Below are 115,343 nucleotides of genomic sequence, written 5' to 3' on the forward strand. Positions count from 1 at the left end.
GGGTGTCCGGAGCCCGGTCGCGTACGGCGTCCGGCGCTCCGGAGCATCGGCATCAGGGGGGCACATGGCGGCACGCGGACGACGGTGGACCGGCCCGTTGGCGGCCCTCGGCGGGGCGCTCGCCCTGGCCCTGGGCCTTGCGGCGCTCATGCTCTTCCATTCGCCGCACAGCGACGCCCGCCCCTCGGCGGTCGACCGCGCCGAGCAGCGAGCCCACCTCTCCCCCGGTCAGAACCCCCCAGGCCGGGCGCTACTACATCCCGGAGGGCTGCCCGCGGGACCGGTCCGTCCGCCGCTGCTCGCGGCGGACGCGGAAGTGACGGACGGCCTGGTCGCCGCCTGGAAGGGGGCGACGACCGGGCCGTCCGTTGTGAGCTGAGCCCGAGACGATCAGTCGTTGCTGTGCAGCGCCGCGTTCAGCCCGCCCCACGAGCCCGTGCGCGGCAGCGCCTCGACCGCGCCGGTGACGCACTCACGCCACCCGCTCCGCCACGACGACCCGCTGGGCCGACACCACGAACAGATGACGGCCCAGCCGACCGGAACACCCTGAAACGATCAGTCGTTGCTGTGCAGCGCCGCGTTCAGCCCGCCCCAGGAGCCCGTGCGCGGCAGTGCCTCGACCGCGCCGGTGATGGAGTTGCGGCGGAAGAGGAGGTTGTTGGCGCCGGACAGCTCCAACGCCTTGATGATCTTGCCGTCGGGCAGCGTGATCCGGGTGCCCGCGGTCACGTACAGGCCCGCCTCCACGATGCAGTCGTCGCCGAGCGAGATGCCGAGACCGGCCTCGGCGCCGAGCAGGCAGCGCTCGCCGATGGAGACGATCTGCTTGCCGCCGCCCGACAGGGTGCCCATGATCGACGCGCCGCCGCCGATGTCGGAGCCGTCGCCGACCACGACGCCCGCGCTGATCCGGCCCTCGACCATGGAGGTGCCCAGCGTTCCGGCGTTGAAGTTGACGAAGCCCTCATGCATGACGGTGGTGCCGGCGGCGAGGTGCGCGCCGAGCCGTACCCGGTCGGCGTCACCGATGCGGACCCCGGCCGGGACCACGTAGTCGGTCATCCGCGGGAACTTGTCGACACTGGTCACCGACAGCTGGAGCCCCTCGGCGCGGGCAGCCAGCCGGGCGCGCTCCACCTGGTCGGGGGCGACCGGACCGAGCGAGGTCCAGGCGACATTGGCGAGCAGGCCGAACTGGCCGTCCAGGCTCAAGCCGTGCGGCTTGACCAGCCGGTGGCTGAGCAGGTGCAGCCGGAGGTAGACGTCATGCGCGTCGAGGGGCTTGTCGTCGAGCGAGCCGATGACGGTGCGCACGGCCACGATCTCGACCCCACGGCGCGGGTCGGGGCCGAGGGCCTTGAGGGCGGCGTCGCCCAGCAGGCTTGCGGTGCGCTCGGCGTCGAGCCGCTCGGTCCCGGCCGGACCCGGCTCATCGGTCAGCTCGGGGGCCGGGAACCAGGTGTCGAGAACGGTGCCGTCCTCGGTGAGCGTGGCCAGACCGGCGGCGACGGCGCCGGTGGCGGTGGTGCGGGTAGTGGCTGCTGCATCGGTCATGGTCAGAACGCTAACCGGAGGCGGGCCCGGGAGGCGAACCGGTCTCAGCGACCGGGCTCAGCGGGTCCGGCGCGTACCGGTCGTAGAGGCGCGCGAAGACCTCGGGCTGCTCCAGCGACTGGGCGATGATCGCCGCGTCATCGTGCGGCGCATGGTCCGGGACGCGGCGCGGCGGTGGATCGGGGTCGGTCACAGGGGCTCCGTATCCGGTGCGTCAGGTGGTGCGGGGATCGATGTGTCACCCCCTGTTCCCCGCACGCCGCGAACGGGTTCACGACGCCCCGTCAGCCGGTCACCCTCGCCAACGCGACCCGCGCCTCCTCACGGTCGAACGGCCGCCCGGTGAGCAGAATCTGCAGCATCAGCCCGTCGATCAACGCCCCCAGCGCCCGCGCGACCCCGAGATCCCCGGTGCGCCTGGCCAACACCGCGGCCACGTCATCGAGATACGCGGCGGCGATGGGCCGCACCGCCTCCCGGCGCAGGGCGGCGAGATACAGCTCGTACTCCAGCTCCAGCCGCGTCCGGTCCCCCACCAGCCACTCCTCTATCACCCGCGCCAGCTCCTCCGCGAGCGGCACCTCGGGATCGGCCTCCCGCTCCCAGCGCTCCATGTCGGCCAGGCACTCGGCGCTGACCTGCCCGAGCGCGGCCACCAACAGGTCGTCGAGCGTGGCGAAGTGATACGTCGTCGAGCCCAGCGGCACATCCGCCACAGCGGCCACGGACCGATGGCTCAGCCCCTCGATACCTCGCTCCCCCACCACCGTGATCGCCGCATCGATGATCCGCTGCCGCCGCCCGGGATCGTAGCGCCGCCCCATCAGTGCGCCCCGCCGAGATTCAGCACGACCACCCCGGCGATCACCAGCAGCACCCCGATCACCTTCGCGGCGGTCACCGCCTCCCCGAAGAAGACCATGCCGATCGCGGCGATGACGGCGGTCCCGGCCCCGGCCCATATGGCGTACGCGGTGCCCATCGACACCGTCTTGAGCGTCAGCGCGAGCAGCATAAAGGCGATGAGATAGCCGACTGTCGTGCCCACCGAGGGCCAGAGCCTGGTGAAGCCGTCGCTGTACTTCATCGAGGTGGTCGCGAGGATCTCGGCCAGGATGGCCCCGGAGAGCATCACATATCCCATGCGTACGAGCGTACACAACGATGCGTACGGTCGTACACATAGAGGCCGTACGCATGAAGACAGCCCCAGACGCGAAAGGACCCCCGCGCGGGTGCGCGGGGGCCGTTCACTGCCTGGAGAGGCGGAGACATCGGGAGATCTCAGACGTTGAACCCGAGCGCGCGGAGCTGCTCGCGACCCTCGTCGGTGATCTTGTCCGGGCCCCACGGCGGCATCCAGACCCAGTTGATCCGGAGCTCGTTGACGATGCCGTCGGTCGCGGACTTCGCCTGGTCCTCGATGACGTCGGTCAGCGGGCAGGCCGCCGAGGTGAGCGTCATGTCGATGGTGGCGATGTTGCCGTCATCGACGTGGATGCCGTAGATCAGACCGAGGTTGACGACGTCGATGCCCAGCTCGGGGTCGACGACGTCATACAGGGCCTCGCGGACCTCTTCCTCGCTGGCGGGCTTGGTGGTCGTCTGCACGTTGTCACTCATGCGGTCTTTCCTCCGGCGGTCTCGCCCAGTGCCTGAGCCGTGGCATCCTTCCACGCCATCCAGCTCAGCAGAGCACATTTCACACGGGCGGGGTACTTGGAGACGCCGGCGAACGCGATCGCGTCCTCCAGCACCTCCTCCATGGCGTCGTCCGGCTCTGCCTGGCCCTTGGACTGCATCAGTTCCAGAAACGTCGCCTGGATCCTGCGAGCCTCGCTCAGCTCCTTGCCCACCAGCAATTCGTTGAGCACGGACGCGCTGGCCTGGCTGATGGAACAGCCCTGGCCCTCGTAGCTCACGTCCTCGATCGTCTCGCCGTCAAGCCGCACACGGAGCGTGATCTCGTCACCGCACGTCGGGTTGACGTGGTGTACCTCGGCGTCGCCGTCCCTCAGTCCCCGTCCGTGGGGGTTTTTGTAGTGGTCCAGGATGACGTCCTGGTACATCGAATCCAGCTTCACGCGCAGCCCCTACCCGAAGAAGTTCCGTACGTGCTCCAGGCCCTCCACCAAGGCGTCGACCTCGGCCGGAGTGGAGTACAGATAGAACGACGCTCGCGTGGTCGCAGGAATTCCGTAGCGCAGGCAGACGGGGCGGGCGCAGTGGTGGCCGACCCGGACCGCGATGCCCTGCTCGTCCAGGACCTGGCCCACATCGTGGGGGTGGATGTCGCCGAGCGTGAAGGAGATCGTGGCGCCGCGCTCCTCAGCCGTGGTGGGGCCGATGATGCGCAGGCCGGGGACCTCCAGAAGCCTGCCGACCGCGTAGTGGGTCAGGGCGTGCTCATGGCGGGCGATGTTGTCCATGCCGATCGAGGTGAGGTAGTCCACGGCCGCGCCGAGGCCGACGGCCTGGGCGATCGGGGGCGTACCCGCCTCGAACTTGTGCGGCGCCGGGGCGTAGGTCGAGGAGTGCATCGAGACGGTCTCGATCATCTCGCCACCGCCGAGGAACGGAGGCAGGTCCTCCAGCAGCTCCTGGCGGCCCCACAGCACGCCGATGCCGGTCGGGCCGCACATCTTGTGGCCGGTGAAGGCCACGAAGTCGGCCTGGAGCGCCTGGACGTCCAGCTCCATGTGCGGGGCGGCCTGGGAGGCGTCGATGACGACGAGGGCGCCGACCTCCTGGGCGCGCCGGACGATCGCCTCGACCGGGTTGACCGTGCCCAGGATGTTGGAGATCAGGACGAACGAGACGACCTTGGTCTTCTCGGTGATGACCTGCTCTATCTCGGACAGGTCGAGACGGCCGTCCTCGGTGAGGCCGAACCACTTCAGCTTCGCGCCGGTGCGCTGCGCGAGCAGCTGCCACGGAACGATGTTGGAGTGGTGCTCCATCTCGGTGATGACGATCTCGGTGTCGCTGTCCACCCGGTAGGGCTCATCGGCCCAGCCGAGCATGTTGGCGACGAGGTTCAGCGACTCCGAGGCGTTCTTGGTGAAGATCACCTCGTCGCGGCTGGGAGCGTTGATGAAGGCGGCGACCTTGTCGCGGGCGCCCTCGTACAGCGCCGTGGCCTCCTCGGCGAGCACATGGACGCCACGGTGCACATTGGCGTTGTAACGCTCGTAGTACGTGTTCAGCGCGTCCAGGACCTGGCGCGGCTTCTGGGACGTCGCCGCGTTGTCCAGGTAGACGAGCCTCTGCCCGTCGTGGACGACGCGGTCCAGGATGGGGAAGTCCTTACGGATCGCCTCGGTGTCGAGGAGGCCCGGCAGCTGTGTCATGTCCCTGTGCCTCCGTTCGTTACGCCGTATGGGCGGCCGGTGCCGCCGATGTCATCACTCACCCGTCGCGCCGCCCTTCACATACTGCTCGTAGCCCTCTTCCTCGAGCTTATTGGCCAGCTCCGGGCCGCCGGACTCGGCGATCCGGCCCGCCGCGAAGACGTGCACGTGGTCGGGCTTGATGTAGCGCAGGATGCGGGTGTAGTGCGTGATCAGCAGGGTGCCGACCTGGCCGGACTCCCGGACCCGGTTGACGCCCTCGGAGACCACGCGCAGCGCGTCGACGTCCAGACCGGAGTCGGTCTCGTCGAGGATCGCGATGGCCGGCTTCAGCAGCTCCAGCTGAAGGATCTCGTGGCGCTTCTTCTCACCGCCGGAGAAGCCCTCGTTGACGTTGCGCTCGGCGAAGGACGGGTCGATCTGAAGGCGCTCCATGGCCTCCTTGACCTCCTTCACCCAGGTGCGCAGCTTCGGGGCCTCGCCACGGATGGCGGTCGCGGAGGTGCGCAGGAAGTTGGAGACGGAGACGCCGGGGACCTCGACCGGGTACTGCATGGCGAGGAAGACGCCGGCGCGGGCGCGCTCGTCGACGGACATCTCCAGCACGTTCTCACCGTCGAGGGTGACGGTGCCGCCGGTGATGGTGTACTTCGGGTGGCCGGCGAGCGAGTAGGCCAGGGTGGACTTGCCGGAGCCGTTGGGGCCCATGATGGCGTGCGTCTCGCCCTGCTTCACGGTCAGGTCGACGCCGCGCAGAATCTCGCGGGGGCCGCCCTCGGCCTCGACGGAGACGTGCAGGTCGTGGATCTCAAGCGTTGCCATGGGTGCCTCAGGACTCCTGGGTGACGGAGACGAGCACGTCGTCCCCTTCGATCTTTACGGGGTATACGGGGATCGGGCGCGTCGCCGGAAGGCCGGACGGCTTGCCGGTGCGCAGGTCGAAGCTGGAGCCGTGCAGCCAGCACTCGATCTGGCAGTCCTCCACCTCGCCCTCGGACAGCGAGACGTTCGCGTGCGAGCAGATGTCGTTGACCGCGAACACCTCGCCCTCGGCGCGCACCAGCGCGACGGGCACGCCCTCGATTTCGACCCGCATGGGGGTCTCGTCCTCGAGCTCGTCCAGCGAGCAGGCGCGTACGAAGGTCGGGGTCATCCTACGGACGCCTCCAGCTCCGCCTCGATCTTGGCGATCAGACGCTCCTCCAGCTCGGGCAGCCCGATCTGCTGGACCAGCTCGGCGAAGAAGCCGCGGACGACCAGCCGGCGGGCCTCGTCGGCCGGGATGCCGCGCGCCATCAGGTAGAACAGCTGCTCGTCCTCGAAGCGGCCGGTCGCGCTCGCGTGACCGGCGCCGACGATCTCGCCGGTCTCGATCTCCAGGTTCGGCACCGAGTCGACGCGGGCGCCGTCGGTGAGGACCAGGTTGCGGTTGAGCTCGTAGGTGTCGGTGCCCTCGGCTTCGGCGCGGATCAGTACATCACCGATCCAGACGGCGTGCGCGTCCTTGCCCTGCAGCGCGCCCTTGTAGGCCACGTTGCTGCGGCAGTGCGGGGTGTCGTGGTCGATGAAGAGCCGGTGCTCCTGGTGCTGGCCGTTGTCGGTGAAGTACAGGCCGTAGAGCTCGGCCTCACCGCCCGGGGCGCCGTAGACGACGCGCGGGTGGAGCCGCACCAGGTCGCCGCCGAGGGTGACGACCACGGACTTGAAGGTGGCGTCCCGGCCGACCAGCGCGGTGTGCTGACCGGCGTGGACGGCGGTGTCGTCCCAGTCCTGGAGGGAGACCACGGTGAGCTTGGCACCGTCCCCGACCAGGTACTCGACGTTGGCGGCGAGCGTCGCGTCACCGGTGTGGTCGATGACCACGACCGCCTCGGCGAAGGCACCGACCTCCACGACCTGGTGGCCGAAGGCGGTGCCGCCCTCGCCGTGCACGGAGATCCGCACCGGCTCGGTCAGCACCGTCTCCTTGGGGATGGAGACGACGGACGCCTCCTCGAAGGAGCTGTACGCCTGCGCCGCGACCCGGTCCACCGGCTTGCCGGCCTTCCCCAGGCGCGCGTCGCCACGGCCCACGGTCTCGACGGTGACGCCCTCGGGGGCGGTCACCGCGACCTTGACGCCGCCGTCGGCGACGGCCGAGCCGTCGTGGAGGCCGCGCAGCCGCTCCAGCGGGGTGAACCGCCAGTCCTCCTCGCGGCCATGGGGCACCGGGAAGTCGGCCACGTCGTACGACGCGGGGGCGCTCACCCGCGCATCAGTGGGCTGTCCCACCTGGATGACGCCGTCCGTGGTGGATCCGGCCGGAATGGTTTCAGCCATGGCTGTCGTACTGCTCGCTTTCTGTGCCTGATGGGGCCTGAACGGGGTGCCCCGCCGGGGACGGTGTCCCCGGCGGGGAGGGCGGGCGCTAGCCGACCGCGCCCTCCATCTGCAGCTCGATCAGCCGGTTGAGCTCCAGCGCGTACTCCATGGGCAGCTCGCGCGCGATCGGCTCGACGAAGCCGCGCACGATCATCGCCATGGCCTCGTCCTCGGACAGACCGCGGCTCCTGAGGTAGAAGAGCTGGTCGTCGCTGACCTTGGAGACGGTCGCCTCGTGGCCCATGGACACATCGTCCTCGCGGACATCCACATACGGGTAGGTGTCCGACCGCGAGATGGTGTCGACCAGCAGGGCGTCACAGAGCACATTGGACTTGGAGCCCTCGGCGCCCTCGCCGATCTCGATCAGACCGCGGTAGGAGGTGCGGCCACCGCCGCGCGCCACCGACTTGGAGACGATGTTCGAGGAGGTGTTGGGCGCCATGTGCACCATCTTGGCGCCGGCGTCCTGGTGCTGGCCCTCACCCGCGAAGGCGATGGACAGGGTCTCGCCCTTGGCGTGCTCGCCCATCAGGTAGACGGCGGGGTACTTCATGGTCACCTTGGAGCCGATGTTGCCGTCGACCCACTCCATGGTCGCGCCCTCATACGCCACGGCGCGCTTGGTGACCAGGTTGTAGACGTTGTTCGACCAGTTCTGAATGGTCGTGTAGCGGCAGCGGGCGCCCTTCTTGACGATGATCTCGACGACCGCGGAGTGCAGCGAGTCCGACTTGTAGATCGGCGCGGTGCAGCCCTCGACGTAGTGGACGTAGGCGTCCTCGTCGACGATGATCAGCGTCCGCTCGAACTGACCCATGTTCTCGGTGTTGATCCGGAAGTAGGCCTGCAGCGGGATCTCCACGTGCACGCCCTTCGGCACGTAGATGAACGAGCCGCCGGACCACACCGCCGTGTTCAGCGAGGCGAACTTGTTGTCGCCCGCCGGGATCACGGTGCCGAAGTACTCCTGGAAGAGCTCCGGGTGCTCCTTGAGCGCGGTGTCGGTGTCCTGGAAGATGACGCCCTGCTCCTCCAGGTCCTCACGGATCTGGTGGTAGACGACCTCGGACTCGTACTGGGCCGCGACACCCGCGACGAGGCGCTGCTTCTCGGCCTCGGGGATGCCCAGCTTGTCGTACGTGTTCCTGATGTCCTCGGGCAGCTCCTCCCAGGAGGCGGCCTGCTGCTCGGTGGAGCGGACGAAGTACTTGATGTTGTCGAAGTCGATGCCGGACAGGTCCGAGCCCCAGGTGGGCATGGGCTTCTTGCCGAAGAGCTTCAGGCCCTTCAGCCGGAGCTTCAGCATCCACTCCGGCTCGGACTTCTTCGCCGAGATGTCGCGGACGACGTCCTCGGAGAGGCCGCGCTTGGCCGAGGCTCCGGCCACGTCGGAGTCGGCCCAGCCGTACTCGTAGTTGCCCAGACCCTCGAGCTCAGGGTGAGCGGTCTCCGTGGGGAGAGTCATTCGGGGTTCCTCCCGGCCGTGCTGGCAGATGCTGTGGTGGTCTCGGTGGTGCTGGTGTCGGTCTTCTCGACCGTCGTATCGGTCTTCGGAATGAACGTCGTGCACACTCCGTCGCCATGGGCGATGGTGGCCAGACGCTGCACATGAGTCCCGAGCAGTTGGGAGAAGACCTCGGTCTCCGCCTCACACAGCTGCGGATATCGCTCGGCTGCGTGAGCGACCGGGCAGTGGTGCTGGCAGAGCTGTTCGCCGACCGGCGCGCTGCGCGCCGTAGCAGCGTACCCGTCCGTCGAGAGTGCGCCCGCGAGGGCCGCCGTACGGCCTTCTGGGGCTGCGGCCTCCACGGCGCCGCGGTACGCCTCGGCCTGGGCGGCGAGCCTGGCGCGCGCGAACGCCGCGACGGCGGCGCGGCCGGCTTCCCCGCCTCCGGCGCTCTGCTCGATCCAGCGCAGGGCGTCGACGGCCAGCTTGTCGTAGGCCTGGTCGAAGGCGTCCCGGCCGCAGTCCGTGAGTGCGAAGACCTTGGCCGGGCGGCCGCGCCCCCGCACCCCGTACACCCTCTTCTCGCGGGGCTCGACGACGCCGTCGGCGACCAGAGTGTCGAGGTGGCGGCGCACGGCCGCCTGGGTCAGCTCCAGCCGCACGGCCAGCTCCGCGGCGGTGGACGGGCCATGATCGAGGATGGAGCGCGCCACCCGGTTGCGGGTGCCGTGCTGCGGTTCTTCGGCCGCGTACGCGGGCACGGCAGACCGCGCGGCCTTCTCGGCCGCGCGTCCACTCGGAGCTTCGCTCGCGTATTTCACAACGCCATTGTTGCGTAATTCCCCGGCAAACGACAACCGAGGACGTCAGGGGGTTCCGGTGGGGTGCGTCACTAAGGCATCCCTAAGTCCCACCTGCGACAACGCGGTCCCGGGCCCGCGTCTTCCGGCCCTGCCGCCCACGGCGCCCCCGGCGATTCGTAGACTGCCGGACATGCGAGATGAGCCCGCGGTCGAGATCGTCGGCCTGGTCAAGCGGTACGGGTCGAAAACCGCGGTCGACGGGCTCGACCTGTCCGTCGCGCGCGGCACCGTGAGCGCCGTCCTCGGCCCCAACGGAGCCGGCAAGACCACCACTGTCGAGACCTGCGAGGGGTACCGCCGCCCCGACGCCGGCACGGTCCGGATATTCGGGCTCGACCCGGTCACGGACGCCTCCGCGCTGCGCCCGCGCATCGGCGTGATGCTCCAGTCCGGAGGCGTTTACTCCGGCGCGCGCGCAGAAGAGATGCTGCGCCACACCGCCTCCCTGCACGCCCACCCCGTGGACGTCAAGATGCTCATGGAGCGGCTCGGCCTCGGCACCTGCGGCCGGACGGCCTACCGGCGGCTCTCCGGCGGCCAGCAGCAGCGGCTCGCACTCGCCATGGCCATCGTCGGCCGCCCCGAGCTGGTCTTCCTCGACGAGCCGACCGCCGGCCTGGACCCCCAGGCCCGCCGCGCCACCTGGGACCTCGTCCGCGATCTGCGCGACGACGGGGTCACCGTGGTGCTGACCACGCACTATATGGACGAGGCCGAGCAGCTCGCCGACGATGTGGCGATCATCGACGGCGGCAAGGCCATCGCCCAGGGCACCCCCGAGCAGCTGTGCCGCGGCGGCGCCGAGAACACCCTGCGCTTCACCGGCCGCCCCGCGCTCGACCTGGCCTCGCTGCTGAAGGCGCTGCCCGCCGACAGCACGGCCGCCGAGCTGACCCCCGGGTCGTACCGGGTCACCGGCAAGGTCAACCCCCAGCTGCTGGCGACCGTCACTTCCTGGTGCGCGCAGAACGGGGTGATGCCGGACCGGATCTCGGTCGAGCGGCACACCCTCGAGGACGTCTTCCTGGAGCTCACCGGTAAGGAGCTGCGAGCGTGACCGCCACGGGCACTTTTCTCCCGAAGCCGGGGTCGGCGCCGCTGCTCCGGATGATCCGGGCGCAGGCCGCGCTGGAGACCCGGATGCTGCTGCGCAACGGCGAGCAGCTGCTGCTGACGGTGGTCATCCCGTCCCTGGTGCTGGTGCTCTTCAGCAGCGTCGACATCGTCGACACGGGCGCGGACGGCAGCGCTGTGGACTTCCTCGCGCCCGGCGTCCTGGCGCTGGCCGTGCTCTCCACGGCGTTCACCGGCCAGGCCATCGCGACCGGCTTCGAGCGGCGCTACGGCGTGCTCAAGCGGCTCGCCGTCTCCCCGCTGCCGCGGTGGGCGCTGATGGCCGCCAAGACCTGTGCGGTGCTGATCACCGAGGTCATGCAGATCGCCCTGCTGACGGTGATCGCGCTGGCGCTCGGCTGGTCGCCGCACGGCAACCCGCTGGCCGTCGTCCTGCTGCTGATCCTGGGCACCGCGGCGTTCTCCGGGCTCGGCCTGCTCATGGCGGGCACCCTGAAGGCCGAGGCGACCCTGGCCGCGGCCAATCTCGTCTTCCTGCTGCTGCTGGTGGCCGGCGGGGTGATCGTGTCGCTGGACAAGTTCCCGGGCGCGGTGCGGGGCGTCCTGGAGGTGCTGCCGATCTCCGCCCTTTCGGGCGGGCTGCGGGACGTGCTCCTGGACGGCGCCTCGGTGCCCTGGCGGGATCTCGGGATCCTCGCGGTGTGGGCGGTGCTGGGGCTGGGCGCGGCGGGACGCTTCTTCCGCTGGGAGTAAGGGCTCGCCCCCTCGGCCGGACCTCGGCCACACCTCGGCCGCACCTCGGCCACACCTCGGCCGCACCTCGGCCGCACCTCGGCCGGAGCTCGGGGATGGAGCTCGGCCGCACCTCGGGGATGGAGCTCGGCCGCACCTCGGCCGAACCTCAGGGCCGGACCTCGGCCGCATCTCGGCCGGAGCTCGGGGATGGAGCTCGGCCGAACCTCGGCCGGAGCTCGGGGGCCACACCTCGGCCGCACCTCGCCCACACCTCCGCACCTCGGCCGCACCTCGGCCGCACCTCGGCCGCACCTCGGCCGGAGCTCGGCCGGAGCTCGGCCGGAGCTCGGCCGGACCCCTCGTGAAAAGCTGCACAAGCAGCCGCCTACGATGGGCCCGTGCCGAATTCGCTGAACCCCTTCGAGCTGATCGCCCGGCGCTGGCAGCCCTCCGCGCGCTTTGTGGAGCGCGCGGCGCTCGCCACCGTGGTGATGGCCGTCGTCATCGTCGTGACCGGCGGCGCGGTCCGGCTCACCCAGTCCGGCCTCGGCTGTGACACCTGGCCGAAGTGCACCTCCGGCAGTCTGACGCCGACCGCCGACATGGGCATCCACGGCGCCATCGAGTTCGGCAACCGCATGCTGACGTACGTGCTGTGCGCCGTCGTCGGCCTGCTGATCATCGCCGCCCGCTCCCGTACACCGGTGCGCCGCTCCCTCACCCGGCTGGGCTGGGCCCAGTTCTGGGTCGTCATGGGCAACGCCGTCGTCGGCGGCATCACGGTGCTCACGGGCCTGAACCCGTACATCGTCAGCTCGCACTTCCTGCTGTCCACCGCGCTCCTCACGGTCGCCGTGCTGACCTGGTGGCGGGCGCGCGAGGGCGATGGCGAGCCGCGGGATCTCGTCGCCGGCCCGGTGCGTCAGCTGACCCGGCTGCTGATCTTCGCGACCGGCGCGCTCATCGTCATCGGCTCGGTGGTCACCGGAGCCGGACCGCACGCCGGCGACGCCCGTGAGGTGCACCGGATCCCGCTGGACTGGCAGGAGATCACCCAGCTGCATGTGGACTTCGTCTACATCGTGCTGGGCCTGACCGTCGCCCTGTGGTTCACGCTGCGCGCCGTGAAGGCCCCCGCCGTCCCGCGCCGTACGGTCCTGGAGCTCCTCGCCGTCCTGCTCCTCCAGGGCGTGATCGGGTACGTCCAGTACTTCACGCATCTGCCCGAGGTGGTCGTCGGCATCCACATGTTCGGCTCCTGCCTGGTGTGGATCGCCGCGCTTCGAGCGCTGCTCGCCCAGCGCGAGCGGGCGGCCCTTCCGGCGCCCGTCCCGGCCCCGGCGGGCGACCACGAGGCGGTTCAGCCCGAGCCCGCCGCGTCCAGCCGGTAGATCCGGCGCGCGGTGCCGGCCGCGACAAGACCGGCGATCCGCCGCGCCTCGGACCGCGTGCAGATGCCGTCGGCGATCCACTCGGCCGCCAGCCGCGACAGGTCCCGGACGAACAGCCGGGACGCGGTCACATACAGCTCGGGCAGCGCTCGCGCGCCCGTCGAGAAGAGCAGCTTGCCGAACGGCGCCTCGCCCAGCGTCTCCCCGGGCCGCGGACCCGCGTCCGCGTAGACGTGCGGAAAGGCCGCGGCCAGCTGCGCGGCCCGCCGGTGGTGCGGCCGCTCGGGCAGCAGCACCAGATCGGTGCCGAAGCCGGCGGTGGCGCGCAGGAAGCCGAGGAGCGGCTGCGGGTCGCCGCAGTGCAGCTGCACCGGCAGACCGGTCGCGACGGCGCTCCACAGCAGATGCTGGGCGAGCGCGGGGTCGGTGGTGCGGTGTCCGGCCGCCGGGCGGCCGGTGAGCCGGCGGGCGGCCGCGCGCCGCACCTCGCGCGGGTCGGGCGGGGTCTCGTCGCAGAAGGTGATGCCCATGGCGAAGGCGGTCGCGTGCTGGGCGGCCGCGTACAGCGCCTCGGCGGTGTTGCCGATGAACGAGTCGACCGTGCCCGAGGTGTCCGCCACCTGGTCGGCCAGCGGCTCCAGTCGGACGACCTCATGGACCCGGCCGTCGGCCGCCGCGGCCAGTTCGGCGGGCGAGCTGAGGTCGTTCGGCGCGCCGGACTCCAGCAGGAAGGTGCCGATGCCGGCGCCGCGCAGCAGCAGCCGCGCGGCGCGGTAGGCGCCCAGCTCACGGCGGCGGGCGAGATAGGTGACGGGCGCGCAGTGGGGTTCCATGCCGAGCAGCGGGGGGCACCAGCGGCGTACGGCGAGCCCCGTCCAGCTGTCGAAGAAGGTGGTGCCGGCCGGGGCGGCGCCCGATCCGGCGGCGCCGGCCAGATGGGTTTCGAACGAGCCGATCCCGAGCTCTCCGTGGACCGTGCCGTGGCTGTGCTGGTCGACCAGCGGTGGCAGGGCGGAAAGCCCCGCCACCGGGCCCGGGCCGTCCCGGGGGACCGGGCCGGTCGCGGGGCCCCGGGTGTCCGGGGAATCCGTCGCCTCGTCCATCGCCGCCGCCTCTCGCCCTCCGGCATCGAAGGGCTTAACGGACGGAGGGCGCGTGAGGTGTCGCGGACCCGCGCTCACACGTCGGGCACGAGCCGTTCTCAGTCGTTGCTCGGGCCGCCGAGCTGGATGCCCGCCATGCGCTTCCACTCGTAGGGGCCGGTGCGGACCTTCGCGGCCAACTCGCCGTCGAAGTCGTCGTGGAGGGTGAGCCCGGCGAGCTCGGCCGCGCGGCGCGCGCTCTCCCGCGTGGGGGCGACGAGGGTGCCCCACTCACCGTTGGCGCCGACCAGGGCGATCCGGACGGTGCCGCGGCCGATATGGGCGATCTGGCCCTCGGCGCTGCCGCCGTGGCTGGTGGCGAAGGCCGTGATCTGGTGGGCGAGCCGCTTGGCCCGCTTATCGTCCTTGGAAGGCTTGGAGGGCTTGCCGCTCGCGACCGTCTCGGCCGGCTCGGCCGGCTCCGCGGTCTCTGCCGGCTCGGCCGTCTCCGCCTGGTTGGTGTCTGCCATAGGGCCGATGCTACCCGCCGGTAATCACCGCAGGAAGGGGTCCACGGCGATGGCGACGAAGAGCAGCGACACATAGGTGATGGACCAGTGGAACAGCCTCATCTCCTTGAGCTCGGCGCCCGTGATCTCGGCCTTGGCGCGCACCTGGAGCGCATGCGCCTCCTTCAGCCACAGCCCGCCCAGCACGGCCGCCACGACCGGGTAGAACCAGCCGGTGTGGCCCAGCGGCCACAGCAGCAGCGAGACGCCGACCATGGCCCAGCTGTAGAGGACGATCTGCCGGGCGACCACCTTGTTGCCCGCGATGACCGGGAGCATCGGCACGCCCACGCGCTCGTAGTCGTCCTTGACCTTCATCGACAGCGGCCAGTAGTGCGGCGGCGTCCAGAAGAACATGACGAGGAAGAGGATCAGCGAGGCCCAGGAGACCGAGTTGGTGACCGACGACCAGCCGATGAAGACGGGCATGCAGCCGGCGATCCCGCCCCACACGATGTTCTGCGAGGTGCGCCGCTTGAGCCACATCGTGTAGACGACGACGTAGAAGACCAGCGCACCGAGGGACAGCATCGCGGACAGCGGGTTGACCAGGACCCAGAACCAGGCCGTCGACCCGACGGTGAGCGCGGAGGCGAAGACGAGGCATTCACGCGGGGCGACCATGCCGGTCACGAGCGGGCGCTGCGCGGTGCGGTCCATGAGCGCGTCGATGTCGCGGTCGTAATACATGTTGAACGCCGCGGCGCCGCCGGCCGACAGATAGCCGCCGACGCAGGTTGCGAGGACCAGCCACAGATCCGGGACGCCCTGGGCCGCCAGGAACATCACCGGCACGGTCGTCATCAGCAGCAGTTCGATGACGCGCGGCTTGGTCAGCGCCACGAACGCCTTGACACGGGCCCCGAACGGCCGGTGACCGGAGCTCGCATCGCTCGTCTCGAGCACCCCCGCAGGACGGGATTCGACGGCCGTCACGCACACCCCTGGTGGAAGCAAGAACCAGCAAGCACCGGACATGAAGAGCCGGTAAAGACTTGCGCGTACCACGCCACTCTAGACGTAGCGGATGGACCGCCCACCGCCGGGGTCCGGTCGTGTTGGCGGCGCCCAGGGAATGCGGCAAGCCCTTGGATTCGTTCCTTATCGCGTCGGGAGGACTCGAAAAAATGACCGTTGATCCAGCGGTAGGCTCGACATCGCCGGTGTGCATACGGTCACCGGACAGCTGCATTGTGGAGAGGAGCCCTGACTCAGGGTGAGCACCAAGCCGACTACCACAGACCTCGACTGGACCGATCTGGACCAGCGGGCCGTCGACACCGCCCGCGTCCTGGCCATGGATTCCGTACAGAAGGTCGGTAACGGCCACCCTGGCACGGCCATGAGTCTGGCTCCCGCCGCGTACCTGCTCTTCCAGAAGCTGATGCGGCATGACCCCTCCGACACCGGCTGGGCGGGCCGCGACCGCTTCGTCCTGTCCCCCGGGCACACCAGCCTGACCCTCTACGTTCAGCTCTACCTGGCGGGCTTCGGCCTGGAGCTCGAGGATCTGAAGTCGTTCCGCACCTGGGGAAGCCTGACCCCGGGCCATCCCGAGTACGGGCACACCACCGGTGTGGAGACCACCACCGGCCCGCTCGGCCAGGGCATCGCCAACGCGGTGGGCATGGCGATGGCCGCCCGCTACGAGCGTGGACTGTTCGACCCGGAGGCGCCCGAGGGCGCCTCTCCGTTCGACCACACCATCTGGGCGATCGTCTCGGACGGCGACCTGGAGGAGGGCATCTCCGCGGAGGCCTCCTCGCTGGCCGGCCACCAGAAGCTCGGCAACATCGTCGCCCTCTACGACGACAACCACATCTCGATCGAGGGCGACACCGCCACCGCCCTCTCCGAGGACGTGCTGAAGCGCTACGAGGCGTACGGCTGGCACGTCCAGCGCATCGAGCAGGCCGCGAGCGGCGACTTCGACATCCAGCAGCTGTACGCGGCGCTGAAGGCGGCGCAGGCCGAGACCGAGCGCCCCTCGATCATCGCGGCCCGCACCATCATCGCCTGGCCCGCCCCGAACGCGCAGAACACCGAGGCGTCGCACGGCTCGGCGCTCGGCGCCGACGAGGTGGCCGCCACCAAGCGCGTCCTCGGCTTCGACCCGGAGCAGCACTTCCAGGTCGACACGGACGTCATCAACCACACCCGCGGGCTCGTCGAGCGTGGCCGTGAGGCGCACGCCGCCTGGGACAAGAAGCTCCAGGAGTGGCGGAACAACAACCCCGAGCGGGCCGCCGAGTTCGACCGGATCACCGCGGGCGAGCTGCCCGAGGGCTGGGAGAGCGCGCTGCCCGTCTTCGAGGCCGGCAAGGACGTCGCCACCCGTAAGGCGTCCGGCCAGGTACTCAAGGCGCTCGGCGGGGTCATCCCCGAGCTGTGGGGCGGCTCGGCCGACCTCGCCGGCTCGAACAACACCACTATCGACGCGTCCTCGTCCTTCCTTCCGAAGGGCAACCCGCTGCCGGAGGCCGACCCGTACGGCCGCACGATCCACTTCGGCATCCGCGAGCACGCCATGGGCTCGACCATGAACGGCATCGCGCTGCACGGCAACACCCGGGTCTACGGCGGCACCTTCCTCGTCTTCTCCGACTACATGCGCCCGGCCGTCCGGCTCGCCGCGCTGATGAAGCTGCCGGTCACCTACGTGTGGACGCACGACTCCATCGGCCTCGGCGAGGACGGCCCGACCCACCAGCCGGTGGAGCACCTGTCCGCGCTGCGCGCCATCCCGGGCCTGAACATCGTCCGCCCGGCCGACGCCAACGAGACGGCCATCGCCTGGCGCGAGATCACCCGCCGCCACAGCGACCAGCCGGCTCCGCACGGCCTCGCGCTCACCCGGCAGAACGTGCCGACGTACGAGCCCGACGAGGACGCCGCCAAGGGTGGTTACGTCCTCTTCGAGGCCGAGGGCGGCGAGCCGCAGGTGATCCTGATCGGCACCGGCTCCGAGGTCCAGCTCGCCGTCGAGGCTCGGGAGCAGCTGCAGGCGGCCGGGGTTCCCACCCGCGTCGTGTCGATGCCCTCGGTCGAGTGGTTCGAAGAGCAGGACAAGGGGTACCGCGAGAGCGTGCTGCCGCCGTCCGTGAAGGCTCGAGTCGCCGTCGAGGCCGGCATCGGCCTGACCTGGTACCGCTACGTCGGCGAGGCCGGCCGCATCGTCTCGCTGGAGCACTTCGGCGCGTCCGCCGACTACAAGGTGCTCTACCGGGAGTTCGGTCTGACCTCGGAGGCCGTGGTCACCGCCGCCCGCGAGTCCCTCGACGCCGCCGGGCGCTGACGTCCGCAGACGACTAGTAGCGACGAGTAGGAGACACACCCCATGACTGAGGCACTGAAGCGGCTGGCCGACGAAGGCGTCGCGATCTGGCTCGATGACCTTTCGCGTAAGCGGATCACCTCCGGCAACCTGGCCGAGCTGATCGACCAGCAGCATGTCGTCGGCGTGACCACGAACCCGTCGATCTTCCAGAAGGCGATCGCCGGCGGCGACGGCTACGAGCAGCAGCTCGCTGATCTCGCGGTCCGCAAGGTCACCGTCGAGGAAGCCGTCCGCATGATCACCACGGCGGACGTCCGTGACGCCGCCGACATCCTGCGGCCCGTCCACGACGCGACGGGCGGCCAGGACGGCCGGGTCTCCATCGAGGTCGACCCGCGGCTGGCCCACAACACGCACGCCACCATCGCCGAGGCCAAGCAGCTGGCCTGGCTGGTGGACCGGCCCAACACCTTCATCAAGATCCCGGCGACCGAGGCGGGGCTCCCCGCGATCACCGAGGTGATCGGGCTGGGGATCAGCGTCAATGTCACGCTGATCTTCTCCCTGGAGCGCTACCGCGCGGTCATGGACGCCTTCCTGGCCGGTCTGGAGAAGGCCAAGGCCGCGGGCCTGGACCTCTCCAAGATCCACTCGGTGGCGTCCTTCTTCGTCTCCCGCGTGGACACCGAGATCGACAAGCGCATCGACAAGAGCGGCACCGACGAGGCCAAGGCGCTGCGCGGCAAGGCCGCGATCGCCAACGCCCGGCTCGCCTACCAGGCGTACGAGGAGGTCTTCAGCTCCGACCGCTGGGCCGCCCTGGACCGGGCGGGCGCCAACAAGCAGCGTCCGCTGTGGGCCTCGACCGGTGTCAAGGATCCGGCGTACAAGGACACCATGTACGTCGAGGAGCTGGTCGCCCCGGGCACGGTGAACACCATGCCGGAGGCCACCCTGGAGGCCGTCGCCGACCACGGCGAGATCCGCGGCGACACCGTGCACGGCACCTACGAGCAGGCCAAGGCCGACCTCGAGGCGCTGGCCTCGATCGGGATCTCGTACGACGAGGTCGTCCAGCTCCTGGAGGACGAGGGCGTCGAGAAGTTCGAGACGTCCTGGAACGAGCTGCTGAAGTCCACCGAGGCGGAGCTGAACCGTCTCGCACCTTCGGAGGCGTGAGGATCTTGACCAGCAGCAATCCGCTGCGTGACCCAAGGGACCGGCGGCTCCCGCGTATCGCGGGGCCGTCCGGCCTCGTCATCTTCGGCGTCACGGGCGACCTGTCCCGCAAGAAGCTGATGCCGGCCGTCTACGACCTGGCCAACCGCGGCCTGCTGCCGCCGGGCTTCTCGCTCATCGGTTTCGCCCGCCGCGACTGGGAGAACGAGGACTTCGCCCAGGTCGTGCACGACGCGGTGAAGGAGCATGCGCGGACCCCGTTCCGCGAGGAGGTCTGGCAGCAGCTCGCCGAGGGCTTCCGCTTCGTGCCCGGCGAGTTCTCCGACGACGAGGCATTCGAGAAGCTCCGGGCGACCATAGAGGAGCTCGACAAGGCGCGCGGCACCGGCGGCAACTTCGCCTTCTATCTGTCGGTCCCGCCGAAGTTCTTCCCCACCGTCGTCCAGCAGCTCAAGAAGCACGGGCTGTCGGACGGACCCAAGGACTCCTGGCGGCGCGCGGTCATCGAAAAGCCCTTCGGCCACGATCTGAAGAGCGCGCAGGAGCTCAACCAGATCGTGCATGAGGTCTTCCGGCCCAGCGATGTCTTCCGGATCGACCACTACCTGGGCAAGGAGACGGTCCAGAACATCCTGGCGCTGCGGTTCGCCAACACGATGTTCGAGCCGATCTGGAACCGGTCGTACGTTGACCATGTCCAGATCACGATGGCCGAGGACATCGGCATCGGCGGTCGCGCCGGCTACTACGACGGCATCGGCGCGGCCCGTGACGTCATACAGAACCATCTGCTGCAGCTGCTCGCGCTGACCGCCATGGAGGAGCCGACCTCCTTCGAGGCGGATCCGCTGGTCATGGAGAAGCTGAAGGCGCTCATGGCCGTCAAGCTGCCCAAGGACCTGGGCAAGTACACCGTGCGCGGCCAGTACGCGCACGGCTGGCAGGGCGGCCAGGAGGTGCGCGGCTACCTGGAGGAGGAGGGCATCGACCCCCACTCCAAGACCGACACCTACGCGGCGATCAAGCTGGAGATCGACAACCGCCGCTGGGCGGGCGTCCCCTTCTATCTGCGCACGGGCAAGCGGCTCGGGCGGCGGGTCACCGAGATCGCCGTGGTCTTCCAGCGCGCCCCGCACTCCCCCTTCGACACCACCGACACCCAGGAGCTGGGGCAGAACGCCCTGGTCATCCGGGTGCAGCCGGACGAGGGCGTCACCATCCGGTTCGGCTCCAAGGTGCCCGGCACCTCCATGGAGATCCGGGACGTGACGATGGACTTCCAGTACGGCGAGTCCTTCACCGAGTCCAGCCCCGAAGCGTACGAGCGGCTGCTGCTCGATGTGCTGCTGGGCGAGACGAACCTCTTCCCGCGCCACGAGGAGGTCGAGCAGTCCTGGCGGATCCTGGACCCGATCGAGGAGTACTGGGACAAGCACGGGAAGCCCGAGCAGTACACGGCCGGGACCTGGGGGCCGAAGGCCGCGGACGAGATGCTCGCACGAGACGGACGGAGCTGGCGGCGGCCATGAACATCGATCTCACGGACACCACGTCCAGCCGGATCAACTCCGCTCTGGTCCAGGCGCGCCGGGCCACCGGCACCCCGGCCGTGGGCATGGTGCTCACCCTCGTCATCGTCACCGACGAGGGCAATCACTACGACGCGCTGAAGGCCGCGAGCGACGCCTCCAAGGAACACCCCTCCCGCATCCTGGTCGTCATCAAGCGGCCGGGCCGGTCGCCGCGCGACCGCAACATGGCCCGGCTGGACGCCGAGGTGCGGGTCGGCGGGGAGACGGGCACCGGCGAGACGGTGCTGCTGCGGCTCCACGGCGAGCTCGCCAACCACGCCCAGTCGGTCGTCCTGCCGCTGCTGCTGCCGGACGCCCCGGTCGTGGTGTGGTGGCCCGAGGACTCCCCGGAGCACCCCGCCGAGGATCTGCTCGGGCAGCTGGCCCAGCGCCGGATCACCGACGCCCAGGCCACCGAGGACCCGGTCGAGACGCTGGGCCTGCGGGCCGAGACCTACACCCCGGGCGACACCGATCTGGCCTGGACCCGGATCACCGGGTGGCGCAGCGTGCTCGCGGCAGCGCTCGACCAGAAGCACTCCCCGATCACCTCCGCGGTCGTCGAGGGCGAGGCGTACAACCCGAGCAGCGAGCTGCTCGGGTTGTGGCTCGCCGAGCGGCTGCGGGTGCCGGTCCGGCGCGAGGTCTCGGACGGCCCCGGGCTGACCGCGGTGCGGCTGGAGACCGCCGACGGCGTGATCTGCCTGGACCGCGCCAACGGTTCGCTGGCCGAGCTGGCGATGCCGGGGCAGCCCGACCGCCATGTCGCGCTCCAGCGGCGTGAGACGTCGGAGCTGATCGCCGAGGAGCTGCGCCGGCTGGACCCGGACGAAATGTACGCGACGTCGGTGAAGTTCGGCGTGAGCAAGCTCGGCGGGGTCGGGACGCTGGAGCGGGATGCCAAGACCGCCCCGGTGGCCCAGGCGGCGCCGGGCCCGTCGCCGCTGCCGACCCGCGACCCGGACGCGCCGTCGGGTCACGCACCGGCGTCGCCGAACAACCCGCCGCAGGCACCGGCGCAGCCGCCGACGCCCAAGCCCCACCCCCCGGCGAGCGCCGCCGAGCGCAAGCCGAACGGCACGGCGGGGGACGGAAAGGCGGGCAAGTGACCGCCCCGCAGGTGGTCGTCCACCGCGACAAGGAGCTGATGGCCCAGGCCGCGGCGGCCCGGCTGATCACGAAGATCGTGGACGCCCAGTCCGCCCGCGGCTCCGCCTCCGTCGTCCTCACCGGCGGGCGCAACGGCAACGGCCTGCTGACCGCGCTCGCCGCGTCCCCGGCGCGCGACGCGGTGGACTGGTCACGGCTGGACCTGTGGTGGGGCGATGAGCGGTTCCTGCCGGAGGGCCACCCGGAGCGCAATGTCACCCAGGCCCGCCAGGCGCTGCTGGACGCGGTGGACCTGGACCCGGCGCGGGTGCATCCGATGCCGGCGTCGGACGGGCCGTACGACGATGTGGACGCCGCCGCGGAGGCGTACGCCGCCGAGCTGGCGCGGGCCGCGCGGCACGAGAACCATGGCGCCGTGCCCACCTTCGACGTCCTGCTGCTGGGCGTCGGCCCGGACACCCATGTCGCCTCGCTCTTCCCCGAGATGCCCGCCGTCCGGGAGACCGAGCGGACGGTGGTCGGGGTGCGCGGCGCGCCCAAGCCGCCGCCGGTGCGGGTCACGCTGACCCTGCCCGCGATCCGCGCGGCACGGGAGGTGTGGCTGCTCGCGGCCGGCGACGACAAGGCGAAGGCGGTCACCATCGCCCTGTCGGGGGCCGGGGAGTTCCAGGCTCCGGCGGCGGGAGCGTACGGCCGCAGCCGTACGCTGTGGCTGCTGGACCGGGCCGCGGCGGCGGGGCTGCCGCGCGAGCTCTATCCCCCGGCGTCGCCGTAGATCTGTGGCGACGACGATCCCCCGTGCGCCTCGGGCGCACGGGGGATCGCTGTGTTTCGGGGTCTGTGGCTGAGCGGATGCGGTGAAGTTCGCCGCTGATCCCTCGCCGTTCGGCCTGGCCGAGGCTTGGACGCCGAGAAGGATCAGCACTTGACCTCGCCGTAACCGCTTAGGGGTCTGTGGTCAGGGGTCTGCTCAACGACCGCGCAGCCTGCGGTAGGTGTCGACCAGATGCTTCGTGGAGGTGTCCAGGCCCGGCACCTCGGCGCCCTCGGTCAGGGCGGGCTCCACCCGCTTGGCGAGGACCTTGCCGAGCTCCACACCCCACTGGTCGAAGGAGTCGATGTTCCACACGGCGCCCTGGACGAACACCTTGTGCTCGTAGAGTGCGACCAGCTGGCCCAGCACCGACGGGGTGAGCTCGGAGGCGAGGATCGTGGTGGTGGGGCGGTTCCCGGGGAAGGTCTTGTGCGGCACCAGCTCCTCGGGCACTCCCTCGGCGGCGACCTCTTCGGCGGTCTTGCCGAAAGCCAGCGCCTGTCCCTGGGCGAAGAGGTTGGCCATCAGCAGGTCGTGCTGGGGGACGAGCCGGGGCGCAAGCTCCTGCACGGGCCGGGCGAAGCCGATCAGATCGGCCGGGATGAGCTTGGTGCCCTGGTGGAGCAGCTGGAAGTAGGCGTGCTGGCCGTTGGTGCCGGGGGTGCCCCAGACCACCGGGCCGGTCTGCCAGCTGACCGGGTCGCCCTCGCGGTCCACCGACTTGCCGTTGGACTCCATGTCCAGCTGCTGCAGGTAGGAGGGGAACTTGGCCAGGTAGTGGCTGTACGGCAGGACGGCGTGCGACTGGGCGTCGTGGAAGTCGCCGTACCAGATGCCCAGCAGGCCCAGCAGGAGCGGCACGTTCTCCTCCGGCGGGGCGGTGGCGAAGTGCTCGTCGATCAGATGGAAGCCGGCCAGCATCTCGCGGAAGTGGTCCGGGCCGATGGCGAGCATCAGGGAGAGACCGATCGCGGAGGGGTAGGAGTAGCGCCCGCCGACCCAATCCCAGAACTCGAACATGTTGTCCGTGTCGATGCCGAACTCGGCGACCTTCTCCGCGTTGGTCGACACCGCCACGAAGTGCTTGGCGATGGCCTCGTCACCTGCCCCGAGCCCGGTCAGCAGCCAGTCGCGGGCGACCGTGGCGTTGGTGATGGTCTCGATGGTGGTGAAGGTCTTGGAGGCGACGATGAACAGCGTCTCGGCCGGGTCCAGGTCGTGCACCGCCTCGTGCAGATCCGCACCGTCCACGTTGGAGACGAACCGGAACCGCAGCGAGCGGTAGGTGTAGGGGCGCAGCGCCTCGTAGGCCATCGCCGGGCCCAGGTCGGAGCCGCCGATACCGATGTTGACGATGTTCTTGATGCGCTTGCCGGTGTGGCCGGTCCAGTCGCCCGACGTGATGCGGTCGTGGAAGACGCCCATCTTGTAGAGCACCTTGTGCACCTCACCGACGACGTCCTCGCCGTCCACCATGATGGACGTCGAGCGCGGCGCGCGCAGGGCGATATGCAGCACCGGGCGATTCTCGGTGGTGTTGATCCGCTCGCCGCGGAACATGGCGTTCCGCAGCTCGGCCACCTTGGTCGCCGCGGCCAGTTCGCGCAGCAGCCGGAGCGTCTCGTCCGTCACCAGGTGCTTGGAGTAGTCGACATGGAGATCGCCCACCTGAAGGGTGAGCCGACGACCGCGCTCCGGGTCATTGGCGAACAGCTCGCGCAGATGCGCGTCGCCCAGCTCCTTGCGGTGTTCGGCCAGCGCATGCCACTCGGGCAGCTGGTCGAGCCTCGTGCGGCCTTCAGCGTTCATCTCGGACATCAGCCCACTTCTTGTCGGTGCCTGGCCCCCGCCTGCCACCAACCTAATTGATGGCGGTCCGCATTCTCGGAACGAGGGCTGTCAGACCGCGGACGAAGAGCACCGCGGCCCCCAGCGCCGGGGTGTTCAGCCCCCACGCCGCCGCCATCACCCCGCCGAGCGGGGTGCCGAGCGGGGTGCCGGCGATCGACAGCGTACGGAAGGCGGCGCTCACCCGGCCGACCATCCCGGCGGGGCCGCGCTGCCGCATCATCGTCACCTCGGCGACGTTCCGGAAGGTTTCGGCGCGTCACCTCGGCGACGTTCCAGACGATTCCGGCACGTCACCTCGGCGACGTTCCAGACGATTCCGGCGAGGCCGAACAGTCCCATGGCGGCGACGGCGGCCGGCGGGCTCCGTACCGTCCCCAGCACGGTCGGGGCGCCGGTCCGGACGGTCCCGCACACCATGACGACGCGAGTGAGCCCCCGCCATTCGGTGGGCCGGGCGGCCACCAGGCCCCCGGTGACGCTGCCGATCCCTAGACCGTGATGACCGGCCGCATAGCCGGTGTTCCGGGCGCCCGCTCCCCACCCCGTTCCCTCAGCATCCCCCGACCGTAGCCGCCGCCACTGACAACGGCCCGGCCGCGCACCCCATGAGGGTGCCCGGCCGGGCCGTCGTCCCGCGTGCTCGCTCGCGGATGGGTCTAGATCTCGCCCCGCAGCTTGGCAAGGGCCTCGGCGAGAATCGCCTCGCCGTCGGCGTCACTGCGCCGCTCCCGCACATACGCCAGATGCGTCTTGTACGGCTCGGTGCGCGGCGGGTCCGGCGGATTGTCCCGGTCCTTGCCGGCCGGGAAGCCACAGCGGGGGCAGTCCCACGTGTCCGGGATCTGCGCGTCGCTGGCGAAGCTCGGCACGGTCTCGTGTCCGTTCGAGCACCAGAAGGAGATGCGCAGGCGCGGTGCCGATTCGCCTCGCTCGGCTTCTCCCATCGGCCCCGCTCCGACCCGACTTCCACGGATCGCGTTGCCACTTGCCACGGTCGTAACTCCCTGCGTGATGGTGCCGCGAAGCCTCGATTGTCAGCCCCGCTGCCCGGCGCCCCAGTCTACGTAAGGCCCAACGCGCGTCCAGTGAGAGGAGTTACACCCGCCACCGAGGACGCCACCCCCATGATAGGCCGCTGATGGTCCACCCTGACGACGGTACGTCAGATATCGGGCGTCAGCCGGGCCCGGAGCGGGCCCCGCCCGGGAGCTCAGTCCAGCTTCATCAGCAGCCCGAGCACGACGATGCAGACGAACCACAGCAGCCCGATGACCACGGTGATGCGGTCCAGGTTGCGCTCGGCGACCGAGGAGCCGCCCACGGAGGACTGCATGCCGCCACCGAACATGTCGGAAAGGCCACCGCCCTTCCCCTTGTGCATGAGCACCAAGATCATCATCAGAATGCTGAAGACGATCAGGGCGATCGAGAACCCCATGATCACAGCTGGACCAACCTTCTCGGGCTTGTACGGACGACGGGGGCCGAGCGGTGCCGATCGCACCACCACGACCCCCGACAGGGTACGACGACCCGCGCCCTACGGCCTACTCACTGGTCGCGGAAACGAACGATCTTGACGAATTCCTCGACGTCCAGCGACGCGCCGCCCACCAGGGCGCCGTCCACATCCGGCTGCGCCATGATCGAGGCGACGTTCCCCGACTTCACCGAGCCGCCATACTGGATCCGGACCTTGTCGGCCACCTCCTGGCTGTACAGCTCGGCGAGCCGGCCGCGGATCGCCCCGCAGACCTCCTGGGCGTCCTCGGGGGTGGCGACCTCGCCGGTGCCGATCGCCCAGACCGGCTCGTACGCGATCACGATGGTCTCGGCCTGCTCGGCCGGGACGTCCTTGAGACCGCCGTCCACCTGCGCGAGGGTGTGCGCGACCTGGTTGCCCGCCTTCCGGACCTCCAGACCCTCGCCGACGCACAGGATCGGGGTGAGGTCACTGCGGAAGGCCGCCTTGACCTTGGCGTTGCAGAGCTCGTCGGTCTCACAGTGGTACTGACGCCGCTCCGAGTGGCCCACGACGACGTAGGCGCACTTGAGCTTGGCGAGCATCGGGCCGGAGATCTCGCCGGTGTACGCACCGGAGTCATGCGCGGAGATGTCCTGGGCACCGTACTTGATCTTCAGCTTGTCGCCGTCGACCAGCGTCTGCACCGAGCGCAGATCGGTGAAGGGCGGCAGGACCGCGACCTCGGTGGCCTCGTAGTCCTTGTCGGCGAGCGCGAAGGCGAGCTTCTGGACGTGCGCGATGGCCTCAAGGTGGTTGAGGTTCATCTTCCAGTTGCCCGCCATCAGCGGCATGCGGTCACTCACGGTGTTCAGTCCTCCAGTGCGGCGAGGCCGGGGAGCGTCTTGCCCTCGAGGTATTCGAGGCTCGCTCCGCCGCCGGTCGAGATGTGGCCGAAAGCGTTCTCGTCGAAGCCCAGGATGCGGACGGCCGCGGCGGAGTCGCCGCCGCCGACCACCGTGAAGGCGGGGCTGTCGATGAGCGCCTGGGCGACGGCCCGGGTGCCCTCGGCGTAGTCGGGGTGCTCGAAGACGCCCATCGGGCCGTTCCAGAAGACGGTGGCCGTGTCGGCGAGCTTCGAGGCGTACAGCTTGCGGGTCTCCGGGCCGATGTCCAGTCCCTGCGTGTCGGCCGGGATGGCGTCCGCGCGGATGACCTGCGGGTGCGCCGGGGCCTTGGTCTTCAGGTCCGGGAACTCGCGCGCCGCCATGACGTCGACGGGGAGCACGAACTCCACGCCGCGCTTCTGGGCCCGCCGAAGATACTCCTGGACCGCCGGGATCTGGTCCTCCTGCAGCAGCGAGCCGCCGACCTCGTGACCCTGGGCCTTGAGGAAGGTGTACGCCATGCCGCCGCCGATGAGGATGCGGTCGGCCTTCTCCAGGAGGTGGTCGATGACGCCGAGCTTGTCGGAGACCTTGGCACCGCCGAGGACCACCGCGTACGGGCGCTTGACGTCCTCGGTGAGCTTCTTGAGGACGGCCAGCTCGGTCGCGATCAGGTCGCCGGCGGCGTGCGGCAGCCGCGCCGGGAGGTCGTAGACGGAGGCGTGCTTACGGTGTACCGCGCCGAAGCCGTCACCCACATAGAGGTCGGCCAGGGCGGCGAGCTGGTCGGCGAACGCGCCGCGCTCGGCGTCGTCCTTGCTGGTCTCACCGGGGTTGAACCGCAGGTTCTCCAGCAGCGCGACCTCGCCGTCGGAAAGGCCCTCGACGGTGGTCCGCGCGCTCTCGCCCACGGTGTCGGTCGCGAAGGCGACCTGCTTGCCGAGAAGTTCGCCGAGCCGCCGGGCGACCGGGGCGAGCGAGAACTGCGGATCGGGCGCGCCCTTGGGGCGGCCGAGGTGCGAGGCCACGATCACCTTGGCTCCGCGGTCCAGCAGCTTGCTGATCGTCGGGACGGCGGCGCGGATCCGGCCGTCGTCGGTGATGGTGTCGCCGTCGAGCGGGACATTCAGGTCGGCGCGGACGAAGACCCGCTGCCCGGCGACCTCAAGATCGTCAATCGTCTTCACAGCATGACTCCTTGATCATGGAGCGGGGCCCGGTACGACGGCGTCGTAGCGGGCCCCGTTCCTCGCTCATTGCGACAGCGTCAGAGCTTGCCGCCGACGAAGACGGTCAGGTCGACGAGGCGGTTGGAGTAGCCCCACTCGTTGTCGTACCAGCCGATGACCTTGACCTGCTTGCCCTGGGCCATGGTCAGCGAGGAGTCGAAGGTGCAGGACGCCGGCCAGTTGACGATGTCCGAGGAGACGATCGGGTCCTCGGTGTACTCGAGGATGCCCTTGAGCTGGCTCTCGGCGGCCTTCTGGAAGGCGGTGTTGACCTCTTCCTTGGTGACCTCGCGGTCGAGCTCGATGACGAGGTCGGTGACCGAGCCGGTCGGGACCGGGACGCGCATCGCGATGCCGTCCAGCTTGCCCTTGAGCTGCGGGAGGACCAGCGCGGTGGCCTTGGCGGCACCGGTGGAGGTCGGAATGATGTTCTCCGCGGCGGCGCGGGCGCGGCGCAGGTCCTTGTGCGGGAAGTCCAGGATGCGCTGGTCGTTGGTGTACGCGTGGACCGTCGTCATCATGCCCTTGACGATGCCGAAGCTCTCGTCGAGGACCTTGGCCATCGGCGCCACACAGTTGGTGGTGCAGGAGGCGTTGGAGATGACGTGGTGCTTGTCCGCGTCGTACTTGTCGTTGTTGACGCCCATGACGATCGTGATGTCCTCGTCCTTGGCGGGCGCGGAGATCAGGACCTTCTTGGCGCCGGCGGCGAGGTGCTTGGCGGCGTCCTCGCGCTTGGTGAAGATGCCGGTGGACTCGATCACGATGTCCGCGCCGAGCTCGCCCCACGGAAGGGCGGCCGGGTCACGCTCGGCCATCGTCTTGAACGTCTGGTTGCCCACCGTGATGGTGTCCTCCGTGTGGCTGACCTCGTGCTTCAGCCGACCCAGGATGGTGTCGTACTTCAGCAGGTGCACCAGGGTGGCATTGTCGGTCAGGTCGTTGACACCGACGATCTCGATGTCCGCGCCCTGCTGCAGGAGCGCGCGGAAGTAGTTGCGACCGATACGGCCAAAGCCGTTGATGCCTACGCGGATCGTCACGAACCGATCTCCTCGTTGGTGTGCCGGTCTGGACGCCGGCGAGCTGTATGGGATGTCCCCGACCGCCTCCGACCCTACCGCTATCACGAGACGCACGTGACATTGGCTTCGGCGGCCCATCACCACCGGAACGTGGTATGGGCCGCCGATTCAGTCACGTTCTGTCACGTCCTGTCAACGACGCAGGGAACGCAGCGCGCCGCCCACGAGCTTCGCCCGCTGGGCGGCGCTCGGGACATGCTCCAGACCGAACCCCAGCAGCACGGTGTCCCTGGTGGTGACCGCCGCCGAGGCGTGGAACAGCTCGCGCGAGCGGGTCCAGTCCGCGGCGTTCGGCGGGCTGCCCTGCGGTGCCCCCGGCGCGGACCAGGGGCCCAGCGCCGCCTCGAAGCCCTCGGAGTCCTTGGCGGTTCCGCCCACGGTGAGCTGGGTGTTGTCCACGAAGGCGCCCCGGCCGCCGGTGCCCGGGTCGGTCACATAGGAGACGGCCAGCTCGACCTTCTTGCCCGCGTAGCCGCTCAGATCGACCGAAACCGGCCGCCAGCCCTCGGAGGAGCCGGTGAAGCTGTTCCAGCCACCCGTGGTGCCCTTCGCGCGGCAGCCGTCGTCGCCGGGCGTCAGATAGTGCTTCAGGAACGGGTGGAGGTTCAGCAGGAAGCCCGCCTCGCATTCGGTGGGAACCGCGGTGGAGGAGCCGCCGTTGGCATCCGGGAGCGTCGTCCAGTCGTCCTGGCCCACGGTGTGCGCCTCGACGATCACATGGTCGTATCCGGGCTCGGTGTCGAAGCTGAGCCGGAAGGTGAGACCGGGCGTGTCGCCGACGGCCACACCGGTCAGATCGACGGTGCGGGACAGCCGCATCCAGGAGCTGTCACGGTGCCCGGCGGCCGCCATCCAGTCGCCCTCATAGGGCTGGTACGGGGTACGCGCCCCCGGGTACTCCCCCGCGCCCGCGCTGCGGAACTGCGGGAAATCCTTCGGCGGCAGCACATCGGAGGTGACGGTGTACGCGCCCGCGGCGTCCAGCGGGTTGCCCGGGGCGTCGGCGAGGGTGGCCGCGGTGCCCTTGAGCGCGCCGGCCCCCCGGAAGGCAGCCGGCGACTTCAGCGTCAGGCGGCTGTCGGCGCCCAGGTAGTACTGGCTGAAGTCGTCGGTGTCGGCCGGGCCCACCTCGGAACTGCCGCCCGCCCGCTCACCGGTGGTGATGAGCTTGCCGCCCTCGTTGAGGAAGTCGCGCACGGCGAGCAGGGTCGGGCCGCCGGGCCGCCGGGCGCCGGTGTACCAGAGCACGGTCTTGAAGTGGCCGAGCACCCCGAGCGCGGACGGCGTGCCTTGGGTGGCGACGTCCCAGACGGCGGCCTTACGGCCGTTGTCGGCGAGGGCCTTGGTGTACGCGGCGGTGTGCCGGGCGGGGGAGCTGCCGCCCTCCTCGGCGATCACCAGGGTGTCGGCGCGGGGCCGCTTGGCGACGGTGAAGGTGAACGGCTCGCTGGAGGTCCGCTTGCCGCTCTTCGTCCGGCCGGTGAACCAGACCTTGACCCGCTCGCCGGGATACGCCCCCTTGACCGCGGCGCGGTACTGGTCGAAGCGGAGGTTGTCGTCACCCCCATAGGTCTCGCCGCCCTTCCAGGGCTTCAGCGAGGCGGTCCGGGTACGGCCGCCGTCCACGCGGTAGTTGAGCTTCTTGTCGCGCACGCTCTTGCGGACGGTCACGGAGACGTCCTGGCCGGCGCCGCGGGCGTAGGAGGTGGTGAAGGCGTCCGGGGTGAAGTCGGGGGCGGTGAGGCCGACCGAGGACGAGGGCCGGTCGGGGTGCTCGGCGGTCTCGGCGACGGAGAGCGCGAAGGGGATGTTCTTGGCGAACTCCTGCTGGATCAGCTTCTCGTCGTCCGGGAAGGTGAAGACGGACGCACAGTCGCCCGGCCGCCACGCGTCATTCGGGTCGAGGACGGAGGCGGTCTGACAGGTCGACATCTCCGGGGTGAACATCATCATCCCGTTGACGTTGGCCGCGTGGCCGTCGGCCTCGCCGTTGGTGGTGTACAGCTCCGAGGAGACCTGCGGGTGGTAGCCGGGGATCGCGGAGTGCTCGGGGGTTCCGGCGAGGGCCTTGTAGAGGACGTCGTCGGGGGTGGGGGTGGCGACCTGCCAGCCGACGCCGTAGAGGAGCAGTTCGGCGGCGGAGTGGTAGTTGATGCCGTAGTCGAAGCCGATGCGCTTCTCGAAGCGGTCCAGGGCCTTGGTCTCCGGCTCGGAGCCGGGCGCGGGGCCCCGGTAGGTCTCATCGGCCAGGTCGGGGGACGAACCCTCGTCGTCGTAGCCCCACTTGTAGGAGAAGTTGCGGTTGAGGTCGACGCCGTCGCCCGTGGTGATCCTGCCGTCGCCGTTATTGTCCCGGAGGTTCTTGCGCCACTGCCGGTTGGCGGGGCTCTCATGCGTGTAGTCGTAGCCGTCCGGGTTGGCGGAGAGCACGAACCACAACTCCGTACGGTCGACGATCTTGGTGACGCGGTCATCCTTGCCGTAGTTGTCGAGGTAATAGCGCATCAGCCGGCGGGTCATCTCCGGGGTGATCCACTCACGGGCGTGCTGGTTGGACACATAGAGCACCGACGGCTTGCTGCCGTCGGGGGTCCGCTTGGCGCCCTTCGAGATCTTGAGCGCGAGGATGTCCTTGCCCCGGGTGGTCTTGCCGATGCTGACGACCTTGGTCAGGCCGGGATGGGCCTGACCGGTCCTGACGATCTCCTGCTGGAGCCCGCCGTCGCCGCTGTAGGGGCGGAAGACGCCGTCGCCGGCGGCCTTGAGGCGGTTACGGGCCTGGTGCGAGAGTTCCTTCGCGGTGAGCCGGATGCCCTGGCCGCGCAGCGCGGCGGCCTGCTGTCCGGTGAGATAGAGCTCGACCGGACCGGTGCCCTTCTCCGGCACCTGCCGGCCGAGCTCGGTGCCGTCCACTCCGGAGCGCAGCAGCAGTGGGATCTGGGCCTTGGTGACCTGGGCGGTCCATACGGACAGTCCGTCGGCCGAGGCGTCCGCCGCGGGCCGTGCGTGCGCCGCGGGAGCCGCGGCCACTCCCCCCAGCAGCAGTGAAGCCACTGCCACAACCGAGCTGACCGCTCTCTTCGATCTCGCCGTGCGTCTCTTCATGAGCCCCCCTGACTGTCATCCGACGCGGTGGGTACGCAGGCGGACCAGACTCGCCACGACACATGCTCATGTCAACAGGGGCGCGCGGCCGGGCCCCGGCGCGTACCCGAAGGGACGCGCGCGCCCCCGGGCCCGTGCGGGCATCCGGGGGCGTGTGGGCCGGTTCGGGCCGGGTGGGGCCTGCTGGGGGCAGTCAGCCGACCATGCCCTCGGCCATCTCGTCGGTCAGGCTCGACTCCGTACCGGGAATCCCCAGGTCCTGCGCGCGCTTGTCGGCCATGGCGAGCAGCCGGCGGATCCGGCCCGCGACGGCGTCCTTGGTCAGCGGCGGGTCGGCGAGGGCGCCCAGCTCCTCCAGGGACGCCTGCTTGTGCTCCATGCGCAGCCGTCCGGCCGCGGCGAGGTGCTCGGGCACCTCCTCGCCCAGGATCTCCAGCGCGCGCTGCACCCGGGCGCCCGCGGCGACGGCGGCACGGGCCGAGCGGCGCAGGTTGGCGTCGTCGAAATTGGCCAGCCGGTTCGCGGTGGCCCGTACCTCGCGGCGCATCCGCCGCTCCTCCCAGGCGAGGACGGACTCATGCGCCCCCAGCCGCGTCAACAGCGCGCCGATGGCGTCACCGTCCCGGACGACCACCCGGTCCACCCCGCGCACCTCGCGCGCCTTCGCGGGGATCTGCAGCCGGCGGGCGGCGCCGACCAGCGCCAGCGCGGCCTCCGGGCCGGGGCACGTCACCTCCAGGGAGGACGAGCGGCCGGGCTCGGTAAGCGAGCCATGGGCGAGGAAGGCCCCGCGCCAGGCGGCCTCGGCGTCACAGGTGGCACCGGAGACGACCTGCGGCGGCAGTCCGCGGATCGGCCGGCCGCGGCCGTCGACCAGACCGGTCTGCCGGGCCAGCTGGTCACCGCCCGCCACCACCCGCACCACGTACCGGCTGCCGCGGCGCAGCCCGCCGGGAGCCATCACCACCAGATCGGAGGAGTGGCCGAAGATCTCCAGGATGTCCTTGCGCACCCGGCGGGCCGCGATGCCCGTATCCAGCTCCGCCTCGATCACGATGCGCCCGCTGACCAGGTGCAGGCCGCCCGCGAACCGCAGGATCGCCGAGACCTCCGCTTTCCGGCAGCAGGTGCGGGTGACGGGGAGCCGGGAGATTTCATCCTTCACCGCTGCCGTCATCGCCATGGGCCGATCCTTCCATGCATCCGAAAAATACGGTCGTACGCGGCCGCCAGAAGCTCCGGGTCATGCTTCGGGGCACCATCGGTCGCGGCCACCGGCGCCAGCTCGACCGTGCCGCCCAGCCGCTTGGCGGCCTCGCGCAGACTGCTCTGGTCGGGAACGGCGGCCTCGTCGGCCAGCACCACGTCGAAGGCGAGTTTAGGGGCGTGTCGGGCCAAAACCTCCAAATGACGCTGCGGTGAGAAGCCATCGGTTTCTCCGGGCTGGGGGGCGAGGTTCAGCGAGAGCACCCGCCGGGCCTTGGTCTCGGTGAGCGCCCGGAGGAGGTCCGGGACCAGCAGATGCGGGATGACGGAGGAGAACCAGGAGCCGGGACCGAGCACCACCCAGTCGGCGTCCATGACCGCCTCGACGGCCTCGGGGACCGCCGGAGGGTCGTTCGGCACCAGATGGACCGACTGGACCTCGCCCGGGGTGAGCGCCACGGTGGCCTGCCCGGCCACCGTGGAGACCTCGTCCGGGCGCGCCGGATCATGGCCGCGCACATACGCCTGGAGCTCCAGCGGCACCGCCGACATGGGCAGCACCCGGCCCTGCGCGCCCAGCAGCTTGCCGACCAGATCGAGCGCCTCGACATGGTCGCCCACGTGCTCCCAGAGGGCGACGATCAGCAGATTGCCGACCGCGTGGCCGTGCAGCTCTCCCTCGCTGATGAAGCGGTGCTGGATGACCCGGGCCCAGGTCTGGCCCCAGTCGTCGTCCCCGCACAGCGCGGCCAGCGCCTTGCGCAGATCGCCGGGCGGCAGCACGCCCAGCTCGTCCCGGAGGCGTCCGCTGGAGCCCCCGTCGTCGGCCACGGTGACGACGGCGGTCAGATCGCCGGTGATCCGGCGCAGCGCGGCGAGGGAGGCGGACAGGCCCATACCGCCGCCGAGCGCGACGACTTTGGGCTGGGCACCCCGGCTCGTCCGCCCACCGACCAGCCGACGCAGCCGTCTGGTACGGATCGTCACTCGCGCCCCATGTCCCGGTGGACGACGACGGTCTCCACGCCTTCGGCGGCCAGCCGTGGGGCGAGCCGCTCGGACATCGCGACGCTGCGGTGCTTGCCGCCGGTGCAGCCGACGGCGATGGTCACATAGCGCTTGCCCTCACGGCGGTAGCCCGCGGCGATGAGGTGGAGCAGCTCGGCGTAGCGGTCGAGGAACTCCTTGGCGCCGGGCTGGTTGAAGACATAGCCGGACACCTCCTCGTTGAGCCCGGTGAAGGGGCGAAGCTCGGGGACCCAGTGCGGATTGGGCAGGAAGCGGCAGTCCACCACCAGATCGGCGTCGACCGGCAGGCCGTACTTGTAGCCGAAGGACATGACGGTGGCGCGCAGCTCCGGCTCCTCGTCGCCCGCGAACTGCGCGTCCATCTTGGCGCGCAGCTCGTGCACATTGAGGCTGGAGGTGTCGATCACCAGATCGGCGTCGCCGCGCAGCTCGCGCAGCAGATCGCGCTCGGCCGCGATGCCGTCCACGATCCGGCCGTCGCCCTGCAGGGGGTGCGGTCGGCGCACGGACTCGAAGCGGCGCACCAGCGCCTCGTCGGACGCCTCGAGGAACAGCACCCGGCGCTTGACGCTCTTGGCGGCCAGATCCGCGAGGGACTCGCGGAGGTTGTCGAAGAAGCGGCGGCCGCGGACGTCCACCACCACGGCGATCCGGGCCACATTCCCCTGGGAGCGGGCCCCCAGGTCGACCATGGTGGGGATCAGCGCGGGCGGCAGATTGTCGACGACGAACCAGCCGAGGTCCTCCAGACACTTGGCGGCGGTGCTGCGGCCCGCGCCGGACATTCCAGAGATGATCACCAGCTCGGGGATGGCCGCCGCCTCGGCGGGCTCTCCCGACGTGCCCGTATTCACCTGCGCTCCGTCTCCATGGGTGGTGTGCTCGGTCATGGTCTCGTCCCCCGATTCGGTGACGGCGCCGCGGGAGCGGCCTCGTCCTCAATGATCTCTCCTGTGGCGGTGTTCACGGCGGGCGCGGCCGGGGCCGCCCGGGTGAGGGCCGCGGCGACCGTCTCCGCCGTCTTACGGCCGATGCCCGGCACCTCGCAGATCTGCTCGACGGTGGCGGCGCGCAGCCGCTTGACCGAGCCGAAGTGCTTGAGCAGCGCGTGCCTACGGGTCTCGCCGAGGCCCGGCACGGTGTCCAGCGGCCCGGCCTTCATCGACTTGGCGCGCTTGCTGCGCTGGTAGGAGATGGCGAAGCGGTGCGCCTCGTCGCGGACCCGCTGGAGCAGGTAGAGGCCCTCGCTGCTGCGGGGCAGCACCACGGGGTCGTCCTCGTCAGGCAGCCAGACCTCCTCCAGCCGCTTGGCGAGGCCGCAGACGGCCACATCGTCGATCCCGAGCTCGTCGAGGGCCCGCTTGGCGGCGGCGACCTGCGGCTTTCCGCCGTCGACGACCACCAGCTGGGGCGGATAGGCGAACCGCTTCGGCCTGCCCTCCTCGTCGATCGGGCCGGAGGTGCCCTCGGCCGGAGCGCCGGCCTCCTGTGCCTGCCCGGAGGCCACCTCGCTTCCCTGCACCTGCCCGGAGGCCACCTGCCCGGAGGTCTCCTCCTCCCACTCCCCCGTCTTCTGCTTCTCCCGCAGATAGCGGCGGAACCGGCGGCCGACGACCTCGTGCATGGAACGGACGTCGTCCTGTCCGGCGAAGCTCTTGATCTGGAAGCGGCGGTATTCGCTCTTACGGGCCAGACCGTCCTCGAAGACGACCATGGAGGCCACCACATCGTCGCCCTGCAGATGGGAGATGTCGAAGCACTCGACCCGCAGCGGCGCGGAGTCCAGGCCCAGGGCCTCGGCGATCTCCTCCAGGGCCCGGGAGCGGGTGGTCAGATCGGAGGCGCGCTTGGTCTTGTGCAGCGCCAGCGCCTGCTGGGCGTTGCGCTGGACGGTCGCCATCAGGTCCTTCTTGTCGCCGCGCTGCGGGATGCGCAGATCGACCCGGGAGCCCCGGCGCTCGGTGAGCCACTCGGTGACCGGCTCGGCCGGGTCCGGCACGGCCGGGACCAGGACCTCCTTGGGGACGGCGTCGCCCCGCTCCTCCCCGTACAGCTGCTGCAGGGCGTGCTCGACCAGCCCGGCGGTGTCGACGGCCTCAACCTTGTCGGTGACCCAGCCGCGCTGGCCGCGCACCCGGCCGCCGCGGACATGGAAGATCTGGACGGCCGCCTCCAGCTCGTCCTCGGCCACCGCTATCAGATCGGCGTCGGTGGCGTCGGCGAGCACGACCGCGTTCTTCTCCATGGCGCGCTTGAGCGCCCCTATGTCGTCGCGCAGCCGGGCCGCCTTCTCGTACTCCAGCTCCTCGGCGGCCTCCCGCATCCGCTGCTCCAGACGGCGCAGATAGGTGCCGGTGCGGCCGGCCATGAAGTCGCAGAACTCCTCGGCCAGTTCCCGGTGTTCCTCAGCGGTGACCCGGCCGACGCAGGGGGCCGAGCACTTGCCGATGTAGCCGAGCAGACAGGGGCGGCCGATCTGCGCGGAGCGCTTGAACACCCCGGCGGAGCAGGTCCGGACGGGGAAGACCCGCAGCATCAGATCGACGGTCTCCCGGATGGCCCAGGCGTGGCCGTACGGGCCGAAGTAGCGCACGCCCTTCTTCTTGGGGCCGCGCATGACCTGGACCCGCGGGAACTCCTCGTTGAGCGTGACGGCGAGTGAGGGATAGCTCTTGTCGTCCCGGTATTTGACGTTGAACCGGGGGTCGAACTCCTTGATCCAGGAATATTCGAGCTGCAGCGCCTCGACCTCGGTGGAGACCACCGTCCACTCGACGGCCGCGGCCGTGGTGACCATGGTGCGGGTGCGCGGGTGGAGGTGCGCCAGGTCCTGGAAGTACGAGGAGAGCCGGGGGCGCAGGCTCTTCGCCTTTCCGACGTAGATCACCCGGCCGTGCTCATCACGGAACTTGTAGACCCCCGGCGACTCGGGGATCTCTCCCGGCTTGGGGCGGTAGCTGCTCGGGTCGGCCATGCTCACCACCCTACTGGCGGCCGGTGACAGTTCCGGAGCCGTCGGGGCGCCGATCAGGGAGGTCCAGGGCGTCTCCGGGTGCCCGGGCGCCCGGGTCCGGGCTGATCAGGCCTCCGGGCCGGCGACGAGCCTGCCGCCCTTCGCCGTGACCGGCACGGACGGCAGCGGTGCGCTCGCCGGGCCCTGGAGGACCTTGCCGGTGCGGACGTCGAACTGGCTGCCGTGGCAGGGGCAGCTGACCTTTCCGTCCTCGACGCTGTCCATGACGCAGCCCCGGTGGGTGCAGACCGCGCTGAACGCCGTGAACTCGCCCTTGGCGGGCTGTGCGACGAGCACCCGGTTCTCGCGGTAGATCTTCGCGCCGCCGACCGGGACGGCCTCCGCGACGCCGAGGTCCACGGGGGCAGTGGGGGTCGGGGACGTGTTCTTGCCCGATCCGTCCGGGGTGCAGGCCGCCGCCCCGAGCCCGGCGGCTCCGGCCAGGGCGGCGCAGCACAGCACGGTTCGTCGGGAGGCGGGCTGGCTGGTCATGGGGGCTCCAGAGGGTCGTCGTCGCCCTGTGACGATACCGGTACGGATCGGGCCGTTCGCGGGCGGTCCCCGGTGTGGCTCCGGGGCGCGCGTAAACGCTTGCGCAAGCGTTTACGTCCGGCTGCGGATGCGATACGTTCCTCCCCCGGCACCACCGGAGGACAGGGCGAGGAGAGGCGGGACGCGTGGCGACCATGGCCGACGTGGCGCGGCGCGCGGGCGTCTCCGTGGCGACCGTCTCGCATGTGCTCAATGGAACCCGGCCGGTGCGGCCCGACACCCGCAGGGCCGTGCTGGAGGCCATCGACGAGCTGGGCTACACCCCCAACACCCTCGCCCGGTCCCTGGTCACCGCGCGCACCCGCTCGATCGGTCTGGCGGTCTCGGCGATCAGCAATCCGTACTTCACCGAGATTCTGCAGGGCGTCGAGGCCGGCGCCCTCGCCCACGGCTACAGCCTGCTGATCGCCGATCCGCACGACGACCCCGCGCATGAGCGCACGGTCGTCCAGCTGCTCCATGAGCGACGGGTGGACGGAGTGATCGTCGCCCCGTCCGCCGAGCCCGCCGCGCTGGTGGAGTATCTCGCCCGCCACGAGGTGCCCGCCGTCTTTCTCGACCGGCTGATCGGCGACGGCCACGACCAGGTGTGCGCCGAGAGCGCCTGCCACGTCGAAGAGCTCGTCCTCCACCTCGCCGACCTCGGCCACACCCGGATCGGCCTGGTCGCGGGTCTCCCGGGGCTGAGCACCACCGTCGAGCGGATCGCCGGCTACCGGGCCGGGCTGGGGCGGCGCGGGCTGCCGTACCGGGCCGGGCTGCTCGCCGACGGGCACTCCGAGGCGCGGGGCGCGCAGGAGGCCACCCACCGGCTGCTGGCCACCCCCGAGCCGCCCACCGCGATCATCACCGCGAACAACGCGATGACCATCGGCGCGCTGCGCGCCCTGCGGGAGGCGGGCCGCCGGGTACCGGACGACCTCGCGCTGGTCTGCTTCGACGACTTCTCCTGGGCGGATGTCTTCTCCCCCGGGCTCACCGCGATCTCCCAGCCCAGCCGGGAGATCGGCAGTACGGCCGTCAGGCTGCTGCTCGACCGGCTGGAGAACCCGGCGCGGCCGCCCCGTACGGTCCGGCTGCCCTGCACCTTCGTCCACCGCACCTCCTGCGGCTGCCGACCCTGACCGCGCACCCACCCGCCGCACCCGCCTTCAAGGCCCCCTGAGGAAAGGATCCGCCTCGTGATCGTCGTCGCCGGAGAAGCCCTGATCGATCTCGTCCCCGCGGACGGCCCCCCGGCGAGCGACGCTCTGCCCGCGCTGCGGCCCCAGCGCGGCGGCGGCCCGTACAACACCGCGATGGCGCTGGGGCGGCTCGGCTCCCCCACCGCCTTCTGTTCGCGAGTCTCCCGGGACGGCTTCGGCGAGGCGCTGCTGGAGCGGCTGCGGAGCGACGGTGTGGACACCGCGCTGGTGCAGCGCGGCCCGGAGCCGACCACCCTGGCGGTCGCCTCCATCGGCGCCGATGGCTCGGCGGGCTACAACTTCTATGTGGGGGGCACGGCGGACCGGCTCTTCGAGCTGCCCGAGGCCCTGCCGGAAGGGGTCACCGCGCTGTCGCTGGGCACCTGTTCGCTGGTGCTGGAGCCGGGCGCGAGCGCGTACGAGGCGCTGCTGCGACGCGAGGCCCGGCGCGGCGTGTTCACCGCGCTCGACCCCAATATCCGCACCGGTCTGATCCCGGACGCCGACGCCTACCGGGCGCGCTTCCGCGGCTGGCTTCCGTATGTGAATCTGCTCAAGCTGTCGGTGGAGGACGCGACCTGGCTGGCCGGCGAGGCGGATATGGACACCGCCATCGGGGAATGGCTGGCGGCGGGCCCGGCGGCCGTGGTCCTCACCCATGGCGGGGACGGTATGACCGTGCGGCGCCAGGACGGCTCCGGCTGGTCCGTCCCCGGTGAGCGGGTGGAGGTCGTGGACACCATCGGGGCGGGCGACACCGTGAACGCCGCGCTGCTGCACCGCCTCGCGTCCCATGACGCGCTCTCGGCGCCCGCGCCGGCCGCGCTCGGCGAGGAGGTCTGGCGGGATGTGCTCGGCTTCGCCGCGCGGGCCGCCGCGATCACCTGCTCCCGCGCGGGCGCGGAGCCGCCCTACGCGGCCGAACTGGACTGAGAACGCCCTGTGCGCCGCGCCCGGCCGGGCGCGGCGCACAGGGGCTACGGCGCTGCTTTACTTCGCGGCCGTCCGCTTCGAGGCGGCCGTGGTCTTCGCCGCCGCCTTCTTAGCCACGGCCTTCTTCGCCACGGCCTTCTTGGCCGTGGCCTTCTTCGCCGCGGCGGCCTTGGCGGGGGCCTTCTTGGCGGGCGTCTTCCTGGTGGTCTTCCCGCCGTTGCGCGCGGCGGGCACCGTCGCGTCGCTCACCCGGTCGCCCAGCATGTCCCGCAGGAACTTCCCGGTGTGGCTGGCAGGGATCGAGGCCACCTCCTCGGGCGTGCCCTCGGCGATCACCAGACCGCCGCCGCTGCCGCCCTCCGGGCCCATGTCCACGACCCAGTCCGCTGTCTTGATCACATCGAGGTTGTGCTCGATGACGATCACCGTGTTGCCCTTGTCGACCAGTCCGGACAGCACATTGATCAGCTTGCTGATGTCCTCGAAGTGCAGACCGGTGGTCGGCTCGTCCAGGACGTAGACCGTCCGTCCGGTCGACCGCTTCTGGAGCTCGCTGGCGAGCTTCACGCGCTGCGCCTCACCGCCCGAGAGGGTCGGCGCGGGCTGCCCCAGCCGGACATACCCCAGCCCGACCTCGTTGAGCGTGCGCAGATGGCGGGAGATCGTCGGCACCGCCTCGAAGAAGTCCATCGCCTCCTCGATGGGCATGTCCAGCACCTCGGCGATGGACTTGCCCTTGTAGTGCACCTCCAGGGTCTCCCGGTTGTAGCGGGCGCCGTGGCAGACCTCGCACGGCACATACACATCCGGCAGGAAGTTCATCTCGATCTTGATGGTGCCGTCACCGGAGCAGTTCTCACAGCGACCGCCCTTGACGTTGAAGGAGAAGCGCCCCGGAAGGTATCCGCGGACCTTCGCCTCCATCGTCTCGGCGAACAGCTTGCGCACATGGTCGAAGACCCCGGTGTAGGTGGCCGGGTTCGACCGCGGGGTGCGGCCGATGGGCGACTGGTCGACATGGACCACCTTGTCGACCAGATCGTCGCCGGCGACCCGGGTGTGCCGCCCGGGAACCGTCCGCGCCCCGTTCAGCTCGCGGGCCAGATGGGTGTACAGGATGTCGTTGACCAGCGTGGACTTACCCGAGCCCGAGACACCCGTGACGGCGGTGAGCACGCCGAGCGGGAAGGACACATCGATGTCCTGAAGGTTGTTCTCCCGGGCGCCGTGCACCGTCAGCCGCCGCGTGGGGTCCACCGGCCGGCGCGTCGCGGGCAGCGGGATGGACTTCTTGCCGGACAGATAGTGCCCGGTCACCGACTCGTCGTTGACCAGCATCTCGCTCAGCGGCCCGCTGTGGACCACCTTGCCGCCGTGCTCACCCGCGCCCGGGCCGATGTCCACCACCCAGTCCGAGGTCTTGATGGTGTCCTCGTCGTGCTCCACGACGATCAGTGTGTTGCCGAGGTCGCGCAGCCGCACCAGCGTCTCGATCAGCCGGTGGTTGTCGCGCTGGTGCAGGCCGATCGACGGCTCGTCCAGCACGTAGAGCACGCCGACCAGACCGGAGCCGATCTGGGTGGCCAGCCGGATCCGCTGGGCCTCGCCGCCGGAGAGGGTGCCCGCCGCACGGTTGAGCGAGAGGTAGTCGAGGCCGACGTCGACCAGGAACCTCAGCCGCTCGTTGACCTCCTTCAGCACCCGCTCGGCGATGGTCTTCTCGCGGGCGGTCAGCTCCATGCCCCGCAGGAACTCGGCGCACTCGGCGATCGACATCGCGGAGATGTCCGCGATGGACTTGTCCTGCACGGTGACCGCGAGGACGATCGGCTTCAGCCGGGTGCCCTCACAGGTGGGGCAGGGCACCTCGCGCATGTAGCCCTCGAAGCGCTCACGGCTGGCGTCGCTCTCGGCCTCGGAGTGGCGCCGCTTGACATAGGGCACCGCGCCCTCGAAGGCCGTGGTGTAGGCGCGCTGGCGCCCGTAGCGGTTGCGGTAGCGGACCTCGATCTGCGTCCGGTGGCCGTTGAGAAGCGCCTTCTTCGCGCGCTGCGGAAGCCCGGCCCAGGGGATGTCCGTACGGAAGCCGAGCGCGTCGGCGAGGGCGCCGACCAGCCGGCCGAAGTAGTCCTTGGTGTGGCCGTGGGACCAGGGGTGGATGGCGCCCTCGTCCAGGGACTTCTCCTCGTCCGGGACGATCAGCTCCGGGTCGACCTCCATCCGGGTGCCGATGCCGGTGCAGTCCGGGCAGGCGCCGAAGGGCGAGTTGAACGAGAAGGAGCGCGGCTCCAGCTCCTCGAATGACAGATCGTCGTACGGGCAGTAGAGGTGCTCGGAGAACATCCGCTCGCGCTGCGGATCGTCCTCGTCGAGGTCCACGAAGTCGAGGATCACCATGCCGCCGGACAGGCCCAGCGCGGTCTCCACCGAGTCGGTCAGCCGGCGCTTGGCGCTCTCCTTGACGGTGAGGCGGTCCACGACCACCTCGACGGTGTGCTTCTCCTGCTTCTTCAGCTTGGGCGGATCCGACAGCTGGATGGTGGTGCCGTCCACCCGCGCCCGGCTGTAGCCCTTGGTCTGGAGATCGGAGAAGAGATCGACGAACTCCCCCTTGCGCTCGCGCGCCAGCGGCGAGAGCACCTGGAAGCGGCTGCCCTCGGGCAGCTCCAGCACCCGGTCCACGATCGCCTGCGGCGACTGACGGGCGATGGGGCGGCCGCACTCGGGGCAGTGGGGCTTGCCGATCCGGGCGAACAGCAGCCGGAGGTAGTCATAGACCTCGGTGATGGTGCCGACCGTCGAACGCGGATTGCGCGAGGTCGACTTCTGGTCGATCGACACCGCCGGGGACAGGCCCTCGATGAAGTCCACATCGGGCTTGTCCATCTGCCCCAGGAACTGGCGGGCGTAGGAGGAGAGCGACTCGACGTAGCGACGCTGCCCCTCGGCGAAGATCGTGTCGAACGCGAGGGACGACTTGCCCGACCCGGACAGTCCGGTGAAGACGATGAGGGAGTCGCGAGGGAGGTCGAGTGAGACGTTCTTGAGGTTGTGCTCGCGAGCGCCACGGACGGTGAGACGGTCGGCCACGCCGGTCGGCACCTTTCTTGAGAGAGGTGGGTGCGCCGGGCCCGGTCCCGCGGCCCTGCCGGACGGACAGTGGCGGCGCGGAGCGAAGCCCCCAGACCAGGGTATGGGGGCGACACGGCGATGTCTTAAGGATGCAGCACACCGAGCCTATAGCACGCACATTCGATTTTCGGGCAGAGTGAGCCGACTTCACCCGATCGTGTGGCGCGCACTACGGTCGGATCATGGCCGACTACAAGGCGGACTGCGCCGCCGTGCAGGCAGCGACGGACCGGCTGCTCACCGCGGTCGCCGGTCTGGACGACGCCGCGATCGCGGCACCCTCCGCACTGCCCGGCTGGATTCGCGGCCACGTTCTCGCGCATCTGGCGCGCAACGCGGACGCTCTGGTGAATCTCCTCACATGGGCGAGGACCGGGCAGGAGACCCCGATGTACGGAAGCGAGGACGCGCGCGACGCCGATATCGAGCGCGACGCCGTCCGCCCGCTCCCGGTGCATCTGGACGATCTGCGCACCAGCGCCTTCCGCTTCAACGCGGCCGCCGCCGCGCTGCCCCGGGAGCGCTGGTCCTACGAGGTCACCCTGCGCCATGGGCACCGGGAACCGGCCGCCGCCCTGCCGCTGCGCCGGCTCGCCGAGGTCGAGCTGCACCATGTCGACCTCGACATCGGCTACACGGTGGCGGACCTGCCCGCCGGGTACGTCGAGAGACACCTCGACGCCCTCACGGATACAAGGTTCGCCGGGCACCCGGATATTCCGCCGCTGCGGCTCGCCACCGGCGCGGGCGGCCAAGGGGCCGTGCGGCACACCGGCCGCGCCGTGGCCCCGGGGGAGAGCCCGATCACCGTCTCCGGCTCCCCCGCCGCCCTGCTGGGCTGGCTCACCGGCCGTACGGACGGCTCCGATCTCTCCTGCCCCGACGGTCCCTTGCCGGTCATCCCCGCACTAGGCTGAGGCCATGACCTACAGCGGAACGGTGACCGTCGGCGGACCTGCGGATGTGCACGAACTTCCCGACCTCATGATTTCCAAGGTCGCGGTCGGCCCCATGTCCAACAACGCCTATCTGCTGCGCTGCCGGACCACCGATGAGCAGCTGCTGATCGACGCCGCCGCCGAGCCGCACACCCTGCTCACCCTCATCGGCGAGGGCGGTATCGGCTCGGTCGTCACCACCCACCGCCACCAGGACCACTGGGGCGCGCTGCGCGAGGTGATGGAGGCCACCGGCGCCCGCACCCACGCGGGACGCTACGACGCGGAGGGCATCCCCGTCCGGACCGACGTCCTGGTCGACGACGGCGACACCGTGCGGGTGGGCCGGGTCGAGCTCACCGCCCGCCATCTGGTCGGCCACACCCCCGGCAGCATCGCCCTGATCTACGACGACCCGCACGGCCATCCGCACCTCTTCACCGGGGACTGCCTCTTCCCGGGAGGGGTCGGCAACACCCGCAAGGACCCCAAGGCGTTCGAGAGCCTGATCAACGACGTGGAGACCAAGCTCTTCGACCGGCTGCCGGACGAGACCTGGGTCTACCCCGGCCACGGCGACGACACCACGCTCGGCGCCGAGCGCCCGCACCTGGGCGAATGGCGCGAGCGCGGCTGGTAGCGCCCGCCCCACGCCGTCCTCGCGCCCGCCGCCCCCGTACGCCCCGTAACCGGCGGCGCGCCGCGGCTGTTGGCGCGTCATGCACCATGACCGCTCTCCGTCCATGGCCCGCCTCGCCGCCGCGTCCCTGGCCGGCACCGCGATCGAGTTCTACGACTTCTTCGTCTACGGCACGGCCGCCGCCCTCGTCCTCGGCCCACTCTTCTTCCCCACCCTCTCCCCGCTCGCCGGCACCCTCGCCGCCTTCGGCACCTTCGCCGTCGGCTTCGTCTCCCGGCCGCTCGGCTCGATGCTCTTCGGGCCCATCGGCGACCGCCACGGCCGGCGGCCCGTCCTCATCGCCTCACTGCTGCTGACGGGCCTGGCGACCGTCGCCGTCGGCTTCGTACCGACGTACGACTCGATCGGCATCGCCGCCCCCGCCCTGCTGCTCCTCCTCCGCTTTCTCCAGGGGCTCGGGGTCGGCGGCGAATGGGGCGGCGCGGTCCTGTTGACCGCCGAGCACGCGCCCCCCGAGCGGCGCGGGCTGTGGTCGGGCTTCCCCCAGATCGGCCCGGCCGTCGGCTTTCTGCTGGCCAACGGCACGATGCTGGCCCTGTCGGCCGGGCTGACCGACGCCCAGTTCCGCTCCTGGGGCTGGCGGGTGCCGTTCTGGGCCGCGGGGGTGCTGGCGGGGGCCGGGCTGCTGCTGCGCGCCCAGCTGACCGAGAGTCCGCGCTTCCAGGAGCTCGCCGAACGCGACGAGCGCGCCGCCGCGCCGCTGGCCGAGGTGGTGCGCGGCCACTGGCGGCTGGTCCTGCTCACCGCGGGCGGGCTGGCGGTCGGCTACGCCGTCTTCTACGCGGTGACGACCTGGTCCCTGGCGTACGGAACGGAACGGCTCGGCGTGGACCGCACGGTGATGCTGGGCTGCATCATGGCGGCCGTGGCGGTGAAAGGCGCGCTGACCCCCTTCGTGGCCCATCTGGGCGACCGCTTCGGGCGACGGGTGCTGTGCCTGGTGGGGTGCGCGGCCACCGTGGCGTGGATGTTCCCGCTGATCGCGCTGTTGCGCACCGGCGAGCCGCCGCTGATGTTCCTCGGCTTTCTGGGCGCGCTGCTGGCCTTCATCACCATGTTCGCGGTGACCTCGGCCTATCTGCCCGAGCTGTTCGAGGCGCGGGTGCGCTGCACGGGCGCGGCGCTCGGCTACAACCTCGGGGGCGTGCTGGGCGGGGCGCTCACGCCGATCGTCGCGACCGCGGTCTCGCACGGCGACGGCCCGCCGTGGGGCGTCGCCGCGTATCTGACCGGCGTCGCCCTGCTCAGCCTGGGCTGTTTCGCGCTGCTGCCGGAGACACGGCCGACGGCCGACCGGCCCTGGGGCGGGCGGTCGGCCGTGCGGCCGACGGCGACCGGGGAGGCGCCCGCCTGAGGGGCGGCCTCCCCCGGTCGGCGCGTCAGACGTCCGCGCTGTCCTTCTCGAGCTCTTGGGCGCCCGCCTCCGCCCGCGCCTGCTTCTTGGAGGCGTAGAGGCTGGTGACCGTGGTGACGGCGAGCACCGCACCGATGACGCCGAGCGAGACCGGGATGCTGATCTCCGGGACATGCACCCCGGACTCGTGGAGCGCGTGCAGCACCAGCTTCACGCCGATGAAGCCGAGGATGACGGACAGGCCGTACGACAGGTGGACCAGCTTCTTGAGCAGCCCGCCGATCAGGAAGTACAGCTGGCGCAGGCCCATCAGCGCGAAGGCGTTGGCGGTGAAGACGATGTACGGGTCCTGGGTGAGGCCGAAGATGGCGGGTATCGAGTCCAGCGCGAAGAGGACGTCGGTGGTGCCGATCGCCAGCATGACGATCAGCATCGGAGTCATCAGCCGCTTGCCGTTCTCGACGATGAACAGCTTGGTGCCGTGGTATGCGTCGGTGGACGGGAAGCGCCGCTCGACCATCTTGAGCAGCCGGTTCTCCTCGTACTCCTCTTCGGGCTCATCGGCGCGCGCCTCCTGGATGAGCTTCCACGCGGTCCAGATGAGGAAGGCCCCGAAGAGGTAGAAGACCCAGGAGAAGGTCGAGATGATCGCGGCGCCGCCGGCGATGAACACCGCCCGCAGCACCAGCGCGATGAGCACGCCCACCATCAGCACCCGCTGCTGGTAGATGGGCGGCACCGCGAACTTCGCCATGATCAGGACGAAGACGAAGAGGTTGTCGACGCTCAGCGACTTCTCGGTGATGAAGCCCGCGAAGAACTCACCGGAGGGTTGTCCGCCCGCGAAGAGGAACAGCCCGAGCCCGAAGAGCCCGGCGAGGACGATCCAGACGGCGGTCCAGATCCCGGCCTCCTTGAGGGAGACCTCATGCGGCTTGCGGCCGCCTATGAAGAAGTCGATGGCGATGAGGGCGCTGAGACCCGCGATGGTCAGCGCCCACATGGTCAAGGAGACGTCCACGGTTCCTCCGGCATTCGTACGGCAATCTCAGCGTCGTCGCTGCCGGAGGTCTCTTCCGTCCGTGCCCGAGCGGGCAACGGACCGGCGCCCCGGGATTCCGCCCGGCCTCATGGGACGCCGGACGTGATCCGTGGTGACGGGGACACCGCTACAGGAGTACTCCCCTCCGCACCCACGAGAGTACAGGAATACCCATGGAACAGTAAAGACTTGCACAAGAGTGCAGGTCAACGGCCATATGACTGCCGGGCCCTGACCACCTTCCCCAAAACGTCGTGGAGGATCCGGCTGCCCGCCGGGGCCAGCGAGGGCTCGTACGTCCACGCATGGCCGACCCAGGGGTCGGCGAGGTGGTCGTCGGCGACCGGGGTGAGTCGCATCAGCGACCGCCACAGCGGGTCGAGCACCGGCCCGTACTCCCGCGCGTCCTCCCGGTCGGCCACCATCATCAGATGCACGCCCACCGAGGGCCCCTCGTCCGCCAGATAGCGCAGCTGAGTGACGGACCGGTCGTCGAAGCCGTGCGGAAAGTCATTGACGATCAGCAGCTGCTCGGCGACGTCCACATCCGGCGGCAGCGCGTCCGCGGCGCCGCTGCGGACCGCCATCTGCATCAGATCGACCCGCCGGGTCAGCCCGGCGAGCACCGAGGCCACCCCCTGGGCCCCGGCCGCGGGCGGCTCGCGCAGCACACCGGACCCCAGCAGGGGGGCGAAGGCCGCCGTGGCCGTGCCCGCCGGGTCGATCACCCGCACCGCGAACTCACCCGCCGGATAGACGGCCAGCAGCCGCGCGGCCAGCGCGACCGCCGTGGCCGCCGCCAGCCGGCGCAGCTCCCCGGAGTCCATGAGCGCCCCTTCGGCGGAGCCCGTTCCGCGGCCGGCGTCGATCCACAGCCCGCGCTCCAGCGGCAGCCGCACCAGCATGGGGATGCGCAGATCCGTGCGCTCCGGAAGGTGCAGATCGCCGAGGCGCAAAGCCATCGGAATCTCCATCGGCACCTGATAGCCCTGCCAGACCGGGCTGTCCCAGCGGGCGTACGCGGGCGGCAGCGCGTGCTCCACGACCTCGGCTTCGGCGGCGAGCTGCGCGAGATCCCGCTCGAGGGCGGTGCGCGCCTGCTCGACCAGGCCGGAGTGCTTGGCGCGGGCCTCCGTGCGGGCGGAGTCGGCGGCCGGGCCCACCCGGGTGCGCGGATCGGAGAGCACCCGGTCCAGCTCCTGCTCCATCCGGGAGTCGGCGAAGTCCACGGCGCTGCGATAGGCCGCCGTCGTCCGGGCGAGATCCTCGAACATCCCCCAGACCTGGTTGTAGAGCCGCTCGTCCATGGTCCAGCCGGTCGCGTCGCCCGCCACCGGCTGGGCGGGCTGTCCGGGCGGGGCGGGCGGCGCGACCGGCGGGGGCGGGGGCGGCGAGGCCGAACGGCGGCCCGGGTGCTGGTAGTTGATGGGCCCGCCCCCGGCCGGTGCGGCGGGGGCCTGCTGCGGCTGCGGCGAGATCTGCGGCTGAGCGGGGGCCGCCGGATCGGCCGGCCCTCCGGCGGCGCTGCCGCCCGCCGCGGCCGTACGCACCCGTCCGCCGCCCGCGGGGCGGGGCGGGGGCTGGGCGACCGAGCGGGCCATGCCCCGCACCACCGCCTCGTTGATCTCCGCGGCGAGCTCGGCGCCCTGCGGCAGCCCCTGGTCCAGGAGCATCGCGGCCAGCCCGCCCGCGTATCCCTGACCGACGGCGCGCACCTTCCAGGCGCCCTGCCTGCGGTACAGCTCCAGGGCGACCACCGCGGACTCCACGTCCAGGTCGGTGATCGTGTAGCTGGCGATCTCGGCGCCGTCGAGCCCCGTGACGGCGACCAACGGCGCGGCCATGGCCCCGAACCGGACCGGGCCGCCGACGCCGGCCGGCAGCGCGAGCAGCACCGTGACGCGGTGGACGCTCTCGGGCATCGCACCGAGGTCGACGGCGAGCCGGTGGTCCGCCGCCGCCTGTCTGGGCACCTCCATCCCGGGCAGCTGCGGCGAGGCGGGATGCGCGACCCATTCGGCGCCGCGCACCGTGCCCTGCTCATCGCCGAGTGTCGCCCCGGCCACGATCGGATTACCCGCCGAGACCCGGATCTCCAAACGGGTCTGGGGCAGGGGGTGGTTCTGCCCTCGGACCAGCTCGGCCGTCATCGCCGCTTCCCCTCGTTGTGTTCCGTTGTCTGCGTGTCGCCAGGTGCTGCGTGAGCGCGTCGGCCCGGCGGGCAGTGCACCACCGGGCCGACGACGGAAGACGCCGCTTGCGGACGCGGCATACGTATGGGCTTACAGATGCGGCAGGATATGCGGCATCAGGTCCTGGAAGGTGCGCCCGTTGGCCGGCTCGCCGACCGCCTTCATCTGCCAGGCGCCGTTCGCCCGCTGAACCTTGGCCATGATCTGCGCGGTGTACTGCCCGCCGCCGGTGAGGGTGTAGCGCGCCAGCTCCTGGCCGCTGGTCTCGTCCACCAGCCGGCAGAACGCGTTCTGCACCTCGGTGAAGGTCTGACCGGTGAAGGAGTTGACCGTGAAGATGATCTGGTCGATGTGCACCGGCACCCGCTGCAGATCGACCAGGATCGCCTCGTCGTCGCCGCCCTGGCCCGCGCCCCCGACCAGGTTGTCACCGGTGTGGCGCACCGAGCCGTCGTCGCTCACCAGATGGCGGAAGAAGACGACGTCGATCGGCTGCTTGTCGGCGAAGAGCACCGCCGACGCATCGAGGTCGATCTCCCGGGTACGGGATCCGAACAGCCCGCGGCGGGGCGCCGCCTGCCAGCCCAACCCCATCCGCACCGCGGTCAGGGTGCCCCCGTCGGCCTTCTGCAGGCTGATGGCCTGTCCCTTGGACATATTGACCGTCACGCGCTGTCCCTACTCTCGTCTCTCGAATTCCCCGTGGCCGCCGCGGCTGTGCGGCCGTGGCCGCGCCGTGTGCACGGCCCTCAGGGAAAAACCCTATGCACTGCCGCCGGGGCAGTGGTCGGGTGAGCGGGCTTTTGTGTCGGTCTTGCAACACAGAGAAGCCAACGGGCGCTCCTGACGGAGGAACCGGGCGCTCCGGGCGGAGCCAACGGCCGTCCCCGGCGGAGGCACCGGACGCCCCCGGCGGAGGCACCGGGCGTCCCTGGCGGAGGAACCGGGCGCTCCGGGCGGAGGCACCGGGCGTCCCTGGCGGAGGAACCGGACGCCCCCGGCGGGACCGGACGCCCCGGGCGGAGCCAACGGGCGTCCCTGGCGGAGGCACCGGGCGTCCCTGGCGGAGGAACCGGACGCCCCTGGCGGAGGAACCGGGCGCTCCGGGCGGAGGCACCGGGCGCCCCCGGCGGAGGCACCGGACGCCCGGGGGTCGCCCGGGGCGCCCCATTGGTCAGCTGACCCCGGCCTCCTTCATCTGCCGCAGCTCCTTCTTCAGCTCCGCCACCTCGTCGCGCAGTCGGGCCGCGACCTCGAACTGCAGCTCCGCCGCCGCGGCCCGCATCCGATCGGTCATCTCCTCGATCTGCTCGGCCAGCGCGGCGGCCGGACGGTCGGTCAGCGCGCCGTCCTTACCGGCCTTGGCCTTGGCTCCCTTGGCCGCCTTACCCGTCTTGCCCGCCTTCTGGTCCGTGCCCTCGGACGACTTGCGGTAGCCGGTGCCCAGCAGCTGCTTGGTGTCGACGTCCTCGCGGGCGATCTGCGCGACGATGTCGTTGATCTTCTTGCGCAGCGGCTGCGGATCGATTCCGTTCTCCTTGTTGAACGTCATCTGCTTCTCGCGGCGGCGGTTGGTCTCCTCGATGGCCTTCGCCATCGACGGGGTGACCTTGTCGGCGTACATATGGACCTGGCCCGAGACGTTACGGGCGGCACGGCCGATGGTCTGGATCAGCGAGGTGCCGGAGCGCAGGAAGCCCTCCTTGTCGGCGTCGAGGATGGCGACCAGCGAGACCTCCGGCAGGTCGAGACCCTCCCGCAGCAGGTTGATGCCGACCAGCACGTCGTACTCGCCGGCGCGCAGCTCGCGCAGCAGTTCGATCCGGCGCAGGGTGTCCACGTCGCTGTGCAGATAGCGCACCTGGATGCCCAGCTCGAGCATGTAGTCGGTGAGGTCCTCGGCCATCTTCTTGGTGAGGGTGGTGACCAGGACGCGCTCGTCCTTCTCGGTGCGCGTGCGGATCTCATGGATCAGATCGTCGATCTGGCCCTCGGTGGGCTTGACGACGACCTCGGGGTCCACGAGGCCGGTCGGCCGGATGATCTGCTCCACGAAGCCGTCGCCCCGCGAGAGCTCGTACGGACCCGGGGTGGCCGAGAGATAGACCGTCTGGCCGACGCGCTTGAGGAACTCCTCCCACTTCAGCGGGCGGTTGTCGAGGGCGGAGGGCAGCCGGAAGCCGTGCTCGATCAACGTCCGCTTACGGGAGGCGTCACCCTCGTACATCGCGCCGATCTGCGGCACGGTGACATGCGACTCGTCGATGACCAGGAGGAAGTCGTCCGGGAAGTAGTCGAGCAGGGTGTGCGGCGGGGTGCCGGTCTCGCGGCCGTCGATGTGCAGCGAGTAGTTCTCGATGCCGGAGCAGGTGCCGATCTGGCGCATCATCTCGATGTCGTAGGTCGTGCGCATCCGCAGCCGCTGGGCCTCCAGCAGCTTGCCCTGCTTCTCCAGCTTGGCGAGGGTCTCCGTCAGCTCGGACTCGATCCCGGCGACGGCCTTCTCCATGCGCTCGGGCCCGGCCACATAGTGGCTGGCCGGGAAGACATAGAGCTCCTGGTCGTCGCTGATCACCTCGCCGGTGAGCGGGTGGAGCGTGGACAGCGCCTCGATCTCGTCGCCGAACATCTCGATCCGGACCGCGAGCTCCTCGTAGACCGGGAAGATCTCGATGGTGTCGCCGCGGACCCGGAAGGTGCCCCGGGTGAACGCCATGTCATTGCGGGTGTACTGAATCTCGACAAAGCGGCGCAGCAGCTGATCGCGGTCGATCTCCTCGCCGACCTTGAGCGGCACCATGCGGTCCACGTACTCCTGCGGCGTGCCGAGGCCGTAGATACAGGAGACGGATGCCACGACGACCACATCGCGCCGGGTGAGCAGCGAATTGGTCGCGGAGTGGCGCAGACGCTCCACCTCCTCGTTGATCGAGGAGTCCTTCTCGATGTAGGTGTCCGACTGCGGGACGTACGCCTCGGGCTGGTAGTAGTCGTAGTAGGAGACGAAGTACTCGACCGCGTTGTTCGGCAGCAGCTCGCGGAATTCATTGGCGAGCTGGGCGGCGAGGGTCTTGTTGGGCGCCATGACCAGAGTCGGTCGCTGGAGCTTCTCGATCATCCACGCGGTGGTCGCGGACTTACCGGTGCCGGTCGCGCCGAGCAGCACGACATCGGGCTCACCCGCACGGATGCGCCGGTCGAGGTCGGCGATGGCCGTCGGCTGGTCGCCGCTGGGCCGATAGGGGCTGACGACCTCGAAGGGCGCCACCTTGCGTTCGATCTGGGTTACGGGCCGCATGACACCCACCGTACGACTCGCCACCGACAATGGCCGGAGCGTCATGCGCCGACCACGAACCGTAGCCTGGCCGGTATCTGTCCCCCGTTCGATATCTATCCCCGGGTACGGAGCGTCTGGGACCCTCTGCCCGTCCGCGAGTCATCAGACGACGCGAGGAGTCCGTATGCAGATCCGCCCCGCCGCCGCGTTGACCGGCGCGCTCCTGGGCATGTCCGCGCTCTTCCTCCCCATGGCCACGCCCACGGCGGCGGCCCGGACCACCGGCCATGGGCACCACCGCCACCCGGCCACCGTGGCCCATCGAGGTGCCTCCGCCTATGCGCCGGAGAACACCCTGGCCGCCGTGGACGCCGCCGATGATCTGGGCATCGACTGGGTGGAGAACGACGTCCAGCGCACCAAGGACGGCGAGCTGATCATCATGCACGACACCACGCTCAGCCGTACGACCGATGTGGAGCAGGTCTTCCCGGACCGCGCGCCCTGGAACATCTCGGACTTCACCCTCGACGAGATCGAGAAGCTGGACGCCGGAAGCTGGTTCGGCCCGGAGTTCACGGGCGAGTCCGTGCCGACGCTCGACGAGTACATGGACCGGGTCTCGGACAACCACCAGAAGCTTCTGATGGAGCTCAAGGCGCCCGAGCTGTATCCCGGTATCGAGCGCCAGACGCTGCGGGAGCTGCGCAGGGAGGGCTGGCTGAACCACCGGCACAAGCGGAGGCTGATCATCCAGAGCTTCAGCGCCGACGCCGTGCGGACGGTCCACCGGCTGCGGCCGGACGTGAAGACCGGCTTCCTGGGCACCCCGGCCGTCGCCGATCTGCCGGAGTACGCCGAGTTCACCGACCAGATCAACCCGGGCTACAAGACCATCGACGCCGACTACGTGGCCGAGGTCCAGTCGCTGAACGGCGCGCACCGCCGGCCGCTGGAGGTCTTCACCTGGACCGTGAACGACGGCCCGGCCGCGGTCTCGGTCGCCCGGATGGGCGTGGACGGCATCATCACCAACAAGCCAGATGTGGTCCGGGACGCCCTGGACGAGGCTGACTGATCCGTCCGGCCCGACCGGCAGGCTCCGATCACAGCGCCCCGGCGGCCGACGGCCGCCGGGGCGCTGTCAGTGGTCGCGCCTACGCTGGCAGCGTGACGATCGCAGAGCGGCGGACACCGCCGCAGCCGGAGCAGCGGCCCGAGGCGCACGACACACACGCCTGGTCCTGGGCGGTGCTGGACACGCCCATCGGCCCCCTGCTGCTCGCGGCCACCGGCCAGGGGCTGGCCCAGGTGGTCTTCCACGTCGACGAGAAGACGGCCGCCGAGGCCGTCTCGCGCCTGACCCGCCGCCTGGGCACCGGGCCAACCGCCCCGGCCTCACCCCCGGGGCCCGGCTCCCCCGCGCATCTGGCCACGGCGCTACGGCAGCTGGAGAGCTATTTCGCCGGGGACACCAAGGAGTTCACCGTCCCCCTGGACTGGTCGCTGATCACCGGCTTCAACCGCCGGGTACTGCGCGAGCTGGCCGCCCACGTTCCCTACGGGACGGTCGTCGGCTATCAGTACCTCGCGGACCGGGTCGGCGAGCCGGGTGCCGCCCGCGCGGTGGGGGTGGCCATGGGCAGCAATCCCCTTCCGGTCGTGGTCCCTTGCCACCGGGTCGTCGAGAGCGGCGGCGGGATAGGCGGCTTCGGCGGCGGTCTGGAGACCAAGCGCACCCTGCTGGCCCTGGAAGGGGTTCTTCCGCAACCCCTCTTCTGAATCGTTCTTCTGATCCCGGGACAGAAATATTGCGCCGGAAATCCTCGGTGGTCTTGTGACTGACGCCTTTCCCCCTTATCTTAGGAGCGCTCGCGGACCCGCACCGGGCAAAACCGCGCCGGAACCGCTTCCAGGCGCCCCTTGCCCCTGGCATTTTCCAGCCGCCGGGCATCTCTTGCGATCGGCCGTACAGCACGTACCGCACGATAACGCTCCGCAGCTCTTCAGCGTTTCCGTTCGTCAGCCGTTCCGCTCTTCGGCTGTCCCCCGAACGACCGCACGTAGGTAATGCACGGCTCAACCACGTCCCCGTAGCTGAACGAATTGGAGAGCCATGTCCGGTGTTCTGCTCGCCGGCGGCGCGGCCGCGGCGTTATTCGCCACGGCCCTTTCCGCCCAAGGTGTTCCCTCGGCCCCCGATGCGCCGCCGGAAAAGATCCAGATAAGCGTCAAGACCGTGAACGGCTCGGGCTGCCCCAAGGGAACCGCCGCCGTGGCCGTCGCCAGTGACAACACGGCGTTCACCGTGACCTACAGCGACTATCTCGCGCAGGTCGGCCCCGGTGCGGACCCGACCGACATCCGCAAGAACTGCCAGCTCAACCTGGGCGTGCACATACCGCAGGGGTTCACCTACGCCATCGCCCAGGTCGACTACCGCGGCTATGGGTACCTCGAGCGGGGCGCGAGGGGCACCGAGAAGGCGAGCTACTACTTCCAGGGGTCGGCGGACACGGCGTCACGCACCCACGACTTCAACGGTCCGTACAACGACAACTGGCAGACCACCGACATCACCGAGTACAGCGCCCTGGTGTGGGCCCCCTGCGGCCAGGACCGCAACTTCAACATCAACACCGAGCTGCGGGTGAGCGCGGGCACCTCCGCGAGCGGCTCCACCAGCTTCATGGCCATGGACTCGACGGACGGCGGAGCAAACACCATTTACCACCTGGCCTGGAGGGAATGCCCCTCATCCCGCCAGTAGCACGGTAAACCACCCTCGAATGGAGAATCATGCCCGGTGTTCTGTACGCAGGCGGCGTGGTCGCGTCGTTATTCGCCTCGGCGCTCACCTCCCAGGCATACGCACAACCCCCGTTCGACACCGTGCCACCCGACAAGATCGTAATCACGGTCGCGACCGTCAATGGTTCGGGATGTCCGGCGGGTACGGCGGCGGTGGCCGTGTCCCAGGACAACACCGCCTTCACCGTGACGTACAGCGACTATCTCGCCCAGGTGGGCAAGGGCTCCAAGCCGACCGACTTCAGAAAGAACTGTCAGCTGAGTCTGGTCACCCATGTGCCGCAGGGCTTCTCCTACGCCATCGCCAGCGTGGACTACCGGGGCTACGCCCATCTGGAAAAGGGCGCGTCCGCCACCGAGAAAGCCTCGTACTACTTCCAGGGGCAGTCGCAGACGACATCCAACTTGCATGACTTCAACGGCACCTTCGACGACAACTGGCAGACGACCGACACGGCCGATATCGCCACCGTGGTCTGGTCGCCCTGCGGCGAACTCCGCAACTTCAACATCAACACCGAGTTGCGGGTCAACGCCGGCACGTCCAACACCAAGGACACCACGAGCTTCATCACCATGGACTCGACGGACGGCGATGTGAGCACCACCTATCACTTCGCCTGGAAGGAATGCCCGGCAGGGAAGTAGGCGCGGAAGAAGCCCGCGGAGCCGTAGCCGCGGAGGGGCTACGGCTCCGGGCGGTGCCACGCCGGATGCCGGGGGTCCTCCACCCGCACCACCACATCGGCGGTCTCGTGCGGCCGTACCTCGTCCTCGTAGCGCGCGAAGGCGGGCAGCGTCCACTGCTCGTCCTCGTCGGTGCGGCGGGCGAGGGCGGCCGGGGACAGCCTCAGATGGATCGACAGATCGAACGGGAACCAGTGCCCCAGGAGCAGCGCTCCGTGGAGCAACAGCACCCCGCCCCGGGGCAGTTCGGCGTACGGACTGCGGGTGGCCCGGTCGGTCACCGGATCCCACAGATCGGGCAGGACCCGCCCGGTCCCGGCCGCCCCCGGCTCCAGCGGATCGAAGACCTCACGCCACAGGGCACCTGTGTCCAGCCAGCGGTCGTAGTACGCGTCGGCGTCCCGCCGCCCGTACTCGTAGCGCAGCGAGGCGGGCCGCCGGAATCCGGCCGCCGCGACCACCAGCGCCGGGCGCCCCCGTATCCGCAGCGCCTCGGACAGCGCCGCCGCCAGGTCCCCGGTGCGCGCCGCCGGGGCCCCGTCGATCGCCGTCCGGAGCCAGGGGCTGCCGTCCGCCGCCGTCAGTCCGGCGATCCGGTCGGCGGTCGCGTCGGTCAGCCGTTCCCAGGAGATCGCTTCGAGCCGCACGCCCCCCATCATGCCGTGAGCCGTCCCGCCACGGTCGTCCGCTCATACCGTTCGCCGCCCCGGTCGTACGATCGGATCCCCCGGCCCCGAGGAGAGGCGACCATGGCAGACCGGATAGCGCTGCTCCGCGGCATCAACGTGGGCGGCAACAAGCGATTCCCGATGGCACGGCAACGCGAGCTGATGGCCGACCTCGGTTTCACCGACGTCACCGTCCACCTTCAGACCGGCAATATCGTCTTCTCCGACCCCGGCACCCCGCCCGAGGAGACGGCCCGGACGCTCGAGAAGCACTTCGCCGCCGACCTCGGCTTCTCCGTGCCCGTGCTGGTGCGTACGCGCGACGAGCTGGCCGCGACCATCGAGGCCAACCCCTACCCCGAGGCGACGGCCGAGCCCAAGACCCTGCATGTGGTCTTCCTGTCGGACGCGCCCGCCGACACCGCCCCGCTGGACGCCCTGGACCCGGCCTCCTACGCCCCGGACGAGTTCCGTCTCATCGGCCGCGCGCTCTATCTGCACTGCCCGGACGGCATCGGCCGCTCCAAGCTCGCCGCGAAGGTCACCGGCCTCAGGCTCGGCGTACTGGCCACCGCCCGCAATTGGAACACGGTCACCAAACTGCTGGCCCTGGCCGACGCCTGACGCGGGCTCCGCCGCTCAGCCCCAGCCGTACCGCTGCCGCAGCCGCACCACGACCCGGTCGAAGCGCGGCCGGTCGAGCGCGCACGCCTCGCGGCGCATCCCGTCCGGATGCACCCGCAGCACCCGGTCCAGATTCACCCAGGAGTCCCGCCCGGCCCGGTCCCACGGCCCGGCGCCGATGCCGACCCACTCGCGGTCGTCGTCATGCCGCTTGCTCGACAGCTGAACGGCGAGCAGCGTTCCGCCGCGCTCGCGTGCGACGACCAGCACCGGGCGGTCCTTGCCGCGCCCGTCGTTCTCCTCGTACGGCACCCAGGTCCAGACGATCTCGCCGGGGTCCGGATCCCCGTCCGGGTCCGGTGCGTACTCCGTCCGCACCCGCCCGACCCGGCGCGGATGGGCTTCGACGGTGGCGGCGGGGCCGGTGCTCCCCGGGAGCGCCTCGCCGTGCGCGGTGCCGTTCGCCGCGTGGGCCCCAGGGGTCCCGTTGAATGGCCTGATCACGACGGACACGTTAGCCCGTCCGCGAGAGCGGGTGACATGCCAGGTCTTCTGGAGTGGAAGGGGCAGTACGTGCCTGATGTTCTCGACCCATTGGCGGACCTCGTCAAGCGGCGCAGAGACCCGGTCGTCGTCCAGACATTGCGTTCCGCGGCGGCCGCGACCCTCGCCTACGTCGTCGCCCTCAAGCTCAGCAGGGAGCCCGCCCCGCTGACCGCTCCGCTCACCGCGCTCCTCGTCGTCCAGGTCACCCTCTACGCGACCCTCACCACCGGCGTCCGCAGGGTGAACTCGGTGGTCGTGGGCGTGCTGATCGCCATCGGCTTCAGCTCCCTGGTCGGGCTCTCCTGGTGGAGCCTGGGTTTGATCATCCTCGCTTCGCTGACGATCGGCCGGTTCGTCCGCGCGGGCGAGTTCGTCCAGGAAGTGGCGATCAGCGCCATGCTCGTCCTCGGCGTGACCCAGGTGACCATCTACGCCTGGGACCGGGTGCTGGAGACCCTGATCGGCGCGGGGGTCGGGCTGGGCTTCAACCTCTTCTTCGCACCTCCGGTGTGGGTCGAGACGGCCGGCAAGTCCATCGAGGACCTCGCCCGCCGGATGCGTCAGCTGCTGCTGCACATCGGCGAGGAGCTCGGCAGCCAGATCCCCGTCGCCCTCGCCGCCGCCCGTCTCCACGAGGCCCGCCGCCTCGACCACGACATCGCCCAGGTCGATGCCGCCCTCAGGCAGGCGGAGGACAGCGTGCGGCTCAACCCACGGGTCAAGGAGGGCCTTCTCTACCGGGTGGTGCTCCGGACCGGACTGGACACCCTGGAGATCTGCACCGTCATCCTGCGCGTCATGACCCGCACCCTGACCGACCTCGCCAAAGAGCGGACGGACGAACCCCTCTTCCCGCAGGAGGTGGCGGATGCCCTGAAGGACCTCTTCGCCCATCTGGCCGCCGCCGTCGAGAGCTTCGCGGTCCTGGTCACCACTCAGGTCAGCGCCAACGCCGAGGAAGCCGAATCCCGCCTGGCCAGCGAGCTCGCCAAGGCCCAACGCAGCCGGGACCGCGTGGCCGAGCTCCTGCTGCGCCGCGTCCAGGAGCACCCCCGCCAGTGGCAGCTCCACGGTGCCCTCCTCGCGGAGATCGACCGGATCCTCGCCGAACTCGACATGGAGCAGCGCTCCAAGCGCCTCATGGAAGAGCTCGACCGCAGCAGCCGCGAAGTGCGGGGGCGCTTCCCCTTCCTCCACAAATTCCGCCGCCGGTCCCGCGGCGACCGCCGGAAGAGCTCCGCGACATCCTGATCCGCCCCCGGGGAAACCCGGTGCAGGCCGCGGACCGCTCGCCCTACCGTACGGAGATGACCGACGTCCCCGCGTACCGCCCGACCATGTCCGCCGAGCAGGCCGCGCGGATCCGCCAGTGGCACGAGTCCGCCTACCGGGCGGCGAAGGCCGAAGGCGCCGACGGCCAGACCTTCGACTACCTCGGACGCACCATCGCGGTCCCCCCCGAGGTCCAGCCGGTCACCGCCATGTCCGACCTCCTCGGCGAGGCGGTGCTCGCCGAGGCACGGGAGAGCGACCGCGTCCTGGACATGGGCACCGGAAGCGGCGTCAACGCCGTCCTCGCCGCGGCCACGTCCCGGCAGGTGGTCGCGGTCGACATCAATCCCCACGCCATCGCCGCCACCCGTGCCAACGCCGAGCGCAACGGTGTCGCCGACCGGATCGACGTGCGGTACAGCGATGTCTTCAGCGCGGTCGACGGCCGGTTCGACCTGATCGTCTTCGATCCGCCCTTCCGCTGGTTCCCCGCCCGCGACCTTCTCGAAGCGGCCACCACCGACGAGAACTACTGCGCGATGACCACGTTCTTCCGCTCCGTCCGCCGCCATCTGTCCCCCGGCGGCCGCGTCCTCGTCTTCTTCGGCAGCTCGGGCGACCTCACCTACCTGCGGCGACTGGTGGCCGAGCAGGGCTTCCGGAGCGTGGTGGTGGCCGAGCGGGCGCTGGTCCGGGACGGACTGAGGGTGGAGTACGCCACGTACCGGCTGGACCTCCCCTGAGCGGATGCGGTGAAGTTCGCCGCTGATCCCTCGTCGTTCGGCCTGGCCGAGGGCTTGGACGCCGAGAAGGATCAGCACTTGACTTCGCCGTAACCGCTTAGTTGAGGGGATACCGGTCCCGCGGGAAGACGACGTCGTCGTAGGGCTCGTACAGCTCCACGGAGCGGTGGAATTCGAAGGCGAAGTCGTCGGCGAGTTCGGCGATCGCGGCGCGGCCTTCGATCCGGGCCAGCCAGGACGGGGGAAGACGGAGGTCGCCATGGTGGGCGCCCAGGAGGTTGCCGCAGATCGAGCCCGTGGAGTCGCTGTCGCCCGAGTGGTTGACGGAGAGCAGCAGGGCCGCCTGGAGGGGGGTGCGCGGGGGCGTGGGGGTGTAGCTGATCTTGCCGCCGGGGCCGTAGGCGATCTTCTGGGCCGGGGTCCGGGCCAGGGCGCTGTAGACCGCGATGGCCAGCGCCTCCTCGGCGACCCAGCCACCGCCGAGCGATTCCGTCTTCTCGGGACTCGGATCGCCCTCGGCGGCCAGGTCGATCGCCGCGCGCAGGGCCGCGGTGGTCTCCTCATGGCCGGGGTAGCGGGCGAGCAGCTCCAGGGTGCGCAGGGCAGCCCCTTCGAGCGATTCCCCCTGGAGGAGGCAGGCGATCATCGCGGCCAGGGCGCCCGCGGTGTAGTAGCCCGTCGGATGGCCGTGGGTGATCTGGGCGCAGCGGGCGGCGAGCTCGAAGCAGTGGCGGGGGTCCCGGCCGGTGAGGCCGAAGGGCGCCGAGCGCATCACGGTGCCGCAGCCCTTGGAGTCGGAGTTGACCGGGCCGGGGGTGCCGTCGAGCGGGGTGTCCGGGGCGGGGATGTGCTCTTGGGTGAGCCCGGAGAGGCAGGCGTTGCCGGGGGCCCGGCGGGCGTAGAGCCAGGGCTCGGTGCGCAGCCAGCCGGAGCGGACCGGGTCGTTCGCGACCTTGGGGGGCGGCGGGGCGGGGTGGTTCTGGGTGTCGAGCCAGCGCAGATAGGCGTGGCGGACCATGGCGGTCGCGGCGCCGCCGATGCCCCTGGCCGAGGCCCTGGCGTGGGCCCGTATCAGGCCCTCCGCCGTGAACAGGGTCATCTGGGTGTCGTCGGTGACGCGGCCGACGGCTCCGCTCTCGTCCGGGACGAGCGCGGTGACCCCCGCGTCCCCATGGATCTCGCGAATCCTGTGCAGGGAGAGGAATTCGATGGGGTTTCCGAGGGCGTCGCCGATGGCCCCGCCCAGCAGACAGCCGCGGATCCGGGCCCGCTTGGCGGCCGATTCGTCCCATGACTCGCGGATCACTGGCGGCTCCTCGTCGCAATGCATCTCGTCGAACTGATCACCACATGATCGCAGCGCCCCCGGGACCGCCCTACGGCGGTAGATTCGAATGGGGAAAGCCGGGAGGTGGGTAGGGGCACAGCAGGAGAGGCGGTGTGATGTCGATGCGGCTGATGCGGACGGGTGACGAGCCCCTGCACGCGCGCAGCCCGCTGCGGATGCGCTTGTGGCTCGCCGCGTGGGGACTGCTGTGGACGCTCGGCGGAGCGGTGGCCTTCGCGGCCGCCGGACGCCCCGGGTGGGCGGCCGCCTGTGCGGTGCTCGCCGCCCTCACCTTCGCGGATCTGGTCTTCGTCATCCGGCATCTCCGGCAGGGGCCGCACTATCAGCCCGGCCGTAATGTGCCGCCGTACGCACCGGTCGCCGGGCGCCGGCGCGGTCGGCCACGCTAGGGGGAGCCCTTACGCGGCGCCCTTGCCGCCCTCATCCCCCTTGGCTCCCTGATCCCCCTTGTCCTCGAATCGAGCCGCCTCGACGAAGTCCGGGCGCGGGTCGAGCGCCGCCGCGAGGCGGAAGTGGCGGGTGGCCTCGTCCCTCCGGTTGGCCCGCTCCAGGGTGCGGGCCAGGGCGAAGTGGGCGAAGGCGTTGTCCGGCTCGCGCTCCAGGACGAGCTGGAACTCCAGCTCCGCCGAGCGCAGCTGGGCCGCGCCGAAGAAGGCTCGGGCCCGCAGCAGCCGGGCCGCGGTGTTCTCGGGGTGGGCGGTGATGACCGAGTCGAGCAGCTTGACGGCGCCCCGCGGGTCTCGGGCTGCGAGCAGCTGCTCCGCGGCGCGGTAGTCGATGACATGGGTCTCGGGCGTGGGCTCGGGCACAGCCGTTTCCTTCCCCGGGCGCGTGATCGGTAAGGCGAGGGTGGGGTGATCTCCGGTGGATGAGGTGGTGCTTCACGAATGATCGTCGCTACGGGGGCCCAACAACCGCCCCTTACGCCGCATTCCCCGCCACGCGTCCCGCCAAGCCCCGACACCGGATCGAGCGGTCGGGCCCAGGTCAGCCCGCGGCCTCGGACCTCCGCTCCAGCAGATCCGCCCATACCTTCGCGACCTGCGGTTCCAGCGCCTCGATCGGGCCGTCGTTCTCGATGACGACATCGGCGACGGCCAGTCGTTCCGCGCGCGTGGCCTGCGCCGCCATCCGCGCCCGCGCCTCGTCCTCGGCCATGCCCCGCAGCCGTACCAGCCGGTCGAGCTGGGTCTCGGGCGCGACATCCACGACCATGACCATGTCGTACAGCGAGGCCAGTCCGTTCTCGACGAGGAGCGGGACGTCATGGACGACGACGGCGTCCGGCCCGGCGGCGGCCTGGAGCTCGGCGGAGCGGTCACGGACCAAGGGGTGGACGATCGCGTTCAGCGCGCGCAGCCGCTCCGGGTCGCTGAAGACGACGCCGCCGAGCCGGGGCCGGTCCAGGCCGCCGTCGGCGGCCAGGATCTCGGGCCCGAACTCGGCAACGACGGCGGCGAGTCCAGGCGTGCCTGCCTCGACCACCTCGCGAGCGATCCGGTCCGAGTCGATCAACACCGCTCCGTACGAGACCAGAATCCGCGATACCTCGCTCTTGCCCGCCCCGATTCCGCCTGTGAGCCCCAGCTTCAGCATGGGGCCCACGCTATACGGGCCGATGGTCAGCCGCCGCCCTCGCCCTCCCGCTCGGCCAGGAAGCGCTCGAACTCGGCCCCCAGCTCATCCGCCGAGGGCAGCTCGGTCGGCTCCGCGACCAGGTTGCCGCGGCTCTCGGCCCCGGCCACCGCGTCGAACTGGTGCTCAAGGCCCCGGACAAGCGAAACGAGGTCCTCGTCCCCTTCCGAGATCTGCCGCTCGATCTCCTCCTGCGTCTTGAGCGCCTCGTTGCGCAGCGCGTGCGCCACACCCGGCAGCACCAGGCCGGTGGCCGCCGTGACGGCCTCCAGCGCGGTGAGCGCCGCGTCCGGGTAGGCGGACCGGGCGAGATAGTGCGGGACGTGCGCGGCGACACCGAGCACATCGTGGCCCGCCTCGGCGAGCCGGTACTCGATCAGGGCCTCGGCGCTGCCGGGCACCTGGGCCTCGTCGAAGAAACCGCGGTGGCCGGGCATCAGATCGGTGCGGTTGCCGTGCGGGGTGATGCCGACCGGGCGGGTGTGCGGAACGCCCATCGGGATGCCGTGGAAATTCACGGCGAGGCGCACGCCCAGCCGCTCGATGATCTGGCGCACGGCCACCGCGAACCGCTCCCACTCCACATCCGGCTCGAGGCCCGCCAGCAGCAGGAACGGGGCCGCGGTCGCGTCGCGGACCAGATGGAGCTCGATCGCCGGGGTCTCGTAGTCCGTCCAGCGGTCGCGCTGGAAGGTCAGCAAGGGGCGCCGGGCCCGGTAGTCGACCAGCCGGTCGTGGTCGAAACGGGCGACAACCTGGTGCGGCAGCCCGTCGAGCAGCCGCTCGACGATCTGGTCCCCGGTCTCGCCGGCATCGATGTAGCCGTCGAAGTGGTAGAGCAGCACCAGCCCGGCCGAGTCCCGCGAGGCTATCGCGTCGACCTCCGCGAGTCCGCTCGGCTCCCATGCGTACAAATCCTGCGGATCTAGCACTGTGACCGCTCCTCCTTGTGTTCCGCACCGAAGAACACCGAACGGGGCCGGGGACATTCCCGCACCCGGCCGAACGTCTTCCGCGACGCCGACAGGGAGCCGCGGAGCGATGCGGGGTGACGGTTCGTCAACGGCGCTGGGCCCGCGTGGGTTTCTGCTGATGCGCACACGCACACGAGCGCGACGGACGCGAGCGCGAGACGAGCACGGCTCCGGCCGCGCACCAGCGCGGCGCGATTGCGACGTCAGCGCGCGGGGCAGGGTTGACGGGTCCGTGCGGCGCGCTTATCTTCGCGTGCCGCCAGAGGTTCACCATGGCAGCCCAAGTTCACTCTTCAGAACCGCGCAGGTGTCGCTCCCCGACCCCGGCACAGGAAGGCAGAGCCATGCACTCCCCCGGCCCCTCCCTCACCCGATTACGCAGCCTCGCCCCCGCCTCCGCCGCCGCGCTGGCCGCCGCCGGCGGGCTGATCGCGGCGGGCACGACCGCACGGGACGCCCCCGCCGTCACCGCCGCGCTGATCTCCGTCTCGGACGCCGCGGGGCTCAAGGACGCCCTCGCCACCGCCCGGCCCGGCGACACGATCCGGCTCGCCGACGGTACGTACCACGGCAGCTTCGAGATCACCGCCTCCGGGACCTCCGGCTCCAGGATCACCCTCACCGGCTCACCGAAGGCGGTCCTCACCACGAGCGGCGGCTATGGACTCCGTCTGAACGGCGCCTCGTACTGGACGGTCAAGGGCATCACGGTCAGCGGCGGCCGGGAGGGCATCAAGATCGACAGCGCGGAGAGCGTCACCGTCGACTCGGTTTCGGTCACTGTCCGGGACGTCCCGGAGCAGAGCTAAGGCCCGCTCCCCAGGAGGGAGCGGGCCTTATCAACGATCAGCCGGTGCGGCTAGCGGTGGCCGCCGACCGGGCCGGACCGGTTCAGCTCTGGCCGCCGGCCAGCTTCTCGCGGAGCGCCGCCAGCGCCTCGTCCGAGGCCAGGGCGCCGGAGTTGTCGGCCGACTCCGAGGAGTACGAACCGCCACCGGTGGCCTGCCCGCCCTGCGCCGGGGCAGCGCTGCCGGCCTCGGCAGCGGCCTGCTCGTCGGCCTCGCGCGACTTGATGACCTGAGCCTGGTGCTGCTCGAAGCGCTGCTGCGCCTCGGCGTACTGGGTCTCCCAGGCCTCGCGCTGGGTCTCGAAGCCCTCGAGCCAGTCGTTGGTCTCGGGGTCGAAGCCCTCGGGGTAGATGTAGTTGCCCTGGTCGTCGTAGGACGCGGCCATGCCGTACAGGGTCGGGTCGAACTCGACCACGGACGGGTCGGCACCGAAGGCCTCGTTGGCCTGCTTCAGCGAGAGGCTGATGCGGCGGCGCTCGAGGTCGATGTCGATGACCTTGACGAAGATCTCGTCGTTGACCTGGACGACCTGCTCCGGGATCTCCACGTGGCGCTCGGCCAGCTCGGAGATGTGGACCAGGCCCTCGATGCCCTCGTCCACGCGGACGAACGCACCGAACGGAACCAGCTTGGTGACCTTACCCGGGACGACCTGACCGATCTGGTGGGTCCGGGCGAACTGCTGCCACGGGTCTTCCTGGGTCGCCTTGAGCGACAGGGACACGCGCTCGCGGTCCATGTCGACGTCCAGGACCTCGACCGTGACCTCCTGGCCGACCTCGACAACCTCGGACGGGTGGTCGATGTGCTTCCAGGACAGCTCGGAGACGTGAACGAGACCGTCGACGCCACCCAGGTCCACGAAGGCACCGAAGTTGACGATGGAGGAGACGACACCGGAGCGCACCTGACCCTTCTGGAGGGTGGTGAGGAAGGTCTGGCGGACCTCGCTCTGGGTCTGCTCCAGCCAGGCACGGCGGGACAGGACCACGTTGTTGCGGTTCTTGTCCAGCTCGATGATCTTGGCCTCGAGCTCCTTGCCCACGTAGGGCTGCAGGTCGCGGACGCGGCGCATCTCCACCAGGGAGGCGGGGAGGAAGCCACGGAGGCCGATGTCGAGGATGAGACCACCCTTGACGACCTCGATGACGGTACCGGTGACGATCCCGTCCTCTTCCTTGATCTTCTCGATGGTGCCCCAGGCACGCTCGTACTGGGCGCGCTTCTTCGAGAGGATCAGGCGGCCTTCCTTGTCCTCCTTCTGGAGGACAAGGGCCTCGATCTCGTCGCCGACGGCCACGACCTCATTGGGGTCGACGTCGTGCTTGATCGAAAGCTCGCGGGAAGGGATGACGCCTTCGGTCTTGTAACCGATGTCGAGCAGGACCTCGTCCCGGTCGACCTTCACGATGACGCCGTCGACGATGTCGCCGTCGTTGAAGTACTTGATCGTCTCGTCGATCGCGGCGAGGAAGGCTTCCTCGGAACCGATGTCGTTTACCGCCACCTGCGGGGTGGTGCGGGTTGCCTCGGTGCTGCTCGTCATGTGGGAAAGGGCTCCGGTACGGACATTGAAGTCGTAGGTACTGCTACGCCGGGACCCTTATCGCACTGCCGAAGCCGGACAGCCTTGGAGGCGTTTGTCTTTCCGAGGGATCGAAAAGCGCCTCGGCAGCCGAGGGGACATGCAACAGATACGAGCGCGGCCTGCTCCGTCTGAGGCGCGCAAGCCCGCAGCGCAACTTGTAGCATACGGGGGCAGCCGGGCATGGTCAATGCACGAAGAGCGCACGCGGGGCTTAACCCCCCGAACCCGGCGATTCGCATGGTCCGTTACTGCGACGCGGTCCTCACCGTGCCCCGCAGCCACAGGTCGATACAGAGAGTACGACGACGCGCGCGATGGTCCAAGAACACGAGCCCAGGGACGCCCCGGCACCCGGCACCCCGGCACCCGGCACCCCGGCAGCGGACGACCTGACACCGGAAAACCCGGAGCCGACGGCCACCCGCCGGATCGCCGACGACACGGAGAGCAGCCGGGCCAGCCGGGGGTGGTGGGACCGCAACGCGGACGAATACCAGGACGAACACGGCGGCTTCCTCGGCGACGACCGGTTCATATGGGGCCCCGAAGGGCTCGACGAGGCCGAGGCGGGGCTGCTCGGGCCGGCCGACGGGCTCAAGGGGCTCGACGTCCTGGAGGTCGGCGCGGGCGCGGCACAGTGCGCGCGCTGGCTGGCGGCGCGGGGAGCGCGCCCAGTGGCGCTCGACCTCTCCTACCAGCAGCTGCGGCACGCGCGGCGGATCGACGCCGAGGCCGGCCGCGCGTCCGGGATCGCCCTGGTCCAGGCCGACGCCACGGCCCTTCCCTTCCGGGACGGCTCGTTCGACCTGGCCTGCTCCGCTTACGGGGCGGTCCCGTTCGTCGCCGATCCGGTGCGGGTGATGCGCGAGGTCCGGCGGGTGCTGCGGCCGGGCGCGCGCTGGGTCTTCTCGGTGTCCCATCCGGTGCGGTGGGCCTTCCCCGACGAGCCGGGTCCCGAGGGGCTGTCCGTCGCCGCCTCCTACTTCGACCGCACGCCCTACGTGGAGCAGGACGAAGCGGGCCGGGCCGTCTACGTGGAACACCACCGGACCCTCGGCGACCGGGTACGGGACGTGGTGGCCGGCGGCTTCCGGCTGGTCGACCTCCTGGAACCCGAGTGGCCCGCGTGGAACACCCAGGAGTGGGGCGGCTGGTCCCCGCTGCGCGGAAACCTCATCCCGGGCACCGCCATCTTCGTCTGCGAGCGGGACTGAGCCGGCCGGTGACCCTCCGTACCGACGCACTCGACGGCTTTCCCGAAGTCCCCGGGCTTGCCGGATTTCCCGGGCTTCCCGTGCGCGAAGCCGTACCCGCGCTGCTGCGCGCCCTCGAGGACCGTGGGGCGGCCGTGCTGTGCGCGCCCCCGGGGACCGGCAAGACCACGCTGGTGCCGCTGGTGCTGGCCGGCCTGGTGGGCGACGGCCGGCCGGTACGGCGGGTGCTGGTCGCCGAGCCTCGGCGGATCGCGGCGCGGGCCGCCGCGCGGCGGATGGCGTGGCTCCTGGGCGAGCGAGTGGGCGGGAAGGTCGGATTCACCGTGCGCGGGGAGCGGCAGGCCGGGCGCGGGACGGTGGTCGAGGTGGTGACCACCGGTGTGCTGTCGCAACGACTGCAACGTGATCAGGAGCTGGCCGGGGTCGACATGGTCGTCCTCGACGAATGCCATGAGCGGCATCTGGACGCCGACACGGCCGCCGCCTTCCTGCTGGACGTCCAGGCCACGCTCCGCCCCGATCTGCGGCTGGTCGCGGCCTCCGCGACGACGGACGCGGAGGGATGGGCGCGGCTGCTCGGCGGCGACGCCGAGCCCGCCCCGGTGGTGTCCGCGCCGGGCGTGTCCCACCCCGTGGAGGTGGTGTGGGCGCCGCCCCCGCGCCCCGTACGCCCACCGCACGGGATGCGGGTGGATCCGGCCCTGCTGGAGCATGTGACGACCGCAGTACGGCGGGCGCTGCGCGAGCGGGACGGCGATGTGCTGTGCTTCCTGCCCGGCGTCGGCGAGATCGCGCGGGTGGCCGGGCAGCTGGGCGGCCTGACGGACGTGGACGTCCTGCAGGTGCACGGCCGGGCGTCCGCCGCCGTACAGGAGGCGGTGCTCGCGGGGTCGGACGGCGGCCGGCGGCGGGTGGTGCTGGCGACCTCGGTCGCCGAGTCGAGCCTGACCGTGCCGGGCGTCCGGGTGGTCGTGGACTGCGGTCTCGCGCGCGAACCGCGGATGGACCACGCGCGCGGGCTGAGCGCGCTGACGACCGTAAGGGCGTCACGGGCGGCGGCCCGCCAGCGCGCGGGCCGCGCGGGGCGCGAGGCGCCGGGCGTGGTCTACCGCTGCTGGCCGGAGGCGGAGGACGCCCGGCTGCCGCGCTTCCCCTCCCCGGAGATCGCCGTTGCGGACCTGACGGCCTTCGCCCTGCAGGCGGCCTGCTGGGGCGACCCGGACGCGTCCGGCCTTGCGCTGCTGGACCCTCCGCCGGCCGGGGCGATGACGGCCGCCCGGGAGACGCTCACGGCGATCGGCGCCGTGGACCCCGCCGGACGAGCCACCGAACGCGGTACCCGGATGGCCCGGCTCGGCCTCCACCCCCGTCTCGCCCGGGCGCTCCTGGACGGCGCCCAGCAGGTCGGCGCCCGCCGGGCGGCGGAGGTCGTGGCGCTCCTGAGCGAGGAGCCGCCGAGGGAGTACGGCGACGATCTGGCCGCCGCCTGGCGCACCGCCCGCCGCGGCGGCGACCCCTACGCCGCAAGGTGGCGCCAGGAGGCCCGCCGCCTGGAGCGTGCCCTGCCCCCTGCGGCCGGCTCCCCCACGGCCCCGGGCTCGCCCGGCCTGCCGGACGACGGGGCAACGGCCGGGCACCCCGACCCCCACCCCACCCCGGCGACACCCAACCCCGACGCACGGACCGAACGGCGGCAGACCGCCCCCCGGGCACGGCCGGCGGACACCTCGCCCCACCCCCACCCACAGACACCCGCCGCCCCAGCAACCCAGCAAGCCACCCCGGACGCCACCCAGGGCCACGACAGTGCCCGCACCGCCCAGCCCCGCCCCGAGCACCCCGACCCCGACACACGGACCCGACAGCCGCGGACCGACCCCCGGGCACGGCGGACGGGCGGCGTTGTGGGGGTTGGTGAGCGTGCCGCGGGTTGGGGGGATGACGCGGTGGCCGGGCTGGTGGCCGCGTTGGCGTTTCCGGAGCGGGTGGCCCGGCGACGGGGTGAGCGGGCTTATCTGATGGCGGCCGGCACGGGGGCCGAGCTGGGGGACGGGTCGCGGCTCGGCGGCGCCCCCTGGCTCGCCGTGGCCGTCGCGGACCGGCCGGTGGCCTCCGCGTCCGCGCGGGTTCGGCTGGCTGCCGTGACCGACGAGGACACGGCCAGTGCGGCGGCCGCCGCGCTGGGGTCGGACAGCGAGGAGGTGCGCTGGGCCGACGGTGACGTGGTCGCGCGCCGGGTGGCCCGGCTGGGCGCGATCGAGCTGGTGGCCCGGCCGCTGGCCGCGCCCGATCCGGCACTCGTACGCGAGGCCCTGCTGGAGGGGTTGCGCCGCGAGGGGCTGGGGCTGCTGCGGTGGTCGGCGCAGGCCGCTGCGGTGCGGCAGCGGCTGGCGTTTGTGCACCGGGAGCTGGGCGAGCCCTGGCCGGACGTCTCGGACGCGGCGCTGCTGGAGCGTGTCGACGACTGGCTGGGCGTGGAGCTGGACCGGGCCCGCCGACGGGCAGATCTGGAGAGGGTGGACGCCGGGCAGGCGCTGGCCCGGCTGATGCCGTGGGCCACGGGCGACGCCGCGCGGTTCGAGGAGCTGGCGCCGGAGCGGATCGAGGTGCCGAGCGGATCGCGGGTGCGGGTGGAGTACGGCGAGGGGCAGCCGGTGCTGGCGGTGAAGCTGCAGGAGCTGTTCGGCTGGCAGGAGACGCCGCGGATCGCGGGCGGGCGGGTGCCGCTGCTGGTGCATCTGCTGTCGCCGGCGGGGCGTCCGGCCGCGGTCACCGCCGATCTGGCGTCGTTCTGGAGGGACGGCTACCGGTCGGTGCGGGCCGAGCTGCGCGGCCGGTACCCCAAGCACCCCTGGCCGGAGGATCCGGCGACGGCCGAGCCGACCCGGCGGACCAACACCCGCCGCTGAACCGTAGGGACCCGCCACTGAACCGTAGGCACCCACCACTGAACCGTAGGCACCCACCGCTGAACCGTAGGGACCCGCGGCGGAACCGCAGGGATCGCCGCCGGAACCGTAGGGACCCGCGGCTGAACCGTAGGGACCCGCCGCTGAACCGTCGGAACCCGCTACTGAACCGTAGGGACCCGCCGCGGCTGAACCGGTAGGCACCCGCCACTGAACCGTCGGGATCCGCCACTGAACCGTAGCCGCCGCTGAACCGTAGCCGCCGCGGAACCGTAGGGACCCGCCGCGGAACCATAGGCACCCGCCGTCGAACCGTAGGCACCCGCCGCGGAACCGTAGCCGCCGCTGAACCGTCGGGAACCGCGGCGGAACCGTACGGGAATGCGCCGTTCAGTCGGCCCAGGCGCGAAGCCGCCGCGCGGTCTCGCTCAGCCGGAACCTGGAGTGCTTCCGTATGTCGCGGACCAGCGTGACCATCCCGCCCGGCGGAGGCGTGATCGGCTCGCCGGACTCCTCCATGTACATCTGCGCGCACGCCGCGCCGATCGTGGCGTTGTAGTCGGAGAACGGCTCGAGGATCAGCGAGGTGTGCAGAAAGGTCGCGGCGCGCGCCGCGGCCTCCTCGTAGTAGGGCTCCCCCGCGAACCGCTCATAGCGGTGCCGCTCGGTCATGCAGTGCAGGGCGCCCCAGTCCCGCACGGGGGTGTTGACCGGGGAGACCTCGACCTGAACGTTGAGCACCCAGCCGGCGTCGACATACAGGATCACCGCTGGCCTTCCGGGAACTCCCGCTCGAATTCGGTCTTGTACTCCAGCGCGAACTTCACGGCCCCCTCGACGAAGCGCTGCTTCTGCCGCCGCCGCACCACGTCCTCGGTCAGTATGTCGTGGGCCAGCCGCTTGATCGCCACGCCCTTCTCCTTGGCCTCGGCGCGCAGCTCGGCCAGCTCCTGCTCGGTGAACTCGATCGTGATGCCAGGCATGGGCGGCATGCTAGCCACGCCAACACCGTGATCACTACCGGCTTCGCTACCCCGAGCGAATCCCGGGGACGGAAGTTGACGCGTCGCGCCGGACGCCGGCCGCCCGGAAAGCCGGCGGCGCCGGGCGGCCGCCGCGGGCCTCCGGCAGCAGCGCGAGCCGGCCCAGCAGCGTCCCCAGGGTGAGAAGGCCCCACGGCAGAAAGGTGGCGAGCGCGAGGATCAGCCGGCGCTGGAACGTCACGAGCGCGACCGTGTGTGCGATGTAGTCCTCGCGCATCCAGGGGACAGTCTGTTCGAAGTACTAAGCGGATGCGGTGAAGTTCGCCGCTGATCCCTCGCCGTTCGGCCTGGCCGAGGGCTTGGACGCCGAGAAGGATCAGCACTTGACTTCGCCGTAACCGCTTAGACCTTCAGCCCGCGGAAGGTCCGGGTGCGCCGTCTGACACGGCGCCAGGGCGGGGGCACCGCGTAGCAAGGGGGCCGCGAATGAGAACACGCGGGCGTGAACACAGCGCACCGCCCCCGGGCCCGGTGCGGGCTCGGGGGCGGTGCGTCAGGGCCGTCAGGGCCGCAGGGCCGTCAGGAGGCGGCGGCCTGGGTGACGGTCAGCTCGATGTCCAGCACCGCGCCGTCGGCCGTGGTCAGCCGGAGCAGGAAGGTGCCCGCGTGGTCATCGGTGAGGATCTTCGGCAGGGTGAGCTGCCCGAGGACGTTGGTCTTCAGGGCGGTCAGGGTGCGGACCGGCTTGCCCTTCTCGTCCAGGAAGTACGGGCCCTTGTCGTTCACCTGGGGCTGCCCGGCCTTCGCGGACTCCGGCGTGATCATGGTCGCGGTCACCGGCACCTGCGCCGCGACCTTGCCCTTGTACGTCGCCTTGACGGTGAGCGGATCGGTGAAGAACCCGCCGGTCTCGGCCGTGAGGGCCTTGTCATTGAGCCGGGCCAGCGCGTCGGCCCGCGGCGCGGGCCGGGCCTTGACGGTCGCGGCGAAGTCGACCGGGGCCACATCGCGCCCGACCACCGTGGCGCGCACGGTGAACGCACCCGTCTTCTCGCCCGCGGTCAGCTTCGGCGCGGTGGCGATGCCGTCGGAACCGGTGAGCACGGTGGCGGACCTGACCAGGCCGATGAAGCGGGCCTGCGTCTCGCCGCGGATCTCGTACCTGATCCGCGCCCCGGCCACCGGCTTGCCCTCGGCGTCCACGGCCTTGACCCGGGGCAAACGGTCGAAGTCGGCGCCCGCGGTGGCGGACAGCTCCCTGGCGCCGACGGAGCCGAGCTTGCTGGCGACCCGGGGGGCGGGGGGCGTCGGGGTCGTCTTCGGGGGCTTGGGCGTCTGCGAGCCGGGGATCTCGACCTTGTCCTCGCCGGTCGCCGGGGGCGTCGGGGTGGAACTGTCGCGCCCTCCGGTGTGCTTGGGGAGGGTATGGGCGCGATGCTCCTTCTTGCCCTTCCCCTTGCCCTTCTTCCCGGAGCCGGTGCCGTCCCCGCGGCTCGTGCCGTCGTTCGAGGGCAGCACTCCGGTGCCGTCGGGGACCTCATGGGTGCCCGACTTGTAGTACTCGAACCACGACAGGACCGTGTTCAGATACTCCCGCGAGCGGTTGTACCCGAGGATCGCGTCGTTCAGGTCGTCCTGGACGGACAGATCGCGGCCGCCCGCGCAGAGGTAGGCGCCGGCGGCGAGCGCCGCGTCATAGACGTTGTTGGGGTTCTTCTCTCCGTCGCCGTTGCCGTCTTTGCCCCAATTGGCCCACGTGGACGGGATGAACTGCATGGGGCCGACAGCCCGGTCGTGCGTACGGTCACCGTCGTACGCACCGCCGTCGGTGTCCTTGATCAGGGCGAAGCCCTTGCCGTTGAGGGCCGGGCCGAGGATGGGCGCGACCGTGGTGCCCTCGGAGTCGAGATTTCCGCCACGGGCCTGGCCGGACTCGACCTTGCCGATCGCGGCGAGCAGCTGCCAGGGCAGATTGCAGCCCGGTTTCGACTTGTTGAGGGCCGCTTCGGCCCTCTTGTACGCGTCGAGGACGGACGCGGGGATGCCCGCCTCGGCCTTGGCGCCGCCACCCGGGAGCCCGGGCAGGTCGATGGAGGAGCCCGGCTTGTCGGGCGTCTTCAGCGGCGGGAGATCGGTGTGGTAGGACGAACCGCCGTCGATGGGGAGGTCCGCCTCGGCCGGGGTCCGCGACTCACCGGCCGCCTGTTCCCGGTCGCGGTCCCGGTCGCCGTGGTCCGCGGTGCTGGCGAACCCGGGCCCCTGGGACGCGGTGAGGGCGGCCATCGCGGCCGCCGCCACCGCCGTCGTGGCCGCCCCCTTGCGCAGTCGTCGGCCGATCAGCGGTGCCATCCGTGTGTCCCTCCCGTCGAACACAGCGCGCTCCCCTGCGCATTAACCCTGGTGACACTACGACAACTTATGGCACGCAGCCACCGCTGCAAACCGCGCGTCGGCCAATCTCTCAGTGGGCGGCCGACTCCCAGTCAGATCCGACGCCGACCGACACATCCAGCGGGGCGCGCAGCTCGAAGGCGTCCGCCATCTCGCGGCGCACCAGCTCCTCGACCCGCTCGCGCTCACCCGGGGCGATCTCCAGCACGATTTCGTCGTGGACCTGGAGCAGCATCCGCGACGCCAGCTTCTCCCGCGTCAGCGCCGCGTCCACCTTCAGCATGGCGATCTTCACGATGTCGGCGGCAGTGCCCTGGATCGGGGCGTTGAGCGCCATCCGCTCGGCCATCTCGCGGCGCTGGCGGTTGTCGCTGGTGAGGTCCGGGAGATAGCGGCGGCGGCCGAGCATGGTCTCCGTATAGCCGGTGGCGCGTGCCTCCTCCACGACCCGCTGAAGGTAGTCGCGCACCCCACCGAACCGCTCGAAGAAGTTCTCCATCAGCCGGCGGGCCTCGTCGGCCGTGATGCCCAGCTGCTGGGAGAGGCCGAACGCGGAGAGCCCGTACGCCAGTCCGTACGACATCGCCTTGATCTTGCGGCGCATCTCCGGGTCGACCTCGGACTTGGCGACGCCGAAGACCTGGGAGGCAACGGTGGTGTGCAGGTCCTCTCCGGAGGCGAACGCCTCGATCAGCCCCTCGTCCTCCGAGAGATGGGCCATCACGCGCAGCTCGATCTGGCTGTAGTCGGCGGTCATCAGCGACTCGAAGCCCTCACCGACGACGAAGCCGCGCCGGATCGCCCGGCCCTCGTCGGTGCGCACCGGGATGTTCTGCAGATTGGGGTCGGTGGAGGACAGCCGGCCGGTGGCCGCCACCGTCTGGTTGAAGGTGGTGTGGATGCGGCCGCCGGGGGCGATCGTCTTGATCAGCCCCTCCACGGTGGAGCGCAGCCGGGCCTGCTCACGGTGGCGCAGCATGATCACCGGAAGCTCGTGGTCGGTCTGCGCTGCCAGCCAGGCGAGCGCGTCGGCGTCCGTGGTGTACCCGGTCTTGGTCTTCTTGGTCTTGGGCAGGCCCAGCTCGCCGAAGAGCACTTCCTGCAGCTGCTTGGGCGAGCCGAGGTTGAACTCATGGCCCACCGCGGCGTGCGCCTCCTTGACCGCCTGCTGGACGGCGCCGGCGAACTGCTGCTCCATGCGCTCCAGCCAGGCGCGGTCAGCGGCGATTCCCGAGCGCTCCATCCTGGCCAGCAGCTCGGAGGTGGGCAGTTCCACATCGTGCAGCAGCCCGGCCGCGCCCACGTCCTTCAGCCGGCCGCCGAACGCCTCTCCGAGGTCCAGCACCGTCCGCGCCTTGATCATCAGGGCGTCCTGCTCGGCCTGCTCATCGGTGCCGAAGGCCAGCTGTCCGCTGTCAGCGGCGGCCGCCGGGGACAGCTCGCGGCCAAGATACTCGACCGACAGGGCGTCCAGCTCGAAGGAGCGGCGGCCGGGCTTGACCAGATAGGCGGCCAGCGCGGTGTCCATGGTGACGCCCGCGACGGACCAACCGTGCTCGGCGAAGACCCGCATGACGCCCTTGGCGCTGTGCGTCACCTTGGGCCGGTCCGCGTCGGCGATCCAGTCGGCGAACGCCCGCTCGTCGGCCTCGTCCAGCCCGGACGGGTCGAAGCAGACGGCCGGCCCCTCGGCGGTGGCCAGCGCGATCTCGCTCACGCTGCCGCTGCCCAGGGCCCAGACGTCGACGGTGGCCAGACCCAGCCGCGCCGCGCCGTGGCGCTCCAGCCAGGGGGCGAGCTCGCCCGCGCCCAGCGTCACACCGTCGATCTCGACACCGGGGGACGGCGCCGCGGGCTCGTCCTCGGCCGCGCCCGGGTCGACCGCCATGATCCGGTCGCGGAAGTTCTGGTGGCGGAACTCCAGTGCGTCGAGGATCACCGAGAGCGCTTCCCTGTTGTACGGAGCGCGCTTGAGCCCCTCGGGGCCGGTGCCCAGCTCCACATCCCGCACCAGCTCGGTCAGCTGCCGGTTGAGCTTGACGGCCTCCAGATGGTCGCGGAGCTTTTCCCCGACCTTCCCCTTGACCTCGTCGGCCCGCTCCACCAGCTCCTGGAACGACCCGAACTGGTTGATCCACTTCGTGGCGGTCTTCTCACCGACACCCGGAATGCCGGGGAGGTTGTCCGACGGGTCGCCGCGCAGCGCCGCGAAGTCGGGGTACTGGCGCGGGGTGAGACCGTACTTCTCCTGGACCTTCCCGGGGGTGAACCGGGTCAGCTCGGAGACGCCCTTGGTCGGGTAGAGCACCGTGACATGGTCGCTGACCAGCTGGAACGAATCCCGGTCGCCGGTGACGATCAGCACCTCGAAGCCCTCGGCCTCGGCCTGGGTGGCGAGGGTGGCGATGACGTCGTCGGCCTCGAAGCCGTCCACCGCGAAGCGGGTGATGTTCATGGAGTCGAGCAGCTCGCCGATCAGCTCGACCTGGCCCTTGAACTCATCGGGAGCCTTGGAGCGGTTCGCCTTGTACTCCGTGAACTGCTCGGAGCGCCAGGTCTTGCGCGAGACGTCGAACGCCACGGCCAGGTGCGTGGGTTGTTCGTCACGGAGCGTGTTCGCCAGCATCGAGGTGAAGCCGTAGATCGCATTGGTGGTCTGGCCGGTGGTCGTGTTGAAATTCTCCGCCGGCAGCGCGAAGAACGCCCGGTATGCCAGGGAATGCCCGTCCAGCAGGAGCAGGCGGGGACGGTCCTCCCCCGTACGGTCGGGCGCGGGCGCTGCGGTCTTCTTCGATGCTTTCTCTGCCACGTCCCCGATCCTGCCACGCCCCACCGACAATGCTCCCCGCCTCCGTCACCGGACCCGGCCCGGACCGGCCCGCACTCCCGGATGTCAGGGGTCCATGACAGGATCTGAGGGAAGACGCATGTACAGGTCACGCAACGCCCGAGCCCCAGGGGGAGCGACATGGCAGCGAAGCCACCCGCAGGCGACCCGGTCCAGGACGCGCCCGAGGTCGCGCCCCCGCAGCACGCCGCCGCCGGCCTGCCCGCCGTCGCCCACTCCCTGCGCATCGCCCAGCAGCAGATGGGCGTGCGCCGCACCGCGCTCACCCTCCTGCGGGTCAACCAGAAGAACGGCTTCGACTGTCCTGGGTGCGCCTGGCCCGAGCCGGACAAGCGGCACACCGCCGAGTTCTGCGAGAACGGGGCGAAGGCCGTCGCCGAGGAGGCGACGCTGCGCCGCGTCACCCCCGACTTCTTCGCCGCCCACCCGGTCGCCGACCTCGCCACCCGCAGCGGGTACTGGCTCGGCCAGCAGGGCCGGCTGACCGAGCCCATGTATCTGGCCGAGGGCGCCGAGCGTTACGAGCCGGTCACCTGGGAGCGCGCCTTCGACATCGTCGCCGACGAGCTGGGCGCCCTCGACTCCCCCGACGAGGCCGTCTTCTACACCTCGGGCCGCACCAGCAACGAGGCCGCCTTCCTCTACCAGCTCTTCGCCCGCGAATTCGGCACCAACAACCTGCCCGACTGCTCCAACATGTGCCATGAGTCCTCCGGCTCGGCGCTCACCGAGACCCTGGGCGTCGGCAAGGGGAGCGTGCTGCTGGGGGACCTCCACCAGGCCGATCTGATCATCGTGGCCGGGCAGAACCCGGGCACCAACCATCCGCGCATGCTCTCCGCCCTGGAGAAGGCCAAGGCCGACGGCGCGAGGATCATCTCCATCAATCCGCTGCCCGAGGCGGGCCTGGAGCGCTTCAAGAACCCGCAGAACGCGCGCGGCATCGCGGGCGGTGGCACCGCGCTCACCGATCTCTTCCTGCAGATCCGGCTCGGCGGCGACCAGGCCCTCTTCCGCATCCTCAACAAGCTGATCCTCGAGCGTGACGGCGCCGACGCCGTTGACAAGGCGTTCGTCCGAGAGCACACCCATGGCTTCGAGGAGTTCGCCGCCGCGGCCCGCGCCGCCGACTGGGACGAGACGCTGCGCGCCACCGGCCTGGAGCGCGCCGACATCGACCGCGCGCTGGACATGGTCCTCGCCTCCAAGCGCACCATCGTCTGCTGGGCGATGGGCCTGACCCAGCACAAGCACTCGGTGCCCACCATCCGGGAGATCGTCAACTTCCTGCTGCTGCGCGGCAACATCGGCCGCCCCGGCGCCGGGGTGTGCCCGGTGCGCGGCCACAGCAATGTGCAGGGCGACCGCACCATGGGCATCTTCGAGCGCCCCGCCCCGGCCTTTCTGGACGCCCTGGAGCGGGAGTTCGGCTTCGCCCCGCCGCGCGAGCACGGCTTCGACGTCGTCCGGGCCATCCGCGCCCTGCGCGACGGGCGGGCGAAGGTCTTCTTCGCCATGGGGGGAAACTTCGTCGCCGCCTCCCCCGACACCGAGGTGACCGAGTCCGCGATGCGCACCGCGCGGCTGACCGTCCACGTCTCCACCAAGCTCAACCGCTCGCACGTGGTCACCGGCGCCCGCGCGCTGATCCTGCCCACCCTCGGCCGCACCGAGCGGGATCTGCAGGACGGCGGCCCCCAGTTCGTCACCGTCGAGGACTCCATGGGCATGGTGCACGCCTCGCGCGGCCGACTGGAGCCCGCGAGCCCCCATCTGCTCTCCGAGCCGGCCATCGTCTGCCGGCTGGCCCGCCGTGTGCTGGGCCCCGGAAGCCGCACCCCCTGGGAGGAGTTCGCCAAGGACTACGCGAGGATCCGCGACCGTATCGCGGCCGTCATCCCCGGCTTCGATGACTTCAACGCCCGGGTGAGCGACCCCTCCGGCTTCGCCCTGCCGCACGCCCCGCGCGACAGCCGCAGCTTCCCCACCGCCACCGGCAAGGCCAACTTCACCGCCGCCCCCGTCGAGTACCCGGCGGTGCCCGAGGGCCGGCTGCTGCTGCAGACCCTCCGCTCCCACGACCAGTACAACACCACCATCTACGGTCTGGACGACCGCTACCGCGGCATCACAGGCGGCCGCCGGGTGGTGCTGGTGCACCCCGAGGACGCCCGCGGGCTCGGGCTCGCCGACGGCAGTTACGCCGATCTGGTCAGCGAGTGGACGGACGGCACCGAGCGGCGCGCCACCGGCTTCCGGGTGGTCCACTACCCGACCGCGCGCGGCTGCGCCGCCTCGTACTACCCGGAGACCAATGTGCTGGTTCCGCTGGACGCCACCGCCGACACCAGCAACACCCCGGCCAGCAAGTCCGTGGTGGTCCGGCTGGAACAACAGAAGGACCCCGTCTAAGCGTTCGCTCAGCGACCTGATAAGAGTGTGCTGACAAGAAAGATGGCCACCACAAGCAATCGATCGGAGCCGGTCCTCATGGGCGAGCAGACCAGCGTGAAGTTCCCGCAAGAGGTCATCGACGAATACGCGGCGCTCGGCGTCGACCTTCCCGCGCTGTTCTCCGCCGGACACCTCGGCACCCGCATGGGCGTGCAGATCCTCGAAGCCTCCGCCGAGCGGGTCGTGGGCACCATGCCCGTGGAGGGCAACACCCAGCCGTACGGACTGCTGCACGGCGGCGCCTCCGCCGTGCTGGCCGAGACCCTCGGCTCGGTCGGCTCGATGCTCCACGGCGGCAGCCGGCGGATCGCGGTCGGCGTCGACCTCAACTGCACCCACCACCGCGGCGTCCGCTCCGGCCTGGTCACCGGCGTCGCCACCCCCGTCCACCGGGGCCGTTCCACCGCCACCTACGAGATCGTCATAAGCGACGAGCAGGACCGGCGGGTGTGCACCGCCCGGCTGACCTGCCTGCTGCGCGAGATGGACGAGTCCGGCCGGCCCAAGACCCTCGCCGACATCACCGAGGCCAAGGAGCGCGCCGAGCGGTGACGCCCGGCGCCGCGGACGACCGCCGCGCGCCCTGACCGAGGCCGCCCGCCACCCGGCGTTCCCCGCCCAGCGGGCGGCCCGGGCACGGCCGTTGCCTCCCCCGAAGGCCGGGCCTACCGTTTCTCCATGAGGGCATCGACCCGCCCGGGCTCATGGCCCATCGTCGTCTGCGCGCTCGTCCTCGCGTCCGCCCTCACCGGATGCGGCGGCTCCGGTCACGGCCCCGCCCCCGGCCCCGAAAGCCCCTCCGCCCGGCCCGCCTCACCCGTGCGGCTGTGCGTCCATCTGATCTCCTACTGGGCCGAGCAGGACCTGACCGGCGGCCGGTGGGCCGGTCTGGACTGGGAGCAGAAGGGGCTCTCCAACCAGCAGTACGAGATCTACGACGCCATCGTCCGCGCCGCCCGCACCGAGTGGACCCACTACGGCGCCCGGGCCGCCAGGAAGTTGATCGCCCGTCAGGCGGAAGCGCGCTGCGCGGCCGAGCACGGTGCCACCCACAGCTCCGAGAACTGGCGCCCGCCGGCCCAGCGCCACCCCCGCACGGCGCCGAGCCCCCGCCGCCCGTCGTAACACACCGTAACAATCACGCAATACACGACCGGACACGCTCCCCCGTCGGCAACCACACATGCGATCTCTCCGCGCCCCCGCGCACCCACCTCTGCGCACGTCATCCGCCAGTTCTCCGCACTCCTTAGCGGAACTGCATCTTCTCACCATCCGGACCACATGATTAGTCCGGATTCACCCCACTCGTCCCTTACGTTCCGCTACACGAACACCCCACAGTGACGCGCGCCATAACAAGACAGTCACATCATGGGCCGCACCTCTGCCCCCCGCAGCGCCCCACGCTTAGAGTCACAGCCAGTCACGACCGCGTCGGGTGTACGCCGCACCTGCACGTCAGTACCAGGTCCATCCGGCGAGGACACGGCGCTCCGGAACAGGGGCGCCGGGCCAGGGAAAGGATTCCTCGTGCGACACCGTTCCTTGCTTCTCATGACGACCGCGATCACTGCGGGAGCGCTCACCCTCAGCGCATGCGGGTCGCGCGACAACAAAGACGACAGTGGCGGCAAGGACAAGAAGACGACCGTCGTCATCGGAGTCGACGCCCCGCTGACCGGCTCGCTGTCCGCCCTCGGCCAGGGCATCAAGAACTCCGTCGATCTCGCGACGAAGATGGCCAACAAGAACAACGAGGTCCCCGGCGTCACCTTCAAGATCAAGGCATATGACGACCAGGCGGTGCCCTCCTCCGGCAAGCAGAACGCCACCTCCATGGTCGACGAGGAGGACATCCTCGGCATGGTCGGGCCGCTGAACTCGGGCGTCGCCCAGTCCATGCAGGGCGTCTTCAACAAGGCCGACCTCGCCCAGGTATCCCCCGCCAACACCAACCCGGCGCTGAGCCAGGGCGACAAGTGGGCCTCCGGCAAGAAGGCACGCCCCTTCAAGACCTACTTCCGCACCGCGACCACCGACGTGATCCAGGGCCGGTTCGCCGCGCGGTACTACTACAAGGACGCCAAGAAGCGGAAGGTCTTCGTCGTCGACGACAAGCAGACCTACGGCGCGGGCCTCGCCACCATCTTCGCCCAGGAGTTCAAGCGTCTGGGCGGCAAGGTGGTCGGCACCGACCACCTCACCGTCAAGGAGACCGACTTCTCCGGCATCGCCAACAAGGTCAAGTCCGCCGGCGCCGACTCCGTCTACTTCGGCGGCCAGTACCCCGAGGGCGGCCTCCTGTCCGACCAGGTCAAGCAGGCCGGCGCCCAGGTCCCGGTGATGGGCGGCGACGGCATCTACGACCCCGCCTTCATCAAGGCCTCGGGCACCAAGAACGACGGCGACTTCGCCACCTCCGTCGGCTACCCGGTCGAGCAGCTCGACTCCGCCAAGACGTTCGTGAAGAACTACCAGGCGCAGGGATACCAGGACCCGTACGCGGCCTACGGCGGCTACTCCTACGACGCCGGCTGGGCCATCATCCAGGCCGTCAAGGCCGTCGTCGCCGACAACGACGGCAAGCTGCCCGACGACCCCCGCGCCAAGATCACCGAGGCGCTCAGCAAGGTCTCCTTCGACGGCGTCACCGGCAAGGTCGCCTTCGACCAGTACGGGGACACCACCAACAAGCAGCTGACCGTCTACGAGGTCAAGAACGGCGCCTGGAAGGCCGTGAAGAGCGAGACCTTCAAGGACTGACCCCGGCCCGGACCCTCACTCTCACGAAACGCAACCGCGCGAGGGCGCACACCAGCGCCCTCGCGCGGCGTCATATCCGACACGCTCATCGGAGGCCCTGCGGTGCACGAACTGCCGCAAACGCTGGTCAACGGCCTGACCCTCGGCGCCCTCTACGGCTTGATCGCCATCGGGTACACCATGGTCTACGGCATCGTCCAGCTCATCAACTTCGCCCATGGCGAGATCTTCATGATCGGGGGCTTCGGGGCCCTCACCGTCTACATCTGGCTCCCCAGCGGTACCGCGCTCTCCCTGGCCCTGCCCCTGATGCTCATCGGCGGCATCGTCGCCTCGGTGGGCATCGCCACGGCCGCCGAGCGCTTCGCCTACCGGCCCCTGCGCGGCGGCCCACGGCTGGCCCCCCTGATCACCGCGATCGGCCTGTCCATCGCGCTGCAACAGGCCGTCTGGGCGTTCTACCCGGACGCCAAGAAGGCGCGCAGCTTCCCCCAGTTCGAGGGCACGTCGTTCAAGATCCTCAGCAATTTGCACATCCAGCGCGGCGACGCCTTCCTCCTCGTAGCCGCCCCGCTGTGCATGCTCGCCCTGGGACTGTTCGTCTCCAAGAGCCGGGCCGGCCGCGCCATGCAGGCGACCGCGCAGGACCCCGACACCGCCAAGCTCATGGGCATAAACACCGACCGCATCATCGTGATGGCCTTCGCCATCGGCGGCGCCTTCGCCGCCGTCGCCGCCCTCTCCCACGGGCTCAAATACGGCCAGATCAACTTCGAGATGGGCTTCATCGCCGGCCTCAAGGCCTTCACCGCCGCCGTCCTCGGCGGCATCGGCAACATCTACGGCGCCATGCTCGGAGGCGTCGTCCTCGGCGTCGCCGAAGCCCTGGCCATCAAGTACATCCAGGACATCCCCGGCATGGACCAGCTCGGCGGCGGTGCCTGGAAGGACGTATGGGCCTTCACCCTGCTCATCGTCGTGCTGCTGGTCAGGCCCCAGGGCCTGCTCGGCGAACGCGTAGCGGACCGGGCGTGAGGGAGTGAACCGATGACCAACGACAAGACCCAGAGCGCCAACCAGACCCAGAGCGCCGGCGAGACCCAGAGCGCCGGCGAGACCATCACCAAGACCGGCATCACCACCCCGCGCACCACCCTGCTCCGCGCCCTCACCGCGGCCGCCGGCGCCGCCGCCGTGATCTCCACCTTCCTCGCCTGGACCTGGACCGCGGAGTTCCCCGGCGACCTGACCGTCTACGGCTACCCCGGCGGCCTCCAGCTCCTCACCCTCGTCCTGGGCGCGGCCACCGCCGTGTTCTCCCTCGCCGCGCTCGACCTGCGCGGCCTGCGCTGGCTCACCCCCGCCGGCTCCACCATGGCCCTGCGGGTACTGGCCCTCGGCACCTTCGCCGTCACCTGGTTCACCGTCATCGCCATCACCGTCGACCTGGGCGGACTGGTCAACCTGGAACCGGGCGGCTGGATCGCCGCCCTCGTCACCGCGGTGCCGGTCGCCACCACCTTCCTGCTCCCGGACGACACCCGGCCCGTCCGCCGCCCCCAGGAGCTCCCCTCCTGGGCCCATATCCTCATCATCGCGGCGGTCTTCGGCCTCGGGCTCCACGTCGTCAACTACGGCATCCAGACCGACGCCGACCACCCGGAGCCGTTCCTCGGCTACCTCATCAGCGTCTGCTTCGCCGCGACCGCCCTCACCAAGGCGGGCCTGATCACCCGGCTCAGCGGGCTCACCGCCGCCTACCGCTCCACCACCCTGGTCGCGGCCCTGCTCACCGCGCTGGTCTTCCCCTTCATCCAGGACAAGTCCAGCTACACCGAACTCGGCGTGACCATCGCGATCTTCGCGACCGTCGCACTCGGCCTGAACATCGTCGTCGGCCTCGCGGGCCTCCTCGACCTCGGTTATGTCGCCTTCCTCGGCGTCGGCGCCTACACCGCCGCCCTGGTCTCCGGCTCCACCGCCTCCACCCTCGACGTGAAGTTCCCCTTCTGGGCCGCCGTGATCACCGGAGCCGTGGTCTCCCTGATCTTCGGCGTCGTCATCGGCGCCCCCACCCTGCGGCTGCGCGGCGACTACCTCGCCATCGTCACCCTCGGCTTCGGAGAGATCTTCCGGATCGCCGTCAGCAACCTCGACGGCACCTCCGGCCCCTCGGTCACCAACGGCCCCAACGGCATCCCCAACATTCCGCCGCTGGAGATCTTCGGCTTCAACTTCGACGAAGAGCACACCTTCGCCGGACTCTCCCTCGACTCCAACGGCAACTACTACCTGCTGATGCTGCTGGTCACGATCCTGGTCGTGCTCGTCTTCAGCCGCGCCGGCAACTCCCGCATCGGCCGCGCCTGGGTAGCCATCCGCGAGGACGAGACCGCCGCCACCGCCATGGGCATCAACGGCTTCCGCGTCAAGCTCATCGCCTTCGCCCTCGGCGCCACCCTCGCCGGAGTCGCCGGAACCGTCTGGGCCCACGTCCAGAGCACCGTCGTCCCCGAGCAGTACGTCTTCGCCGGATCCGTCCCGCCGAACTCCACCTTCCTGCTCGCCGCAGTCATCCTCGGCGGCATGGGCACCATAGGCGGCCCGCTGCTCGGCGCCACCCTGCTCTTCCTCATCCCCAAGAAGCTGGAATTCCTCCAGGACTACCAGCTGCTGGCCTTCGGCGTCGCGCTCATCCTGCTGATGCGGTTCCGCCCCGAAGGGATCATCCCCAACCGGCGGCAGCAGCTCGAATACCACGAGACCGGCCAGCTCGACGTCCCCGACGACACCCGGCTCCAGAACAGCGCCGTCGGCGTCACCAAGGCGGAGGCGTGACAGACATGACCACCACCAAGACCTCCCCCGTGCTCACCGCCACCGGCGTCACCATGCGCTTCGGCGGACTCACCGCCGTACGCTCCGTCGACCTCGACGTCCACCCCGGCGAGATCGTCGGCCTCATCGGCCCCAACGGCGCGGGCAAAACCACCTTCTTCAACTGCCTCACCGGGCTCTACGTCCCCACCGAAGGCAGCGTCTCCTACCAGGGCTCGGTACTGCCGCCCAAGCCCCATCTCGTCACCCAGGCAGGTGTCGCCCGCACCTTCCAGAACATCCGCCTCTTCTCCAACATGACCGTCCTGGAGAACGTCCTCGTCGGCCGCCACACCCGCACCAAAGAAGGCCTGTGGTCCGCCCTCCTGCGCGGCCCCGGCTTCAAACGCGCCGAAGCCGCCTCCAAGGCGCGCGCCATGGAACTCCTGGAGTTCACCGGCCTCGCCGACAAGGCCGACCACCTCTCCCGCAACCTCCCCTACGGCGAACAGCGCAAGCTGGAAATCGCCCGTGCCCTCGCCAGCGACCCCGGGCTGCTCCTCCTCGACGAGCCCACCGCCGGAATGAACCCCCAGGAGACCCGGGCCACCGAAGAACTCGTCTTCGCCATCCGGGACAAGGGCACCGCCGTACTCGTCATCGAGCACGACATGCGCTTCATCTTCAACCTCTGCGACCGGGTCGCCGTGCTCGTCCAGGGCCAGAAGCTCATCGAGGGCACCTCGGACGTCGTCCAGAGCGACGAGCGCGTCATCGCCGCCTACCTCGGCACCCCCTTCGAGGGCGACCCGGGCGAGGCCGAGGCCGCCGAGGTCGCGGCGGCCGAAGCGGACGCGGAGGCCGCAGGGGCCCAGAAGAGCACCACAGCACGTACGGAGGACGAACAGTGACCGCACTGCTCGAGGTCGAGGACCTGCGGGTCGCCTACGGCAAGATCGAAGCCGTCAAGGGCATCTCCTTCAGCGTCGAGGCCGGCCAGGTCGTCACCCTCATCGGCACCAACGGCGCCGGCAAGACGACCACCCTGCGCACCCTCTCCGGCCTCCTGGAACCCCTCGGCGGCTCCATCCGCTTCGACGGCAAACCCCTCAAGGGCGTCCCCGCCCACAAGATCGTCGCCCTGGGCCTCGCCCACTCACCCGAGGGACGCCACATCTTCCCCCGGCTGACGATCGCCGAGAACCTCCAACTCGGAGCGTTCCTCCGCAAGGACACCGACGGCATCGCCGCCGACATCCAACGCGCCTACGAGCTCTTCCCCATCCTCGGCGAACGCCGCACCCAAGCCGCCGGCACCCTCTCCGGCGGCGAACAGCAGATGCTCGCCATGGGCCGCGCCCTGATGTCCCGCCCCAAGCTGCTGATGCTCGACGAACCGTCGATGGGCCTCTCGCCGATCATGATGCAGAAGATCATGCAGACCATCGCCGAGCTCAAGGCCCAGGGCACCACCATCCTCCTGGTCGAGCAGAACGCTCAGGCCGCCCTGTCCCTGGCCGACCAGGGGCATGTGATGGAGATCGGGAAGATCGTGCTCTCGGGGACGGGGGAGGGTCTGCTGCACGACGAGTCGGTACGGAAGGCGTACCTCGGCGAGGACTGACCCCGCACCGCCGCACGGACGGAAAGGCCCGCACCGCCGGGAACGGCGATGCGGGCCTTTGCGCGCTGCTTCTAGTCGCCCTTCGCGGCCTTCTTCTCCTCCGCGTCCTCGATGACGGCCTCGGCCACCTGCTGCATGGACAGCCTGCGGTCCATCGAGGTCTTCTGGATCCAGCGGAAGGCGGCGGGCTCGGTCAGCCCGTACTGCGTCTGCAGGATGCTCTTGGCGCGGTCGACCAGCTTGCGCGTCTCCAGGCGCTGGGAGAGATCGGCGACCTCCTGCTCCAGCGTCTTCAGTTCGGTGAAGCGGGAGACGGCCATCTCAATGGCGGGCACCACGTCGCTCTTGCTGAACGGCTTCACCAGATACGCCATCGCCCCGGCGTCCCGGGCCCGCTCGACCAGCTCGCGCTGGGAGAAGGCGGTGAGCATGAGGACGGGGGCGATACGGTCGCCCGCGATGCGCTCGGCGGCGGAGATCCCGTCGAGGACCGGCATCTTCACATCGAGGATGACGAGGTCGGGGCGGTGCTCCTGAGCGAGCGCGACGGCCGTCTCACCATCGCCCGCCTCGCCGACGACGGAATACCCCTCCTCTTCGAGCATCTCCTTGAGGTCAAGGCGGATGAGGGCCTCGTCCTCGGCGATGACGACGCGGGTTGTCTGCGGCGGGACGTGCGACTGCGCGCCGGGGGCGTCAGCGGTGCTCACTGTGCTCCTCGTTTCCTGACAGGTGGGGGCACCACGAGCCTACCGAGCTGCGGTAAGGTGGACGCGCAGCGGGTCGTTGGTAACCTTCGATCCGTCGGCCCCGGTAGCCCAATTTGGCAGCAGGCAATGGATTCAAAACCCATACAGTGTCGGTTCGAGTCCGACCCGGGGCACTTTTCCTTCGATTCCAAGGTCACCTGAGAATCGTTCCTCTTCACCCGAAGAAGTGAACAATCCTTCGAACGAGCGCACAGCGACCGCGTTGCGGTCAAGCTCGCAATCGTGTACGACCTCGAAACACGCAAGCGAGCGCTCGCGCTCGTCGCCCAAGGACGCAGTCTCAACTCCGTAAGCAAGCAGACCGGGATATCCCGCGCCGCGATCCGTCAGTGGCAGATCCGGATCGAGCCCGCCTTACGCCTGGCCGATTGCCCCAGATGCGAGCCATCGCCGCGACCACCAGAAGCGGTCACCGCGTATGCGTATTTGCTCGGCCTCTACCTCGGCGACGGCTGCATCAGCCCCCTGCGGAAGGGCGTGTACTTCCTTCGCATCGCGTGCGCGGATGCCTGGCCAGGCCTCATTGATGCCTGCGCGGGCGCGATGGGCGCCGTACGCCCCCACAACAGCGTGTGCCGCATCCAACGGCAGGGGTGCGTCATGGTGACCAGCTACAGCAAGCACTGGCCGTGTCTGTTTCCCCAGCACGGTCCAGGCAAGAAGCACGACCGAGTCATCGCCTTGGAGCCGTGGCAGCAGGAAATCGTGGACGAATGCCCCTGGGAGTTCATCCGGGGGCTCTTCCACTCCGACGGCTGCCGCATCACCAACTGGACCACGCGGATCGTCGCGGGAGAGCGCAAGCGCTACGAATACCCCCGGTACTTCTTCACCAACAAGTCCGACGACATCCGCAAGCTCTGCTCCGACACCCTCACCAAGGTCGGCGTCGAGTGGACCACGCTCGCGCGCGGCAGCGATCCGTTCAATATCTCCGTCGCCCGCCGCGCCTCGGTCGCCCTCATGGACGCCCACGTCGGGCCGAAGCACTGAGGCGAGCCCCGCACTCCGGCTCAGGTAGCGCTAGCGCAGGTCGTCGGCGCCGATGTGGTGGACGCGGACCAGGTTGGTGGAGCCGGAGACGCCGGGCGGGGAGCCTGCCGTGATGATGACCAGGTCGCCTTTCTGGCAGCGGCCGAGCCGCAGCAGCTCCTCGTCGACCTGGGCGACCATCTCGTCCGTGGAGTCGACCTTGGGGCCGAGGAAGGTCTCGACGCCCCACGTCAGGTTGAGCTGGGAGCGGGTGCCCGGTTCCGGGGTGAAGGCGAGGAGCGGGATCGGGGAGCGGTAGCGGGAGAGGCGGCGGACGGTGTCGCCGGACTGGGTGAAGGCGACCAGGAACTTGGCGCCGAGGAAGTCGCCCATCTCGGCGGCCGCGCGGGCGACCGCGCCGGCCTGGGTGCGGGGCTTGCTGCGCTCGGCGAGTGTGGGGAGGCCCTTGGCGAGGATGTCCTGCTCGGCGGCGGCGACGATGCGGCCCATGGTCTTGACGGTGACGATGGGGTATTTCCCGACGCTGGTCTCGCCGGAGAGCATCACCGCGTCCGTGCCGTCGATGACCGCGTTGGCGACATCGGATGCCTCGGCCCGCGTGGGGCGGGAATTGTCGATCATCGACTCGAGCATCTGGGTCGCGACGATCACCGGCTTGGCGTTCCGCTTCGCCAGCTTGATCGCGCGCTTCTGCACGATCGGCACCTGCTCGAGCGGCATTTCGACGCCGAGGTCGCCGCGGGCGACCATGATGCCGTCGAAGGCGTCGACGATGCCTTCCAGGTTCTCGACCGCCTGCGGCTTCTCGATCTTTGCGATGACGGGGAGCCGGCGGTCCTCCTCGGCCATCACGCGGTGGACGTCCACGACGTCGTTGCCGTTGCGGACGAATGAGAGGGCGATGATGTCGGCGCCGGTCTGCAGCGCCCAGCGCAGGTCCTCGATGTCCTTCTTGGAGAGCGCGGGGACCGAGACGGCGACGCCGGGGAGGTTGAGGCCCTTGTGGTCGGAGACCATGCCGCCCTCGATGACGATGGTGTGCACCCGCGGTCCGTCGATGTCGACAACCTCGAGGGTGACACGGCCGTCGTCGACGAGGATGCGCTCGCCCTTGCTGACGTCGCCGGCCAGCCCCTCGTAGGTGGTGGAGCAGCGGTGCTGGTCGCCCTCGATGGGTTCGACGGTGATGGTGAACTCGTCTCCGCGTTCAAGGAGTACGGGCCCCTCGCGGAAGCGGCCGAGCCGAATCTTCGGACCTTGAAGGTCGGCGAGGACGCCGACGCTGCGACCGGTTTCCAGCGAGGCTTTGCGCACTCGCCGGTAACGCTCCTCGTGCTCAGCGTAGGTGCCATGGCTGAGGTTGAGGCGAGCCACATCCATTCCGGCTTCGATGAGTGCCTTGATCTGCTCATACGAGTCGGTCGCGGGTCCCAAGGTACAGACGATTTTTGCTCGGCGCATGTCGCCGAGCCTATGACTTACCGACGAGTAGAGAACCGAGAAGTGCGCAGTCCTCCATGACCTTTACATGTCTTGTTGTCGACAACTAATGAAACGTGCAGGCGGTCGCTCCGATGAGCAATGAAAGGGTCGTTCACAGTTCCGGGCGGGTCATGGTGAAGCGCGCGTTGACGTGCGCGTATACGGTCTGGCGCTCCGGTTCCAGGTCCAGGGCCGGGGCAGCGGCCTCGGCGGAGCCCGCGTAGCCGGACCGGCTGCGGGGGGAGGCGGCCGCGACCGGGACCATGGGGCTCTGCTCGGCCTCCAGGTCGGCGAGTTCGACGAGGGCGACGAGCCGGGCGCCCAGCGCCTCGGCGTACTCACGGGCGCGCTGCACCGCCTCCCGTACGGCCTGCCGGCGCGCCTCGCCGTGCGCGGGAGAGTCGGGGCGCAGCCCCCACCAGGGGCCGTCGACCCGGGTGAGTTCGAGGTCGGCGAGGCGGGTGGTGAGTTCGCCCAGCGCGGTGAAGTCGGTGACGGTCGCGCCGAGATGTACGCGGCCGTGGTAGGCCCGTACGCGCTCGTGGCGGCCCTTGGCGAGTTCGGGGTGGACGGCGAAGGCGCCCGTCTCCAGCTTCTCGACCGCCTCGCCGTAGGACTTGACGAGTTCGAGGACCTGGTTGTTGCGGCGGGTGAGATCTTCCAGCGCGGTGCGCCGGTCGGCGCCGCGTGCGCTGACGGTGATGCCGATGCGGGCGATCTCGGGGTCGACTTCGAGGCGTGCCTCGCCGCGGACGGCGACGCGCGGGGTGTCGGGGGTGCCGTAGGGGACGGGGACGGTGGCGGGCTGCGAAGGCTGTGCGGGCTGGTCCATGGCGGGGCTCCCTGGGGTCTTCCGGGGTGTGGTGGACGGAGGTGTGGACGATGCGTATCACGCGGCGGTGCGGGGCCTCGAGCGGTTGACGCTCCCTCACAGGCCCCTGGGCACAATCGGATCGAAACCTGACGGGGGTGTTGCGGAGGGGCACGGCTGCGCCAGAATCTACGCGCGTTGTGCCCCAAGGGAGGGCCCGCATACCGCAGGGGAGAAGAGATGCCGCTCAACCGTAGGACGTTTCTGGGCCGCTCGGCGGCGACGGGTGCGGGGGTCGCTCTGGCAGGAGGCGCGGCCGCCGCCCCGGCCGAGGCGCAGGGGCACCAGGGCCCGGAGCGGAATCGGAAGCGGTACGCGTTCACCGTCATGGGCACCACCGATCTGCACGGCAACGTCTTCAACTGGGACTATTTCACCGACGCCGAGTTCGACGACAAGGCGCACAACGATGTCGGCCTGGCGAAGATCTCCACGCTGGTGGAGCAGGTCCGCATGGAGAAGGGCCGCCGCAATACGCTGCTGATCGACGCGGGCGACACCATCCAGGGCACCCAGTTGTCGTACTACTACGCCAAGGTGGACCCGATCACGGGCGCGAACGGCCCGGTGCACCCCATGGCGCAGGCCATGAACGCGATCGGATATGACGCGGCGGCGCTCGGCAATCATGAGTTCAACTACGGCATTCCGGTGCTGCGGAAGTTCGAGGAACAGTGCGACTTCCCGCTGCTGGGCGCGAACGCGCTGGACGCGAAGACGCTCCGGCCGGCCTTCCCGCCGTACTGGATGACCCGGCTGCGCACTCCCTGCGGGCGCGGGGTGAAGGTGGCGGTGCTGGGGCTCACCAACCCCGGCATCGCGATCTGGGACAAGGCCAATGTGCAGGGGAAGATGACCTTCCCGGGCCTTGAGGAGCAGGCCGCGAAGTGGGTGCCGCGGCTGCGGTCGATGGGCGCGGATGTGGTGATCGTCTCGGCGCATTCGGGTACCAGCGGCACCTCCAGCTACGGCGACCAGGTGCCGTATGTCGAGAACGCGGCGGCGCTGGTGGCCGAGCGGGTGCCGGGCATCGACGCGATTCTGGTCGGCCATGCGCATGTGGAGATTCCCGAGTCGCGGGTGGTGAACAAGGAGACGGGGCGTGAGGTCGTGCTCTCCGAGCCGCTCAAGTGGGGCCAGCGGCTGACCCTCTTCGACGTCGAGGTGGAGTGGGACCGGGGCCGCTGGCAGGTGACGTCGGTGGCGGCGACGGTGCTGAACTCCGGCACCGTCGAGGAGGACCCGCGGATCGTGGGGCTGCTCGGCGATGAGCACAAGAAGGTCGTGGGCTACGTCAATCAGGTGATCGGCACGTGTTCGGCGGCGATGGCGGCCACCGAGGCGCCGTACCAGGACGCCTCGATCATCGACTTCATCAACCATGTGCAGGCGGAGACGGTGAAGGCGGCGCTGGCGGGGACGGCGTACGCGGCGCTGCCGGTGCTCTCCCAGGCGTCGTGCTTCTCGCGGACGGCGGCGATTCCGGCCGGTGAGGTCACGATCCGGCAGGTGGCGGGGTTGTATCCGTTCGAGAACACCCTGGAGGCACGGGTGCTGACGGGGGCGCAGCTCAAGGACTATCTGGAGTTCTCGGCGCGGTATTACGTGCAGACCGCGGCGGGCGGCGATGTGGACCCGGGGAAACTGACGAACGCGGCGGGCACCCCGGACTACAACTATGACGCGGTCAGCGGGGTGACGTACGAGATCGACATCGCGAAGCCGGCCGGTTCGCGGATCGACGGGCTGAGCTTCGAGGGCAAGCCGATCGACCCGAAGGCGCAGTTCGTGCTGGCGGTGAACAATTACCGGGCGAGCGGCGGCGGCAATTTCCCGCATGTGGCCTCCGCCCAGCAGGTGTGGTCGAACTCGGAGGAGATCCGTAACACGATCATCGGGTGGGTGAAGGCGCGGGGGACGATCGATGTGTCGCGGTTCGCGTCGGTGGACTGGAAGCTGACGCGAGACGGCACCCCGGTCTTCCCGGCCGCGGGTGCGGGTGCGTAGAGCCTCCGCCGCCCTGCCGGGGGGTCAGGTCCGGGTGCGGGCGAACCGGTCGCGCTGATCGGGGAGGATCCGGCCGCCGATGACGGAGCCGCACGGCCCTGACGGCTGAAGGCCGAACGTGGTGAACGCGGTGCGCGAGGGCAGTGGATAGGCGGGCTCCGCCGTCACCCCGTTGAGGATGACGGCGGAGCGCCAGGCCGCCAGGCCCAGGTCGGGGGTGCCGACGCCATGGGTGTGGCGCTCCGCGTTCTGGACGTACACCGCGCCCTTGATCATGGGGTCGAGGACGAGGCGGTGGTCGGTGTCGACGCGAGGACGCTCGGAGGAGTCCCGGCGGACGTACGGGTCGAGGGCGGCGAGCAGCGTGTCGACGCGGCGCTCGCGGTAGCCGGTGGCGAGGACGACGGCCTCGGTGGTGTGACGGGTCCGGGTGCCTTGCTCCGCGTGTTCCAGATGGAGTTCGAGGCGGGCGGCGGCGATCCGGCCGGCGGTGCGGACGGTGACGTTGGGGGTGAGGACGGCGCCGGGCCAGTCGCCCAGGTGCTGGGCGCGGCGGTAGAGCTCGTGGTGGATGGCGTCGATGGTCTCGTGGGCGATGCCCTTGTAGAGCTGCCACTGCCGGGGCAGCAGCTGGTCCCGCATCGCCTCGGGGAGCGTGTGGAAGTAGCGGGTGTAGTCGGGGCTGAACTGCTCCAGGCCCAGCTTGCTGTATTCCATGGGGGCGAAGGCGGGGGTGCGGGCGAGCCAGTGAAGGCCCTCGGCGCCCAGCGGCCGGTTGCGGAGCAGGTCGAGGAAGACCTCGGCGCCGGACTGGCCGGAGCCGATGACGGTGATCTGGCCGGTGGCCAGCAGCCGCTCGCGGTGCTCCAGATAGTCGGCGGAGTGGAGGACGGGGACGCCCGGGGCGTCGGCGAGGGGGCGCAGGGGTTCGGGGACATACGGCTCGGTGCCGACGCCGAGGACGAGGTTGCGGGCGTAGGCGCGGCCCAGGGCCTCGCCCTCGCCGTCCGGGCCGAGCCGGGTGAAGTCGATCTCGAACAGCTCGCCTTCGTGGTCCCAGCGGACGGCGTCGATCTGGTGGCTGAAGTGGAGGCCGGGGAGCTGTTCGCTGACCCAGCGGCAGTAGGCGTCGTACTCGGCGCGTTCGATGTGGAAGCGCTCGGCGACGTAGAAGGGGAACAGCCGGTCGTGGGTCTTGAGGTAGTGGAGGAAGCTCCAGGGGCTGCCGGGGTCGGCGAGGGTGACCAGGTCGGCCAGGAAGGGGACTTGGATCGTCGCGCCGTCGATGAGGAGGCCGGGGTGCCAGTGGAAGGCGGGCCGCTGGTCGTAGAAGGCGGTGCGCAGGGTGGGGACGCCGTGGGCGAGGGCGGCCAGGGAGAGGTTGAACGGGCCGATGCCGATGCCGGCGAGGTCCAGCGGCACGTCGGGGGCAGGTTCGTGCTCGGGGGTGGAGGTGGGGGGTTGTGCGGTGCTCATGGCGTGCTGCCTTCCACGAGTGCGAGCAGCCCGCGCAGATCGTCGGGCTGCGTGTGCGGGTTGAGAACGGTGGCCTTGAGCCACAGCCCCTCGGGCGTGGCGGCGCGGCCGAGGACGGCCGTGCCGTCGTAGAGCAGGCGGCGGCGCAGCGCGGCGACGGCGGAGGGCCGTGCTCCGTTGGGGCGGAAGAGGACGGTGCTGATGGTGGGGTGGGCGTGGAGTTCGAGCCGCGGGCTGGCCTCGATGAGCTCCGCGAGATGCCGGGCGGTGGCGCAGACGCGGTCGATCAGCTCTCCGAGGCCGCGGCGGCCCAGCGCGCGCAGGGTGACGGCGATCTTGAGGATGTCGGGGCGGCGGGTGGTACGGAGCGAGCGGCCGAGCAGATCGGGGATGCCGGCCTCGATGTCGTCGTGGGCGTTGAGATAGTCGGCTTGGTGCGCGAGCGGGGCCAGGGCGGCGGTGTCGGGGACGGCGAGGAGGCCCGCGGCGACCGGCTGCCAACCGATCTTGTGCAGGTCGAGGGTGACGCTGCGGGCGCGGTCGAGCCCGTCGAGCCGGTCGCGCAGGGCGTCGCTGAACAGCAGCGGTCCGCCGTAGGCGGCGTCGATGTGGAGAGCCGCGGCGTGGCGGTCGCACACGTCGGCGATGCGTGGAAGGGGGTCGATGGCCCCGGTGTCGGTGGTGCCGGCGGTGGCCACGGTGAGGATGGGCTGGCCGGGCAGTGCGCCGAGCGCGTCGTCGAGGCAGGCCGGGTCGAGAACGCCGGCGGGGGTGGGCAGAGTGAGCGGGGCGGGCAGCCCGAGCAGCCAGGCGGCGCGATGGACGCTGTGGTGGGCGTTGGCGCCGCAGACGATCCGAAGCGGAGTGGCGGCCCCGGCGATGCGGGCCGCCTCGCGGGCCAGCACCAGGGCGAGCTGGTTGGACTCGGTGCCGCCGGTGGTGACCAGGGCGTCCGGGGCGAGGCCATGGGGGTGGACAAGCCGGGCCAGCGCGCGGCAGGCTCCCGCCTCCAGCTCGCAGGCGGCGGGGGCCTGATCCCAGGAGTCGAGGGACGGGTTGAGCGCGGAGACGGCAAGATCGGCCGCGGCGGCGACGGCGAGCGGCGGCCCGTGCAGATGGCCCGCGCAGCGCGGATCGGCCGGATCGGCGGTCCCCGCGGCGAGCACGCGTACCAGCGCCCGCAGCGCGCCGTGCGCCCCCTCGCCGACGACGGGGATGACCGGCTCCGCCGCGTCCCTCACCCGTCGCGCGACGGCCACGGGCCCACCGGCCGGAAGCGGACCGATCCGCTCGGCGCCCCCCGCGGCGAGGGCGTCCAGGACGGTCTCCACCATCGGCCGGAGCGCGTCCGGACCCCCGCTCCCCCCGGCGAGGAGGCGGTCGGTCCCGGTCACGGGCACAGGCATGAATGTGCCCCTCGTCTAGAAGTCCGGCAGGTGGGAGCCTGCCTCAACGTACTTCCCCCCGCAGCGGTTCGGCCGATGGCGGGGTGAGGTCCACCCGTACGTGGGACACCCCGGCCCGCCACGTTGATCGCCCCCCCCCGGCGCCCCCGGCACCCCGGCGCCCCGGCGCCGCCGAGTGCTGCGTGGCGGCAGCCGCGCCGCCGGGGTCACGCCCCCGGCGCGCGCGGCGCGCCACCCGGCACAGCTGCGGACGGCACGCGCGGCGACGCACGGAAGCAGCGCGGTTCGGCGCCCTCGGCACGGGGCGGGGCACGGGGCTGCGCCCGGCGGGAGCGCCACCCCCGTGCGCGGCGACGCCCGCCGCAAGTGCGAGCGACGCACAGGGCCGGGCGACACCCGGTCCCTCCCGCCGAGCGAGCCGCACCGCGGCACCGTGGCGTGGGACCGCAAACGCGGTTCGGCGCGACCCCGGCTGGCGGGGACGCCCCGCCGGAGGCGAGCCGCACCGCGCCGCCGTGGCGCGGCCACTCGCCCCGGCCGCGAGCGCCGGGGCCGTGCGCGCCGGGCCGCGAGCGCCGGGCCGTGCGCGGCGCCGGCCGCCCCGCTGGAGCGGTGCCCCAAGGTGACGCCCGGCGGGAGCGCCACCCCCGTGCGCGGCGACGCCCGCCGCAAGTGCGGGCGACGCACAGGGCCGGGCGACGCCCGGTCCCTCCCGCCGAGCGAGCCGCACCGCGGCACCGTGGCGCGGCCACTCGCCCCGGCCGCAAGCGCCGGGCCGTGCGCGCCGCCGGCCGCCCCACCGGGGCGGCGTCCCCCGGCGCGCGCCACGGGTGCAGGTGGCGCCCAGCGTGCTGGGGCGCGCCCCCGTCGGACGGCGGCGGCGGGTGGCCCGGCGCGCTGCCGGGCGGGCCGGTGGGCAGCGTGAGCGCCCACCGGCGAGAGGCGGGCACGGGCGTCGTGCGCGACGGCCGTGCCCGCTCCGGCCTACTCCCCTCGCTTCTCCCAGTTCTCGCGCACCCGCAGCGCGCGCCGCAGATCGTCGATCTGGTCGGCGAGCCGGCGGCGCAGGGCGGGGACGGCGTCGGTGTGCTTCAGGCACTCCTCCCCCAGCCGCAGGGTCCGCGGGTCCACCGTGGTCGGGAAGGCCCAGCGGGCGACGGCGTCGCCGATGGCTGGGCCGCGGCGGGTGGCGACGGCGACGCCGGCCGGGAAGTAGCGGGGGACGTAGTCGGCGAGCAGGTCGTGGTGTTCGGGCTGCCAGAAGCCGGTGGCGGTGGCGGTGACGAGGTAGTTGGAGAGGCCGGGGCCGTCGTCCTCACCGAACAGGGCCTGCCACGCGGCCGCCTTGGCGTCCGGGTCGGGCAGCGCGGCCCGGCAGCGGGCGGCGCCCTCCTGTCCGGTGGCGCTGGTGTCGCGGGCGAGTTCGGCGTCGATGTCCGCGGGGCCGGCGGCGCCGAGGACGGCGAGGCGGGTGAGGATCTGCCAGCGCAGTTCGGGGTCGAGGCTGGGGCCGCCTGGGACGGTGTCGCCGTCGAGCCAGTCGGTGAGCTCGGCGGGGGCGGTGGCGCTGTCGATGAAGGTGCGTACGGCGGCGAGCCGCAGGCCGGGCCCGGTGCCGTCCTCGGTGCGGCGCAGGAGGTCGCGGCAGGTGGCGCCGAGGGTGGCGAGGGCGGCGGGGCGCTGGTCGGCGGGGAGGTAGCGGTCGGCGATCCAGGTGCGGGCGAAGGCGAGCACGCCTTGAACGATCGCTATGTCGGTCTCGCGCGGCAGGTGGGCGCGGGCGGCGTCGAGGTAGTCGGCGGGCGCGAGGTCGCCGTCGCGGACCATGTCGCGGGCGGCGTTCCAGATGACGGCGCGGCTGACGGCGTCGGGGAGGCCGGACAGGGAGCGGACGACGGCCTTCCAGGATCCGGGGTCGAGGCGGATCTTGGTGTAGGTGAGGTCGCCGTCGTTGAGGAGGAGGAGATCGGGGCGGGGGCCGGTGAAGGAGAGGGTGAGGGTGGGATCGGCGCCGGTCAGTTCGGCTTCGACGCGCTTGCGCAGCACGAGCTGGTGCGGGGCGGCGGGCGCGTGATCGTAGAGGCCGATGGCGATGCGGTGCGGGCGGCCGCCCGTGCCGTCCCTGTCGCTCTCGTGGCGGATTTCGGCGCTCCATCGGTCGCCGTTGGCGGTGATGGCGGGGGTGAGGGTGTCGACGCCGGTGGTGCGCAGCCAGCTGTCGGCCCAGGCGTGGACGTCGCGGCCGGAGGCGCGGGCGAGGGAGTCGATGAAGTCGGCGAGGGTGGCGTTGCCGAACCGGTGCCGGGTGAAGTGGTCGTTGATGCCGTCGAGAAAGTCCTTCTCGCCGAGCCAGGCGACGAGCTGACGCAGCGCGGAGGCGCCCTTGGCGTAGGAGATGCCGTCGAAGTTGAGGCGGGCGGCGGCGGTGTCGGGGACGAGTTCGGGGGTGGGGGCGACGGGGTGGGTGGAGGGGCGCTGGTCGGCGTCGTAGCCCCAGTTCTTGCGGCGGACGCCGAAGTCGGCCCAGGTGTCCGTGTAGCGGGTGGCCTCGGTGAGGGTCTGGTAGCCCATGTATTCGGCGAAGGACTCGTTGAGCCAGATGTCGTCCCACCACTTCATGGTGACGAGGTCGCCGAACCACATATGGGCCATCTCGTGGGCGATGACCATGGCGCGGGTCTGCCGCTCGGCGTCGGTGACGGCGGAGCGGTAGATGAATTCGTCGCGGAAGGTGACGAGGCCGGGGTTCTCCATGGCGCCGGAGTTGAACTCGGGCACGAAGGCCTGGTCGTAGGAGTCGAAGGGGTAGGGCTCGGTGAAGATCTCGTGGTAGCGGTCGAAGCAGCGCCGGGTGATGTCGAAGAGTTCGTCGGCGTCTGCTTCGAGGTGGGGGGCCAGCGAGCGGCGGACATGCAGTCCGAAGGGGAGTCCGGCGTGCTCGGTGCGCACGGAGTGGTACGGGCCGGCGGCCAGCGCCATCAGATAGGTGCTGATGGGCGGGGTGGGCGCGAGCTCCCAGCGGCCTTCGGCGGGGTCGCCGACGCGGCTGGCGATGCCGTTGCCGAGGACGGTCCACTCGGGCGGGGCGGTGACGCGGACGTCGAAGGCGGCCTTGAGGTCGGGCTGGTCGAAGGCGGCGAAGACGTCTTTCGCGTCGGCCATGCAGCACATGGTGTAGAGGTAGGTCTCGCCGTCGGCGGGGTCGGTGAAGCGGTGCATGCCTTCGCCGGTGTGCGAGTAGCGCATGTCCGTCTCGACGCGCAGCTCGTGATCGCCCTCGGTGAGGGCGGTGAGCGGGAGCCGCCCGTCGGCGAGTGGCCCGGCGGCGTCGGCGAGGTCGAGCTCCCGGCCGTCGAGCACGGCGCGGTGGAGGGTGGCCGGGTTGAGTTCGACGAAGGTGTCCGTGCCCGCCTCGCGCGCGCTGAAGCGGATGGTCGTGGTGGAGCCGAAGAGCTCGTCGCCACGGGTCAGGTCGAGGTCGATGGTGTAGCGGTGGACCTCGATGAGGCGGGCTCGGGTCTGCGCTTCCTCGCGCGTCAGTACGGACATGGGGACATGCTGCCCTACGTGTGGCGGGCCGCACACGGTTGGGAAGAGGTTGCCGGGCGCGGAGGGCCGTACCGGTGCGCGACGGGTATGCGCCCTCCCCGTGTGCGCGGGGCGGCGTCACCGATCCGGCCGCCGGGCGGGCCCCTGACCGCGCCCTCCCCGCGTGCGCGGGGCGGCGGCCGGGCGGGTGTCAGGAGCGGGCGATGGTCTCGTGGTGCCGGATGACCTCGGCGATGATGAAGTTGAGCAGCTTCTCGGCGAAGGCCGGGTCGAGTTTGGCGCTCTCGGCCAGCTCGCGCAGCCGGGCGATCTGGCGCGCCTCGCGGGCCGGGTCGGCCGGGGGGAGCTTGTGGGCGGCCTTGAGGTGGCCGACCTGCTGGGTGCACTTGAAGCGCTCGGCGAGCATATGGACCACGGCCGCGTCGATGTTGTCGATGCTGTCGCGCAGCCGGGCCAGCTCGGCGCGCACGGATTCCTCGACTCCGTCGTTGGTGCGGGTCGCGTCCGGTTCGGCGGTGCGGTGGGTCTCGCTGTGCGTCATGGCCCCCGACCCTATGACAGTGACGCGGAAAGGGGCCGCCCAGCCCCCGGTGGGGGGTTGCGAAGGGGGCGGGGCGGCCGGGGGGGGCCGCCCCCGGTGCGGCCCCTTCCACCGTGAAGGAGTGACCTGGGCGGGGAGAGGTTCCACTTCTTGCCCGACTTTCCCGCTCCCGGATCGACTTTCCCGCTCTCGGATCGACTTTCCCGCTCGCGGCCCCCGCCACGTCCGGCCTCGCTACCCTCCCTGGCATGATCGCGACGCTTCAGTGCACCGTCATCGATTGCCCCGACCCTGCCGCGCTGGCCGCCTTCTACGGCCGGATTCTGGGCTGGCGGCTGGACGACAGCGACCCCGAATGGGCGACCCTCACTTCCGCGGACGGCCAGCGGCTGGCCTTTCAGCTGGCGCCGGATCACCAGCCGCCGCACTGGCCGGACCCGGCGCGTCCGCAACAGTTCCATCTGGACTTCGATGTGGACACGGTGGAGGACGTGGAGCGGGCACAGCGCGAGGTGATCGAGCTGGGTGCGACGTTCCTGCACGACAGCGGCGGGGAGCGGTCGGGGTTCCGGGTCTTCAGCGATCCGGCCGGGCATCCCTTCTGCATCTGTTACGGACAGAGCAGCCGAGAACGCCGACCGGGGCCGGCGCGCGGTGCGCCGGCCCCGGTGCGGGGTGGGTGGGGATCAACCGCCGAGCTGGGCCGCGCCCGCCTTGATGTCCTTGGCGAAGGTGCTGACCTCGGTGTAGACGCCGGGCTTGCCGGGGCGTGCGCAGCCCTCGCCCCAGCTGACGATGCCGACCTGGATCCACTGGCCGCTGTCGTCCTTGCGGAACATGGGGCCGCCGGAGTCGCCCTGGCAGGTGTCCACGCCGCCTTCCCTCATCTTTCCGGCGCAGATCTCCTCGCCGGGGACGAGGTCGCGGTAGGCCGAGCCGCAGGTGGCGTCGTCGACGAACGGCACGGTGGCCTTGAGCAGATAGCGCTGCTGGCCGCCGCCCTCGACGGCGGCGCCCCAGCCCGCGACGGTGAAGTCGCCGTTGTTGTAGGCGTCGGTCTCGGCGAGCTTCAGGGTGGGCTGGCTGATCGGCTTGGCGAGCTTGATGAGCGCCCAGTCCTTGCCCTGCCCGTTGTAGCCGGGAGCCTGGAGCACCCGGGTGGACTTGACCTTGATGGCGCTGGGGCTCTGGAGGTCGACGACGCCGGCGGTGGCGGTGATGGAGGTGTTGGCCCCGCTGCCATTCACACAGTGGGCGGCGGTGAGGACGATGTCATTGGTGTAGAGGGCTCCGCCACAGCCCATGGAGAGCCGGACCATGAAGGGGAATTCGCCCTGTGCGGCGCGGGTGCCGCCGACGACGGAGGGGCTGGGTTCGGGGCCGGTGGCCTGGGCTATCGCGCTGCCGGGGGTCAGGCTGAAGGCGGCGAGGGCGACCGCGCCGAGGGCCGAGGCTCTCTTGAGGTGGGTCAGGAGATTCCGCAACGGATTTCCTTTCGTGGGGGGTTGGCCGCGAATGTCAGGCTCATGCCAATTCGCACATCCGGGAATCCGCCTCCGAAGCCCCGTGGGGTGAGCCCGTGAAACGCCCTGTGATTATCTGAAGCGGGTGAACGGGGTGGCAAGGGTCGCTTTCCGGCCAGCCCGGCCTACTGGCGTCCGCGAAATACGCCCGTAAGGTTGAGTTCGGACAGGGCGCGCGGCGGGACGACGGGGCACGGGGTGACGGCGTGGCGGCACCGGGCAGCGACATCGAGCACGGATATCCCCATCTGGACACCGTCCGGGCCGCGATCACCGCGCTCTACCGGCGGCTCTCCCGGGACACCGTGGACACCTTCGGGCTCAGCGTGGTCCCCGGCGATGTGGCCTTCTCCGACCAGGACGACCTTCACCTCGGCGTTCAGCGGATCGCCCGCGTCATGGTGCGGCATCTGCGGCTGCCCGATGCCCGGATGATCGTGAGCTTCCGGGAGATGCGGCATGCGGGGAATGTGGAGCTGGCGGCCGGGCCCGAGTACTTCATCGAGCTCAACTCCCGCTTCAAGTCACATCGGCGCGACATCGGCGCGGCACTCGCCCATGAAGTAACGCATGTGTATCTTCACCGGCTCGATCTGACGTTCCCCGGCACACGCGACAACGAGATCCTCACCGATACCACCGCAGCCTATCTGGGCACGGGCTGGTTGCTGCTCGACGCCTACCGTCAAGACGCGGTTTCCAGCCAGAAACTCGGCTATCTGACGCCGGAGGAATTCGGCTATGTGCTCGCCAAGCGGGCGCTGCTCTTCGAGGAGGACCCGGCCCTGTGGTTCACCAGCCCGCAGGCGTACGAGGCGTACACCAAGGGCCTGGAGCTGGCGCGCCGCGATGAGCGGCAGCCGCCGCTGTCCGCCGCCGGATGGGCGGGCCGCCTGCGCTACGCCAAGGACCGCCGGGCGGCCCGGAGCCGGGCCGAGGCCGACCCCCGCGCCCAGAGCCATCAGGTGCCCACCGGCGGCGACTACGTCTTCGAGGGCGGCGCCCCGCTCAGCGTCTCCTTCCCCTGCCCGACCTGCCGTCAGCGGATCCGGGTCCCGGTGCGCGGCCGGCTGCGGGCCCGCTGCGGGCTGTGCCGTTCGGTGCTGGAGTGCGACACCTGACGGCGGCGCCGCACCTCGTGTGGGGGCGCTGGAGCGCACCTGAGGTCGTACGCTCGCGTGCATGAGCCCCTCCATCGCCACCAACACCCGTGTCGCCCTGGACGAGCTGCTGGAGTTCGTCCGACCGCGCCACCGTGCCATCCTGATGACCCGCCGGGCCGACGGCTCACCCCAGGCCTCCCCGCTGACCTGCGGCGTCGACGACTCCGGACGGATCGTCGTCTCCACCTATCCGGAGCGCGCCAAGGTGCGTAACGCCCGCCGCGACCCGGCCGTGAGCCTCGTCGTGCTGTCCGACGAGTGGAACGGGCCGTGGGTCCAGATCGACGGCACCGCCGAGGTGATCGACCCGCCGGAGTCCGTCGAGCCGCTGGTCGAGTACTACCGCAATATCGCGGGCGAGCATCCGGACTGGGACGAGTACCGCGAGGCCATGCGCAAGCAGGGCAAGTCGCTGATCCGGATCGCCCCCGAGCGCTGGGGCCCGGTGGCCACCGGCGGCTTCCCCGCCCGCCTGGTCGAGGGCGAGGAGGGATGAGGTTCAGCACTCCCCCGACCGGCCGTAGAGGATGATCCGCATCCCGGTCACGTCCCTGACGGCGCATCGGTGGAAGTGCTGGGCCAGCACCTCTCGTTTCACCCTCTCCTGAGGGGTGTCGTCCAGCGGCCGGCCGGGCGGGTCGTTCACCGTGACGATCCGCCCGACCGTCAGCATGCGGGCCCGGATCTGGGGCGCGGGCAGCTCGATGCCGTGCAGCGTGCCCGAGGGGATCGCGTGCCGAGCCAGGGCCAGCTCCTTGAGCCCGCGGAATTCCTCCGGGCTGGACATGATCGGCTCCCGGCGGCGCGCGGGCATGAAGAGCACGCCGTCGCCGGGCCGGCTGAGCTCCCGTACGGCGCGGGCGGCCGCGATGGGGTTGTCCAGCCGGCTCTGCGGGATCCCTCGCAGACGCAGTCGAGTTCGGCGAGCACATGGGTGGAGATCGCCACGGTGGTGCCGTGTTCGGCGGCCTCGGCCATGAGGGCGCCCATCATCCGGCGGCGGCGCGGCGGATCCTGATCGGACATCGGCTCGGAGTGATGGCATCCCGCCGAGGGGTCAGACCCCAGAGGTCAGGCCGATAGACGTGCCGATAGACGTGCCGAAACGCCACGCGGCGCCGCCCCCGGTCGGGAGGGGGAGGCGCCGCGCGGCCGGTCCGTACGCCGTTGTACGGGCGGAGCTTGGGAGAGGTCTGACCGAGTGGGTCAGACCATGAGGGCCCGGTCCGTCGGGCGGATGGGAGCGGGCAGCGCGCTGGTGCCCGCCAGGTAGCGGTCCACGCCGCGCGCCGCGGAGCGGCCCTCGGCGATGGCCCAGACGATCAGCGACTGGCCGCGGCCCGCGTCGCCCGCCACGAAGACCCCGTCCACACTGGTGGCGAAGTCGGCGTCGCGCGCGATGTTGCCGCGCTCGTCCAGCTCCAGGCCGAACTGCTCGACCAGGCCGTTCTCCCGGTCGGTGCCGGTGAAGCCCATGGCCAGGGTGACCAGCTGGGCCGGGATCTTCCGCTCGGTGCCCGGCTTCTGCTCCAGCTTGCCGTCCTTGAACTCCACCTCGACCAGGTGCAGCCACTGGACATTGCCGTCCTCGTCACCCTCGAAGTGGGTGGTGGAGACGGCATAGACCCGCTCACCGCCCTCCTCGTGCGCCGAGGTGACCTTGTAGAGCATCGGGAAGGTAGGCCAGGGCTGGTTGGCGTTCCGCTCCTCGCCCGGCCTCGGCATGATCTCCAGCTGGGTGACGGAGGCGGCGCCCTGGCGGTGGGCGGTGCCGACGCAGTCCGCGCCGGTGTCGCCGCCGCCGATCACCACGACATGCTTGCCCTCGGCGCTGATGGGGGACGTGGTGAGGTCCCCCTCCTGCACCTTGTTGGACAGCGGCAGGTACTCCATCGCCTGGTGGATGCCGTTCAACTCACGACCGGGCACCGGCAGATCCCGGGCCATGGTGGCCCCGGCCGCGATGACCACCGCGTCGTAGCGCCTGCGGAGCTTCGCCGCGTCGATGTCGCGGCCGATCTCCGTCTCGGTACGGAACTTGGTGCCCTCCGCGCGCATCTGCTCGATGCGGCGGTTGATGTGGCGCTTCTCCATCTTGAACTCGGGGATGCCGTACCGCAGCAGCCCGCCGATGCGGTCGGCCCGCTCGTAGACGGCGACCGTGTGGCCGGCGCGGGTCAGCTGCTGGGCGGCGGCCAGACCCGCCGGGCCCGAGCCGATGACGGCGACGGTCTTGCCGCTCAGCCGCTCGGGCGGCTGCGGGGTGACGTCGCCCGCCTCCCACGCCTTGTCGATGATGGTGACCTCGACGTTCTTGATGGTCACCGCGGGCTGGTTGATGCCGAGGACACACGCCGACTCGCACGGAGCCGGGCACAGCCGCCCGGTGAACTCCGGGAAGTTGTTCGTGGCGTGCAGCCGCTCGCTGGCCTCGCGCCAGTCCCCGCGGTAGGCGTAGTCGTTCCACTCGGGGATGAGGTTCCCCAGCGGACAGCCGTTGTGACAGAACGGAATGCCGCAGTCCATGCACCGGCCGGCCTGCTTGCTGATGATCGGCAGCAGGGAGCCGGGGACGTAGACCTCGTTCCAGTCCTTGACGCGCTCGTCCACCGGGCGGGTCTTGGCGACCTCGCGGTCAGTGGTCAGAAAGCCCTTGGGATCAGCCATTGGTCGCCGCCTCCATCATCTTCTCGGTGGTCTCGGACTCGGAGAGCCCGGCTCGCTCGGCGGCGTCCTTGGCGGCGAGCACTGCTCGGTAGGTAGCAGGGATGATCTTGCTGAAGCGGGTGAGGGCGCCGTCCCAGTCCTCGAGCAGCGCGCCCGCGACGGTGGAGCCGGTCTCCTCGTGGTGGCGGCGCACCGCGTCGTGCAGCCACTGCTTGTCGGTGTCGTCCAGCTCGCCGACGGCGCTGATGAGCTCGCCGTTGACGTTGTCCCGGTCGAGGTCGATGACGTACGCGATACCGCCGGACATACCGGCCGCGAAGTTACGCCCGGTGGGGCCGAGGACGACCGCCCGGCCGCCGGTCATGTACTCGCAGCCGTGGTCACCCACGCCCTCGGAAATGACGGTCGCACCGGAGTTGCGGACGCAGAACCGCTCGCCCACCCGGCCGCGCAGGAACATCTCGCCGCCGGTCGCGCCGTAGGCGAGGGTGTTGCCCGCGATGGTCGAGTACTCGGCGAGATGGTCGGCGCCCCGGTCCGGGCGGACGATCACCCGGCCGCCGGACAGTCCCTTGCCGACGTAGTCGTTGGCGTCGCCCTCCAGCCGCAGGGTGACGCCGCTGGGGAGGAACGCGCCGAAGGACTGGCCGGCCGAGCCGGTGAAGGTGATGTCGATGGTGTCGTCCGGCAGGCCCGCACCGCCGAACTTCCGGGTCACCTCATGGCCGAGCATGGTGCCGACGGTCCGGTTGATGTTGCGGATGGCGACCTGCGCGCGGACCGGCTGGGCCGCCTCGGCGCTCTCCGCGTTCAGCGCGTCGGCCGCGAGCTTGATCAGCTCATTGTCGAGCGCCTTCTCCAGACCGTGGTCCTGCGCGACCGCCTGGTGCCGTACGGCGCCGTCGGGCAGCTCCGGCACGTACAGCAGCGGGCCGAGGTCGAGGCCCTGGGCCTTCCAGTGCTGGACGGCCCGGGTGGTGTCGAGCAGCTCGGCGTGGCCGATGGCCTCGTCCAGCGTGCGGAAGCCCAGCTCGGCGAGGAGCTCACGGACCTCCTCGCCGATGAACTGGAAGAAGTTCACCACGAACTCGGCCTTGCCGGTGTAGCGCTCGCGCAGCACCGGGTTCTGGGTGGCGATGCCGACCGGGCAGGTGTCCAGGTGGCACACGCGCATCATGACGCAGCCGGAGACGACCAGCGGCGCGGTCGCGAAGCCGAACTCCTCGGCGCCCAGCAGCGCGGCGATGATCACGTCGCGGCCGGTCTTCAGCTGACCGTCGGTCTGCACGACGATGCGGTCGCGCAGTCCGTTGAGCAGCAGCGTCTGCTGGGTCTCGGCCAGGCCCAGCTCCCAGGGGCCGCCCGCGTGCTTGAGCGAGGTGAGCGGCGAGGCGCCGGTGCCGCCGTCGTGGCCGGAGATCAGCACCACATCGGCGTGCGCCTTGGAGACGCCCGCGGCGACGGTGCCGACGCCGACCTCGGAGACCAGCTTGACGTGAATGCGCGCCTGCGGGTTGGCGTTCTTCAGGTCGTGGATCAGCTGGGCGAGGTCCTCGATCGAGTAGATGTCGTGGTGCGGCGGCGGGGAGATCAGGCCGACGCCCGGGGTGGAGTGCCGGGTCTTGGCGACCCAGGGGTAGACCTTGTGGCCGGGCAGCTGGCCGCCCTCGCCGGGCTTGGCGCCCTGCGCCATCTTGATCTGGATGTCGTCGGCGTTGACCAGGTATTCGCTGGTCACGCCGAAGCGGCCGGAGGCGACCTGCTTGATCGAGGAGCGCCGCGCCGGGTCATGCAGCCGGTCGGAGTCCTCGCCGCCCTCGCCGGTGTTGGATTTGCCGCCGAGCTGGTTCATGGCGATGGCCAGCGTCTCGTGCGCCTCCTGGGAGATGGAGCCGTACGACATGGCGCCGGTGGAGAACCGCTTGACGATCTCGCTGACCGGCTCGACCTCCTCGATCGGGATCGAGGGACGGTCGCTCTTGAAGCCGAACAGACCGCGCAGCGTCATCAGGCGCTCGGACTGCTCGTTCACCCGCTCGGTGTACTTCTTGAAGATGTCGTAGCGGCGGGCGCGGGTGGAGTGCTGGAGCCGGAAGACCGTCTCGGGGTCGAACAGATGCGGCTCGCCCTCGCGGCGCCACTGGTACTCGCCGCCGATCTCCAGCGCCCGGTGGGCGGAGGGGACGCCGCTGGCCGGGTACGCCTTGGCGTGCCGGGCGGCGACCTCCTTGGCGATGATGTCCAGGTCCGCGCCGCCGATCTTGGTGGCGGTGCCGTGGAAGTAGGTCTCCACGAAGGACTCGTCCAGGCCGACGGCCTCGAAGACCTGGGCGCCCCGGTAGGAGGCCACGGTGGAGATGCCCATCTTGGACATCACCTTCAGGACGCCCTTGCCGAGCGCCTTGATGAGGTTCTTGATCGCGGTCTCGGGCTCCACGCCCGGCAGGAAGGTGCCGGCGCGGACCAGGTCCTCGACCGACTCCATCGCCAGGTAGGGGTTGACGGCCGCGGCGCCGTAGCCGATCAGCAGCGCGACATGGTGCACCTCGCGCACATCGCCCGCCTCGACCAGCAGCCCCACCTGGGTGCGCTGCTTGGTGCGGATGAGGTGGTGGTGCACGGCGGAGGTGAGCAGCAGCGAGGGGATCGGCGCGTGCTCGGCGTCCGAGTGGCGGTCGGAGAGCACGATGAGCCGGGCGCCGTCCTCGATGGCGCGGTCGGCCTCGGCGCAGATCTCGGCCAGCCGGGCGGCGAGCGCCTGACCGCCACCACCGACCCGGTACAGGCCCGACAGATTCACGGCCTTCAGCCCCGGCATGTCGCCGTCGGCGTTGATGTGGATGAGCTTGGCCAGCTCATCGTTGTCGATCACCGGGAAGGGCAGGCGGACGCTGCGACAGGAGGCCGCGGTGGGCTCCAGCAGATTGCCCTGCGGGCCCAGCGAGGAGATCAGCGAGGTGACCAGCTCCTCGCGGATCGCGTCCAGCGGCGGATTGGTGACCTGCGCGAACAGCTGGGTGAAGTAGTCGAAGAGCAGCCGCGGCCGCTCGGAGAGGGCGGCGATCGGCGAGTCCGTGCCCATCGAGCCGATCGGCTCGGCGCCGGTCTTGGCCATCGGCGCGAGCAGGACGCGCAGCTCCTCCTCGGTGTAGCCGAAGGTCTGCTGGCGGCGGGTGACCGAGGCGTGGGTGTGCACGATGTGCTCCCGCTCGGGGAGGTCGGCCAGGCCGATCAGACCGGCCTCCAGCCACTCGCCGTACGGCTGCTCGGCGGCGAGCTCGGCCTTGATCTCGTCGTCCTCGATGATGCGGTGCTCGGCGGTGTCGACCAGGAACATCCGCCCCGGCTGCAGCCGGCCCTTGCGGACCACCTTGGCCGGGTCGATGTCCAGGACACCGACCTCGGAGGAGAGCACGACCAGGCCCTCGTCGGTCACCCAGTAGCGCCCGGGCCGCAGGCCGTTGCGGTCCAGCACGGCGCCGACCTGGGTGCCGTCGGTGAAGGTGATACAGGCCGGGCCGTCCCAGGGCTCCATCATCGTGGAGTGGTACTGGTAGAAGGCGCGCCGGGCCGGGTCCATGGAGGCGTGGTTCTCCCATGCCTCGGGGACCATCATCAGCACGCTGTGCGGCAGCGAGCGCCCGCCGAGGTGCAGCAGTTCCAGGACCTCGTCGAAGGTCGCGGAGTCGGAGGCGTCCGGGGTGCACAGGGGGAAGATCCGGTCCAGCCCCTTGTCCCCGAACAGGTCGCTGACCAGCTGGGACTCGCGTGCCCGCATCCAGTTGCGGTTGCCCTGCACCGTGTTGATCTCGCCGTTGTGGGCGACGAAGCGGTACGGGTGGGCCAGCGGCCAGCTGGGGAAGGTGTTGGTGGAGAACCGGGAGTGGACCAGCGCGATGGCCGTGGCGAAGCGGCGGTCGGACAGGTCCGGGAAGAACGGCTCCAGCTGGCCCGTGGTCAGCATGCCCTTGTAGACGAGGGTGCGGGAGGACAGCGACGGGAAGTAGACGTCCACCTCGCGCTCGGCGCGCTTGCGCAGCATGAACGCCTTGCGGTCCAGCGCCACGCCGGTGCTGGCCCCGTCGGTGACGAAGAGCTGGGCGAAGGCGGGCATGGTGGTGCGGGCGCCGTTGCCCAGCAGCTCGGGGGCGACCGGCACCTCGCGCCAGCCGAGGACGGTCAGGCCCTCGTCGACGGCGATCCGCTCGATCCGGCCCACGGCGTCGGCGCGGTCGGCCTCCTCGCCCGGCAGGAACGCGATACCCACGGCGTAGGAACCGGCTTCCGGCAGCTCGAAGCCGGTGACGGTCTCGCGCAGGAAGGCGTCCGGGACCTGCACGAGGATGCCCGCGCCGTCGCCCGAGTCGGGCTCCGAGCCGGTGGCTCCGCGGTGCTCCAGATTGCGCAGCACGGTGAGAGCCTGCTCCACGAGCTCATGGCTGGCCTCGCCGGTGAGGGTCGCCACGAAGCCGACGCCACAGGCGTCGTGCTCATTTCGCGGGTCGTACATCCCCTGGCGGGCGGGGTGGGATGCGGAACGCATCGGCTCTCCCGTCGTCGTCATGGCAATTGCTTGTGCCGAGGGACGACGTTGGCCCTCCGCGAGAATTTCGTGCAGGTTACATGATGGGTAGTTTCTCGGGAAGTGGAAATGCCATTCCACCATGTGGACACCCCTGCACGAGGGTGCAAGCGGGCAATAGGGACCGAGAGACCACTGTCGCCACCGCGCCGATGGGGCGGCTCTGCCCCAGCGCTTCGGGCTTATGCCCGCCGGTAAACGGATCGAAACCGTCGAGTAACAGCGTAATTATGCGGTGCTCCGCATGGTATGTCATCCTACGGCGGTGCCGAAGAAGGTGCCCAGGGCGTAGGTCACACCCGCCGCCGTCCCGCCCAGCGCAAGCTGCCGCAGCCCGCTGTACCACCAGGACCGGGCGGTCACCCGCGCCACCACCGCACCGCACGCGAACAGCCCGATCAGCGCCACCACCACGGCCGGCCACAGCGCCATCGCGCCCAGCAGATACGGCAGCACCGGCAGCAGCGCCCCCAGCGCGAAGGAGCCGAACGAGGAAACCGCCGCGACCAGCGGCGAGGGCAGATCGTCCGGGTCCACCCCCAGCTCCTCCCGGGCGTGTATCTCCAGCGCCTGCTCGGGGTCGCGCGACAGCTGTTCGGCCACCTCGCGGGCGAGCGCCGGCTCCACACCCCGCGACTCGTAGAGCGCCGCCAGCTCCTCCAGCTCGTCCACGGGGTGCTTGCGCAGCTCGCGCCGCTCGATCTCCAGCTCCGCCTCGACCAGCTCGCGCTGGGAGGCGACCGAGGTGTACTCACCGGCGGCCATCGAGAACGCACCGGCGGCGAGCCCCGCCAGACCGGTGATCACGATGGTCTGCCGGTCCACGGCACCGCCCGCGACCCCGGTCATCAGTGCGAGGTTGGAGACCAGGCCGTCCATGGCGCCGAAGACGGCGGGGCGCAGCCAGCCGCCGTTCACATCACGGTGGGTGTGGTTGTCGCGGTGGGCGATGTGCGGGGGCTCGGCGCTGTCGATGACGGACATCTGAGAATGTGCTCCCTTCGAGGAGGGCGCGGGCTCGCCGCCCTCACCCCAACATCTCGAAGGTACGCACGAATTCCCCTGTCCCGCCAGCAAGGAAGGCCGAACTTACCTCGCTGACCTGCGGAAACGTAAAAGGCCGCCGAACCGTTCGGGTTCGGCGGCCTTCGCTGCGCGCTACTTTGAGGGTGCCGCGGGTCCTGCGGGCTCCGCAGGTTCGGCGGGCTCCGCAGGTCCTGCGGGCTCCGCAGGTTCGGCGGGCTCCGCCCCGGCGGACACGGTCTCGCTGCCACCGGTGCCGCCGTCGGACTCGGCCTTGCCCTCGGCCCTGGCCTCGGTCTTGGACTCGCCCTCCGCCGGCTCGGCGCCGTCCTCCAGCGCGGCCGGCTCCACGACCTCTTCCCGGCCGGGCGCCTTCTTCGCCGAGATCACCAGATACGCCACCGCGGCCAGGAAGACGACGATGGACGTCCAGTTGTTGAGCCGCAGCCCCAGCACGTGGTGGGCGTCGTCGACCCGGAGGTACTCGATCCAGAAGCGGCCCACGGTGTACGACGCCACGTACAGGGCGAACGCCCGGCCATGGCCCAGCGTGAACCGGCGGTCGGCCCAGATCACCAGCAGCGCCACGCCCACGCACCACAGCGACTCATAGAGGAAGGTCGGGTGGTACGTACCGGCGATCCGCCCCGCGTCCGCGTCCCCGTCGATCTTCAGCGCCCACGGCAGCGTGGTCGGCTTGCCGTACAGCTCCTGGTTGAACCAGTTGCCCCAGCGCCCGATGGCCTGGGCAAACGCGATGCCGGGCGCGATGGCGTCCGCGTACGCCGGAAGCGGGATGCCCCGGCGGCGGCAGCCGATCCAGGCGCCCAGCGCGCCCAGCGCGATGGCTCCCCAGATCCCCAGGCCGCCCTGCCAGATCTTGAAGGCGTCCACCCAGTCCCGGCCGTCGGTGAAGTACAGCTCGTAGTCGGTGATGACGTGGTAGAGCCGCCCTCCGATCAGGCCGAAGGGGACCGCCCAGACGGCGATGTCGGCGACGGTGCCGACCCGGCCGCCACGGGCCACCCAGCGCCGTCCGCCGAGCCAGACCGCGACGAAGACGCCGATGATGATGCAGAACGCGTAGCCGCGCAGCGGGATCGGGCCGAGATAGATCACGCCGGACGAGGGGCTGGGAATGTAAGCGAGGTTCATGACAGCACCGACGCTACCGTGCCGGGCGGGAGATGCGGCAACCCACCCGGCACAACGGCTGCATAACGTCAGCCCTGGGCCGCCGCCAGGACCATCCGCTTGAGCTTCCCGGGGCTCAGCGGTTTGGTGGGATCGCCGTAGACGGACTTCCCGTTCAGCAGGACCGTCGGAGTCGACGCATAGCCCGAATGGGTGAAGTCATCGGCGGCCTTCTTGACCCATCTGTCGTGCCGCCCGTCCTCGACGCACTTCCGGAAGACGGGGGTGACCAGCCCCGGGACCTTGCCGGCCAGCTTGATCAGCTTGGCGTTCTTCGCGTACAGGTCATGGGTCTCCTCGGGCTGGTACCGGTAGAGCACATCGTGGTACGCCCGGAACTTCCCCGCGTCCTGGGCGCAGGCCGCCGCGTTCGCCGCGCGGAGCGAGCCGGCGCCGCCCAGATTCCCGTCGATGATCGTCACCAGGTGGTAGTCGACCTTCATCCGGCCGTCGTCCTGCAGCCCATGGACGGCCTTGCGGAACACGTCCTCGAACTGCTTGCAGCCGGGGCAGCGGAAGTCCTCGTACACCGTCAGGGTCGACGCGGCGGTGGCCTTCCCCGACGCGATCGCCAGACGGCCCTTGCCGGTGGCCCCGCGCGGTGGGTCCACGGGGCTGCCCGACTTGCCCGAGTCCTTGTCGGCCTTCGAGGCGTACATGCCCGCACCGGCGGCCACCGCAAGGACGACCACCGCCGCCCCGATGACGCCGAACACCCTCTTGCGCTTGTCGCGCGCCCTGTCCTTCTCGCGCTGTTCGCGCAGCCGCTCACGGGCGCTGCGCCTTCCCTCACGGTTTTTCTGGCTCACGCCCACGCCTAACGAGGCGGAGGAGCACCGCTCAGCTCCTCCGCCCCCTATTCCCTCTAACGAGCGACGCGGACTCCCTCGGCCAGCTCACCCGCGAGCTCGCGCAGCCCCGCCAGACCGGCCTCCTGATCCTCGGCGTCCAGCAGCCGCTTCACAAAGGCCGAGCCCACGATGACCCCGTCCGCGAACTGGGCGACCTCGGCCGCCTGCGCGGCGTTGGACACCCCGAGCCCCACGCACACGGGCAGCTCGGTGGTGGCACGCGTGCGCTCCACCAGCTCGCGGGCCTCCTGGCCCACCGATTCCCTCGTTCCGGTGACGCCCATCAGGGAGGCCGCGTAGACAAAGCCGCTGCCCGCCGCGGTGATCTTCGCCAGCCGCTCGTCGCGGCTGCTCGGCGCCACCACGAACACCGTCGCCAGACCGTGCTGCTCGGCGGCCTTCCGCCATACCTCGGACTCCTCGACCGGCAGGTCGGGAAGGATGCAGCCCGCTCCCCCGGCCTCGGCCAGATCGGCGGCGAACCGCTCGACGCCGTACCGGTCCACCGGGTTCCAGTACGTCATGCACAAAATCGGCGCCCCGGTGCGGGCGTGCACCTCACCGACCGTCCGGATGACATCGCGGATCTTCACCCCGCCGCGCAGGGCGATGTCATCGGCGGTCTGGATCACCGGCCCGTCGAGCACCGGATCGCTGTGCGGCAGCCCCACCTCGACGACATCGCAGCCGCCCTCGATCATGGCCGTCATCGCGTCCACGCCACCGTCGACGGAGGGGAAGCCGGCGGGCAGATAGCCGACGAGCGCGGCGCGCCCCTCGTCCTTGGCCGCGGCCAGAACCGACCCCAAAAGCTCCAGGTTCCCGGCCATCACTTCGCCCCCTTGTCGTACAGCCCGAAGTACCGCGCCGCGGTGTCCATGTCCTTGTCGCCGCGTCCGGAGAGGTTGACGACGATCAGGCCGCCCTCGCCCAGCTCCCGCCCGAGGTCCAGCGCACCGGCCAGCGCGTGGGCGCTCTCGATCGCCGGGATGATCCCCTCGGTCTGCGAGAGCAGCCGCAGCGCCTGCATGGCGCCGTCATCGGTGACGGCCCGGTACTCGGCCCGGCCGATGTCCTTCAGATACGCGTGCTCGGGTCCGACGCCGGGGTAGTCCAGGCCGGCGGAGATCGAGTACGGCTCGGTGATCTGCCCGTCCTCGTCCTGCAGCACATAGGACCGGGATCCGTGCAGAATCCCGGGCTCGCCCTGGCTCAGCGTCGCGGCGTGCTCCCCGGACTCCATGCCATGTCCGGCGGGCTCGAATCCGACGATGCGCACGCTCTCGTCCGGCAGGAAGGCGTGGAAGAGCCCGATCGCGTTGGATCCGCCGCCCACGCACGCCGCCACGGCGTCGGGCAGTCGCCCGGTCCGCTCCAGAATCTGCCGCCGCGCCTCCACACCGATCACCCGGTGGAAGTCACGCACGAGCACCGGGAACGGATGGGGCCCGGCCACGGTCCCGAACAGATAGTGCGTGCGGTCCACATTGGCGACCCAGTCCCGGAACGCCTCGTTGATCGCGTCCTTCAGCGTGCGGCTGCCGGACTTCACGGCGATGACCTCGGCGCCCAGCATCCGCATCCGGGCCACGTTGAGCGCCTGCCGCTCGGTGTCGACCTCGCCCATGTAGATGGTGCACTCCAGCCCGAACAGCGCACACGCGGTGGCCGTAGCCACACCGTGCTGACCGGCGCCGGTCTCGGCAATGACCCGGGTCTTGCCCATGCGCTTGGTGAGCAGGGCCTGCCCCAGCACATTGTTGATCTTGTGGGATCCGGTGTGGTTGAGGTCCTCGCGCTTGAGGAAGATCCGCGCGCCCCCGGCGTGCTCGGCGAACCGCGGCACCTCGGTCAGGGCGCTGGGCCGCCCCGTGTAGTGGACGAGGAGGTCCTCCAGCTCGGCCGCGAAGGCCGGATCGGCCTTCGCCTTCTCGTACTCGGCGGCGACCTCATCGACCGCGGCGACGAGCGCCTCGGGGATGAACTTGCCGCCGAACGCGCCGAAATACCCCTCGGCGCTGGGAACCTGACCCTCCGGGTCCGGGATGAAGAAATCAGAGGACATGCGATGTACTCCTCGGTCGGGGCAGTCGCCCCGTAACAGGTGTGCAGGGTGGGAAAAGGCCGTGTCCCGCCGGGGAAACGCCCCGCGCACGGCCTACGACACGCTCAGCGCGCTGCCGCCCGACGCCATCGACGCCCGTTGATCTGCCCAGGTTCGCATCCGATGTGATAGCGCACGCGTCGTCCCCGCACCCGCCGCGCGGGCGCACGACAGCCACGGGGACGGCATCCCCGGGCCAGGCGTGCGTACGGCTGCATGACGGGTCAGTCCCGCCCGTGGCGCAGCGCCGGGTGGGCGCCCGCCGCCACCAGGTCCGCGACCGCGCCCTTCGGGTCACGCCCGGTCACCAGTGACTCCCCGACCAGTACGGCGTCGGCGCCCTCGTTGGCGTAGGCGATCAAGTCGTGCGGCCCGCGCACGCCCGACTCCGCGATCTTCACAATGTGGTCCGGGATCTCGGGTGCGACCGTGGCGAAGTTCCCCCGGTCCACCTCGAGCGTCCTCAGATTGCGGGCATTGACGCCGATGATCCGTGCCCCGGCGTCCACCGCCCGGGCGGCCTCTTCCTCATCGTGCACCTCGACCAGCGGCGTCAGCCCGATCGACTCGGCCCGCTCGATGAGCGAGACCAGTGCCTCCTGGTCGAGGGCGGCGACGATCAGCAGGACGAGGTCCGCGCCGTACGCCCGTGCCTCCCACAGCTGGTACGAGGTGACGATGAAGTCCTTACGGAGCACCGGGATGTCGACCGTGGCCCGCACGGCCTCCAGATCGGCCAGCGATCCGCCGAAACGCCGCTGTTCCGTCAGCACGCTGATGACCGACGCGCCGCCCGCCTCGTAGTCGGCGGCGAGCCCGGCCGGGTCGGCGATC

The 115,343-nt window shown here is 70.7% G+C and carries 98 protein-coding genes, 1 tRNA gene and 3 pseudogenes (1 of these 102 only partly in view); 39 read left to right on the forward strand and 63 right to left on the reverse strand.

The window, feature by feature from the left end:
* Window positions 1-64: 64 nt before the first annotated feature.
* Window positions 65-379, forward strand: a complete 315-nt coding sequence (locus ABZU99_RS11675) for a hypothetical protein (protein WP_356047395.1) — start codon at window positions 65-67, stop codon at window positions 377-379.
* Window positions 380-558: 179 nt separating this feature from the next.
* Here the strand turns inward: ABZU99_RS11675 and dapD are convergent, their stop codons facing one another.
* From dapD to ABZU99_RS11735, 12 genes are all read right to left on the reverse strand, one after another.
* Window positions 559-1,557 (reverse strand): 2,3,4,5-tetrahydropyridine-2,6-dicarboxylate N-succinyltransferase, encoded by a 999-nt coding sequence (gene dapD, locus ABZU99_RS11680; protein WP_355939729.1) that lies wholly within the window; start codon window positions 1,555-1,557, stop codon window positions 559-561.
* Between the two features lie 10 nt (window positions 1,558-1,567).
* Window positions 1,568-1,750, reverse strand: coding sequence for a hypothetical protein (locus ABZU99_RS11685; protein ID WP_356047392.1), 183 nt, complete (start codon window positions 1,748-1,750; stop codon window positions 1,568-1,570).
* A gap of 91 nt (window positions 1,751-1,841) precedes the next feature.
* The gene (locus ABZU99_RS11690) at window positions 1,842-2,381 is read right to left on the reverse strand and encodes a TetR family transcriptional regulator (protein ID WP_356047391.1); all 540 of its coding nucleotides are present in this window, start codon (window positions 2,379-2,381) and stop codon (window positions 1,842-1,844) included.
* Window positions 2,381-2,701, reverse strand: coding sequence for a multidrug efflux SMR transporter (locus ABZU99_RS11695; protein ID WP_356047389.1), 321 nt, complete (start codon window positions 2,699-2,701; stop codon window positions 2,381-2,383). Before ABZU99_RS11695 ends, ABZU99_RS11690 begins: the two co-directional genes overlap by 1 nt.
* A gap of 140 nt (window positions 2,702-2,841) precedes the next feature.
* Complete coding sequence (locus tag ABZU99_RS11700) at window positions 2,842-3,180, reverse strand: metal-sulfur cluster assembly factor (protein WP_355939717.1); 339 nt, start codon at window positions 3,178-3,180, stop codon at window positions 2,842-2,844.
* Window positions 3,177-3,641 (reverse strand): Fe-S cluster assembly sulfur transfer protein SufU, encoded by a 465-nt coding sequence (gene sufU, locus ABZU99_RS11705; protein WP_355939714.1) that lies wholly within the window; start codon window positions 3,639-3,641, stop codon window positions 3,177-3,179. Before sufU ends, ABZU99_RS11700 begins: the two co-directional genes overlap by 4 nt.
* Window positions 3,642-3,650: 9 nt before the next feature.
* Window positions 3,651-4,907, reverse strand: a complete 1,257-nt coding sequence (locus ABZU99_RS11710; RefSeq protein WP_355939711.1) for a cysteine desulfurase — start codon at window positions 4,905-4,907, stop codon at window positions 3,651-3,653.
* Window positions 4,908-4,961: 54 nt separating this feature from the next.
* A complete protein-coding gene (gene sufC, locus ABZU99_RS11715) occupies window positions 4,962-5,729 on the reverse strand; it encodes a Fe-S cluster assembly ATPase SufC (protein WP_355939708.1) in 768 nt (255 codons plus the stop codon).
* A 7-nt stretch (window positions 5,730-5,736) separates the two neighbouring features.
* Complete coding sequence (locus ABZU99_RS11720) at window positions 5,737-6,060, reverse strand: non-heme iron oxygenase ferredoxin subunit (protein ID WP_355939705.1); 324 nt, start codon at window positions 6,058-6,060, stop codon at window positions 5,737-5,739.
* Window positions 6,057-7,226: a Fe-S cluster assembly protein SufD gene (sufD, locus tag ABZU99_RS11725; protein WP_355939702.1), complete on the reverse strand. Its 1,170-nt coding sequence runs from the start codon at window positions 7,224-7,226 to the stop codon at window positions 6,057-6,059. Before sufD ends, ABZU99_RS11720 begins: the two co-directional genes overlap by 4 nt.
* Before the next feature lie 88 nt (window positions 7,227-7,314).
* Window positions 7,315-8,736: a Fe-S cluster assembly protein SufB gene (sufB, locus tag ABZU99_RS11730; protein WP_355939699.1), complete on the reverse strand. Its 1,422-nt coding sequence runs from the start codon at window positions 8,734-8,736 to the stop codon at window positions 7,315-7,317.
* The gene (locus ABZU99_RS11735; protein ID WP_355939697.1) at window positions 8,733-9,539 is read right to left on the reverse strand and encodes a helix-turn-helix domain-containing protein; all 807 of its coding nucleotides are present in this window, start codon (window positions 9,537-9,539) and stop codon (window positions 8,733-8,735) included. The genes sufB and ABZU99_RS11735 overlap by 4 nt, the downstream gene beginning before the upstream one ends.
* A 172-nt stretch (window positions 9,540-9,711) precedes the next feature.
* Here ABZU99_RS11735 and ABZU99_RS11740 point away from each other — a divergent pair, with 172 nt between their 5' ends.
* From ABZU99_RS11740 to ABZU99_RS11750, 3 genes are all read left to right on the forward strand, one after another.
* Window positions 9,712-10,638 carry an ABC transporter ATP-binding protein gene (locus ABZU99_RS11740; RefSeq protein WP_355939694.1) on the forward strand — a complete coding sequence of 309 codons (927 nt, stop codon included), beginning with the start codon at window positions 9,712-9,714 and terminating at the stop codon, window positions 10,636-10,638.
* A complete protein-coding gene (locus tag ABZU99_RS11745) occupies window positions 10,635-11,408 on the forward strand; it encodes an ABC transporter permease (RefSeq protein WP_355939691.1) in 774 nt (257 codons plus the stop codon). The genes ABZU99_RS11740 and ABZU99_RS11745 overlap by 4 nt, the downstream gene beginning before the upstream one ends.
* Window positions 11,409-11,788: 380 nt before the next feature.
* Window positions 11,789-12,781, forward strand: coding sequence for a COX15/CtaA family protein (locus tag ABZU99_RS11750; RefSeq protein WP_355939688.1), 993 nt, complete (start codon window positions 11,789-11,791; stop codon window positions 12,779-12,781).
* On the opposite strand, the gene ABZU99_RS11755 is transcribed toward ABZU99_RS11750, so the two are convergent.
* The 3 genes from ABZU99_RS11755 to ABZU99_RS11765 all read right to left on the reverse strand — a co-directional run bounded on the left by ABZU99_RS11755 (window position 12,751) and on the right by ABZU99_RS11765 (window position 15,368).
* A complete protein-coding gene (locus ABZU99_RS11755) occupies window positions 12,751-13,884 on the reverse strand; it encodes an amidohydrolase (RefSeq protein WP_356047383.1) in 1,134 nt (377 codons plus the stop codon). The two genes, ABZU99_RS11750 and ABZU99_RS11755, sit on opposite strands and share 31 nt — an antisense overlap.
* 98 nt (window positions 13,885-13,982) lie before the next feature.
* Window positions 13,983-14,393, reverse strand: coding sequence for a hypothetical protein (locus ABZU99_RS11760; protein WP_355939682.1), 411 nt, complete (start codon window positions 14,391-14,393; stop codon window positions 13,983-13,985).
* Between the two features lie 24 nt (window positions 14,394-14,417).
* Window positions 14,418-15,368: a heme o synthase gene (locus ABZU99_RS11765; RefSeq protein WP_355939679.1), complete on the reverse strand. Its 951-nt coding sequence runs from the start codon at window positions 15,366-15,368 to the stop codon at window positions 14,418-14,420.
* Window positions 15,369-15,648: 280 nt separating this feature from the next.
* Between ABZU99_RS11765 and tkt the strand changes: the two genes are divergently transcribed.
* From tkt to pgl, 5 genes are read left to right on the forward strand one after another with little or no spacing between them, the layout of a single operon-like run.
* On the forward strand, window positions 15,649-17,727 hold the full coding sequence (gene tkt, locus ABZU99_RS11770; RefSeq protein WP_355939676.1) for a transketolase: 2,079 nt from the start codon (window positions 15,649-15,651) through the stop codon (window positions 17,725-17,727).
* Window positions 17,728-17,769: 42 nt separating this feature from the next.
* On the forward strand, window positions 17,770-18,888 hold the full coding sequence (gene tal, locus ABZU99_RS11775; RefSeq protein WP_355939673.1) for a transaldolase: 1,119 nt from the start codon (window positions 17,770-17,772) through the stop codon (window positions 18,886-18,888).
* A gap of 2 nt (window positions 18,889-18,890) precedes the next feature.
* Window positions 18,891-20,417, forward strand: a complete 1,527-nt coding sequence (gene zwf, locus ABZU99_RS11780) for a glucose-6-phosphate dehydrogenase (protein WP_355939868.1) — start codon at window positions 18,891-18,893, stop codon at window positions 20,415-20,417.
* Complete coding sequence (gene opcA / locus ABZU99_RS11785; RefSeq protein ID WP_355939670.1) at window positions 20,414-21,568, forward strand: glucose-6-phosphate dehydrogenase assembly protein OpcA; 1,155 nt, start codon at window positions 20,414-20,416, stop codon at window positions 21,566-21,568. Before zwf ends, opcA begins: the two co-directional genes overlap by 4 nt.
* Window positions 21,565-22,344 (forward strand): 6-phosphogluconolactonase, encoded by a 780-nt coding sequence (gene pgl / locus ABZU99_RS11790; protein ID WP_355939667.1) that lies wholly within the window; start codon window positions 21,565-21,567, stop codon window positions 22,342-22,344. The genes opcA and pgl overlap by 4 nt, the downstream gene beginning before the upstream one ends.
* 195 nt (window positions 22,345-22,539) lie before the next feature.
* Here pgl and pgi read toward each other — a convergent pair whose 3' ends face one another.
* From pgi to ABZU99_RS11855, 13 genes are all read right to left on the reverse strand, one after another.
* A complete protein-coding gene (pgi, locus tag ABZU99_RS11795; RefSeq protein ID WP_356047487.1) occupies window positions 22,540-24,192 on the reverse strand; it encodes a glucose-6-phosphate isomerase in 1,653 nt (550 codons plus the stop codon).
* Between the two features lie 52 nt (window positions 24,193-24,244).
* Window positions 24,245-24,460 (reverse strand): hypothetical protein, encoded by a 216-nt coding sequence (locus tag ABZU99_RS11800; protein ID WP_356047379.1) that lies wholly within the window; start codon window positions 24,458-24,460, stop codon window positions 24,245-24,247.
* Between the two features lie 430 nt (window positions 24,461-24,890).
* On the reverse strand, window positions 24,891-25,226 hold the full coding sequence (locus ABZU99_RS11805; RefSeq protein ID WP_009718803.1) for an RNA polymerase-binding protein RbpA: 336 nt from the start codon (window positions 25,224-25,226) through the stop codon (window positions 24,891-24,893).
* 218 nt (window positions 25,227-25,444) lie between these two features.
* Window positions 25,445-25,672: a preprotein translocase subunit SecG gene (gene secG / locus ABZU99_RS11810; RefSeq protein WP_355939661.1), complete on the reverse strand. Its 228-nt coding sequence runs from the start codon at window positions 25,670-25,672 to the stop codon at window positions 25,445-25,447.
* Window positions 25,673-25,785: 113 nt separating this feature from the next.
* Window positions 25,786-26,562 carry a triose-phosphate isomerase gene (gene tpiA, locus ABZU99_RS11815; RefSeq protein ID WP_355939658.1) on the reverse strand — a complete coding sequence of 259 codons (777 nt, stop codon included), beginning with the start codon at window positions 26,560-26,562 and terminating at the stop codon, window positions 25,786-25,788.
* 5 nt (window positions 26,563-26,567) lie between these two features.
* A complete protein-coding gene (locus tag ABZU99_RS11820; RefSeq protein WP_355939655.1) occupies window positions 26,568-27,770 on the reverse strand; it encodes a phosphoglycerate kinase in 1,203 nt (400 codons plus the stop codon).
* Between the two features lie 80 nt (window positions 27,771-27,850).
* Window positions 27,851-28,855: a type I glyceraldehyde-3-phosphate dehydrogenase gene (gene gap / locus ABZU99_RS11825; protein ID WP_355939652.1), complete on the reverse strand. Its 1,005-nt coding sequence runs from the start codon at window positions 28,853-28,855 to the stop codon at window positions 27,851-27,853.
* Window positions 28,856-29,029: 174 nt separating this feature from the next.
* The gene (locus ABZU99_RS11830) at window positions 29,030-32,002 is read right to left on the reverse strand and encodes a M14 family zinc carboxypeptidase (protein ID WP_356047375.1); all 2,973 of its coding nucleotides are present in this window, start codon (window positions 32,000-32,002) and stop codon (window positions 29,030-29,032) included.
* A gap of 193 nt (window positions 32,003-32,195) precedes the next feature.
* On the reverse strand, window positions 32,196-33,185 hold the full coding sequence (whiA, locus tag ABZU99_RS11835) for a DNA-binding protein WhiA (RefSeq protein ID WP_355939646.1): 990 nt from the start codon (window positions 33,183-33,185) through the stop codon (window positions 32,196-32,198).
* Window positions 33,176-34,195 (reverse strand): uridine diphosphate-N-acetylglucosamine-binding protein YvcK, encoded by a 1,020-nt coding sequence (gene yvcK, locus ABZU99_RS11840; RefSeq protein WP_355939643.1) that lies wholly within the window; start codon window positions 34,193-34,195, stop codon window positions 33,176-33,178. The genes whiA and yvcK overlap by 10 nt, the downstream gene beginning before the upstream one ends.
* A complete protein-coding gene (gene rapZ, locus ABZU99_RS11845; RefSeq protein ID WP_355939640.1) occupies window positions 34,192-35,127 on the reverse strand; it encodes an RNase adapter RapZ in 936 nt (311 codons plus the stop codon). The genes yvcK and rapZ overlap by 4 nt, the downstream gene beginning before the upstream one ends.
* A complete protein-coding gene (gene uvrC / locus ABZU99_RS11850; protein ID WP_356047373.1) occupies window positions 35,124-37,211 on the reverse strand; it encodes an excinuclease ABC subunit UvrC in 2,088 nt (695 codons plus the stop codon). The genes rapZ and uvrC overlap by 4 nt, the downstream gene beginning before the upstream one ends.
* A gap of 105 nt (window positions 37,212-37,316) precedes the next feature.
* Window positions 37,317-37,742, reverse strand: coding sequence for a Rieske (2Fe-2S) protein (locus ABZU99_RS11855; protein ID WP_355939634.1), 426 nt, complete (start codon window positions 37,740-37,742; stop codon window positions 37,317-37,319).
* 185 nt (window positions 37,743-37,927) lie between these two features.
* Between ABZU99_RS11855 and ABZU99_RS11860 the strand changes: the two genes are divergently transcribed.
* Together ABZU99_RS11860 and ABZU99_RS11865 are read left to right on the forward strand one after the other, a co-directional pair.
* Window positions 37,928-38,926: a LacI family DNA-binding transcriptional regulator gene (locus ABZU99_RS11860; RefSeq protein WP_355939631.1), complete on the forward strand. Its 999-nt coding sequence runs from the start codon at window positions 37,928-37,930 to the stop codon at window positions 38,924-38,926.
* A 57-nt stretch (window positions 38,927-38,983) separates the two neighbouring features.
* The gene (locus tag ABZU99_RS11865) at window positions 38,984-39,919 is read left to right on the forward strand and encodes a carbohydrate kinase (RefSeq protein WP_356047370.1); all 936 of its coding nucleotides are present in this window, start codon (window positions 38,984-38,986) and stop codon (window positions 39,917-39,919) included.
* A 57-nt stretch (window positions 39,920-39,976) separates the two neighbouring features.
* Here the strand turns inward: ABZU99_RS11865 and uvrA are convergent, their stop codons facing one another.
* Window positions 39,977-43,009, reverse strand: a complete 3,033-nt coding sequence (gene uvrA / locus ABZU99_RS11870) for an excinuclease ABC subunit UvrA (RefSeq protein ID WP_356050445.1) — start codon at window positions 43,007-43,009, stop codon at window positions 39,977-39,979.
* Between the two features lie 224 nt (window positions 43,010-43,233).
* On the opposite strand from uvrA, the gene ABZU99_RS11875 reads away from it, so the two are divergent.
* From ABZU99_RS11875 to ABZU99_RS11885, 3 genes are all read left to right on the forward strand, one after another.
* The gene (locus ABZU99_RS11875; RefSeq protein WP_355939623.1) at window positions 43,234-43,968 is read left to right on the forward strand and encodes a maleylpyruvate isomerase family mycothiol-dependent enzyme; all 735 of its coding nucleotides are present in this window, start codon (window positions 43,234-43,236) and stop codon (window positions 43,966-43,968) included.
* Between the two features lie 4 nt (window positions 43,969-43,972).
* On the forward strand, window positions 43,973-44,629 hold the full coding sequence (locus ABZU99_RS11880; RefSeq protein WP_356050446.1) for an MBL fold metallo-hydrolase: 657 nt from the start codon (window positions 43,973-43,975) through the stop codon (window positions 44,627-44,629).
* Window positions 44,630-44,732: 103 nt separating this feature from the next.
* Complete coding sequence (locus ABZU99_RS11885; RefSeq protein WP_355939617.1) at window positions 44,733-46,043, forward strand: MFS transporter; 1,311 nt, start codon at window positions 44,733-44,735, stop codon at window positions 46,041-46,043.
* A gap of 25 nt (window positions 46,044-46,068) precedes the next feature.
* Here the strand turns inward: ABZU99_RS11885 and ABZU99_RS11890 are convergent, their stop codons facing one another.
* The 4 genes from ABZU99_RS11890 to uvrB all read right to left on the reverse strand — a co-directional run bounded on the left by ABZU99_RS11890 (window position 46,069) and on the right by uvrB (window position 52,575).
* Complete coding sequence (locus ABZU99_RS11890; protein WP_355939615.1) at window positions 46,069-47,064, reverse strand: TerC family protein; 996 nt, start codon at window positions 47,062-47,064, stop codon at window positions 46,069-46,071.
* Window positions 47,065-47,291: 227 nt separating this feature from the next.
* Window positions 47,292-49,235 carry a TerD family protein gene (locus ABZU99_RS11895; protein WP_355939612.1) on the reverse strand — a complete coding sequence of 648 codons (1,944 nt, stop codon included), beginning with the start codon at window positions 49,233-49,235 and terminating at the stop codon, window positions 47,292-47,294.
* A gap of 132 nt (window positions 49,236-49,367) precedes the next feature.
* The gene (locus ABZU99_RS11900) at window positions 49,368-49,946 is read right to left on the reverse strand and encodes a TerD family protein (protein WP_356050447.1); all 579 of its coding nucleotides are present in this window, start codon (window positions 49,944-49,946) and stop codon (window positions 49,368-49,370) included.
* Between the two features lie 505 nt (window positions 49,947-50,451).
* On the reverse strand, window positions 50,452-52,575 hold the full coding sequence (gene uvrB / locus ABZU99_RS11905; RefSeq protein ID WP_355939607.1) for an excinuclease ABC subunit UvrB: 2,124 nt from the start codon (window positions 52,573-52,575) through the stop codon (window positions 50,452-50,454).
* 166 nt (window positions 52,576-52,741) lie between these two features.
* Between uvrB and ABZU99_RS11910 the strand changes: the two genes are divergently transcribed.
* The 4 genes from ABZU99_RS11910 to ABZU99_RS11925 all read left to right on the forward strand — a co-directional run bounded on the left by ABZU99_RS11910 (window position 52,742) and on the right by ABZU99_RS11925 (window position 56,016).
* Entirely contained in the window at window positions 52,742-53,635 is an 894-nt protein-coding gene (locus ABZU99_RS11910; protein ID WP_356050448.1) for a glycerophosphodiester phosphodiesterase family protein, read from the forward strand.
* A gap of 173 nt (window positions 53,636-53,808) precedes the next feature.
* A complete protein-coding gene (locus tag ABZU99_RS11915) occupies window positions 53,809-54,339 on the forward strand; it encodes a methylated-DNA--[protein]-cysteine S-methyltransferase (RefSeq protein ID WP_356046873.1) in 531 nt (176 codons plus the stop codon).
* Between the two features lie 334 nt (window positions 54,340-54,673).
* Complete coding sequence (locus tag ABZU99_RS11920) at window positions 54,674-55,327, forward strand: DUF4360 domain-containing protein (RefSeq protein ID WP_355939601.1); 654 nt, start codon at window positions 54,674-54,676, stop codon at window positions 55,325-55,327.
* 29 nt (window positions 55,328-55,356) lie between these two features.
* Window positions 55,357-56,016 carry a DUF4360 domain-containing protein gene (locus tag ABZU99_RS11925; RefSeq protein ID WP_355939598.1) on the forward strand — a complete coding sequence of 220 codons (660 nt, stop codon included), beginning with the start codon at window positions 55,357-55,359 and terminating at the stop codon, window positions 56,014-56,016.
* Between the two features lie 38 nt (window positions 56,017-56,054).
* Here the strand turns inward: ABZU99_RS11925 and ABZU99_RS11930 are convergent, their stop codons facing one another.
* Window positions 56,055-56,711: a uridine kinase gene (locus ABZU99_RS11930; RefSeq protein WP_355939859.1), complete on the reverse strand. Its 657-nt coding sequence runs from the start codon at window positions 56,709-56,711 to the stop codon at window positions 56,055-56,057.
* Window positions 56,712-56,804: 93 nt separating this feature from the next.
* Between ABZU99_RS11930 and ABZU99_RS11935 the strand changes: the two genes are divergently transcribed.
* Complete coding sequence (locus ABZU99_RS11935) at window positions 56,805-57,347, forward strand: DUF1697 domain-containing protein (RefSeq protein ID WP_355939595.1); 543 nt, start codon at window positions 56,805-56,807, stop codon at window positions 57,345-57,347.
* 15 nt (window positions 57,348-57,362) lie between these two features.
* Here the strand turns inward: ABZU99_RS11935 and ABZU99_RS11940 are convergent, their stop codons facing one another.
* Window positions 57,363-57,848 carry a type II toxin-antitoxin system PemK/MazF family toxin gene (locus ABZU99_RS11940; protein WP_355939856.1) on the reverse strand — a complete coding sequence of 162 codons (486 nt, stop codon included), beginning with the start codon at window positions 57,846-57,848 and terminating at the stop codon, window positions 57,363-57,365.
* A 72-nt stretch (window positions 57,849-57,920) separates the two neighbouring features.
* Between ABZU99_RS11940 and ABZU99_RS11945 the strand changes: the two genes are divergently transcribed.
* On the forward strand, window positions 57,921-59,144 hold the full coding sequence (locus ABZU99_RS11945; RefSeq protein ID WP_355939592.1) for an aromatic acid exporter family protein: 1,224 nt from the start codon (window positions 57,921-57,923) through the stop codon (window positions 59,142-59,144).
* Window positions 59,145-59,200: 56 nt separating this feature from the next.
* A complete protein-coding gene (locus ABZU99_RS11950; RefSeq protein WP_355939589.1) occupies window positions 59,201-59,908 on the forward strand; it encodes a methyltransferase in 708 nt (235 codons plus the stop codon).
* Between the two features lie 97 nt (window positions 59,909-60,005).
* Here the strand turns inward: ABZU99_RS11950 and ABZU99_RS11955 are convergent, their stop codons facing one another.
* On the reverse strand, window positions 60,006-61,214 hold the full coding sequence (locus tag ABZU99_RS11955) for an ADP-ribosylglycohydrolase family protein (RefSeq protein WP_356046860.1): 1,209 nt from the start codon (window positions 61,212-61,214) through the stop codon (window positions 60,006-60,008).
* 137 nt (window positions 61,215-61,351) lie between these two features.
* On the opposite strand from ABZU99_RS11955, the gene ABZU99_RS11960 reads away from it, so the two are divergent.
* A complete protein-coding gene (locus tag ABZU99_RS11960; protein WP_356046858.1) occupies window positions 61,352-61,645 on the forward strand; it encodes a DUF6343 family protein in 294 nt (97 codons plus the stop codon).
* Window positions 61,646-61,654: 9 nt separating this feature from the next.
* Here ABZU99_RS11960 and ABZU99_RS11965 read toward each other — a convergent pair whose 3' ends face one another.
* The 3 genes from ABZU99_RS11965 to ABZU99_RS11975 form a co-directional block, all read right to left on the reverse strand.
* Window positions 61,655-62,065 carry a tetratricopeptide repeat protein gene (locus tag ABZU99_RS11965; RefSeq protein WP_355939583.1) on the reverse strand — a complete coding sequence of 137 codons (411 nt, stop codon included), beginning with the start codon at window positions 62,063-62,065 and terminating at the stop codon, window positions 61,655-61,657.
* Window positions 62,066-62,243: 178 nt separating this feature from the next.
* The gene (gene coaE / locus ABZU99_RS11970; protein ID WP_356046856.1) at window positions 62,244-62,852 is read right to left on the reverse strand and encodes a dephospho-CoA kinase; all 609 of its coding nucleotides are present in this window, start codon (window positions 62,850-62,852) and stop codon (window positions 62,244-62,246) included.
* A 26-nt stretch (window positions 62,853-62,878) separates the two neighbouring features.
* Window positions 62,879-63,823 (reverse strand): PAC2 family protein, encoded by a 945-nt coding sequence (locus ABZU99_RS11975; protein ID WP_355939577.1) that lies wholly within the window; start codon window positions 63,821-63,823, stop codon window positions 62,879-62,881.
* Between the two features lie 386 nt (window positions 63,824-64,209).
* On the opposite strand from ABZU99_RS11975, the pseudogene ABZU99_RS11980 reads away from it, so the two are divergent.
* Window positions 64,210-64,659, forward strand: a pseudogene (locus ABZU99_RS11980) (hypothetical protein); the annotation flags it as partial.
* A gap of 97 nt (window positions 64,660-64,756) precedes the next feature.
* Here the strand turns inward: ABZU99_RS11980 and rpsA are convergent.
* Entirely contained in the window at window positions 64,757-66,259 is a 1,503-nt protein-coding gene (rpsA, locus tag ABZU99_RS11985) for a 30S ribosomal protein S1 (protein WP_355939574.1), read from the reverse strand.
* 356 nt (window positions 66,260-66,615) lie between these two features.
* Here rpsA and ABZU99_RS11990 point away from each other — a divergent pair, with 356 nt between their 5' ends.
* Both ABZU99_RS11990 and ABZU99_RS11995 read left to right on the forward strand, forming a co-directional pair.
* The gene (locus tag ABZU99_RS11990; RefSeq protein WP_356046853.1) at window positions 66,616-67,515 is read left to right on the forward strand and encodes a methyltransferase domain-containing protein; all 900 of its coding nucleotides are present in this window, start codon (window positions 66,616-66,618) and stop codon (window positions 67,513-67,515) included.
* An 80-nt stretch (window positions 67,516-67,595) separates the two neighbouring features.
* The gene (locus ABZU99_RS11995; RefSeq protein ID WP_356046870.1) at window positions 67,596-70,424 is read left to right on the forward strand and encodes an ATP-dependent helicase C-terminal domain-containing protein; all 2,829 of its coding nucleotides are present in this window, start codon (window positions 67,596-67,598) and stop codon (window positions 70,422-70,424) included.
* Between the two features lie 390 nt (window positions 70,425-70,814).
* On the opposite strand, the gene ABZU99_RS12000 is transcribed toward ABZU99_RS11995, so the two are convergent.
* The 5 genes from ABZU99_RS12000 to polA form a co-directional block, all read right to left on the reverse strand.
* A complete protein-coding gene (locus ABZU99_RS12000; protein ID WP_355939568.1) occupies window positions 70,815-71,192 on the reverse strand; it encodes a hypothetical protein in 378 nt (125 codons plus the stop codon).
* The gene (locus tag ABZU99_RS12005) at window positions 71,189-71,407 is read right to left on the reverse strand and encodes a hypothetical protein (RefSeq protein ID WP_355939566.1); all 219 of its coding nucleotides are present in this window, start codon (window positions 71,405-71,407) and stop codon (window positions 71,189-71,191) included. The genes ABZU99_RS12000 and ABZU99_RS12005 overlap by 4 nt, the downstream gene beginning before the upstream one ends.
* A gap of 46 nt (window positions 71,408-71,453) precedes the next feature.
* Window positions 71,454-71,684, reverse strand: a complete 231-nt coding sequence (locus ABZU99_RS12010; protein WP_355939563.1) for a hypothetical protein — start codon at window positions 71,682-71,684, stop codon at window positions 71,454-71,456.
* 302 nt (window positions 71,685-71,986) lie between these two features.
* Window positions 71,987-73,756, reverse strand: coding sequence for a lytic transglycosylase (locus ABZU99_RS12015; protein ID WP_356046850.1), 1,770 nt, complete (start codon window positions 73,754-73,756; stop codon window positions 71,987-71,989).
* A 112-nt stretch (window positions 73,757-73,868) separates the two neighbouring features.
* Window positions 73,869-76,607 (reverse strand): DNA polymerase I, encoded by a 2,739-nt coding sequence (polA, locus tag ABZU99_RS12020; protein WP_355939557.1) that lies wholly within the window; start codon window positions 76,605-76,607, stop codon window positions 73,869-73,871.
* A 159-nt stretch (window positions 76,608-76,766) separates the two neighbouring features.
* Between polA and ABZU99_RS12025 the strand changes: the two genes are divergently transcribed.
* The 8 genes from ABZU99_RS12025 (at window position 76,767) to ABZU99_RS12060 (ending at window position 86,307) form a co-directional block, all read left to right on the forward strand.
* Window positions 76,767-79,058: an FdhF/YdeP family oxidoreductase gene (locus ABZU99_RS12025; protein ID WP_356046848.1), complete on the forward strand. Its 2,292-nt coding sequence runs from the start codon at window positions 76,767-76,769 to the stop codon at window positions 79,056-79,058.
* A gap of 78 nt (window positions 79,059-79,136) precedes the next feature.
* Complete coding sequence (locus tag ABZU99_RS12030) at window positions 79,137-79,652, forward strand: hotdog fold thioesterase (protein ID WP_355939551.1); 516 nt, start codon at window positions 79,137-79,139, stop codon at window positions 79,650-79,652.
* A 126-nt stretch (window positions 79,653-79,778) separates the two neighbouring features.
* Window positions 79,779-80,225 carry a hypothetical protein gene (locus ABZU99_RS12035; protein WP_355939548.1) on the forward strand — a complete coding sequence of 149 codons (447 nt, stop codon included), beginning with the start codon at window positions 79,779-79,781 and terminating at the stop codon, window positions 80,223-80,225.
* Between the two features lie 408 nt (window positions 80,226-80,633).
* Complete coding sequence (locus ABZU99_RS12040) at window positions 80,634-81,866, forward strand: branched-chain amino acid ABC transporter substrate-binding protein (RefSeq protein ID WP_355939545.1); 1,233 nt, start codon at window positions 80,634-80,636, stop codon at window positions 81,864-81,866.
* 102 nt (window positions 81,867-81,968) lie between these two features.
* The gene (locus tag ABZU99_RS12045; RefSeq protein ID WP_356046845.1) at window positions 81,969-82,901 is read left to right on the forward strand and encodes a branched-chain amino acid ABC transporter permease; all 933 of its coding nucleotides are present in this window, start codon (window positions 81,969-81,971) and stop codon (window positions 82,899-82,901) included.
* Between the two features lie 12 nt (window positions 82,902-82,913).
* Window positions 82,914-84,704, forward strand: a complete 1,791-nt coding sequence (locus ABZU99_RS12050; protein ID WP_356046843.1) for a branched-chain amino acid ABC transporter permease — start codon at window positions 82,914-82,916, stop codon at window positions 84,702-84,704.
* A 5-nt stretch (window positions 84,705-84,709) separates the two neighbouring features.
* Entirely contained in the window at window positions 84,710-85,594 is an 885-nt protein-coding gene (locus tag ABZU99_RS12055) for an ABC transporter ATP-binding protein (protein ID WP_355939536.1), read from the forward strand.
* On the forward strand, window positions 85,591-86,307 hold the full coding sequence (locus ABZU99_RS12060; RefSeq protein WP_355939533.1) for an ABC transporter ATP-binding protein: 717 nt from the start codon (window positions 85,591-85,593) through the stop codon (window positions 86,305-86,307). The genes ABZU99_RS12055 and ABZU99_RS12060 overlap by 4 nt, the downstream gene beginning before the upstream one ends.
* Before the next feature lie 71 nt (window positions 86,308-86,378).
* On the opposite strand, the gene ABZU99_RS12065 is transcribed toward ABZU99_RS12060, so the two are convergent.
* Window positions 86,379-87,017, reverse strand: coding sequence for a response regulator (locus ABZU99_RS12065; RefSeq protein ID WP_355939530.1), 639 nt, complete (start codon window positions 87,015-87,017; stop codon window positions 86,379-86,381).
* A 97-nt stretch (window positions 87,018-87,114) separates the two neighbouring features.
* Between ABZU99_RS12065 and ABZU99_RS12070 the strand changes: the two genes are divergently transcribed.
* A tRNA-Leu gene (locus tag ABZU99_RS12070) sits at window positions 87,115-87,190 on the forward strand.
* A 109-nt stretch (window positions 87,191-87,299) separates the two neighbouring features.
* On the forward strand, window positions 87,300-88,070 hold the full coding sequence (locus tag ABZU99_RS12075; protein WP_356046840.1) for a helix-turn-helix domain-containing protein: 771 nt from the start codon (window positions 87,300-87,302) through the stop codon (window positions 88,068-88,070).
* A gap of 30 nt (window positions 88,071-88,100) precedes the next feature.
* On the opposite strand, the gene pyk is transcribed toward ABZU99_RS12075, so the two are convergent.
* Entirely contained in the window at window positions 88,101-89,531 is a 1,431-nt protein-coding gene (pyk, locus tag ABZU99_RS12080; protein ID WP_356046838.1) for a pyruvate kinase, read from the reverse strand.
* A 133-nt stretch (window positions 89,532-89,664) separates the two neighbouring features.
* Window positions 89,665-90,384, reverse strand: a complete 720-nt coding sequence (locus tag ABZU99_RS12085) for an SIMPL domain-containing protein (protein ID WP_355939521.1) — start codon at window positions 90,382-90,384, stop codon at window positions 89,665-89,667.
* A gap of 219 nt (window positions 90,385-90,603) precedes the next feature.
* Between ABZU99_RS12085 and ABZU99_RS12090 the strand changes: the two genes are divergently transcribed.
* Window positions 90,604-92,430, forward strand: coding sequence for a 5'-nucleotidase C-terminal domain-containing protein (locus ABZU99_RS12090; protein ID WP_356046835.1), 1,827 nt, complete (start codon window positions 90,604-90,606; stop codon window positions 92,428-92,430).
* A 24-nt stretch (window positions 92,431-92,454) separates the two neighbouring features.
* On the opposite strand, the gene ABZU99_RS12095 is transcribed toward ABZU99_RS12090, so the two are convergent.
* From ABZU99_RS12095 to ABZU99_RS12110, 4 genes are all read right to left on the reverse strand, one after another.
* On the reverse strand, window positions 92,455-93,906 hold the full coding sequence (locus ABZU99_RS12095; protein ID WP_356046833.1) for a SidA/IucD/PvdA family monooxygenase: 1,452 nt from the start codon (window positions 93,904-93,906) through the stop codon (window positions 92,455-92,457).
* Window positions 93,903-95,312, reverse strand: coding sequence for a pyridoxal-dependent decarboxylase (locus ABZU99_RS12100; protein WP_355939512.1), 1,410 nt, complete (start codon window positions 95,310-95,312; stop codon window positions 93,903-93,905). Before ABZU99_RS12100 ends, ABZU99_RS12095 begins: the two co-directional genes overlap by 4 nt.
* Window positions 95,313-96,296: 984 nt before the next feature.
* On the reverse strand, window positions 96,297-98,861 hold the full coding sequence (gene pepN, locus ABZU99_RS12105) for an aminopeptidase N (protein WP_356046831.1): 2,565 nt from the start codon (window positions 98,859-98,861) through the stop codon (window positions 96,297-96,299).
* Window positions 98,862-99,051: 190 nt separating this feature from the next.
* Window positions 99,052-99,402 carry a chorismate mutase gene (locus ABZU99_RS12110; RefSeq protein WP_356046829.1) on the reverse strand — a complete coding sequence of 117 codons (351 nt, stop codon included), beginning with the start codon at window positions 99,400-99,402 and terminating at the stop codon, window positions 99,052-99,054.
* Between the two features lie 248 nt (window positions 99,403-99,650).
* Here ABZU99_RS12110 and ABZU99_RS12115 point away from each other — a divergent pair.
* Window positions 99,651-100,022 (forward strand): annotated as a pseudogene (locus tag ABZU99_RS12115) (VOC family protein); the annotation flags it as partial.
* Window positions 100,023-100,088: 66 nt separating this feature from the next.
* Here the strand turns inward: ABZU99_RS12115 and ABZU99_RS12120 are convergent.
* Window positions 100,089-100,886: a serine protease gene (locus ABZU99_RS12120; protein WP_355939500.1), complete on the reverse strand. Its 798-nt coding sequence runs from the start codon at window positions 100,884-100,886 to the stop codon at window positions 100,089-100,091.
* Between the two features lie 245 nt (window positions 100,887-101,131).
* Here ABZU99_RS12120 and ABZU99_RS12125 point away from each other — a divergent pair, with 245 nt between their 5' ends.
* Together ABZU99_RS12125 and ABZU99_RS12130 are read left to right on the forward strand one after the other, a co-directional pair.
* Window positions 101,132-102,046 carry a hypothetical protein gene (locus ABZU99_RS12125; RefSeq protein WP_355939497.1) on the forward strand — a complete coding sequence of 305 codons (915 nt, stop codon included), beginning with the start codon at window positions 101,132-101,134 and terminating at the stop codon, window positions 102,044-102,046.
* A gap of 61 nt (window positions 102,047-102,107) precedes the next feature.
* The gene (locus tag ABZU99_RS12130; RefSeq protein WP_356046827.1) at window positions 102,108-102,584 is read left to right on the forward strand and encodes a PPOX class F420-dependent oxidoreductase; all 477 of its coding nucleotides are present in this window, start codon (window positions 102,108-102,110) and stop codon (window positions 102,582-102,584) included.
* A 3-nt stretch (window positions 102,585-102,587) separates the two neighbouring features.
* Here ABZU99_RS12130 and ABZU99_RS12135 read toward each other — a convergent pair whose 3' ends face one another.
* The 10 genes and pseudogenes from ABZU99_RS12135 to trpC all read right to left on the reverse strand — a co-directional run.
* The gene (locus ABZU99_RS12135; protein WP_356046825.1) at window positions 102,588-102,875 is read right to left on the reverse strand and encodes a hypothetical protein; all 288 of its coding nucleotides are present in this window, start codon (window positions 102,873-102,875) and stop codon (window positions 102,588-102,590) included.
* Window positions 102,876-102,988: 113 nt separating this feature from the next.
* Window positions 102,989-103,120: pseudogene (locus ABZU99_RS12140) on the reverse strand (ABC transporter ATP-binding protein); the annotation flags it as partial.
* Between the two features lie 174 nt (window positions 103,121-103,294).
* Window positions 103,295-104,755, reverse strand: a complete 1,461-nt coding sequence (locus ABZU99_RS12145; RefSeq protein WP_355939491.1) for a glutamate synthase subunit beta — start codon at window positions 104,753-104,755, stop codon at window positions 103,295-103,297.
* Entirely contained in the window at window positions 104,748-109,265 is a 4,518-nt protein-coding gene (gene gltB, locus ABZU99_RS12150) for a glutamate synthase large subunit (RefSeq protein WP_356046868.1), read from the reverse strand. The genes ABZU99_RS12145 and gltB overlap by 8 nt, the downstream gene beginning before the upstream one ends.
* A gap of 324 nt (window positions 109,266-109,589) precedes the next feature.
* Window positions 109,590-110,321 carry a VIT1/CCC1 transporter family protein gene (locus tag ABZU99_RS12155; protein ID WP_355939488.1) on the reverse strand — a complete coding sequence of 244 codons (732 nt, stop codon included), beginning with the start codon at window positions 110,319-110,321 and terminating at the stop codon, window positions 109,590-109,592.
* A gap of 174 nt (window positions 110,322-110,495) precedes the next feature.
* Window positions 110,496-111,515, reverse strand: coding sequence for a prolipoprotein diacylglyceryl transferase (gene lgt / locus ABZU99_RS12160; RefSeq protein ID WP_355939485.1), 1,020 nt, complete (start codon window positions 111,513-111,515; stop codon window positions 110,496-110,498).
* 68 nt (window positions 111,516-111,583) lie between these two features.
* The gene (locus tag ABZU99_RS12165; RefSeq protein WP_355939482.1) at window positions 111,584-112,363 is read right to left on the reverse strand and encodes a thioredoxin domain-containing protein; all 780 of its coding nucleotides are present in this window, start codon (window positions 112,361-112,363) and stop codon (window positions 111,584-111,586) included.
* Window positions 112,364-112,419: 56 nt separating this feature from the next.
* The gene (gene trpA, locus ABZU99_RS12170) at window positions 112,420-113,235 is read right to left on the reverse strand and encodes a tryptophan synthase subunit alpha (RefSeq protein ID WP_355939479.1); all 816 of its coding nucleotides are present in this window, start codon (window positions 113,233-113,235) and stop codon (window positions 112,420-112,422) included.
* Window positions 113,235-114,470, reverse strand: coding sequence for a tryptophan synthase subunit beta (trpB, locus tag ABZU99_RS12175; RefSeq protein ID WP_356046821.1), 1,236 nt, complete (start codon window positions 114,468-114,470; stop codon window positions 113,235-113,237). The genes trpA and trpB overlap by 1 nt, the downstream gene beginning before the upstream one ends.
* Window positions 114,471-114,733: 263 nt before the next feature.
* Window positions 114,734-115,343 carry the 3' portion of an indole-3-glycerol phosphate synthase TrpC gene (gene trpC / locus ABZU99_RS12180; RefSeq protein ID WP_355939473.1) on the reverse strand. The gene runs 200 nt beyond the window's last position, so the window shows 610 of its 810 coding nt (coding positions 201-810); the start codon falls outside the window, past its right edge; the stop codon is at window positions 114,734-114,736.

It is taken from the genome of Streptomyces sp. NPDC005266, assembly GCF_040607655.1.
Classification (GTDB): Bacteria; Actinomycetota; Actinomycetes; order Streptomycetales; family Streptomycetaceae; genus Streptomyces.

Coding starts and splice junctions, on each gene's coding strand:
- ABZU99_RS12010 (WP_355939563.1), bottom strand. CDS start 71,684: ATGCGCGAGGACTACATCGCACACACGGTCGCGCTCGTGACGTTCCAG.
- ABZU99_RS11710 (WP_355939711.1), bottom strand. CDS start 4,907: ATGACACAGCTGCCGGGCCTCCTCGACACCGAGGCGATCCGTAAGGAC.
- ABZU99_RS12130 (WP_356046827.1), top strand. CDS start 102,108: ATGAGCCCCTCCATCGCCACCAACACCCGTGTCGCCCTGGACGAGCTG.
- ABZU99_RS11920 (WP_355939601.1), top strand. CDS start 54,674: ATGTCCGGTGTTCTGCTCGCCGGCGGCGCGGCCGCGGCGTTATTCGCC.
- ABZU99_RS12035 (WP_355939548.1), top strand. CDS start 79,779: ATGAGGGCATCGACCCGCCCGGGCTCATGGCCCATCGTCGTCTGCGCG.
- ABZU99_RS12085 (WP_355939521.1), bottom strand. CDS start 90,384: ATGGACCAGCCCGCACAGCCTTCGCAGCCCGCCACCGTCCCCGTCCCC.
- ABZU99_RS11875 (WP_355939623.1), top strand. CDS start 43,234: ATGGCCGACTACAAGGCGGACTGCGCCGCCGTGCAGGCAGCGACGGAC.
- ABZU99_RS11755 (WP_356047383.1), bottom strand. CDS start 13,884: ATGGACGAGGCGACGGATTCCCCGGACACCCGGGGCCCCGCGACCGGC.
- ABZU99_RS11855 (WP_355939634.1), bottom strand. CDS start 37,742: ATGACCAGCCAGCCCGCCTCCCGACGAACCGTGCTGTGCTGCGCCGCC.
- ABZU99_RS12055 (WP_355939536.1), top strand. CDS start 84,710: ATGACCACCACCAAGACCTCCCCCGTGCTCACCGCCACCGGCGTCACC.
- ABZU99_RS11760 (WP_355939682.1), bottom strand. CDS start 14,393: ATGGCAGACACCAACCAGGCGGAGACGGCCGAGCCGGCAGAGACCGCG.
- sufC (WP_355939708.1), bottom strand. CDS start 5,729: ATGGCAACGCTTGAGATCCACGACCTGCACGTCTCCGTCGAGGCCGAG.
- ABZU99_RS12110 (WP_356046829.1), bottom strand. CDS start 99,402: ATGACGCACAGCGAGACCCACCGCACCGCCGAACCGGACGCGACCCGC.
- ABZU99_RS11720 (WP_355939705.1), bottom strand. CDS start 6,060: ATGACCCCGACCTTCGTACGCGCCTGCTCGCTGGACGAGCTCGAGGAC.
- ABZU99_RS12050 (WP_356046843.1), top strand. CDS start 82,914: ATGACCAACGACAAGACCCAGAGCGCCAACCAGACCCAGAGCGCCGGC.
- pgi (WP_356047487.1), bottom strand. CDS start 24,192: ATGAACGCTGAAGGCCGCACGAGGCTCGACCAGCTGCCCGAGTGGCAT.
- trpA (WP_355939479.1), bottom strand. CDS start 113,235: ATGGCCGGGAACCTGGAGCTTTTGGGGTCGGTTCTGGCCGCGGCCAAG.
- ABZU99_RS12095 (WP_356046833.1), bottom strand. CDS start 93,906: ATGAGCACCGCACAACCCCCCACCTCCACCCCCGAGCACGAACCTGCC.
- ABZU99_RS12145 (WP_355939491.1), bottom strand. CDS start 104,755: ATGGCTGATCCCAAGGGCTTTCTGACCACTGACCGCGAGGTCGCCAAG.
- ABZU99_RS11880 (WP_356050446.1), top strand. CDS start 43,973: ATGACCTACAGCGGAACGGTGACCGTCGGCGGACCTGCGGATGTGCAC.
- ABZU99_RS11695 (WP_356047389.1), bottom strand. CDS start 2,701: ATGGGATATGTGATGCTCTCCGGGGCCATCCTGGCCGAGATCCTCGCG.
- dapD (WP_355939729.1), bottom strand. CDS start 1,557: ATGACCGATGCAGCAGCCACTACCCGCACCACCGCCACCGGCGCCGTC.
- secG (WP_355939661.1), bottom strand. CDS start 25,672: ATGGGGTTCTCGATCGCCCTGATCGTCTTCAGCATTCTGATGATGATC.
- ABZU99_RS11830 (WP_356047375.1), bottom strand. CDS start 32,002: ATGAAGAGACGCACGGCGAGATCGAAGAGAGCGGTCAGCTCGGTTGTG.
- rpsA (WP_355939574.1), bottom strand. CDS start 66,259: ATGACGAGCAGCACCGAGGCAACCCGCACCACCCCGCAGGTGGCGGTA.
- pepN (WP_356046831.1), bottom strand. CDS start 98,861: ATGTCCGTACTGACGCGCGAGGAAGCGCAGACCCGAGCCCGCCTCATC.
- ABZU99_RS11895 (WP_355939612.1), bottom strand. CDS start 49,235: ATGACGGCCGAGCTGGTCCGAGGGCAGAACCACCCCCTGCCCCAGACC.
- ABZU99_RS12090 (WP_356046835.1), top strand. CDS start 90,604: ATGCCGCTCAACCGTAGGACGTTTCTGGGCCGCTCGGCGGCGACGGGT.
- coaE (WP_356046856.1), bottom strand. CDS start 62,852: ATGCTGAAGCTGGGGCTCACAGGCGGAATCGGGGCGGGCAAGAGCGAG.
- ABZU99_RS11700 (WP_355939717.1), bottom strand. CDS start 3,180: ATGAGTGACAACGTGCAGACGACCACCAAGCCCGCCAGCGAGGAAGAG.
- uvrB (WP_355939607.1), bottom strand. CDS start 52,575: ATGCGGCCCGTAACCCAGATCGAACGCAAGGTGGCGCCCTTCGAGGTC.
- ABZU99_RS11885 (WP_355939617.1), top strand. CDS start 44,733: ATGGCCCGCCTCGCCGCCGCGTCCCTGGCCGGCACCGCGATCGAGTTC.
- ABZU99_RS11930 (WP_355939859.1), bottom strand. CDS start 56,711: ATGGGGGGCGTGCGGCTCGAAGCGATCTCCTGGGAACGGCTGACCGAC.
- pyk (WP_356046838.1), bottom strand. CDS start 89,531: ATGCGCCGAGCAAAAATCGTCTGTACCTTGGGACCCGCGACCGACTCG.
- sufD (WP_355939702.1), bottom strand. CDS start 7,226: ATGGCTGAAACCATTCCGGCCGGATCCACCACGGACGGCGTCATCCAG.
- rapZ (WP_355939640.1), bottom strand. CDS start 35,127: ATGACCGAGCACACCACCCATGGAGACGGAGCGCAGGTGAATACGGGC.
- ABZU99_RS12030 (WP_355939551.1), top strand. CDS start 79,137: ATGGGCGAGCAGACCAGCGTGAAGTTCCCGCAAGAGGTCATCGACGAA.
- ABZU99_RS11960 (WP_356046858.1), top strand. CDS start 61,352: ATGTCGATGCGGCTGATGCGGACGGGTGACGAGCCCCTGCACGCGCGC.
- sufB (WP_355939699.1), bottom strand. CDS start 8,736: ATGACTCTCCCCACGGAGACCGCTCACCCTGAGCTCGAGGGTCTGGGC.
- ABZU99_RS12155 (WP_355939488.1), bottom strand. CDS start 110,321: ATGTCCGTCATCGACAGCGCCGAGCCCCCGCACATCGCCCACCGCGAC.
- ABZU99_RS12015 (WP_356046850.1), bottom strand. CDS start 73,756: ATGGCACCGCTGATCGGCCGACGACTGCGCAAGGGGGCGGCCACGACG.
- opcA (WP_355939670.1), top strand. CDS start 20,414: ATGAACATCGATCTCACGGACACCACGTCCAGCCGGATCAACTCCGCT.
- ABZU99_RS11675 (WP_356047395.1), top strand. CDS start 65: ATGGCGGCACGCGGACGACGGTGGACCGGCCCGTTGGCGGCCCTCGGC.
- ABZU99_RS12005 (WP_355939566.1), bottom strand. CDS start 71,407: ATGCCTGGCATCACGATCGAGTTCACCGAGCAGGAGCTGGCCGAGCTG.
- ABZU99_RS11950 (WP_355939589.1), top strand. CDS start 59,201: ATGACCGACGTCCCCGCGTACCGCCCGACCATGTCCGCCGAGCAGGCC.
- ABZU99_RS12135 (WP_356046825.1), bottom strand. CDS start 102,875: ATGTCCAGCCCGGAGGAATTCCGCGGGCTCAAGGAGCTGGCCCTGGCT.
- ABZU99_RS11925 (WP_355939598.1), top strand. CDS start 55,357: ATGCCCGGTGTTCTGTACGCAGGCGGCGTGGTCGCGTCGTTATTCGCC.
- ABZU99_RS11910 (WP_356050448.1), top strand. CDS start 52,742: ATGCAGATCCGCCCCGCCGCCGCGTTGACCGGCGCGCTCCTGGGCATG.
- tal (WP_355939673.1), top strand. CDS start 17,770: ATGACTGAGGCACTGAAGCGGCTGGCCGACGAAGGCGTCGCGATCTGG.
- ABZU99_RS11740 (WP_355939694.1), top strand. CDS start 9,712: ATGCGAGATGAGCCCGCGGTCGAGATCGTCGGCCTGGTCAAGCGGTAC.
- uvrC (WP_356047373.1), bottom strand. CDS start 37,211: ATGGCCGACCCGAGCAGCTACCGCCCCAAGCCGGGAGAGATCCCCGAG.
- whiA (WP_355939646.1), bottom strand. CDS start 33,185: ATGGCGATGACGGCAGCGGTGAAGGATGAAATCTCCCGGCTCCCCGTC.
- ABZU99_RS12100 (WP_355939512.1), bottom strand. CDS start 95,312: ATGCCTGTGCCCGTGACCGGGACCGACCGCCTCCTCGCCGGGGGGAGC.
- ABZU99_RS12025 (WP_356046848.1), top strand. CDS start 76,767: ATGGCAGCGAAGCCACCCGCAGGCGACCCGGTCCAGGACGCGCCCGAG.
- ABZU99_RS11690 (WP_356047391.1), bottom strand. CDS start 2,381: ATGGGGCGGCGCTACGATCCCGGGCGGCGGCAGCGGATCATCGATGCG.
- lgt (WP_355939485.1), bottom strand. CDS start 111,515: ATGAACCTCGCTTACATTCCCAGCCCCTCGTCCGGCGTGATCTATCTC.
- gltB (WP_356046868.1), bottom strand. CDS start 109,265: ATGTACGACCCGCGAAATGAGCACGACGCCTGTGGCGTCGGCTTCGTG.
- trpB (WP_356046821.1), bottom strand. CDS start 114,470: ATGTCCTCTGATTTCTTCATCCCGGACCCGGAGGGTCAGGTTCCCAGC.
- ABZU99_RS11990 (WP_356046853.1), top strand. CDS start 66,616: ATGGTCCAAGAACACGAGCCCAGGGACGCCCCGGCACCCGGCACCCCG.
- ABZU99_RS11935 (WP_355939595.1), top strand. CDS start 56,805: ATGGCAGACCGGATAGCGCTGCTCCGCGGCATCAACGTGGGCGGCAAC.